Below are 115343 nucleotides of genomic sequence, written 5' to 3'. Positions count from 1 at the left end.
CAGCCCGAAGGCTGAAGACATTCTGGACGAAGCCGGAGAAGACGCGGATACACTCAACACGGCCACAAAGGATACAGCCAAGCTGCGGGTAAGCCTTGCGGAAAAATTCCGGGAAGCAGGATGGCCGGATCTGGAACGTATGGAGCTGGATACCGCCTATGCAACAGCCCTGGCTATTTTCAATGAAAACGACCGGATGGAGGCCCTGACCTCCCTTGCAGAAGCCTATGCCCTGGCAAAAGCACTCCAGGCTGCCCTCCGTACGGCGGATCAGATTCCCTTCCTTGCCAGAAAAAACGCCGCCTACCTCAAGATGGGAACGGCTCTGGCCCTGTATGACGCCTTCCCCGGGACGCCTGTCGCCCTTGTGGATACGGACGGGGATGGCAAACCGGACTTCTTCCACCCCCTTGCCACCGAGGAAGAAATCCGAAAATCAGGCCTTGAGATGGATCTGGACTGCGATGGTGACGGCATTCCGGATGTGGAGGATCCAACGCCGCTTTACCGGAATCCATGAGAACAGATCCAAAACCCCGTGTTGACAGCCCGCCGTGGGCCGGTGTATGGCCTTGACGCCTGTGCTCCTTGTGCAGACGTCAGGACTGAACACTCTTCCTTACAAAAACGCATCCTTCATTTCCGGCGGGTCGGTCATCATGCAAAGCGTACTATTTTTTCTGGGTGCAGGCATTTTTGCGGGTTTTCTTTTGCGAAAACGCCTTTACATTATGGATCTTTCCGACAGGGCCGCATCCTGGGCCGTCTACCTGCTGCTCTTCAGCCTGGGACTGGGTACGGGGCTCCATCCCGAAATGCTCTCCGCCATGGGACTTTCAGGACTCTTTGCCCTGATCCTCAGCCTTGTTGCCATTGCGGGCAGCATTCTCTTTATCTGGCCTGTGTACCAGCTCTTTTTCAGAAAACAGTCCCTCCCCGGCTCTGAAGGAAAACATCGTGGGCAGCCTTAAAATCATCGCAGCCTTTCTGCTGGGCCTGATCTGCACCCTGGTTCTTCCCTCTCTCCGGAATCTGCCCACAGACAGTCTTTCCACCCTGGCCCTCTACCTGTTGCTCTTTCTCGTGGGCATGGGCATCGGCGGCAGACGGGAAACCCTGGAGATGCTCCGGCGTATCCGTCTTCCCATCCTGCTGATTCCCCTTCTCATTGCCTCAGGCTCTATTCTGGCTTCAGGCCTTGCCGCCGGTCTCCTTCCCGGCCTTTCCTTCCGGGAAGGGGCCGCCGTAGGGGCCGGGTTCGGCTACTACTCCCTCTCCAGCATTCTCATCACCCGCATCTCCGGGGAAGCCTTAGGCCTCATTGCCCTGCTTTCCAACATCTTCCGGGAAATTTTTGCCCTCACAGCCACCCCCCTTCTTGTCCGCCACTGCGGCAGACTTTCGGGCATTGCCGCTGCCGGAGCCACGGCCATGGACACCTCCCTGCCCGTCATCGTGCGCTTCACCGGAAGGGAGTATGCCCTGATTGCCGTTTTTTCAGGCCTTGTTCTCACCCTGCTGACCCCGATCCTTGTCACCTTCATCCTGACCGCAGGCGCTTGATCTTCAAAGCATTCTTCCCTATAAAGGCTGTCGCAGCATGGCATCCCCCATGACAACAAGGCCGGGACAAGGAGATCCCCGCTTTTCCATAACCCCAAAACCCAAAACCAGCGCGGGCCTTCATAAAAAAGCCCCGAGGAGACCCCATGACCCTGTACAATGCGGATTTTGAAAAGGCCGTACGCATCGGCAGACCGCCCAACATCACCCGGCTCTTTCCCAACTCCAAGGCCCTTCTCGTCAGCGGCAAATACATCGACAATGCCATGATCCGAAAAGGCGGCTGTATGACCATCGCCGCCAATGCCAGAAGCCACATCATCATCCGGGGTGTCCTTCAGGCGGCCCAGAAAGCCAATGCCGCCATCATCATCGAGATCGCCCGTTCCGAAGGGGGAGCCGATGCCTACTGCCCCGTCAGCCTCTGGAACATGGCCCGGCAGGTGGATGCCATTGCCAACGAGCTGGGCATCACCATTCCCATTGCCATCCATGCCGATCACTACGGTATCAAAAAGGAAAGCGATCTTGCCGGAGCCCGCCGGGAAATTCCCTCCCTTTTTGAGGCAGGCATCACCTCCATCGCCATCGATGCCTCCCACATGCCCGATGCCCTGAACCTGCTTACCAACATCGCCGTTGCCGACCTCATTCCCTCCTGGGCGGGACTTGAAACGGAAGTGGGGGAAATCAAGGGCAACCAGGGCCTTTCCACACCGGAAGAAGCCCTTTTCCTCATCCAGGGACTCAACGCCCACGGCATCTTCCCCAACTGGATCGCCCTCAACAACGGCACCACCCACGGCATTGAGGCCAATGAAGACGGCATTCAGATCGAGCTGACCGCAGAAATCCACAAAGCCCTTGAACCCTATAAAATTTCCGGTGCCCAGCACGGCACTTCCGGCAATGATGCGGAAAAACTGCGCCGCATTGCAAAGGAAACCGCCACCACCAAGGCCAACGTGGCCACAGCCCTGCAAATGATCGGCTGGGGCATGGAGGTGAACGCCTTTGGCAATGCCGTGATGGATGCCAGAGGAGATGTGAAAAAAATTGTCGGAGAAGGGCTGGATGAAACCCTCTGGGCAGAAATGAAGGCCTATGCCGATGCCAAAGACATCAAGGGCAGCAACTTCAAGAAACTGAACCTTCCCTTTGAAAACAAGATCCTCGGCCAGCCGAGAGAAATCCGGGAACGCATGGCCGCCCGTATCGAGGCCTTCACCTATGATCTGCTCGTCAATGTCTTTAACGCCCAGGATACAGCACCCCTGGTGATCGCTGAAATCCTTGAAAAAGAAAGCCATGATCCCGGGCCCAAGGCCGAACGCATCGAAGATCCCGCCCAGTGGACAAAAGAGAACATTCTCGCAAAGGCCGCCCGCCTCAATCCGGACAAGGGCCCTGAAGGGGATTTTGACGAGTAGTCCCGCCACCGGCAAAAACCACCGTCATCCGGAACGGATGGATGTCGGAAGCAGTCCCCCCTGCCTCCGCCCCCCTCCGTTCCATCCCCTCTTCTGAGAGGCCTTATCCGATGTCCTTAAAGGAAGCACCATGTCGCCCAAAAAATTCTGCCCCTTTTGTGCAGGCCCTTTGGAAATACGCCTTGCCGAAGGCCGCAACCGGGCCTGCTGTTCCCTCTGCGGCAAAATCCAGTATGAAAATCCCATCCCGGCAGCCTGTACCCTGGTGCTGGATGCGGAAAACCGTCTCCTGCTGGTACGCCGTGCCGTTCCCCCCAAGGTAGGGGAGTGGTGTCTTCCCGGTGGTTTTATGGAGCTTGAGGAGCTGCCCGAGGAAACAGCCCTCAGGGAACTTTTTGAGGAAACGGGCCTAAAGGGAAAAATCGAAAAGCTCATCGGCGTTACCGCCCATCCCAGTGCCCTGTATGGTGCTGTACTGATTTCCGCTTACCTGGTACGGAATTTTTCAGGAAAGCCAAAATCCGGAGATGATGCCGAAGATCTGGCTTTTTTTCCCATGGACACCCTGCCGGAACTGGCCTTTGACAGCCACAGACGCTTTGTCCGGATTTACAGGGATCTTTACATGCCTTGACATTCAAAAAAAACTGCCCTTAAAATACCGACTGGCTCCGAAAGTCCTTAAAAAAATTAAAGCTCCCCTGACCAGAAGCCGATAAGATTGCCAGATCAAAGGAGCGGGCTATGCATATACCAAGCTACCAGATCCAGAATGTCCTGAACCTCTACAGCCGGCAGATCACACGCAACCGGCTGACAGACGGGTACGGCAGCACGGCAGCACGCCCATCCGGAGAGCGTGTGGATCTTTCCGCCGAAGGCAAACGCGAAAGTATGGTGCATAAAATCACGGCAGATATTGTGGAAAAGATCACCCAGCATGGCCCTCAGGATGCCGTGGAAAAAGAAATTGTAGGCCTTCTGGAAGAAGAGATCGGACAAGTCCTCTCCTTTGGTTCCGAAGAAAACCCCGAAGGTTTTGTATACAACACCCTGGATGAAGCGGGTCAGAAAACCACACGTCAGGTTTCCCTGAAAGATGGCGATATTGTTCTCAAACGACTGGAAGCCCTGACACGGGAAACCGTCAGTCGGAGTATGGCAGGGGAGAGGAGGGAACCATGAGCATTCACATCAGCACATCGGTCGCCAAAAATCTGGTTCAGGCACGGGAACTCCAGCCCGTCAGGGAAAAAAATCGAGGAAATATCAGCAGTCCGAAAGCGTCTGAAGGCCTGAATGACAAGGTCAGCCTTTCTTCCAGCTCCAGGGATCTCATGGAACACACCGGCATCACCGAACAGACGACAAGCCCAAGGGATCTCCGGTCAGAACGCATCGAACGGCTTAAGCATGAAATCCAGAGTGGCACCTACACACCGAATCCGGAACGCATCGCAAGGGCCATGCTTGCCGTACACAGGGATGCTCTGATATGACACAGGGCAGGTTGCAAACGACTCCCATGCCCCCCCTCTCCGCACACTCCGGGCTTCCTGGTACGTGACGGCCCTGTTTTTAAGAAAAAATTTCCCGGTCTGGATACCTGCTGGAGCCGCTAGGAAAAAACTTCCTAGCGGTTTTCTTTATCCGCAGACCCAAGAAGCCATAATATCCAAAGCTTTCACTCTGGCATCACATTTGCTAAAGTTTTAAGTCAAAAAGAGTTTTCCCTTCATGCAAGGAGGCCCCTATGGATCGCATCACAAACCGCCCAGACTATACACCACCGGCCTCCGGTATCCGGAACACGGAGACGACGGATTCCCGCCAGAAAGTTTCCGGCCTGGGATTCCAGGATGCCCTGAAGTCGGCCATGACACCCACCCAGGCATCTTCTTCTGATCCCCTGACCGTACAGGGAACTCTGCCGCCTCCCAGGGCCATGGGCCTGGGCAATCTTTTTGAGTCCTCCGGAGTTGAAATGCGCATTCAGGATCTCATCCAGACCATGGAAGAATTTTCCACAGCCCTGATCAATCCGGATCAGAGCTTCCGGGAACTTGTCCCCATGGCAGATGCTCTGGGAGAAGAGGCTGAAACCCTTTTCAGCCAGAGTCCGGAAAAAGAAAACCCCGTACAGGACTTTGCCCGACGCACCGCCCTTCTGGCCAGGGTGGAGGTAGAAAAATTCCGCAGGGGTGATTATCTGTGATCCGATACGAAAGGGCGGCACCGGAATACGATGCCGCCCTTATTTTTACCTACCAGCGCCGCCGCACCGCAACCCCGGCACCATGCAGCTCAGTCTTGATCTCCGGGAGGGTGTAATCCCCGTAGTGCACCATGGAAGCGATGAGGGCCGCGTCTGCCCTGCCCTTCGTGAGCACATCCGTCAGATGTTGCGGAACGCCCCCCCCGCCAGAGGCAATAACAGGAATGGAAACGGCCTCTGAGATCATGGCCGTAAGAATCAGCTCATAGCCATCCCTGGTGCCGTCCGCATCAATGGAGTTGAGACAGATTTCTCCGGCCCCCAGACGCTCCACCTCCTTTGCCCAGAACAGGGCGTCTATGCCCGTAAACGTCCGGCCTCCGTGGATGACCATCTCATAGCCCGAAGGAATCTTCTCACTTTTTTCCACCTTCTTCACATCCATCCCCACCACCACGCACTGGCTGCCAAAGGCATCGGCCCCCTCGGAGATGAGCGTTGGATTTCTGATGGCCGCAGAATTCACACTCACCTTTTCCGCCCCCGCCAGCAGGACATCCCGCATATCGGCAACGGACGCAATACCGCCCCCCACGGAAAAGGGAATAAAGATGGTTTCCGCCACCCTGCGTACCACATCAATCATGATCCCCCGCTTCTCATGGGAAGCGGTGATATCGTAAAAAACCAGTTCATCCGCACCGGTTTCGTAATAGTGGCGGGCCATTTCCACGGGATCCCCAATGTCCACGTTGTTTTCAAACTTCACGCCCTTGGTGGTCTTGCCTTCCCGGACATCGAGACAGGGAATAATGCGTTTGCTCATGGCACTTTTCATGGTTTTCCCTCCCAACGGCAGAAATTATCCAGAAGACGCAGACCCGGCCTGCCGCTTTTTTCCGGATGAAACTGGGTGGCCACCAGATTGCCAAAACCCATGGCTGAGGCAAAGGAAATACCGTAGTCCGTCTCGGCCAGCACATGGATGGGATCGGAGGGTTCAGGATAGTAGCCATGGACAAAGTAAAAGGCATCTTCTTCCCCGATATCCGCCAGCACAGGATGGGGTCTCGTCACCCGTACCCCGTTCCAGCCCATATGGGGAATTTTTAAAAGTTTTCCATCTTCATCCCGCATCTCCTTTGAAAAAGCCTTCACCCGTCCGGAAATCAGATTGAGACAGGGCGTCTGTCCCTCCTCACTGAAACCTGTGATGATCTGGGTACCGAGACAGATCCCCAGAAGGGGACGCCCCGATGCCATTACCTCCTTCAGCACCTGATCCAGACCGTAACGCCGGAGACTTTCCATGGCCGAAGCCGCAGCGCCCACACCGGGAAAGATTACCCGATCCGCTGCCAGAATATCTTCTCTGTTGCGGGTAATCCCATATTTCTGGCCCAAAAAGCCAAGGGCTCTCGCCACACTGGTGAGATTCCCCGCATCATAATCAATGATGGCAATCATCTTTCTCCCTCTTCCTTCCCTTCCCGGTTTTTGGCTGCCTGCCAGAGAGCCTCCAGTGTTTCCTGTCCCACGGATCCGGGAGTCTTTCCCGACAGGGCCAGAGAGGCTTCCATATGTTGAAAACGACGGATAAACTTTGCCACCATCTCCCTCAGGGCCTCTTCAGGATCAATCTCCCGAAAGCGCGCCACATTCACGAGGGAAAACAGCAGATCCCCGAACTCCATGGCAGACAAAGCCTGCTCTTTTTTCTGCAAAGCTTCCCGGAATTCGTCCATCTCCTCAAAAACCTTGTCCCAGACTCCGGCCTCTTCCTCCCAGTCAAAGCCCACGGCCGCCACTTTCCGGGAAACGGCCATGGCAAGACCCAAGGCGGGCTGGCTGCGGGGAATACCATCCAAAAGGGAGGTTTTCGGAGGCTTATCCGGCTCCGTCGCCTTGATTTCTTCCCAGCGACGGCTCACCTCCTCCACGGAGTGCAGCTTCTCATCGCCAAAGACATGGGGATGGCGGCGGATCAGCTTGGTGACGATGCCGGACAGCACATCGCTGAAGGTGAAAAGCCCCTTCTCCTGATAGAGAAAAACAACAAAAAGAAGCTGAAAGAGGACATCTCCCAGCTCCTCACACACGGCAGCAGCATCTTTTTCCGCCACCGCATCGGCCAGCTCATAACTTTCCCCCAGAAGATGGGACATCATGGACGCCGGGGTCTGCTTTTGATCCCAGGGACAGCCGCCCTCCCCCCGCAGGCGTATCAGGATCTCCCACAGGGGCTCCAGGCCATAGCCGCTCGCCGCTTTCACAAAGACCTCTTTGCCATACCAGGCCAGGACTTGCGCAAAGCCTCCAGCTTCTCGTAAAACCGTTCCTTCAGATCTTTGGGAACAAGGGCCGTAAGACTTTCAGAAAGCACCATGGTCTGGGGAGCCAGACGGGAAGCCTGAAGCAGTTCATGGTTTTTGGGCAGAAAGGAGGTCAGAGCCACCAGCACCACGGAAACAATGAGGATACCCTTCACGCAGCCAAAGCCCCCCCCTGCCAGACGGTCCACCCATCCCAGGAACACCACGGAAAGAAGGGTTCGAATCAGGCTTCCGATCAGGGCAATGACCGCAAAAACCCCCAGGAAAATGGCAAGAAATGCCAGCATACGGGCCATCTCCGGATCCGTAACCCACTGCTCCAGCACCTCCGTCAGAAGGGGATAGTAGGTGTAGGCCGCATAAAATCCCGCCAGTACGCCAATGATGGAAGAGGCTTCCCGGATCAGCCCCCTGAAAATACCCCGAACCAGACAAAACCCCACAATACAGAGAATACCCACATCCAGCGGATTCATAACGCCATCTCTCCATGCCATTGTTCACAACAGGCCCGGATTCTGCCCTGCCATTCAAGGCAGAAAATCCATAAGCGTATCAGTGGAAAAATCCGACTTTCCGTACCAAATCCCCCCCATGGCGTCAATACGCGCCCTCTTCCCCTTTTCTCCTCCGGAAGGCAGATTTTCAGAGACAGGATCGTTTGCCTTTGGAAATGGGACTGTGTTATGGAGGGAAAAGCAGCCGTCAGGGACTGCCATGGCCAGAAAGCCAGGCCAGTCATGCCCCACCCTCCAGGATACGAGGGCATGGGGCCGCCTGCTTTTTAGGGCCGGATCCGACAACCAAAGGACGGCGTACCCCGCCGAAGGTTTATGAAAAACCACGCAAAAGGCCACATCCAGGATACCTGCACCTTTGAAGATCCCGCTATCGCCCGCCAGCTCTTTGGCGAACACAACAAAAACCTCCACCGTATTGCCGCAAGCCTTGGCATCACCCTCCATTCCAGGGGAGAAACCCTCATGATGGAAGGGGAGGCCAGTCAGCTCGGTCTTGCCAGAAAGATCCTCGACCAGCTCTACGGACTGCTGCGCAGCGGTTATCCCGTCTACCCCAACGATATTGATTATGCGGTACAGGCCCTTCAGGCCAACGAAAAAACCGTCCTGAAGGACATCTTCCTTGATACCATCTATGTAACCTCCAAGAAGCGCTGCGTTACCCCCAAAAACCCCCACCAGAAAACCTATATCGACGCCATCCGCACCCACGACATTGTCTTTGGTATCGGCCCTGCGGGGACAGGGAAAACCTATCTGGCCATGGCCATGGCCGTAGCCGCCCTTGCCAGGGGAGAGGTCAACCGCGTCATCCTTACCCGGCCTGCGGTGGAAGCCGGTGAATCCCTGGGCTTTCTTCCGGGCGATCTTGCGGAAAAAATTGACCCGTATCTCAGGCCCCTGTACGATGCCCTGCACGACATGATGCCCTTTGAAAAAGCCGAAGGGCTGATTCAGCAGGGCGTCATTGAGGTGGCTCCCCTGGCTTTCATGCGGGGCCGTACCCTGAACGACGCCTTCATCATCCTGGATGAAGCCCAGAACACCACGGTGGAGCAGATGAAAATGTTCCTTACCCGTATCGGTTTCAATTCCAGAGCCATTGTCACAGGGGATGTGACCCAGATCGACCTGCCCACCCGGAAAAAATCCGGTCTGCTTCAGGCCATGGATATCCTTCAGGGGATTGAGGGCATTGCCTTCACCTTTTTTGATCAGAAGGATGTGGTGCGCCATCACATTGTCCGGCGCATCATCAATGCCTATGAAAAACTTCAGGCAAAGGAGAACGGTACGGAGCCCCTCCGTCCGGAGACCGCATGACAAAATCTTCCGAACGAAAAAAGGCCCTGAGCCGCTTTCTCGGAACCCACAACGCCATCCGCCTGGGCCTGCTCTTCCTGATTCTGCTCATCTTCTCCCTGCTCATGGTGCCCGGCATGCCCATCCTCCATTACACTCTGGAGGTCGGCGATGTGGCCAACCGGAATATCAAGGCTCCCAGAGATTTCATCATTGAAAACAGCGAGGCCACAGAAACCAACCGGCGGCAGGCTGCAGCATCGGTACTGGCCGTTTACGACCTGGACATGGAAATGGGCAGCAAAATCCTTGCCGGTGTTCAGGCAGGCTTCCGGGAAATGCGTAAAATCCTTACAGAGGCTCTGCCCCCTCCTGCGGAAGGCATCACCCCGCCCTCTCCGGAGACCCTGCGTTCCCAGAAACTCATGGCTGCCCGTCCCCGTTTTGAAGCCCTGCTGGGCATTCCCGTCAATGAGGGTGCCTTCCGGCTTCTGGAAAAGGAGGGCTTTTCCCAGGATGTCGAAGACAAAATCGTGGAAATTCTGAGGGCCATCTTTGAAAACGGGGTGGTGGCCAACAAGACCCTGCTGCTGGATGAACTGGATCGGGGGGTCACCCTGAGAACCCTGGTCACGGGTACGGAAACCACGGAAACCAACCTGCGCCGCTTCTACGGCCCGGATCAGGCCCTCACCATGGTACGCATCGTGGGCGAACCCCTCCTGCGGGGAACCAACTACAACCTCATCAATCTCATGGTGGATCTCACCCAGCGCCTGATCCGGCCCAATATCACCCTCAACCGCAGCGAAACCCAGAAAAGGGAGCAGGAGGCCATTGATCTGGTCAAACCCGTACTCTACCAGATCAAGGCCGGAGAAATGCTGCTCCGGGAAGGGGAGCGGGTCACCCCCATCCATAAAATCAAACTGGATGCCCTGTCCTCCCAGATCCGCACCCAGGATATTTTCCGGAACAATGCCGCAAGTGTACTGTTCGGGCTTTTTGTTCTGCTCACGGGATACTGCCTCTGCTTCCGCCGTCCTCTGGGGCAAAGCCGCAGCCCCAATAAAAACATGCTTTTTCTCACCTGCATGCTCATCAGCGTACTGTCCATGTCCAAGGGCTTTCAGGTTTTCACAGAGCCCATGGTCACGGAATCCGTCATTTTTTCTTCCCAGGCCCCCCTGCTCATACTCCTGCCTGTTGCGGGTGCCGCCATGCTGGTCTGTCTCTTTTTCGGTATGACCCAGGCCCTGCCCTTTGCCCTCATTCTGGGCAGCCTCTGCGCCATCATCATGCAGGCGGATTTTTCCCTGGCCCTTTTCTTTATCCTCAGCAGTGCCATGGCCGCCTACTGGCTGCGGGACTGCCGGGAACGCAAGGTCTTTGTCAAGGCAGGATGGAAACTGGGACTCTTCCATGTTCTGCTCGCCTTCGGACTCTTCCTGCAAATGGAGGAACTGTCTCCGGAACTCATGGCCTGGACCCTGATCCTGGCCTTTACGGGAGGAATGCTTTCCGGTATTCTCACCGCAGGCGTTGCACCGCTTCTGGAAATCCTCTTTGACTACACCACAGATATCAAGCTGCTGGAGCTGGCCAACCCGGAACAGCCCCTCCTCCGGCGTCTCATGCTGGAAGCTCCGGGAACCTACAACCATGCCATGATTGTGGGAACCCTGGCAGAAGCTGCGGCTTCGGAAATCGGAGCCCATTCCCTTCTGGCCCGTGTGGGCGGTTATTATCACGACATCGGAAAGCTTTCCAAACCCCTTTATTTCATTGAAAATCAGGGGGGTGGCAAAAACAGTCACGACAAACTGGCCCCTTCCATGTCCGCCCTCATCCTCATCACCCATGTGCGGGACGGAATCAGCATGGCACGGCAGCACAAACTGGGCGAAGCCATCACGGACATCATCGCCCAGCACCACGGTCGCAGCCTCATCAAGTTTTTTTATGAAAAGGCCAAGACCCTGAAAGGGGAAACGGATACCATCAACGCGGACGACTACCGTTATCCCGGCCCCAGACCCCAGAGCCGGGAGGCCGCCATTGTCATGATGGCCGATGTGGTGGAAGCCGCCTCCCGTACCCTGGAAAACCCCACAGCAGCACGCATTCAGGGTCTGGTTCAGAAAATGATCAACAATATTTTCTCGGATTCCCAGCTTGATGAGTGTGACATCACCTTAAAAGACCTGCACAGAATCGCCCGCAGCTTCAACAAAATTTTAAACGGCATCTACCACCACCGCATTGAATATGCGGAAAGCGCTGCCCCTGGCGGAAAGAAAAAAAATGGTCATACAGATCGACAACTCCCAGAACCGGATGCCCCTCAACGAGAAACATCTGACGGAAAAAGCGACGCGCATCTTAAACGCCTTGGGATGTCCTGATGCCGAACTCTCCCTGCTTTTTGTGGAGGATGAGGCCATACGGGAAATCAACCGGGACTACCGTCAGAAAGACGCGCCCACCAATGTGCTGGCCTTTGCCATGAACGAAGGAGAATTCAGCCAGATCAATCCCGACCTCCTTGGAGATGTGGTCATTTCCACGGAAACGGCCTTAAGGGAAGCTGCGGAATGGGAGATGGATCCTGAGGTGCGCCTGACCCAGCTTCTCGTTCATGGCATTCTCCACCTTGTGGGCTATGATCATGAAGAAAGTGCTGAGGCCGAAGAACGCATGGAGGCCAAAAGCACGGAACTGGTACGTATGCTGGAAAACAACGACAATCTTGCAGGATGGCTTTCCCCCTGACCCCAGCCCCAAGGAGGTTTCCATGCCCAGACTCGCCGTAAATGTGGATCACATCGCAACCCTCAGGGAAGCACGGAAAACCAATTATCCGGATCCCGTTGCCGCAGCCATGATTGCCGAGGTCTCCGGTGCCGACGCCATTGTGGTGCACCTCAGGGAAGACCGCCGCCATATCAAGGAAAGGGATGTCCGCATCCTCCGGGATACGGTGCAGACCCGTCTTATTCTGGAGATGGGGGCGACCAGCGAAATGCTGGAATTTGCCCTGGAAATTCTGCCTGATTTTGTGACCCTGGTTCCGGAACGACGGGAAGAACTTACCACCGAAGGTGGTCTGGATGTCATCACCCACCAGCGTCACGTCGCCCAGGCCGTGGACACCCTGAAAAGTGCCGGCATTCCCGTCTGCCTTTTTGTGGATCCGGACATTGCCCAGGTGGAAGCCAGTCTGGCTGTGGCTGCGGATGCCATTGAGCTGCATACCGGCCTGTTCTGCGACACAGGCAATGCCAGAATCCGGGAAAAAGCCTTTGAAGCCATCCTTGCAGCCGCCCGCAGGGGCCGGGAAATCGGCCTGGGAGTCAATGCGGGCCACGGGCTCTGCTACCGTTCCATCCTGGCCTTTAAGGGTGTCAGGGAAATTGAGGAATACAGCATTGGTCACAGCATTGTCTCCCATGCCTCGCTGGTGGGCATGGAGAGGGCCGTAAGCCGCATGGCCGCCCTGATCCGGAACCTTTAACCATGTATCCATTGATCAGCAGCAGCGACATGGCGGCCCTGGATCGCAGCACCATGGAAGATTTCGGACTTCCCGGCCGCATCCTCATGGAGACCGCAGGCCGGGAGTCTGCCCGTATTCTGGCATCCCTGTATCCCCCCGTCTCCGGAAAGCGCATCCTGGTACTCTGCGGCACGGGGAACAACGGCGGTGACGGCTGGGTGGCCGCCCGCTATCTTCTCGGCTGGGATGCGGATGTCCGGGTACTGCTCGTGGGAGATCCGGAAAAATGCAGTCCGGACAACCGCATCAACCAGGAGCTTTACGAAAGGGCCGGAGGCCGCACCCTGCCCGCACAAGATCTCTCCCGTCTGGAAGAACACAGACAGGTTCTCCACCATGCCCGGATTGTTGTGGATGCCCTTTTCGGCATCGGTCTGGATCGGGAAGTGGGGGGGATTCATGCCGCCCTCATCCAGCAGGTGAATGAACGCGGGGTGCCCGTCATCAGCCTGGATATCCCCTCGGGTATCCATGGGGATACGGGACGCCCCCTGGGCAGGGCCATCGCTGCTGCCCACACCGTTACCTTCGGTCTTGCCAAACCGGGCCTTTTCCTCGAACCGGGCCGCAGCCTGAGGGGAACCCTCCATGTGGTGGATATCGGTATTCCTGCGGTGATTCGCCAGGGGTTTCCCGCCTCACTGGGGCTTGCAACAGCCTCCTGGGCAAGGGAGCAGCTCCTTCCCCGGCCCAGGGGCAGCCACAAAGGGCATTTTGGGCATATTCTCCTTGTGGCCGGAGCTCCCGCCTCCCGCGGAGCCGCCGTTCTGGCATCCATGGGAGCCTTGCGGGCCGGAGCCGGTCTTCTTACCCTGGCCGTACCGGAAACAAGCCTTCCCCTGCCCGCCCTGCCTCCTGAAGTAATGGTGCACCCCCTTGCCGGAAACGCGCAGGGCTTTTCCCAGGGTGCGGCTTTGGATCTTGAAAGCAGAATTCCCGGAAAAACCCTGATCGCCGCAGGCCCGGGTATGGGAACGGGGGAAGAGGCGGCCCGTATCCTGTCCCGCCTCCTCGCTTCCGACCTTCCCCTGGTGCTGGATGCCGATGCCCTCACCCTCCTGGCCCTGCATCCGGGTCTCATGGAAGCCCTCCGGCGACGTGCGGCCCCAACCGTCCTCACCCCCCATCCCGGTGAAATGGCACGGCTTTCCGGCCTCAACGTTCCGGAAATCCAGAAAGACCGGGTTGCCGCAGCCAGAAATTTCAGCACAAAAAACCGCTGCCACCTTCTTCTGAAAGGTGCAGGAACCCTGGCGGCAAGGCCCGACGGTTTCTCTGTCCTCAGCACCTCGGGGAATCCCGGTATGGCCACGGGAGGTTCCGGGGATGTCCTCTGCGGCATCCTCGCGGCCTTCATGGCCCAGGGCATTCCTGTGGAAAATGCCGCAGCCCTGGCAGCCTTTGTCCACGGAAGGGCCGCCGATCTCATGCATTCCCGAAAAGGCCCCTGGGGCTACCTTCCCTCGGAAGTGGCCGCAGCAATTCCCGCAGCCCTCGCCCTGCTGCAGAACCCCTCCGCCCTCCCGGAAAACGATCTGCCATGAGCACCCCACCGGAAAGTATCTGGCTTGAAAGCCCTTCCAGCGAAACCACCTTCGCCATGGCCCTTGCCCTGGGTCGCCTCATCCAGTCCCCCTGCCGCATGGCCCTTTCCGGAGATCTGGGAGCAGGAAAAACCCTCTTTGTCCAGGGGCTGGCCCAGGGGCTGGGAGTACCGGATACGGTCTATGTCACAAGCCCCTCCTATGCCCTCATCCACAGCTATACGGCACGTCTGCCCCTTCACCATGCCGATCTCTACCGTCTTTCCCACAGCGATGAAATTTTCGATATCGGTCTTCCTGAGCTTCTCGCCTCCCCTGCGGTCACCGTGGTGGAATGGGCCGAACGCATGGAAGATACGGAAATATTTGACCTGCGGATCGACATTGAAATTCATGGAGAAACAGGCCGAAAACTCCATGCACGGGCCTCTGGACTTCATTTTCAGGATCTGCTAAGGAGCTGGCAACAAGTCTGCCCTCCGGCATAACGCCGGTATGGATACCTGAATCCAAAGTCCTTGCCCTCAAGGCCCGGGATTTTTTTTGGCTCCCGCATCCGAAAAATCTTTCTGGCAGCCGTTCAGGGAGATAGGGGTATCCGGCTTACAACCTCATCTGTAACGCCTCGAAGGAGTGGTGCACATGGCACTGATCGTACAGAAGTACGGTGGCACCTCCGTGGGCAATATTGAGCGTATACGCAATGTTGCCCGCAGGGTAGCCCAAACCTATGATACCGGAAACCAGATGGTGGTGGTTCTTTCCGCCATGTCCGGTACCACTGACAACCTGATCCGTATGGCCCATGAAGCCTCTGAGCGACCGGACAAACGGGAGCTGGATGTGCTTCTTGCCACAGGGGAGCAGACTACCGTGGCCCTTCTCGCCATGATGCTCAAATCCATGGGCTACAGGGCCACCTCCCTTCTGGGCCATCAGGCCGAAGTCGTGACGGACTGCTCCTGCGGTTCTGCCCGCATTCTCAATATCGGTGCCTCCCGCATCCGCAGTCTTCTGGCAGACGGACAGATCGTCATTGTTGCAGGCTTCCAGGGTGCGGACATCAATGGCAATATCACCACCCTGGGCCGGGGAGGTTCCGACACCTCGGCTGTGGCCATGGCGGCCGCCCTCAAGGCCGATGTCTGTGAAATTTATACGGATGTGGACGGGGTCTATACCACAGATCCCAATATCTGCAAAAAAGCCCAGAAGCTTTCCAGAATCAGCTATGACGAAATGCTGGAAATGGCCAGTTTAGGGGCCAAGGTACTACAGATCCGTTCCGTGGAATTTGCCAAAAAATACAATGTGCCGGTGCATGTGAGATCGTCCTTCAAGGAGGAGGAGGGAACCATGGTAATGCAAGAAGATGCGGATATGGAACGTCTGGTGGTTTCCGGCGTGACCTGCAATAAGAACGAGGCCCGGATCACCTTAAGGGGGGTACCCGACCGTCCGGGGATCGCCTTTAAAATTTTAAATCCCATTGCCGAAGCCGGTATTCTTGTGGACATGATCATCCAGAACACCCGCTCCGGCAACATCACGGACTTCACCTTCACCGTACCCAAGACGGATATCCGGGAAGCCGTTGAAATCAGCCGGAGAGTAGCTGAGGAAATTGAAGCCGAGGAAGTGATGTCCGATGCCAACATCGCCAAGGTTTCCGTCATTGGCGTGGGCATGAAAAATCATTCTGGGGTAGCCTCCAGGATGTTTGATGCCATGTTCAAGGAAAACATCAACATGCTCATGATCAGCACATCGGAAATCCGGATTTCCTGTATTATCGAGGAAAAATATACAGAGCTGGCCGTTCGTGCCCTGCATACGGTCTTCGGTCTGGACAGACCCGAAGAAAACCTGACCTGACCCTCCCCCAATGCCATGAAACACTTTACCCCCGATCAGCTGCGCTTTGTGCTTCTGATCGGGGGGCTGCTTTTTTTCCTCGCTATCCTTCGCCTTCCATTTCCATAAGAATGCGCTCGGCTGCGGCCACAGGATCCGCCGCGTCCCGGATGGGACGACCAATCACCAGCATATCCGCCCCTGCCGTCAGGGCCTGCACCGGAGTCATGACCCGCTGCTGGTCATCCCCCGCCCCCAGATTCCAGAGGGGCCGGATACCGGGGGTTACAGCGAGAAAGGCCCTGCCACAAAGCGCCTTTACCCCGGAGACTTCATGACCGGAACAGATCACACCGGAAAGTCCCGCTTCCCTGGCCAGCACGGCCCGCTGCTGCACAAGATGCTGCATGGCATCCTCCCCCTTCACGACAAGGCCTGTCTCTTCCAGGGTTCCGATCCCGCTGCTGGTCAGCACGGTCACTCCCAGGAGCTGCATGGACTCCCCGGCCCCGTCCCTGGCCCGGCACAGCATTTCCCTTCCCCCCGCCGTATGCAGGGTGAGATAATCCACTCCCAGCTTTTTCAGATTTTTCACACTGCGCTCCACCGTCGCCGGAATATCATGAAGCTTGAGATCCAGAAAAATCCTGGCATCGCTTTTCTCCCGGATTCTGGACACAATGGAGGGGCCTTCCCCCAAGAACAGCTCCAGACCGATTTTCACCACCCCCACCTTTCCGGAAAGCAGGGTCAGCAGAGGGAGGGCGGAAGCAACATCCGGAAAATCCAGGGCAAAGATCAGACGGGAAACAGATGAAAAGGACATGACAAAAACTCCTGTATGAAAAAAATTTCCGGTAAAAACAGGCGTTGAGGCCCCCAGTATCCCAGAAAAAAACAGGCGGGTAAAGGCTTGGGAAAAAAGTCCTTCCCTCTCCGGCAATGGGGCTTGAATCCAAAGTCATTGCAATGTTATGAAGGCATGTTCTGCATCCCGGAAGGATACAGATACACCCAAAAAATACGGGGAACACAATGGAATCCAGTATACACTATGTCTCATCAGGTCAGTTTCTCGTGGCCTCCGGAAAGCAGCCCATCCTTCTCAAAGCCCTGCTGGGAACCTGCGTGGGCGTGACCATCTACGATGCCGTGGCAGCCGTGGGCGGCCTGCTGCACATCCTGCTGCCCGAACCTGTTTCCGGCTTTCCGGACACCCATCCGGGAAAATATGCCACCACCGGCCTGCCCGCCTTTCTTCTGGCCCTCATCGAAAAAGGCGCCCTGGTGGAAAACATGCGGGCCTGTGTTGCAGGCGGTGCCCTGGTGGGCCCCGTAAGCGAGCAGGACATGGCCCTCGACATCGGAGGCCGAACGGCGGAAAAGGTGCATGAACTGCTGAAGGACTGGAAGGTTTCCGTTGCCGCATCGGAAACCGGCGGTTTTTTCACCTGCACCCTGGAGCTGGATCTGGCAACCGGAAAAAGCCGTATCCGGCCCTCGGGGCTGCTGCGGGATCCCGAAGAGGCCTTCCAGTATACCCCCCCCACGGCAGACGCCATTGCGGCCAGTGTCAAGGCGCTGAAACCCATTCCCCAGGTGGCCCTGAAGGTGCTGCGGATGGTCACCTCCGAGGATGCAGATTTCAGGGATATCGCCCAGGAAGTCCGGCGGGATCAGGTCATTACGGCCCAGACCCTGAGGCTCTGCAATGCGGCCCTCTACTCCAGCCGCAACCAGGTTGCCTCCATTGACGATGCCCTCATCCTGCTGGGTCAGGAAACCCTGATCAAATCCATCATCTCCGCAGCCCTGAAGGACTTTTACAGGCAAAGTGAATCCATCTATTCCCTGTGCAAGGGAGGTCTGTTTCACCATGCCATCGGCACGGCCATTGTGGCGGAACGTCTGGCCGCCCATACGGGCATTGTCCATCCGGCCACGGCCTATACCGCAGGCCTGCTCCACGACATCGGCATGGTGGTGCTGGATCAGCACATCACTTCCGCCTGCCCCCTGTTCTACCGGGGAATGAAGCAGGAAAAACACCGCATCCTGGAGGTGGAACGCCGCATCCTGGGGGTGGATCACTGTGAAGTCGGTGCCAGACTGGGCGTCAAATGGGCCTTTCCGGAAAATCTCATTGAGGCCATCCGCTACCACCATGTCCCCGAAAAAAGCATGGACAAGGACAGGCTGGCCCATATCGTTCATGCCGCAGACCTCATCATGTCCCGCTTCCAGTCCGGTGTCTTTCCGGAATCCAGCAAGGGCAGCATCAGAGAGCGTCTGGCTGCCATCGGCATGTCTCCGGCTGATTTCGAAAGTTTCATCGACTCCCTGCCCATGGATGTCTTCAGCATGCAACCGGAAAACGCCCTTTACCAGAAACCCGGCTCTTCCCGCTAAGGGCCCGTACGAAAAGGTTCCCACGCCCCCATGACCCTTGCCATCCAGACACTGCTGCGTACCCTTCCCGGAGTGGATACCCTTCTGATGGAACTGGATACCCGGAATGATTTCGCAGCCCTCCCCCACAACCTGAAAACCCGGATCATCCGGCAGGTTCTGGAAGAAGAGCGCAGAGCCATTCTGGACGGAAAGGGACAGGACAGGCCCTGCCCGGATCCTGCCCTCATCGACCGGATCCAGAAAGCCCTGCGGGCGGCTGTCAGCCCCAACCTGAAACGGGTCATCAATGCCACAGGTGTCGTGGTGCATACCAATCTGGGCCGCTCCCTGCTCTGTCAGGCCGCCCTGGAACGGATACTGGAAGTCGCCGATCACTACAGCAATCTGGAATTCAGTCTGGAAAGCGGCAAACGGGGCCTGCGCTATACGGCGGTCTCCTCCCTGCTTACGGAAATCACCGGGGCCGAAGCGGCCATGGTGGTCAACAACAACGCCGCCGCCGTCCTGCTCTGCCTCGATACCCTGGCCCGTGGCCGGGAGGTTATCGTCTCCCGGGGGGAGCTGGTGGAAATCGGAGGCTCCTTCCGCATTCCCGATGTCATGGCCAGAAGCGGTGCCCTCCTGAAGGAAGTGGGAACCACCAACCGCACCCACCTCAAAGACTATGAACAGGCCATCACGGACAATACCGGGCTGCTGCTCAAGGTGCATACCAGCAATTTCCAGATCCTGGGATTCACCTCCTCCGTTCCGGTTTCTGATCTTTCGGCTCTGGGCCGCAGCCGGGGTATCCCGGTCATGGACGATCTCGGTTCCGGAACCTTCATGGACTTTTCTCCCTATGGCATGAGCCGGGAACCCACGGTGCAGGAATCCCTGGCGGCGGGTTCGGATATCGTCACCTTCAGCGGAGACAAACTGCTGGGCGGGCCGCAGGCGGGAATCATTGTGGGCAGAAAATCCTGGATTGAAGCCATACGGGCCAACCCCCTGACCCGGGCCCTGCGCATCGACAAGCTCACCCTGGCAGCCCTGGAAGGCACCCTGCGCCTGTACCGGGATCCACGGGAAGCCCTGCTTGCCATCCCCACCCTGCGTATGCTCACCCTGTCTGAAAATGTCTGTATCCGCAGAGCGGAGACACTCCGGGATCAGCTTCTGGCCCTGCGCCTTCCCGGCTTCGACATCCTTGTCCGGCCCAGCACGGCCAGAGCCGGAGGCGGCTCCCTGCCCACAGAAAATCTGCCCAGCCGCTGTGTCGCCATCCGCAGCACCACCCTTTCCGCCGCAGCCCTCGAACGCAGGCTCAGGGCCGCAAGCCCTCCCCTCATCGGGCGTGTGGAGGAAGATCATTTTCTCATGGATGTCCGGACCCTTCAGGAAGGAGAAGAAGACATCATCGCCGCAACCTTTCAAAGCCTTTTCGGGCCAGATATCCACAAGCGGCCCCTGGAGAAGGAAACCCCATGAAACAGCATGTCCTGACCCAGGAGCTTTCCGATTCCTTTCTCCGGAGCAATGGAACCCCGGCACCTCCTTCCTGCACCTGTGCGGAGGAAACCTGCCCGTGCCCCTGTCCGGTCACAGCCTTTTCCTCCCCGGAGACCCTCACCCCCTTCCTCAGTCAGAAGCCCTGCCCCCCCTTCAGCCTTCTTGCCATCCACATGGACGGGGTAGATGCCAGATGTCCCGGCTTTCTCACGGATATGCTGGGCACGCTTCAGGAAGAAATTCCCTGTATCCAGGCCCTCTTCCATGAGCAGAGCATCCTTTTTCTGCTGCTGCCGGAAAGCGCCCCGGAGGAAGCGGCACGCCTTTTCTCCCGAATCCAGGCCCGCAGGACGGAAGCCCCCGTCAATGCCGGTCTTTTCCAGCATCCCCTTCCCGGCTTCCCCCCCGACCAGGCCCTGACCTGCGCCAGGAAAGCCCTGGCCCACAGCCTGCTCCTTGGTCAGGGACAGCTGACATCCTTTGATGCCGTGAGCCTCAATATCTCCGGAGATGAAGCCTATCACGAAGGACGGATCCAGGATGCCATCACCGAGTATGAGGCGGCCCTGACCCTGGATCCCGACAATGCCAATGTCCTGAACAGCCTTGGGGTCTGCTTTGGCACACTCCAGGATCATGACAGGGCACTGACGGCCTTTACCCGCAGCTTTCAGGCAAAGCCCACGGAAGCCATGGCCCTTTACAATCAGGGCCTGATCCATGAGCTCAGGGGGGACACCACGAAAGCCAGAACCTGCTTCGAAAACGCCCTGCCCCTGGAACCGGACTGCTTTGCCTGCACCTTTCATCTGGGCCGCTGCCTCATGGATCTGAAGCAGGTTCCGGAATCCATCGGGATTCTGGAAAAAGCCAGAACCCTGAGGCCGGAAAACGGCCCGACCCTGGGCCTTCTTGCCGAATGCCATCTGCTCTGCGAGGACATCCCCCGGGCCTTTGCCCTCTTCCGTCAGGCACTGAGACGGATGCCCAGAGATGCGGCCATCCTCTCTGGTCTGGGGGCCTGTTTTGATGCCAAGGGAGAAAACCCGGACATTGCCGCCACCTTCTGTGAAGAAGCCCTGAGCCTGGAACCGGACAACGGACTTTTTGCCCTCCGTCTGGCCCGTATCCGCCTGCGCCAGAAACGAGAGGAAGAGGCCGCAGCCCTTTTTGCCCAGGCCAGAAATGCCGGATGGCCGCTGAAGGAAGGGGAGGATCCTGACCGGAGTCCTTCCTCCCCCTGAAGTCCGTCAACAGAAAACCGCTGAAAATCCGGTCACAGGGCAGAAAGGGTCAGCCCCGGTCTGCCTGTGGCCTTCATTTCCATATGTCTTACACCGAAAGGGAAAACCACCATGCCCATCTATGAATATCACTGTCAGACCTGCGGTAAAAATTTTGAATCCCTGGTCATGAAAAAGGATGAAACTCCGGGGTGTCCCCACTGCAACGGAGAAAATGTCCAGCGTCTCATGTCCACCTGCGGCTTTGTGAGCAAGGGAAGCGGCGCAGGCGGCGAAGCAACCGTTACCCGCAGTGCGGGCACTTCCGGATGTGCCGGATGTTCCGCCACCTCCTGTGCCGGATGCGGCTCCTGACCCCCCCTCTTCCCTGGAACAAGACGGCGCTCAGGCCATCGGCTCTGTCCGCCATGGCTCCACAGAACCTACGAGGATTGTTTTGATGAAACCCGGAAAAGTGTATCTTGTCGGCGCAGGCCCCGGAGATCCCGGCCTTTTCACCCTCAGGGGCCAGGAGTGCATGGCCCGTGCCGGTGTCGTCATCTATGATTATCTGGCCGCCCCCGCCCTCCTGGCCCTGGCCTCCAAAGATGCGGAATGCATCTATGTGGGAAAAAAGGGAGGGGATCACACCCTTTCCCAGGAAGGGATCAACCAGCTCATCGTGGAAAAGGCCCGTACGGGCCGCAGTGTGGTGCGTCTCAAGGGCGGCGATCCCTTCATCTTTGGCCGCGGTGGCGAAGAGGCGGAAGTTCTCCGGGCAGAAGGCATTCCCTTTGAAATCGTTCCCGGTGTCACCGCAGGGATTGCGGCAAGCGCCTATGCGGGTATTCCCCTCACCCACCGCAAAATGACCGCCACCCTCGCCTTTGTCACAGGACATGAAGACCCCACCAAGGAGGATTCCCGCATCGACTGGGAAGCCTTAAGCCGGGGCATCGGCACCCTGGTCTTTTACATGGGCGTGAAAAACCTGCCCCTGATCACGGCAAAACTGCTGGAACACGGCCGCGCCCCCGAAACCCCCGTGGCCCTGATCCGCTGGGGCAGCACCAGCCGTCAGGAAACCGTTACCGGCACCCTCGTCACCATTGAGGAGGAAGTCCGGAAAGCCGGTCTCAAGGCACCGGCCATCATTGTGGTGGGAGACGTGGTGGATCTGCGGGCAAACCTTGCCTGGTTTGAAAGGGAAAGACCCCTTCTCGGCAAACGGATTCTCGTGACACGGGCCAGGGAACAGGCCAGCGACCTCCTCCACAAGCTTACGGAACTGGGGGCCCACTGCATTGAAATGCCCACCATCCGCGTTGAGGAACCGGAAGACAGAAGCGGTCTCGATCAGGCCATGGAAAGGCTTTCCGACTACCAGTGGCTGGTCTTCACCAGTGTCAATGGGGTGAAGTATTTCTTCAAAAGACTTTTTGAGAAGGGGCTGGACGTGCGGGCCCTGCATCAGGTCAAAACCGCCTGCATCGGGCCTGTGACTGCGGAAAGACTTCGCGATTTCGGAATCCGCTGCGACATTCTGCCCGAAAGCTACCGGGCCGAGTCCGTTGTGGAAGCCTTCAGAAACGTACCCATGACCGGACAGCGGGTGCTTCTTCCCAGGGCGGAAGAGGCAAGAAGCGTTCTGCCCGATGCCTTAAGGGACATGGGCGCAACGGTGGATGAAGCCACGGCCTACGTCACCCTTCCGGTAACGGATCAGACGGCGGAACTCATCGCCATCCTTGAAAAAAAGGGGGCGGACATTGTCACCTTCACCAGTTCCTCCACGGTGAAGAACTTCAAAAGCCTGATTCCGGAAAACCGCTTTACGGAGCTTACCGATACCCTGAGGGTGGCCTCCATCGGGCCTATCACCTCGGATACGGCCAGAGCCTCGGGATTTTCCGTGCATACGGAAGCTCTGGAATACACCATTCCCGGTCTGGTACAGGCGCTCTGTCAGGACTGGGGAGGAGATTTCCAGCCATAAACAGCAAAGGGGCGGAGACAGCAGGCCGCCCCTTCCCCCAAAAAACACCGTCTCATCCCCCCCGTCTTCTTTACAGGCTGAACAACGGGAATCTTGTACCTTTCCAGCTCATGGATAAAACGGGATGCCCGATGTTGCCCTGACAGGAACCATCACAACAAAAAAACCATATACGGATGACCCTTCTCCGTATTTTCAAACCACCAGATGGCCTTTTTTTCTCGCAATCGTAATGGTTGCTTCTGTGCCTGAATTGAACTCCAAAAAATCCGATTCTATTCCATCGCTGAAAATCACGCCCTTCTCCGACATATGGGATTCAAGAATGAGAGGCTGATGTTGGGTTATTTTACCGAAAATGATCTCGGCTCCGGATGTCTTGCTTGGCCAGGGTTCACGCACTGAGAAATAAAGATAGTCCGCATCCCATTCAACGGGTATTCCATTGTTAATCTTCACGGGTCGTTCCAAAAGGCCTGAAACAACTCCCGTTGCTCCGGCCAGGATACTTCGCAACCAGCCGGTTGATCCAAGGCCTGTTGACACAATGACCCCGCTTGATGAGTGCTGTTCCATCTTCTCACCAATCCGAATCGAGTACCGGGCTGACGCATGGCTACGTGGCCCAATAAACAAATCATTTACAGCCGACAGACTCTGGCCATTGTTCAGTCTTGCTTCCGCCATCGTCACATCGGCTACAGGCCTCTTCCTCGCAAACACCTCAGGCATGACACGGTTCAGATCGGCCAGCGTGAATGGCAACAGCACGCCCTCCCATCTCCGGACATCCGGATTGACACCAATGAGCAGCTGACCGTCAAGGTACTTAAGGACATTTGCCACCAGACCATCCTGCCCAATGGCAACTACGGTATCCATTGGCCCAAAGATAAAGTTTGGGATAAATGCACGATCCACAACCTGGACGCGACCATGATGGGAAAGAATGTTCTCCGCATCCCGGACGGCTTGTTTGTAGACCTGATCCTCCCTCTGATAATCGGAGAAGTCCGCCCCCAGATGCTCGACGTAGAACCGCGCCTGATCCTCGGTGTTAAACCGGGCAGTCAGCTCATCTAAACGTGTACGCCTGACGATTACAACGATCTTGTTTTCTGTCCGTCTGTCCATCACCTGGCACTGTCCCGATGAAGCAGTTCACGCAGTAGATCAGGTGACACATTCAGCTGACCGATTTTTTCGGCACTTTCCGCGAGTTCCCTGAAAGCAAGAGCAACGAGCTGTCCTGGCTCCATGCCGACACTGGCCAATGCCTGAAGCGTTTTCGGATCCGTACCGGATAGCGTTTTCATCACAGCGGCAATGGCATATGCCTTTGAGTCTGCTTCCTCGCGGGCGTTGGCCACAGTCAGCGCAACAAGCTGCTTGTTCTTCTCCTCTATCGCAATCCTGGCCTCCATCTCCGCCTCTCTGATCTCGCGTTTCTTCTGCTGGACGGACTTCTCCGCATCCATCTGCGCTTCTTTGATCTGCCGCTTCTTGTTCTCAACGGCAATTTCCGTGTTGAGTTCGTTTTCCTTAATACCCCGCTCTTGTTCCACGGCCGCATTACGGCGGGAATAAAGGGCCTCATCCGCTTCGCGAAGGATCTGCTCCCGTGCCTCCGCTTCAAGTGCCCGCGCAGTCTCAGGAGTGGGTTTGATGGCAAGAATGGAAAGACCAAGAATCTCAATGCCTAAAGAGGCAATGGCTTCAGCGGACTGGAGTCCTTGCCGGAGGGAAGCCACGAGATCATCGGATTGTCCCAGCGCTTTACGGAGCTGAAGCGACTTCATTGATGCCCGTGTCAGAACCTGTGCGTGGTTGATGAGTCTCAAAGGAAGCTTCTTCGGATCATCAGAGGCGTAGTCCTTTCCGTTGGATGCCAGCGTGAAGTTCATGAGCTGCGAAAGCTTTTTAGGATCCGCAATCCTGTAGGTCAGCTGCCCTTGCACCGTTACTTCCTGGAAGTCGGCAGTGACTTCATCAAAAATGAAAGGCACATCAACACTGCCGATGGGAATACGGACAAGAGAGGTTGTCGGAGAAAAGCAGAAAAAGGAAAGCCCGGCACCTTCGCGAACGACCTCACCGCGCTTAAACTGAAGAACAAAATCCGTTGGTTCAACCTTAATAAAACGTATTCCGAACACGTTTCCTCCTTTTCTGTTGTTTCAGTTTTCTGCAGGCAGACGCAAAGCGCACGGGTAGGGGATCGCTCGCTGAAAACCTGCCCCCTGGATCTGATCTACAGACTGAAAAACCGGAACCCCGCCCCTGCCACCGTATACACCACATGGGAGGATACCGTAAGTTCCGGCCACTGGGCTTTAAGATCACGGGCATAGCGGCCCACCTGTTCCACGTCTTCTGGCCTTGGATCTTCCATCTTTTCAAAGTCCAGCTCCGCTGCTTTCTGGCGGGAAAGGTGCTTAAATTCCAGCACATGGGCTTTTCCCTCAAAGCGGCTTCCCGGCCTGCCCATGGCTTCAAAATCGCTGCGGCCCGAAGGACGGTTCACCTCAATGGCAATGAAAAGGTGACGGGCAAGGAAACGGGCGCACAGCTCAAAAAAGGTGGTGCGGAAAAAGTTCTCGTTGGCTTTATCAAAGGCCTGGGCCGGAATCTGGCCCACATAGGTTTTCCAGTATCCGGCAAAGAGTTCGGCCATGTCGCCCTTTTCGAGAAAAGCCTCGAAAATTTCGGCGTATCCGCTGGAAACATCAATTTTTTCAAGCTCGTTGAAGTATTCCGCAAATATCCGCTTGGTGCTCAGGTTGGGAAAGCCCACCCGGAACTCCCCCTTAAAGGTCACCATGCCGAGATAATAAAGGCTGATGGGCAGAAATTCCGGAGAAAAGAAGCGGTTCATGCTGAACCGGCTCCTCAGCAGGGTAAGGTCTGCCCTCAGAGTACCTTCCAGCATGAGGTGTTCCAGAAGCTCCCGTGCAGGATGATCGCCCCCTGCCAGCCGCCGCAGCCAATCTACACTGACCCGCAGGTTGTCGTCCATGGTTTCAACGGGAATTTTCCCCTTCCCCAGCACAAGATCATTGAGGTAAAAATTGCAGATGGTGGAATTGTAAAGGGGGTTTTCGGCATCGGGCAGAAGACGGTAGCCATTGTAGTGGGTTTTCAGATCTTCCAGCACACGGGCTTTAAGACTTTCAGGGAAAGCCTCTTCCTTAAAAATGGCATCCACATAGGCTTCCACCTCAGCTTGCGTAAACCCCAGCATCTCCAGAACATGCTCCTTGAGGGTAATGACCTGCCCGATATTAAAGCCGCTGGTGAGATCATCCATGGTTACGGGCAGCACGCCGGTGATAAAAACCCGCGCCACAGAGCCTTCCCCCACACCGGCCTTGATGACCTTGTAAAAGGAACGCAGGAAGGAATCCCCCGTGGTTAGGGCATTGTACAGTCTGTCCTGACGGGTGGTGAGGAGCTGGTTGGTGAAGTTGTCGTATTCATCAATGAGGATGTGCACAGGGGGAAGTGTTGTCATCAGAACCCTGCTGAAAAGAACTTCCAGGGTTTCGGATGCGGATCGGGGGGTGAAGAGATCAGAGAACTTCCCATAATCGGCATATTTTGTGGCAAACTTTGAAAACGCCATGCGACAGACCAGATCAAAGGAGGCTTCGATTTCCTCCAGGCTGTCACTGGCCCTGACCTTGGAAAAATCAAAACGCAGTACCAGGTGGCTGTTTTTAAGGGGAGAAGGAGTACGGCCAATGTCCGTATGCCCGAACAGGATGGCAAACTGATCTTTACGCTGAATATCGTAATAGCATTCCAGAATGGAGCACCAGAGGCTTTTCCCGAAACGCCGGGGCCTGAGAAAAACCGGAACCTCGTATCTTTCCAGCTCATGGATAAAACGGGTCTTGTCCACAAAATGGTAGTTTTCATGAACAATTTTTTCATAGCTTGCCACGGCATAGGGGATTTTTCGGGTCATTTTTCACTCCATTCTCCCTCAAGGGGCCAGACACCTTTTCCTCTTTTCTTTTGATTACCACTTTGCTTCAGCTATCGCTTCCATGCTCCTATCATCCCTATCGTTCCCACGCTCCAGCGTCTTGAACCAAAGGAACACTGTCATGACCCAAAAACCTGTGCGGCATCCAAAAACCGGATACGTTCCATCTTTTGGTACGGATCTTCCCGGCGCTTCGACGATACCCATTTCCCAGAGAAAGGATTGCCGAGGATACTGGCCCTGGGCGCAGGAGCGCCCGGTATTGCGTTCCCACGCTGGAGCATGGGAACGATAGCTGAAGAAGGGTGGTAATCAAAAAAGAAAAAGGACAAAAGGTTAAAATCCTGCGAGACGCAACCCCAGGTAGTCGTTGCGATAATCCGCCCCGCGCCTGAATCGACTGCCCGAACGGCAATCCATGGCGTAATTACCCCAGCCACCGCCCCGATCGACGCGGCGGTCGCTGCTTGCCGCATATACGGGATCCATTCCGGGCAAGGCCTCATAATCACTCTTATACACATCCTGAACCCACTCCCACACATTGCCGTGCATATCATACAGCCCCCAGGCATTGGGTTTAAAAGAAGCCACCTTGACGGGGGTTTTTCGGTAACTGCCCTTGGGGCATCCGGATAAGGGATAATTCCCGTCATAATTGGCATCACTCGTGGAAAGGCAGGTTCCAAAGGCAAAGGGCGTATCTGTTCCCGCACGGGCCGCATACTCCCATTCGGCTTCCGTGGGCAGGCGTACTGTTATGGCTTTATCCATAGCATTCAGTTTTTTTATAAATTCCTGAACCTCATTCCAGGAAACACTCTCCACAGGGCAGTCTTTACCGCAGTTTTTAAAATTGGAAGGATTCTTTCCCATCACCCTTTCCCACTGCCCTTGGGTCACTTCTGTGCTCATCATGTAAAACGCTTTGGAAATCTTAACCTGGTGACGCTTTTCATCCTCATCCCGCCCCGGCTCATCTGACGGAGACCCCATCCAGAACTCCCCGGCAGGAATGCGTACAAAGGTCATCCCCAGAGAGTTGGTAAGTTTATCCCTGGACGAAGACAGGGCCGCAAGCCGCACGGAAAGATTCCGGTCTTCCCCGGAAGCCAGATCCACCCACTCCTGCCATGTCTCATGCCCCGAAGCTGCTACCTCCACATGGTAGCGGCCCGGCTCCAGTCCCATGCCCTGGGAAAACACAGGGGAAATGTTCAGTATCCGCACCCGCGCATCCAAAGGCTCGGGATGCACCCAGAGCCTTGCCCCTGAAGGCTGTGAGGCAACAAGGCGGGCATAGACGCTCACCATACGGCCGGAAACCGCCTGGATTTCCTGCTCATGGGCCGCATAGCCCGCCATTTCCACACGCAGGCGGTGCCTTCCCTCAGGGAGCGTCACATCTTCCAGGGGCAAAACGCCCACAGCCCGGCCATCGAGAAAGACCCCGGCTCCCGTCACATTGCCCTCCACCTTAAGGCGGGGCGGGGAAGAGACGGGACGGGGCGGTGGCGATGGAGCGGAGGCAGCCATATGAAACACAAAATCCCCCTGATCCAGTTTCGGGTCACGGATCTTGCCGTACTGAGGCGTCTGGCCCGTTCGGTAATGCTGCACCTGCTTTCTCAGATACATCCCCAGCTCCGTTCCCGTCACATAGCCATCCTTATCCAGATCCGCCTCCCCTTCCAGGGCGCGGATAAAGGAAGGAACAAAAACACTTTCCGAAGGCACCGGCTCATCCGCATCCCCGGCGCTGATGAACTGACGCACGGGTCTTACCGTGGATGCGGAAATATCCGGCGGGACGGGGGGAAGATCCCGGCTGCCGAAAATGGTTCCGGAAAAACAGGAATCAAAGACAAAAAGGGCATGCTTGGCCTCGATCTCACGGGCCCAGGCCATGATCCGGGTCATGGGCAGGGCTTTTCTCAGAAACTGCCGTTCTTCCCTGCGGGGATCGGGGGCATCCACAGGCACCAGATAACCCGCCTCTCCGCCCTTCCGGGTATGGCCATGGCCCGCAAAAAAGAAAAGCAAACGGTTTTCCGGCTCATAGCCATAGTCACGGATAAAATCCTTAAAGGCATTTTCAAGCCCTGCACCATCGGGGTTCATCACCACCTTTACCTGAAAGCCCCGTGCTTCCAGAACCTTCCGGATATCCTCCAGCTCACGGGGGATGGTGTGCAGGCTGGGCCAGCCCGCCGTATACCGGGAACTGCCGATGAGCAGGGCATGGCTCTCCTTGTACAGGGAAAGGGTCTGGCCGCTTCTGTCCTTCACAGCCTTAAACCCCCGGCTGTCCGTTGAGGCCAGGGCCACTCCCCCCAGCATCCCCACACAGACAAGACAGAAAAGGATCTTCATGACATAGGTGCGCGACATGATCGCCATGGATGCTCCCTCTTTTAACGGACGGATCTTCAAAACTTTCTTCAATGACCAGCGAAAATGTTGCAAAGCCGCAGCCTTTCGCCCGGTACCGACGGTCTGATGGAAAAAGCCCAAAGGTATACCAATCCGCCGCCCCTGTCATCCGTATTTTCCCCCGGAATCACCGGAAAAAGCCACGGCCCCATGAGCGGTTCCGCCTTCTCCTTCCCATCAAAAAATCTTCCTGCTATGGTGCGTAAAAAAACAGCAACCATATCCCGCGAATGCCCCATCCAGCCTCCCAGACGGAAAGGATCTCCATGCAGCCGAAAAAATACCTTCCTGCCCTTTTGTTCCTCTTTGCCTGTTTCTTTCTGCCCTCTGCCCTGGCCCAGACGCCGGACTGGAGCCGCGACGGGGTTCGGGAACAGCTCTATCCCGCTGCCACCTTTCTCACAGGCTTTGCCTCGGAGGTGAACCGGGAGAACGATGCCGCAGAAAAAATTCTGGAGCGGGTCTCAGACCTTGCCCGCGCCCAGCTTGCGGAATCCGTACAGATCAGCATCCGCTCTGAGGTGGAAAACGAGATGGAAAGACAGGGAGAAGATTTTTCCTCCCGTTTCCGCAACACCTACTGGTCCGGCTCTGCCATGGACATTGTGGGCCTGCAAATGGAAAGGGCCTACGACCCGAAAACCCGCACGGCTTACGCCCTGGCCTGGGCCAGACGGGATGGGGTGCAGGCCTATTATGAAAATCAGGTGAACCGTAAGCTTCAGGAAGCGGAAACCCTGCTCCAGCGGGTTCAGGAAGCCTTAAAAACTGATCTTCCCGCAGCCATGACCGGGGTGCAGGAAGCCCTGCTTCTCCTGTCCCAGGTTTCCCAGGCCCAGGGGATACTGCTGGCCCTGAAACCCAAAGAGGATGCGGCCAGAGAAGCCCGGTCTGAACGCAGCCTCCGCCTGCGTACCCGGTCGGAAACCCTGCTCCGCACCCTCCAGCAGGGAAAGGGCCACAGCCTTGAAGATGCCAGCTTCTTTCTCACCCAGGCCCTTGCCGGACAAAAGCCCCGGCCCGAAACCCCTGTACGCATCCTCCACTTCACCTGGCAGGATTCGGGGATTCCCAGTCCCCTGTCCCGTACCTTTCTGCCCCTGCTGCAAAGCCGTCTCCTGACGGCCTCTTCCTGGAAGGTGCTGGCCGATGCCGGGACGGCATCCAAAGTCTCTCTGCTGGAGGGCAGTTTCTGGGAGGAAGGTTCGGACATCAAGATTGTCAGCCGCCTGAAAAGCCCCTCAGGACAGATCCTTGCCGCATCCGAAGCCTTTGTGCCCAAAGCCTGGCTTGAGAGCCGGAAACTCAGCCCCCTGCCGCCGGATCTGGAAAAGGCTGCCGCCCTTCAGGGCCTCCTGAACCGCGATGCCATCGTGCGGGGAAACCTGCATCTGGAGGCCTGGATCAGCAAGGGGGATGCCAGTCTCCTTTTCACGGAAGGGGAAACCATGAAAATCTATGTGCGGGCCAACCGGGAGTGCCATATCCGCGCCACCTATCATCTGGCCACAGGGGAGAGTGTCCTGCTCCTCGACAATTATTTTATTCCTGCCGATCTCGTGAACCGGAATGTGGAAATTCCCGACGAATTTATCTGCTCCGCCCCTTTTGGGGTGGAAACCCTTCAGGTGAACGCCCAGACCCAGGCCTTTGAACCTCTGAAGATCCGGGAGAAGGATGGGTATGCCTATCTTCTGGATGTGAAGGATGCGGTGGCCAGTACGCGGGGCATGAAGAAAAAAACCGCCCAGACCGTGGAAAGGGCGGAAAAACGCATTGTCATCACCACCATGGCCCGGTAGCGGGGAGGCCTGACAGGAGGCCAGACCGCCCCCGTTCTTTACGGAGTACCGGGGAAACTGGGGCGGGATGAAGATCTGAAAAAAAACATTAAAAGGCCAAAAGGTTACAATGCTGCAAGGCGGAACCCCAGGCCGCCGTATCGATCATCCGCCCCGTTCCTGAGGCGAATGGCCGAACGGCAGTTCCTGGCGTAGCTGTACCAGCCGCCCCCCCGATTGACGCGGCTGCCGCTGCTTCCTGCATATAGGGGATCCACTCCAGGCAAGGTCTCATACTCTTTTCTGTACACGTCCTGAACCCACTCCCTCACATTGCCATGCATGTCGTAAAGCCCCCAGGCGTTGGGTTTAAAGGAGGCCACCTTTATCAGGCTTTGTCGGTAACTGCCCCTGGGGCACCCGGAGAAGGGAGAATTGCCGTTATAATTGGCCTCATCTGTGGAAAGGCAGCTTCCAAAGGCAAAGGGGGTATCCGTCCCCGCACGGGCCGCATACTCCCACTCCGCCTCCGTAGGCAGGCGCACCGCAATCGTTGTATCCAGAACATTGAGTTTTTGAATGAATTCCTGAACCTCATTCCAGGACACCTTCTCCACAGGGCAATCCCTGCCGCAGTTTTTGAAAGAGGAAGGGGTGCTGCCCATCACCCTTTCCCACTGCCCCTGGGTCACTTCTGTGGTCATCATATAAAACGCTTTGGAAATCCTGACACGGTGACGCTTTTCATCCTCATCCCGCCCCGGCTCATCTGACGGAGACCCCATCCAGAACTCCCCGGCAGGAATGCGAACAAAGGTCATCCCCAGAGAGTTGGTAATTTTATCTCCGGACAGAGGAAGGGCCGCAAGCCGGACGGAAAGATTCCGGTCTTCCCCGGAAGCCAGATCCAGCCACTCCTTCCAGGTCTCATGCCCCGAAGCCGTTACCTCCACATGGTAACGGCCCGGTGCCAGAGCCATGCCCTGAAAAAACACAGGAGAAATGTTCAGTATCCGCACCCGCGCATCCGAAGGCTCGGGATACACCCAGAGCCTCGCCTCTGAAGGCTGTAAGGGCACAAGACGGACATAGACACTCAGCATGCGACCGGAAACCGCCTGAATTTCCCGCTCATGGGCCGTATAGCCCGCCATTTCCACACGCAGGCGGTGCCTTCCCTCAGGGATCGCCACATCTTCCAGGGGCAAGACACCCACAGCCCGGTCATCAAGAAGCACCCCGGCTCCTGCCACATTGCCCTCCACCCAGAGGCGGGGCGGGGAAGGGACAGGACGGGGCAGAGGCGGAGCGGAGGCAGCCATGTGAAACACAAAATCTCCCTGATCCAGTTTCGGGTCACGGATCTTGCCATACTGAGGCGTCTGGCCCGTGCGGTAGTGCTGTACCTGCTTTCTCAGGTACATGCCCAGCTCCGTTCCCGTCACATAGCCATCCTTATCCAGATCCGCCTCCCCTTCCAGGGCGCGGATAAAAGAAGGGACAAAAACACTTTCCGAAGGCACCGGCTCATCCGCATCCCCTGCTGTAATGAACTGGCGCACGGGTTTTACCGTGGATGCGGAAATATCCGGCGGAACGGAGGGAAGATCCCGGCTGCCGAATATGGTTCCGGAAAAACAGGAATCAAAGACAAAAAGGGCATGCTTGGCTTCTATCTGTCTGGCCCAGGCCATAACCTGGGTCATGGGAAGGGCTTTTCTCAGGAACTGACGCTCTTCCTTACGGGGATCGGGGGCATCCACAGGAACCAGATATCCCACCTGCCCTTCCCTTCGCGTATGTCCATGGCCCGCAAAAAAGAAAAGCAAACGGTTTTCCGGCTCATAGCCATAGTCACGGATAAAATCCTTAAAGGCATTTTCAAGCCCTGCACCATCGGGGTTCATCACCACCTTTACCTGAAAGCCCCGTGCTTCCAGAACCTTCCGGATTTCTTCCACCTCAGCAGGTATGGTGTGCAGGCTGGGCCAGCCCGCCGTATACCGGGAACTGCCAATAAGCAGGGCATGGCTCTCTTTGTACAGGGAAAGGGTCTGGCCGCTTCTGTCCTTCACGGCCCAGAACCCCCGGCTGTCCGCTGAGGCGAGGGCCATCCCCCCCAGAACCCCAGCACAGACAAGACAGAAAAAGATCTTCATGACATCGCTGCGCGACATGATTCCCATGGATGCTCCTTTTTTTAACGGACGGACCTTCCGGGCTTTCTTCATGACGAGTGAAAATCTTGCGGAGCCGCAGCCCTTCGCCCATGGCGACGGTCTGATGGAAAAAAGCCCTGCATCTACTGATTGCCGAACCCGTTCTGCTCCCCGCAGTCCGGGCAGACCCAGGTGATGCCATTGCAGGAAAGTCCCCAGAAATTTTCATCCATACAGGCCTGACAGATGCGCAGGCCACAGCGGCACTGCCAGACAAAGGGCGCCGTCTGGCGGCACCAGTGACAGGGTTCCGTCCGGGCTTTTTTTCGCCGCTCCCTGTATCCCGTTCCCCTTTTTTCTTCCTTTTCACCGGCACAGTCTTGCATGTTCCACCTTGATACATTTGTCCACGATCACATCCATCCCCGCTTCCGTGAGCCTCCGGGCAGCCCTTTCATTTTCAACACCGAGCTGCATCCAGAACACCCTGGGCTTCAGACGCAGGGCGTCCTCCACATGGGCTTCCACATCTTCGGATCTGCGGAACACATCCAGAATATCCACCGTGCCCGCTGCCAGGGCTTCCGTATTTTCCACGACAGCCTGCCCCAGAATCTCCCCGCCTCCGGGATTCACGGGAATCACGGTATAGCCTGCTGCCAGCAGATACCGCCCCACCCTGTGGGAATCCCGTTCCGGTTTCGGGCTCATCCCCAGTACGGCAATGGTCTTGCAATGCGTCAGCACCTCACGGATATCTTCATCTTCTGTCAGTATACGACCTTCTTCCATTCCGGCCTCCTTTGCTTGTCCTTTAGAAAAGCCCATGGTACAGCTTGCTCCACACATACGCCGTACCCGGTGGATCAGCGCAACCTTTTCAAGGAAACAGCCCATGACAGCTCCCACGCTCTACCTCATCGACGGTTCCGCCTATATCTATCGAAGTTACCATGCCATCCGCAACCTTTCCAACAGCAAAGGCGAACCCACCAACGCCACCTTCGGTTTCACCCGAACCCTGATCAGGCTCCTGGAAAGCTGTCAGCCCGAATATGCCGGTGTCCTCTTTGATGCCAGAGGCCCGACCTTCCGCCATGAACGCTACCCGGAATACAAGGCCAACCGCCCCCCCATGCCCGAAGATCTCGTCTGCCAGATTCCCCGCATCCATGCCGTCAGTGAGGCCCTGGGGCTGAAAATTCTCTCCCTTGACGGATGGGAGGCGGACGATCTTGCCGGTACCCTGACCTTTCAGGCAAGGGCGGCGGGCTTTGAGGTGGTGCTGGTGACCGGAGACAAGGATTTCCTCCAGCTTCTGGACGAAAAAACCCGCATCTTTGATCCCATGAAGGATCTCTGGACGGATCTTGCCGCACTGAAGGAACGGTTCGGCTTTGGCTCCGAAGGGATTGTGGACATGATGGCCCTGACGGGGGACAGCTCGGACAACATCCCCGGCGTACCGGGCATTGGCCCCAAAACCGCCACCAGCCTGATCCAGGAATACGGCAGCCTGGAAACCCTCTACGCCGCCCTGCCGTCCATGGGCAAGAAAAAGGTGGTGGAGAATCTGAGGGAAAACAGGGAAAAGGCCTTTCTCAGCCGGGAACTGGCCACCATCTCCCGCAAGGCGCCCCTGTCCTTTGATCCCCAGGTCTGGCGAAAAATGCCCGCCGACGACGCCACTCTGGTGTCCCTCTTCCGGGAACTGGATTTTCGTCAGCTTCAGGAAAGTTTCAGCGCAAAAGCCACAGCTTTCCCGGAAACAGGCCCGAAAAAAGAAAAGGACTACCGCCCCGTTTTTTCCGAACAGGAACTGGAGGACTGCGTGCTTGCCATCCGGCAATCGGGAATTATGGCCTTTGACACGGAAACCACGGGGCTGGATGTTCTGGGAGCGGGGCTGGTGGGAATTTCCTTAAGCTGGCGGGAAGATCAGGGGGTTTACATTCCCCTGGCCCATGAGTCGGAGGACTTTCCGGAGATGCTCCCCCTTCCCCTTGTGCGCCAGCATCTTCACCCCCTTTTTTCCGATCCCGCCATCACCAAAGTGGCCCAGAACCTGAAATACGACTGGACAATTCTGTCCCGCCACGGCTTTACCCTGAAGGAGCCGCTCCGGGATACCCTGGTGGCCAGCTACCTCATCGATCCCACCCGCAGCAGCCACAGCCTCGATGTACTGGCACTGGATCTTCTGGGACATCAGAACCTTTCCTATGAGGAGGCTGTGGGCAAAAAAGGCCTTGGCTTTCAGCACGCTCCCCTTGAGCGGGCCGTTCCCTATGCCTGCGAGGACGCGGACATCACCCTGGCGCTCTGGCGAAAACTGGCTCCGGAACTGGAAGAAAAAGGGCTGCTTCCCCTCTTCGAAACCCTGGAAATGCCCCTGGTTCCCGTTCTCATGCGCATGGAAAACACGGGGATACGGGTGGACAGGGAAAAACTGAAAACCCTTTCCCTTGCCATGGAAAAAGAACTGGCCGACCTCACCCAGGACATCCATGCCATGGCTGGGGAGACCTTCAACATCCACTCTCCCCAGCAGCTGGGCCGTATCCTCTTTGAGGTGCTGAAACTTCCCGTACAGAAAAAAACCAAAAAGAAAACAGGCTACTCCACGGACGTTTCCGTACTGGAAACCCTGGCTCCCCAGCATCCCCTGCCGGACAAGGTGCTGCGTCACAGAACCCTTGCCAAACTGAAAAACACCTATGCCGATGCCCTTCAGGATCTCGTGTACCCGGAAACAGGGCGTATTCATACCAGCTTCAACCAGGGCGTCACGGCCACAGGACGTCTCTCCAGCTCCAACCCCAATCTCCAGAACATTCCCATCCGCAGTGCCGAGGGCCGGGAAATCCGAAAGGTTTTCATTCCAAAGGAAGGCTGGCGCATGATGGCCGCCGACTATTCCCAGATTGAGCTGCGCCTTCTGGCCCATTACGCGGAAGACCGCATTCTTATGGATTCCTTTGAAAAAAATGAGGATATCCACACAAGAACCGCGGCCGAGGTTTTCCAGGTTTTTCCCGAATTCATCACGGAAGAACTGCGGCGTCAGGCCAAAACCATCAATTTCGGTATTCTCTACGGCATGGGCCCCTTCCGGCTGGCCGGGGAACTGGGGATCAGCCAGAAGATGGCCAAAACCTATATCGAGCACTATTTCGCCCGGTACAGCGGGGTCAGGCTCTTCATGGAAAAGACCGTGGAAGAAGCCAGGGAAAAGGGCTTTACCACCACCCTCTTTGGCCGTATCCGCCCCCTGCCCGATATCCACAGCCCCAACCACAATTTAAAGCAGATGGCCGAACGCATTGCCGTGAATACCCCCATACAGGGGTCTGCTGCGGATCTTCTCAAGATGGCCATGGTTCGCATGGATGCCGCCCTGAAGGAAAAAAAGATGCAGACCCGTATGCTCCTTACGGTGCATGACGAACTGGTCTTTGAAACCCCGCCCGAAGAAGCGGAAGACGCCGCAGCCCTGGTTCGCGATATCATGGAGCATGTGGCAGATCTCAGGGTACCCCTTGTGGTCAATCTGGCCTTCGGGGACAACTGGTCTGAGGCCCACTGAAACCCGGACAGTTTTCCGGTACCGGAGGCTTCAGGCTTTTTCAAAAATGGCCAGATAGAGGTCTTCTCCCAGGGAGCGGATTTCCACAAGGGAAAAGCCAAAGGGCTCCACAAGGCTGATCAGGGCCTCATGGGAAAGGCGGATGGATTCCGGCGGCCCCGGAGGCCCGGCTTTTTTCTCAAACTCCACCACAGCCAGGCGGCCTCCCGGCTTCAGGGTACGGGCCATGGCCCGGAGAGCCCCCTCCGCACTTCCATCCTCCACAAAATCATGGATGACCGTGGCGGCAAGGCAGAGATCCACGCTCTCCGCCGCCAGGGTCGTCCCCTGGGAAAGATCCGCCACCAGGGTCTGGATATGGCTAAACCCTGCATCCTCAATGCGCCGCCTTAAGTCAAAAATCCCCTCTTCCCAGAGATCCACGGCATAGATCCGGCTGTGAAGTCCTGTCCAGCGGGCAAGGGCAAGGGTGTAATTCCCCGCACCACAGGCGGCGTCCAGGATGACAAGACCTTCAAGGGGCCCCAGGGCATCCCGGAGACGTTGGGTATCCACCAGCGGAAAACTGGATTTTCCGGCGGCAATGGGCTTTTTTTCCATAGATCCTCCTTGTTGCAGGCAAAAAAAACGGACGATAGGTCTCTGTCTGCCAGATCCGACTCCAACAAAACATGAAAAAAGTTTGGCACACAAAAAATAATAAGACCAGAAAAAAGAATGGCCAGAAAAATCTGAGGCCCAGGCTATCAGGAAAGCAGAAGGGAGGGAAGCATCCGGATGTCAGACAGCACACGGTCGGCACCGCTGAAATCCCCTGACCGGGTCAGGGTTCCAGGCAGCACCCAACAGCGAAGCCCTGCGGCCAGAGCCGCCTTCAGCCCCCTTTCCGCGTCCTCAATGACCAGACAGTTTTCCCCTGGTACTCCGGCGAGGTGCAGGGCCTTCAGGTAAGGCTCGGGATGGGGCTTGGAAAAGCGCACATCCTCACGCCGGACAATAAAATCAAAGAAGCGGGAAAGCCCTGTGCGCTGATGAATCAGGGCAAAGGGCACCGCTTCCGAACTGGTGACCACCCCCATACGAAAATGGGGCCGGAGCTGCTCCAGCACCTCCTCCACCCCGGGAATCACAATCGGTTCTGTGGCCAAAAGCTCCAGATGGTGGCGGGTTCTTTTCCGGCGAAAAGTATCGAGAAAGACGGCGGAAGCTTCGGGAAAAAAATGATGAATCCCCGTGGAGGTTCGTAAAAAATGCTCCTGATACTCCGAAAGGCTCATGTCGATGCCACAGGCTTCCAGCACACGGCGGTTGGCCTCATAATAGCAGTGTTCCGTATCCGCCAGAACCCCATCGTTATCAAAAAAAAGCGCCTTAATATCCATGTCTGCCCCCTTCCCCCTCCTTTTTCCTCAGTCCCAGGGTCCGCGCCACCGGATATCCACAGCAATGCGGCCATTTTCAAACCTCAGGCCCGTCAGCGCCACATTGACAAGGGAGATGACCAAAGAAGCGATGAGGGCTGTCCAGAAACCGGACACATCAAAGCCCCGCACCATCGCCGCCGTCATCTGAAGCAGAAAAGCATTGATGACAAAGGCGAACAGGCCAAGGGAAACCAGGGTCACGGGCAGGGTCAGAAGGAGCAGAAAAGGACGGATAAAGGTATTCAGAATTCCCAGCATGGCCGCTGCCGTGATGGCACTGCCAAAGGTCTCCACCCGGACGCCGTCAAGGAGAAAAGCGGCCAGCAGGATGGAAAGGGTCAGAATCAGCCAGCGAATTGCAATATTTTCCACAGTTTTTTGTCCTTTCCGCGGAATGTCACCGTTCCCGCCCCTGCTTGCCGGAATCCCCCTCTCTGGAGGATCTGGGCATCCACAGTTCCCGAACCCGCAGCATCCGTCTCTGTCTGGCCTCATGCCGCTGGGCAGCCAGGGAAAAACGGTGCAGGGTTTCCTCCTCGTCTGGCCTGAGATTCAGAAAAACACAATGGCACTCCCCCTCCTTCGTGCGCCCCAGAACTTCTGCCCGCAACAGCAGATCCAGAGGAAGGGAGGGAGTATGGCTGATCAGGTGCAGCGCCGTCAGATCACCGGGCCTCATGCCGGGATGCTCAAAGCAGCAGCCACCAGCACTCACATCCCGGACAGGCCAGAGAACGGAATCCCCGTCCACCCGCACAAAAATGCCCATGGTCGCTTCCGGAGCGTAGCGAAAACTCCGCCGTCTGTCCCGCAGCATACGCTCCAGCCAGGAAAACAGTCTGTCCCTGCTTTTCTGCCGTTCCTTCCTATCCTTTTTTTTCCAGAACAAACTCAACCCTCCTGTTCGTGGCGCGGTTCTCCGCTGTGCTGTTGGGCTTAAGAGGCAGGATGGAACCGTAGCCTGTAGCGGTCAGGCGGAAGGGGGATACCCCCTTTTCAATGAGATACTTAAGCACGGTTGTGGCCCTGAAAGCTGAAAGCTCCCAGTTGGAGGGAAAGCGCAGGGTGGCAATGGGCACATCATCCGTATGCCCCCGGATATTGATGCTGTACTCCGGATAGGCTTTAAAAATATGAATAATCTGTTCCAGAATGGGGGCGGCATGGGCCGTGAACAGTTCACTTCCCGACTCAAAAAGGATGGTACCCTGAATGCGCACAATGATCTTGTTATTTAAAATCTGTACCGTAATGTGATCTCCCACATTCCGTTCCGCAATAAAGGCATTGATGTCCTCCACCATGGCTTCTTCACGGGAACGCTTACCGAAAATTTCCTCTACCGTCAGTTCCTTACGCTGCAATTCCGGTACTTCCATAACCTCCACCACGCCCAGAGTGGTCATGTCCCTTCCAAGGCTGATGCGGATGGACTCAAAGGCCTGACGGAACCGCTCCATATTAAGGCTGGAGATGGAATATAAAAGCACAAAAAAAACAAGAAGCAGGGTGACGAGATCGGCGTAGGTGACGATCCATCCGACCTCTTCTTCGCTTTCTGCCCAGTCGTCTTTGCTGTCCCGGTTTCCCATCATATCACCTGACGCACATCCATGTCTTCAAGGGGAATACGATCCCGCATGGGGATAAAGGAGGAAAGGCTTTCATAAATCATCACAGGATTGCTGCCCTTCAGGATGGCAATGGCCCCTTCCAGCATGATTTCAAGCTGGATGACCTCGGATACGGTGCGGGCCTTGAGCTTGCCCGCTATGGGGAGGAAAATCATGGAAGACAAAAGGGAGCCGTAAAAGGTGGTCAGCAGGGCCACGGCCATGGCAGGGCCAATGGCCGAGGGATCCGCCAGCCTGGAAAGCATCTGCACAAGACCGATGAGGGTACCCAGCATACCAAAAGCCGGGGCATAGGTTCCCATCTTCTTGAAAACATCCTGAATGATAAAATGCCGCATCTTCAGGGAGTCAATCTCCGTACGCAAAGCCGCGCGTATGGTTTCCTCGTCGGAACCATCGGCAATGAGTCCGCAGGCTTTTTTGAGAAATCCCTGGTCGGTCTCCAGATTCCCCAGCTCCAGCAAGCCCCTTTTACGGCCCACATGACAGATCCGTATCATGGTTTCCACCGTGGTATTGGAATCCACCCTGTCCTGAATAAAGGCAAAGGCCGCCGCACGGAAAGCGGCGGCAACCTCCCGAAAGGCAAAGGTGAGCAGGGTCGCCGCCATGGTGCCGCCCAGAACAATCATCATACCCGGCACATTGACAAAGCTGCGGATTTCCCCCCCCAGAAAAATAGCACTGATAATGAGGGATAAACCGGAAATGATGCCAATAAGAGATGCAAAGTCCATGGGAAATCCTTCAATGGGACGATGGAAAAAGGAGGGACTGAACCTGAAAACCGCTGACCCGTACTTTGAAAAAAAATTTGAAAAATTCCCTGACCCTGTTTCGGTATCATGCCCGCAAGAGCTGCGTCAACAGACAGCCGATACGAAACAGGGCGGATGAAAAACGAACCACACAGGTGCCAGGGGAAGTACTGAAAAGAAAAGAACTTTTACCCCCCTGCCAATCATTTTAAGAAGATAGCCAACACACGGGAAACAATGAAAACTTTTCAAGTTTTTTCAGCGTCATGCACATTGACTTGCAAGGGTGGAACTGCTAATTTGACCGCTTATGGAACCTGGGAAAATTGTCGAATATATCGACCAACAAAAAATTATCACCGCCGTTGTCACGGAAAATAAAAAAGACAGACTCCGGCTTCTTACCGAAACCAACCGGGAGGTCAATCTGTCGGCCAGCCGACTCTCCCATATTTCCGAAGGACAACTGGATCTCAGCACTCCAAGGGATCATCAGGTTCGCTTCCTCAAAGAAACGGCAGAACGACGCAGGCAGCTTGCCGCCGCCATCAATCTTTCCGAACTCTGGGAAGTCCTTCAGGAGGAGGCAGACTGGCAGGACGTGGATACCCTCGCCTCTCTCTGCTTTACCAACGAAGATCCCACAGATGCCGTTTCTGCTGTTATCCGAACCATGTTTACGGATCGTCTGTATTTTAAATTCGGTACCAACCGTTTTTTCCCCCACAGTCCGGAACAGGTAAACCAGCTTAAAAAACAGCAGGAAGAAATACAGCGCAGAAAACGCATCATTGAGGAAGGCATTGCCTGGCTGAAAACGGCCCTGGATGCGCCCAAGCCTCAGCTCCCCCCCCCCCCCCTGGAGCCTGTCTCCTTACTGCTTCAGAGCTATATTGTCTTTGAAGAAGAAACCCCGGGAATTGAGTATATCCGCCAGATCCTTGCCGGTATCGGAGGGGATCCCGGAGAAAAACTCTTCTCCATGTTCGTCCGTATGGGGATCTGGGATACCAACGAAAATCTTCTGCTGAAAAAATTTGAGATTGCAACCGAATTCAACAGGCAGACCCTGGAAGCTGTGGCGGAACTGAAAAGCCGTGCCGAGGATTTCACAACGGATTCCCGTCGCAGGGATCTTACCGGCAAGCGCCTCATGACCATTGACGGCCCCTCCACCCTGGACTTTGATGACGCCATCAGCATTGAGCCTGCCGGAGATTTTCACACCGTGGGGGTACACATCATTGATGTGGCCCACTTTGTCACACCGGGCAGCCCTCTGGATGCCTGCGCTCTGGAACGGGGCAGTTCCATCTATCTGCCCGATGGCCGTTTTGCCATGCTGCCCCCTGCCATGTCCGAAGACCTGTGCAGTCTCAGGGGAGGTGAACTGCGACCCGCCATCAGTGTCCTTATGCGGGTGGCGGACTATGCACGGGTACTGGACTATGAAATCGTTCCCAGCATCATCCGGGTAGCGGAACAGCTCACCTACTCCGATGCCAACCGCATGATTGAAGAAGACCGGGATCTGGCCAACCTGGATCGCATTGCCAGGAACTTCCGCTCTCAGCGCCTCATGGCCGGTGCCGTACAAATCTCCCTGCCGGAAGTCAATGTCCGTGTGGATGAGGAAAACGGCGATATCCTCATCTCGAAAATTGACAGGGAAAGCTCCAGCCGTATGCTGGTGGCGGAAATGATGATCATGGCCAATGCCATGATGGCGGATTTTCTCAAAAAAAACCAGATGCCTGCGGTTTTCCGCTCACAGCCGGAACCCAAAAACCGCCTGTACAGGGGCGATGAGGGAACCCTTTTCCAGAACCTCATGCAGCGCAGGCACCTGAACCGTGTGGTGCTCAGCCCCGTACCTGAACCCCATTCAGGAATTGGCTTTCCCTGCTATGTCACAGCCACCTCCCCCATCCGGAAGTACTGGGATCTGGCCACCCAGCGTCAGCTCAAAGCCATTCTGGGTATGGAAAAAGCGGCCAGCAGGGACGATATCCAGACTCTTTTTGCCCGCCTGGAGCAACCCATGGCTGCCGTGGGCCGGGTACAGTTTTTCAGAAAACGCTACTGGCTGTTCAAATACCTCGAAGGCCGCATCGGTCAGAGGGAAAGGGCCATGGTACTCGAAGAGCGCCGCAATCAGTACCAGGTACTGCTCCTTGACTACATGCTGGAATGGATGCTCCCTGTTTCTCCAGGCATACAGCTTAAACCTGAAAGCGAGATTGAAGTGGTCATCCAGCAGGCCAGCGCAAGACGGGATCAGCTGTCCCTCTATCTGGCATAGCACCATGAAATCCCCCGCCTCCTCCCCTCTCCCCACGGAAAACTGGCAGCACCAGGCCACCGCCTTTCTCGCCCGCTGCCGTGCCCAGATGTGGGGAAAGCACAAAGAAGAACCCCTCACCTGGCTGTACAGGGCGGGGTTTTCCGTTTCCTTTGCCCAGGAACACTTTCTGGGATGGAACTTCCGGCCCATGCAACGCAATGCGGCCCTCTGGCTGGGAGAAGGGCGAGAGGGAGAAAAATACCCCCTGCCCCAGGGCCTGCTTCTGCCCTGGATACAAAAACAGCAGATCCTCCGCCTCTCCATCCTCCAGATGGATGGCGACCTTTTCACCCTGGAAGGCAGCAGCTCCCACCCCCTTGCAACAAAGGGCGGCCCAGGTCTGCTCATCAGCTCCGGTGACGGTGACGCCTTCCGTCTCCTTCAAGAGACATCTCCGGAAACGGCGGTTATGGCCGCACCGGATCTCTCCCTGCTCCGCTCTGAAAATCTCGAGACCTTCGGCAGAATCCGCCTTGTCACTCCTCCCACGGAATCCGCACACTCTCTCCTTGCCCGTCTGCGGGAAGAAGGCCGCATGGCCGAAGCCCTCTGGCTGCCAGACAGGGGCCTTGTGGCAGGGCTGCTTTCAGGGGATCTTTCAGCAGCCCAGGTACACGCCATGGCCCGCTTCTGATGGTTTCAGGCCTTGAGAAGATCCCCAAGACAGAGATCTGCGGCCAGAACACCACAAAAAAGCCCTTCCCGGTTCCGTATGGGAGCCGATACGGTACAGCAGAAAGCATCCGTAGCCCTGGAACGATAGATCCCGGAAACAAACACCTCCCCCCGATCCCGCACCTCCCGGAACCAGGGACGCTCCGACCAGTCCGCCCCCAGGCCACTGGAGGCATAGACTGCTTCCATCCCCGACCGGAACTGGTTGACAACGGTCTGTATCCCCTCAGCATCTGTCATATAAACCAGTTCGACATAAGGGGTGACGGCCACAAAATCCCGAAGCAGGCGTTCCCGGCTTATCCGGTTATCCGACAGCACGTCCCCGGATGCGGCCAATGCGCTCACCGCCTCCCTGGCCCTGCGGTGACAGCTCAGGTGAAAGGCGCCCGTGGCCACAAGCTGGGTTTCCGTCAGGGTACGGATCTGTTCCGCGCATTCGAGAATCTTTGCGCTTTCGCCATTGCGCATGACAATCCCCTCCCCAACCCTGCGGGCGGAAACACGCATGTCCTGAATCACACCCGCCTGGATCTCCGCCGTTTTTTTCAGCACCTCCATATCCTGCACAAAAACGCCGTGCCGCGTCCCCACATCCTGCAGGCCGGACAGTACGCCTGCAATGGCCCCCTCTCCCTCCGTCACACAGTGGCGCACGCGGGATACCGCCTCTGTGGTATGCCCCACCTGCTCCCGAATACGGGAAAGTTCCATACGGATATGTTCCGCCGCAGCGGCGACTTCTGCGGAGAGACGCCTGATTTCCTGGGCAATCACACCAAAGCCCGCCCCTACGGCACCGGAACGGGCCGCTTCGATACTGGCATTCAGGGAAAGCAGCCCCGTATCATCGGCAATGGCGGCGATTTTACCGATAATGGCATCAATGCGCCCCGCATCCGAAGCCAAAGTCTGCACCTGCTCCGAAAGGAGATGGGTTTCCTTACCGATACGTCCCATCCCCTCTCCGGCCATCCGGCCCTGTGCCTCACAACGATCCAGATTTTCGGCAATACCGCCGGAATGCTCCGCCGCCCTTCGGGCCAGTTCTGCCATCCGCGTACCCGCCTCAAAAGCCCGTTCCGCACCTTTGTCCATACAGGCGGAAAGACCTTCCTGCTCCTTTCCCGTATCCCGGAAACGGGCCGCAATGGCTGCCAGCTCCGGTGCCAGGGAAGAAAGGGGCAAAGCACCTTCCGCCACATTGTGGATTTCTTTTTCAAAACGGCCATAAAGACGATCCAGCATCCGCCACACGGAGGCATGGGATGCAGGCGATGTGGGCGTCATGAAACGCCGTGAAAGATCCAGAGGCTGCCCAAGATCCGCAGCAATACCGGAAAAGACATCCTCTCCCCGAACCTGCACCCTTCTTCTGTTCAGCAGCATACCCGCCTCCCTTACCCGTGAACATCCTGATACATCCTTTTCATCTCTGCCCGGAAAATGGCTCAGAGACACTGTGATCCTCTTCAACAACGGCCTTATCCATCAGCCCTCCTCTTCAAAAAAAAGGTCACAGCAGACCACCCAGCTTCCCGATTCTGCCGACACATGGCAGGACAGGGTCTGGCACAGACCTTCACCCGTAATGGAACGATAGGGAGGGGTTACCCGGATGCGGCCCGGAGTGCGCAACGCTCTTTTGAAATAAGGCCTTCGGAACCAGTCTCCGCTGCGGCCTTCCTGGAGCGGGGCAAAGCGCGGATCCGGGGGCTGTCCCCGTCCTGCCGCCACCAGGGTCGGCCCCTCCTGCACCCCGGAAGGACGCAGCAGATAGCACCGGAGTACACGGGAATCCTCAAGAAGATTCCGAAAAGCGGCCTGTGGCCTTTCCCCGGAAACCAGCATCTCCAGAGATCGGGAAAACGCCGCAAGCACCTCTTTGTTTTTCTGACGCCAGCAGGTTTCCTTGTCCCTGGCTTCGGTCTTGCTTCCCTCAAAAAGCCTCTCAAAATCAGGCCCTCCCTCGGGAGGCTCTGCCAGGGGCCTGCCGAAAAAAAATCCCTGAACCAGATCCGCATCCGCCTCCATGGCGATGCGGGCCTCTTCTTCATCCTCAACCCCCTCCACCAGTACCAGGGCTCCGGCCTGATGCAGAAGCGACACAATGCCGGGCAACATGCGGCGGGTTCGTGACTCCTTACCGGCACGGGCAATCATCCCCCTTTCCAGCTTCACAATATGGGGAGAAAACCGCCAGATGCGCTCAAAATTCGATGCCCCTGTGCCAAAATCATCCATGGCGATCAGACAGCCCAGATCTCTGAAAAAAGAAATACCCGCATCCATACGCAGGGGATCTTCCGATGGATGTTCCACCACCTCCACCACCACGGAAGCCGGAGACAGGTCATAAAAATCAAGAAGTTCCGTAAAAAAAGATCCATAACGCCGGGCATGGACAGCCACTTCCGTGGCGACATTCAGAAAAAGCCAGGTATCCGGCTGACGAAAAAACTGGAAATTGGCCACATGAAGGGCACGGCACAGGCGATCCGCCAGCACCAGGGCATCGGTGGACAAGCCCTTAAAAAACTCCGGTGGCGCAACAGGATTTCCCTCCCTTCCCACGGGCCGTACCAGGGCCTCAAAACCGGCGATACGCTTGTGCGCCAGACTGTAGACGGGCTGAAAAACAGAATGCAGGGTCACCCCCGCCCATTGCCCCTCATAGTGATTCCCCCTGAGGGAAACCAGAGACCGGACACCGGAAAGGGAAAAGGAGGATACCGTTCTGACACGCCCCAGGGCTTCCGGGCCATTATTTTCCTGAAACACAGCAAACCTCCTTGGTTTAACATCCGAAAAGGTTCTTATTCACAAAACATGCCAGAAACAAAAAAAAGCCATATCACTGAAATTAAAAATCATTTCAGTGATATGGCCCGTCAGGTTCCCACAAAAAAAGACAATTCCGTCGCTAATCAGGGGGCACAGTATACATTCCTGCAAGAAAGCGGCTTCAGGGTTTCAAAAGTAATCAGGTCAAATCAACTTTCAGGAAAAATCAGACCTTCGGCAACGCATGGCACATCCCTAACCGGGAGGCTGAAACTCCACCTCCACCCTGCGGTTGGCACGCCGCCCCTCAGAGGTTTTATTCGAAGCCACGGGCCGGGTATCGCCATAGCCTGCGGACTCCAGACGGTAGGCCTCTATTCTGCCCTGCTGCACAAGATAGGTGCGCACACTGTCCGCCCGCCTGCGGCTCAAGGCCAGGTTATGGGCGGCCTTCCCCGTGGAATCGGCATGGCCTCCAAGGCGGAAACGGGTTCCGCCAAGACGGGAATCCCGCAAGGCTGCCGCCAGACGATCCAGAACCGCCCGGGAAGCAGGGGTAAGATTGGCGGAGTTCACATCAAAGCGGATATCAAAGCTCAAACGCCCTGCCTTACCGCCGGTCTTTGCCATGACCAGCAGCAGCTCTGTCAGGGCTTCTACGGAATGCCCGTCTCCGGAAACAGGAGCGCCAACAAGAACTCTTTCTTCTTCAAGGGGTTCCTCCTTCCGCTCTTTTTCCACAAAATGGATTTCCCGAACCTCGGCCATGGGCAGAATATCCCCGCGCCACGCCCCCTCATGGGCCATGTACTTTTCGATTTCGATTTCCCTTGCAGGATATTCCTCCCCCACATGACGTATCAAGGCCGCCCTTTCCACATCAAAGGCTTTTCCCTTTTTCGGTGTCATACGCAGGGAAAGAAAATCCTGGCCCGGGCCGGGAACAGTCAGCAGCTCCACCCTGGCAAAGGAACGTACGGCCTCCTCCATGGGGAGAAAAATACGCTTGCCATTGTGGTCAAAACGAAGGGCGGCAATGTTCAGATCCCGCAGCCGCCGGGAACTGTCATGAAGGGGGAGGCCCTCCTCTCTGGGAACAGAAGCCCCTTCAAAGTACAGGGAACGGATATGGCTGCCATCCCGGAGCACCACCAGGGTATTCAGGGCCTCGGCAGCAACACCCGTATATGAAAAAAGAAAAAAGACCCACAGCATAAAACCCGGTATGTGGCTTTTTTGCATTCTCTCCCCCTCTGCATCCCATAAGGTTTTTCTCAAAAGACGTGGCGTGTTTCTGCTTTATCGGACGGGGTCATGAAAACATAAAGCCCGCCCCCGTTCTACACACCCGTTTCTGAAAAATACTGATCCACCAGAGCCTCGGCAAGCCCCGTATAGCCTGCGGGTGTCAACCTGTGCATGGCTTTTCTGGCCTCTTCGGGTACTTTTTCCAGGGAATCAATGAGCCGGGTAAAGTCTTCCAGGGTCATTCTCCGGCCCCGGGTCAGTTCCTTGAGCTTTTCATAGGGATTGTCCTCACCGTATACCCGCATCACCGTCTGTACAGGTTCGGCAAGGAGTTCGGGATTGGCGGTCAGATCTTCCTCCAGCCTGCCGGGATCCAGCGCCACCTTGCCGAGACCTTTGAGGGTATTGCGGCACCCAATGGCCATATACCCAAAAAGCGCCCCCATGTTCCGCAGCACCGTGGAATCCGTAAGATCCCGCTGAAAACGGCTCTGAAGCAGCTTGAAGGCCATATGCTCCATCAGGGCCACGGCCAGCCCCAGATTGCCTTCCCCGTTTTCAAAATCAATGGGGTTGACCTTGTGGGGCATGGTGGAGGATCCCACCTCCCCTTCCTTGAGACGCTGGCGGAAATACCCGAGGCTGATATAGCCCCACATGTCACGATCCAGATCCATGAGCACACCGGCCATCCGCACCATGCCATGGAGCACCTGGGCAATGCTGTGGTTGGGATTGATCTGGGTGGAGTATAAAATGGGGGAAACCCCCAGAGATCCGGAAAGAAAGGCCCTGGAGGCCTCGATCCAGTTCACATCCGGAAACGCCGCCACATGGGCGTTGAAGTTTCCCGTGGCCCCGTTCATCTTGGCACCGATTTCCACGGCCAGAAGGCTTTTCATCTCCTGACGCAGACGCCAGGCAAAGTTCACCATTTCTTTGCCCATGGTGGTGGGGGTTGCGGGCTGACCGTGGGTGCGGCTCATCATGGCCGCACTGCGGCCCGTTCGGGCAAGATTTTCAAGGGCTTCCAGGATCTCCTGGGCTCTGGCCAGAATAAAATCCCGCCCCCCCTTCAGCATCAGGGCATAGGCCGTGTTGTTGATGTCATCGGAGGTGCAGGCAAAATGCACCCATTCCTTGACAGCCCCCAGCCCCATCTCTTCCAGTCTTTCCTTGATGTAGTACTCCACCGCCTTCACATCATGGTTGGTCACCCGTTCAATGGCCTTGATCTTCAGGGCCTCTTCCGGCCCGAAACCTGCCACGATCCCCTCCACACGATCCAGATCTTCCGGGGAAAGAGAAACCAGTCTCAGGTTTTCCACCAGAAAACGCAGCCAGCGCAGCTCCACCACAAGGCGGTGACGGATCAGACCGTATTCGGAAAAAAGATCCCGTAAATCCTCGGTCAGTCTCCGGTAACGGCCATCCAAAACGCTCAGAGCGCAGATCTTATCCATCTTTTGACTCTCCATATTCATGAATTAAATTTTTTGGGATAGCATCCCCTAAAAAAGCTGCACCATCAGACCTTTCAGATAGTCCCCTTCCGGAAAATTCAGGCCAACGGGATGATCCGGTGACTGCCCCAGCCTGCGCACAATCCGTCCCTCACGCCGGGCATCCAGGGCGGCATCCGCAACAATCTTCTGAAAGAGATCCGGATGCATGGCGCCGGAACAGGAATAGGTGAACAGCAGTCCCCCCGGAGCCAGAAGCTGCATCCCCAGAATATTGATATCCTTGTATCCCCTGGCGGCCCGGTTCAGCTGGGCTCTCGATTCCGCAAATTTCGGAGGATCCAGCACCACCACATCAAAGAGACGCCCCTCGTTCCGGAAGGCTCTCAGCACCTGAAAGGCATTCCCCTCCACATTTTCCATATCATCGGAACAGGCACCGTTCAGGATACGGTTTTCTTCGGCCATATCCAGTGCGGGGCGGGAAGAGTCAATGTTCACAACCTTTGAGGCTCCCCCCACCAGAGCGGCAATGCCAAAGCCCCCGGTATAGGAAAAAACATTCAAAACCCGCAGCCCCGAGGCATGGGCCATGACCCGGCTGCGGTTTTCCCTCTGATCCAGATAAAACCCCGTTTTGTGGCCTTCCCGTATGTCCACCCAAAAACGCAGCCGCCCTTCACGAATCTCCAGCCGGGCTTCGGGCTCCGGCCCGTAAAGCAGCCCTTTTTCCAATGGAAGCCCCTCCTTTTTCCGGACTTCGGCATCGGAGCGTTCATACACACTTTCGATGCCGGGAAGGGCGCTCAGGGCCTCAACAATGGCAGATTTCCAGAACTCCTGGCCTGCGGAAAGAAACTGGCAGACTGCCACCCGGTGATAACGATCCACGATAAGCCCCGGAAGTCCGTCCGACTCTCCGGATACAAGGCGCAGGGCACTCACCGATCCATTGGGATACAATCCCGACCGTACCGAAGCCGCAGCCTGTATGCGCTGCTGAAAAAAATTCCCGTCAATTCTCTCTTCAGGATCAAAACTCCAGACTCTCACCCGGATCTGGGAATTCGGAGAATAGGCTCCCCATCCCAGCCACTGTCCCCTTGCATCCACAAGGGCGACGGTTTCACCCGGCCCGGGGGTACCCCGTACCTCCTGAACTGCGCCGGAAAAAACCCAGGGGTGCCGCCTGGCTAAGGCTTCCACGCCCCTGTCACGGATTACCACTTCCTTTTTCATCTACATTCTTTCCCTTCAAAGGCCAGGACAGCAACAGGGCATCGGCCAGGGTCATTCGCGCCGGGAGCCTCTCGGTCATACCGCTTTCCTTCAAAAACAGCGTGTGTACCGCCACAAGCATACGGTTCAGCGGTTCCAGGGCAAGGGCCATGGAAATGGCAGCTGTCATATTGTCTGTAAAATTTAAGGGACAACAATCCACAAAAGCTCCCTCTTCATCCTCAATCAGCAGGGGATAGCCATGGGTGCGGCAGATGATGGGCCGCACCGCATACAGCTCACAGGCTCCTTCCCACAACAGGGGGCATTCCCCGTCCCGATCCGCTCCCGCAGCCCGCTCCCGGATGGCAGCCTGCCTCTCCAGGGGAAGATCCGCCAGGGCCGAAGCCATAAAACAGGCCTCCACACTGAAAACCGTGATATGGCGGCAGCACCCGTCACAGCCCTTCTGGCAGACCATCAGCGATCCGGCCCGTTTCCGGATGGCCTCCAGATGGGCTTCCACCCGAACCAGCAAGGCCCGGTAATTATCAAACAAGGGGCTGATCATGCAACCTCCGGAAAGTTATGGTTTCCGACATCCAGCCTCCCGAACCTCCGGAAGATCCGACCGTCAAAATCGGTTGACAATAACACAGGGATGGGGCAGCGTGAACTCCATCCTTAAAGATGGCCGCTTTATTTTTCCCTGTCTCCATCCCTGAAATGGAGCCGTTCCGTTCAAAAAAAGCCAAGGAACACCGTTCATGTTTGCCCCAGCCCCTGTCTATCACAGCGATGTCATCATTGTTGGCGGCGGTATCGCCGGTCTCGTCTGCGCCCTGGAACTCCTGGACAGCGGTCTTTCCCTTCTTGTTCTGGACAGGGACAGGGAAGAACGTCTGGGAGGACTGGCAAGGGAATCCTTTGGCGGCATCTGCGCCGTGCAAACCCCCCTGCAAAAGCGCATGGGAATTCCGGACACGCCGGAGGTGGCCTGGGAAGACTGGAAACGGGTGGCCCGCTTCCGCAAGGAGGACCACTGGTCCAAAGCCTGGGCCCGATCCTATGTGGAACATTCCAGAAAAGAGATCTTTGACTTCCTGACAGATCTTGGTGTCCGCTTTCTCCCTGTGGTCAACTGGCCGGAAAGGGGCATGCTGCACACAGCCAATTCTCTCCCCCGCTGGCACATCGCCTGGGGTACGGGATACCGCATCATGGAATGTATCCTGAAACGTATTGAGGCCCATCCCAACCGCCACCGTCTCACCTTCCGCTTTGGTCACCGTGTGGAAAGCCTGAGCCTTCAGGATGGATGCATCAGCGGATGCACAGGGGCCATGCAGGGTACGGGCAGACCCTTTGAGGCCAGAGGAGAACGGGTTTTCCTGGCCGCAGGGGGCATCTGTGGCGGCGATCTTTCCCTGGTGCGCAAACACTGGCCCACGCATCTGCAAAATCTTCCCCAAAAACTCCTGAACGGCAGCCACCGCTTTGCCGATGGCCGTATCCATGGGGCGGTGGCGACCATTGGCGGCAAACTGGATCACCTGGATCGTCACTGGCATTATGCCGCAGGAATTCCCTACCCGAAAAGCCTGCTGGAAGACCATGGTCTGAGCCTGGTGCCCCCCCGATCCGCCCTCTGGCTCAACGCCAGAGGAGAGCGCATTGGCCCTCTGCCCCTCATGGGCTATACGGATACCGGCTACCTTGTGGAACGGCTCTGCCGGGAAAAGGAATCCTTCTCCTGGCTGGTACTTAACCGTAAAATTGCCCTCAGAGAACTGGCCGTGTCCGGATGTGATTACATGACGGCCTTCCGCCACAGAAAATTTTTCCGCATGATAAAAGAGCTGCTCTTTGGCAACAGGGAACTGACAGACAGGCTCATCCGGGAATCCGACGAGATTTTTACAGCGCCGACCCTTGCGGAACTTGCCCGGAAAATGCAAACCAGAGCACCGGAAACCATCCTCAATCTTCAGGCCATGGAAGACGCCATCCGGGAATATGACAGGCAGATTGACTGGGGGCCTGCCTTTTTCACAGACGATCAGCTCCGCCGCATCGCCATCAGCCGCAGATACAGGGGGGATCGCCTGCGGATCTGCAATTTCCAGAAGATTCTCGATCCCGCAGCAGGTCCCCTCATTGCCATCCGAACCTTTATCCTGACAAGAAAATCCCTGGGGGGGATTCGTACCGACCTGCACAGCCGGGTACTCGATCTGAACGACCAGCCCATCCCCGGTCTCTTTGCCGGAGGGGAATGTGCCGGGTTCGGAGGTGGCAACATGCACGGCAAAGGCGCACTGGAAGGTACCTTTCTCGGAGGCGCCATCCTCACGGCCCGATACGGCGCAAGATCCATCCGCCAGGGGGACTGATACCGGCTCCCGACCCCGCAAAGCCCCCTGCCCCGGCCTCTGCCGGGTTTTCCATTGGAAATCCTCTGCTTCTTAGGCTATGATCTTCATGTTTTCTGGCCGTACCCTGCCCTTGTCACCCACTGTTTCACATCAGGGAAAGGATTTTCCTTTTATGGATAGCGAAAAAAAACTCTCCACCATCGACCAGATCGCCCTGGTTCTCTGCAAGGCTACCCGGCATGTACTGGAATCCAGTACCCGGCAATCCATCAAATATTCCACCACCTTCCAGGAAATCCCCAAGGTTACCATGAAGCCCGAAATCGGTTGTTTCGTACAGTTTACCGGTGATTACAACGGCCTTGCGGTCATGAATTTTTCCGGTGGGGCCTCCATGGAGCTTTACACCCATTATATGACCAGCATGGGGATTCCAAAGGATGAACTGGCCAAAGATTACACCTCCAATGAGGTGGCGGACAGCATCGGGGAAATGACCAACCAGATCATGGGGCTTCTCATGCGTACCGTAGAGGATAAATTTCAACTCTCCAGCTTTTGCGGTCAGCCCAAGGCCCTTGCCCTCAACTCCGCCATCACCCTGATTCTGGATTGCGACTACAGGGACAACCGCCGCATGGTATTCAATGTCAATGGAAAAAAATTTCACATTGAGCTGGCCCTGGAAAAAACGGAATTCATTCAGACCTGACAGGATAAAGACCCGTCTGATCCGTCCTGGAATTCCAGACGGGTTCTGCTGAACCTGGCATACAATCCCAGAACGACCACGGTGATCGGCTCCGAAACCGACTTTTCCGGATTCTTCCCCCCGTTTCCGCACCCTTCCGTCAAGCTCCCAAAAACGTACACTCTTCTAGAGACTGCGAAGCAGAACCGGTTCCGTGACATCTTCCGTATGGGCCCGGACATGGGCACCGATTTTTCTGCGAAAAAAAGCAGCTGTCTCCTCCACGCCCATATGCTGAAACTCCGCATAGGGAACGGGGGGCAGTATCTGGATTTTCATGGGTGCCTGACTTTTCAGCTCCAGACTGTACTTGGGCAGGACATCCCGGGTGCCATCAATGGCAATGGGCAGAATGGGCAGCTTCAGTTCATGGGCAAGCTGAAAAGCTCCGGGCTTGAAAGGACGCAGGATACCGGTTTCGCTGCGGGTGCCTTCGGGAAAAATGAAAACGGAACTTCCCTTTTTCAACGTTGTCCGGCATTTGTCCAGCATTTCCAGAATACTGTCCTTATCCCCCCTTTTCAGGGGGATGTAGTCATTCAGCCTCATGTTCCAGCCGATAAAGGGCAACTGGAAAACCTCAATCTTTGAAACCCACTTGAAATGAAAAAAAGTGCGGAAAGCCGCCAGGATATCGAGCTGGGACTGGTGGTTGGAAATCACCACATAGGTGACTTCCGGGTCAATGTGCTCTTTACCGCTTACCACAAACTTCCAGGTCGGCATGGTCCAGTAATGGCAGGTAGACCAGAAACAGGTATAAAGATGCAGAAAACGCAAACGGGCATCAAAGGGCCGGGTCACAAGCCGGATAAGCAGTGCTCCTGCGTAAAAAAAAGGCCCTGCGGTCATAACAGACACAACAAAAAGAAAAGAAGCCAGACGATTCCAGAACATTTTTCTCCCCTTCCCCATCACTCAAGATTTTGCATAGTAAAATCCCCCAGAGGGCCAACTTTTTTCATGTTTTTTATACCCCATGACCCCGCAAAAAATAAGCCTTTCTTTATCCCAAAAGGACAAAAAAACTTTTCCATTTCCTGTCTTCATCCCTCCTAAAAGCAGAACACCATCAGAGCCGGGGGGATTGCATCTTTCGGTTCCGGGGCTTATACTGCAAAGCTTGAACCTGAATGTTCCCCCTTATTTTCCAATCCACAGCCCAAGGAGTTCTGCCATGCGCTTTTTCCCCCAACGCATTCTGGCCCTGATCTTCCCGGCCCTGCTGCTGGCCTCTTCCGCTCTGGCCCAATCCTTTGAAGACTATATGAAGGAACAGCAGAGTGCCTTTGGCAGTTATCAGGAGCAGATCAACAAAGAGTTTCAGGAATATCAGAAGATTATCCAGGAAGAATTTGCAAACTACAAAAGCCAGATCAAAAAGTCCTGGGGAGATGAGGTCTTAAGTACCCCAACCCAGTGGGTGGAATACAGTCAGAACATGAAAAACCGTACCCTGGTGGACTTTGAAAAGAATACCATTGTCGTGGAAATCCAGGCCCCTGCGGACAAAAAAGACGTAAAAAAAGAACTGGAGGAACGTCTGAAAACGCTGGTCACGGCAACATCCGCCAAAGCGTTTGAAAACGACACCCTTTCCCGAAACATTGAAAAACGGGTGACCGAAGCCTCCCAGAATGTGGTGACCGACACCGTCAAGCCCGAACCCATCCTGACCAAAGCCCTCACGGGAACAGAAAAACCCAGTGCCCGGCAGGTACTCAGTACCGCAACGGAACTTGCAAACAAGAGTGAGGAAACCCAAAGACCGGCACCGAACCCTGCCAACCGTATTCATACCTTCACCATCACCCTGCCCCAGGTCTCACTCAGTGACAAAGCCGAAACCTACGACAAGGAAATCCTGCGGTATGCCAAAGAACGCAGAATTGATCCGGCCTTTATTGCCGCCATCATGCACAGTGAAAGTTCCTTCAATCCCATGGCAAAATCCCATGTCCCCGCTTACGGCCTGATGCAGATCGTCCCCCAGTCCGCAGGCAAGGATGCCTCCGCCCTGGTCTACGGACAGCAGAAACTGCTCTCCCCTTCCTATCTCTACAATGCGGACAACAATATCAAGATGGGTGCCGCCTACCTGCACATCCTGTATTATCGCTATTTATCCGCCATCAAGAACCCGGAAAGCAGGCTCTACTGCAGCATCGCCGCCTACAACACCGGAGCAGGGAACGTGGCAAGGGCCTTTACGGGAAAAACCAATATCCGGCGTGCTGCGGAAATCATCAACACCATGCCTCCGGAAGCGGTTTACAACAAGCTCGTCAAAGATCTTCCCCATGAAGAAACCCGCACCTACATGAAAAAGGTAACCCCACGGTACAAAGGCTACCAACCCCGGTATGAAGGCCGCTGAAACGCCAAAGAAGATATTGAAGCTTTGCCGGATACGTTGTATGTTTTTCAACTTCAAGAGGAGAGAGGACAGGCTTCAGAACCATGCCTGTTTTCTGCCTCAGCGACCTCAAGCGTTCAGGTTCTGTGAAGATTGCAGCACAACCCGTCTTCTGGACAGAACCTGAAAATACAAACCCGCTGCAAAGGCAATTAAACCCCTACCGTAAAAACAAAATGGAGGATTCAATGAAAAAGCACCTGCTCCACACCCTCATGCTTGTGGGCCTTGCGGTCTTCCTTGCCGCCTGCGCTCCCAAACAGACCCCCGTCGCCACCGGTGTTCCCGATATGTGCAAGGATGCTCCCCACTGGGTATGCAATCCTGATATCGAAGGGGGAATTTCAGCAGTCGGTATCGCCAAAATCGGCAAGGCTGGCTTTGCCTTTGCCCGGACAGAAGCCATGGCCAATGGACGGGATGAACTGGCCCGTCAGATGAATGTCAAGGTGCAGAACATGGTCAAAAACTTCACCCAGGCCACAGGGCTTGGCGATGACGAAACCGTAGACCGTGTTTCTTCCCAGGTCTCCCGCCAGGTTGCCAACCAGGCCCTTACAGGCTCCAAACAGCGGGCCATGTGGCAATCTCCTGCTGGTGATATCCATGTGTGGATGGTTGTCGATCCCGAATCCGTACGTGAGGCGGCCAAGGAAGCGGTCACCTCTTCGTATAAGAACGATAAAGCCCTCTGGCAGCAGTTCCAGGCCAAAAAAGCCCACGATGAGCTGGACGCCGTTGTTTCCAAGGAATTCCAGGATTTCAATAACTAAATACCACAAACAGCAGGCCGTCCTGTAAAGGGGGCCTGCTGTTTTTTAAGATTCACCCTGCATCTGATCACAGCTCCCAAGGCAAACCAGAACCCTGGAGAATAAAGGTGGGGGAATTGATACAGGCCTGAGATGGCAGGTGATCCATCCATGCCTGTCAGGTCATGAGAAAGGAGAAACTGCATGTCCGTAAAGCTTTTCCTCTGTCTTACCCTTGCCCTTGCCATCACGGCATGTGCCCCGCATACCCGCTCCACAGGATCCCACCGTACAGATACCCGTCCCGCATTCATCCACAACCCCTCCCCTGACGGTCGTATGGGGGGCGTTGGCATTGCCCGTGTTCATATCCGTGGTCCCCAGGCCCAGCGGCAACTGGCCATTTCCAATGCCATTGATGAGCTTGCAAGACAAAAGGGAACACAAGTACAATCCTGGCAGGCCACCCACACCTCAGGCTCCCAGGAAAGCGCGACAACCCAGATGGAAACGGTAAGCATACAAACCACTTCCGGAGAGACCATCCGTGCTGTGATTCGACAGATCTGGGAAGATCCCGCCACCAAAGAACTCTATGTCTGGATGGTTTCCCAATAAGCACTTTCTCCCCCCATAGATTTCTTCCAAAGCATCTCTCCCTTCCGCCAGAAAAAACCAGAGCCGGAATCTGACACAAGGTCAGAATTCCGGCTCTGGTTTTTAGTTTTCCAGGAAAAAACAGTTTTTTCTCCGCATAGCATTTCGTTTTTTTTATTGCAGCAAGGCCACCACATCCTTTGCCATGGCCACCAGGGGTTCCGGGAAGATACCGGCTGCCAGCACAACAGCGGTAATCAGCATACCGAAAAGGGCTGCGGGAAGCCCCAGGGTAAGTTTTTCCCCGGCCACCTCCCCTTCGGGCAGGGCATAGGCAGCCCGCACCAGTTTCAGATAGTAAAAGGCGGAGATGGCCGCATTGATCACCGCAAGAATGACAAGGCCGTAATAGCCCTTGGAGATGGCTGCGGTAAACACGAGAAACTTGGTGGGAAAGCCCACGGCAGGGGGAATCCCCGCCATACCACAGGCTGCAACGGCCAGGGTGAAGGCAAGAAGGGGGGATCTGCGGTGCAGGCCCTTCAGGCCGTCGAGGCTTAAGTTGTCGCCGGAAGTTGCCACCTGACAGACCACATAGAAACAGCCAAGGCTCATGACAAGATAACCGAAAACATAATAGATGGCCGCGCTGAAGCCTTCCGGCCCCATGGCAAGGATACCCACCATGACATAACCGGCATGGGCGATGGAGGAATAGGCCAGAAGACGTTTGATATCGGTCTGCACCAGAGCGGCGAGGTTGCCGTAGGTCATGGAAAGGACGGCAAATACCCCAAGAATCCACACAAGATGGCCAGAGTCCACGCCACATGCCGCCACAAGGCGGATGAGAAGGGCCACGGCCGCAATCTTGGGCAGGGTGGCCACAAAGGCTGTGGTTTCGTTGGCGGCCCCTTCATAGACATCGGGAGTCCAGAAGTGCATGGGGAAAAGAGCCAGCTTGTAGAAAAAGCCCGTAAGAATCAGGAGAAAACCGATAAGCCCCAGGGGCTGGGAAGAAAGAAGCCCCGGCAGCAGGGGGCCAAGTTCTGCAATATAGGTGGTACCCGTAAGCCCCACCACATAGCTCATGCCAAAAACCGTGATACCCGTTGACAGCGCCCCGAAGAGCACGTACTTGAGACCCGCCTCATACTGGGTCCGGTGGGCCCCTTTGCGCATGGGAATGGCCACATAAAGGGCAAAGGAGGAAATCTCAAGGCAGAGCAGGAGGGTGAGCAGCTCCACCGCACTGACAAGGAAGGTGAGTCCCATGGCAGAGATGGAAAGGAACATGGCATATTCTGCGGAAAGCTCCCTCCGCACCCCCGGAAACCCCGAAGCCAGGGCCAGAACACCGGCCAGGCCTGCGGCCAGAATCAGCTTGAAGGTCTGAGAAAACAGATCCACGCGGTAAGCATCAAAAAAGAGCATGCCTTCGGCGTTCAGGCCAGCCACAGCTGCAAGGATGAGAATACCTGAGCCTCCCAGGGCAACCCTGCCCACCAGGGCCGGAGCGGCATTGAACAGGGAAAGCCCGAAAAAGACCAGGGTCATCCCGATGAGGACCAGTTCGGGGAGAAATTCCATCATATCCATGGTGTATCGATCCTAAACCTTGAGGTTGGCAAGTGCATGTTCAAAAAAAACGGAAATAAAGATTCCTGAACACCGAAGCTCCCGGCCCGAAAACCCTTTCAGTGGCCGGTTCCGGCTTCCAGTACCCCCTGACCTGCGGCCACCTGTTCCAGAAGGTGGCTGATGCTGGCATCCATCACGGAAAGCACGGGCTGGGGATGCAGGCCGATCCAGAAGACAAAGACCACAAGGAAGGCCAGACAGGCCATCTCCCGGAGATCCAGATCCCAGAGTTTTCTCTCATGACCATGATCATCGCCATGGCCCCCTTCTTCCCCTCCATGTCCATGCAGGCCCTCCAGTGCGGCCTCCCCATGGGGATGGGCGTGGCCGTCACTTTTATCCCAGACCATCTTCTGAAGCATCCGCAGCATATAGGCCGCTGCCAGAATGGCACCGGGGATGGCGATGGCGCCCACCAGAGGCTGGGTGCGGAATGCTGCCATAAGAACGAGAAACTCGCCCACAAAGCTGTTGGTTCCGGGGAAGGCCAGAGAAGAAAGGGAAAATATCCCGAGGAAGGTCACATAAACCGGCATGAACATGCCCAGCGCCGCATTGTCCTGAAGCTCCCTGGAGTGGGTGCGCTCATAGATGATGCCGATGCAGATAAAGAGAGCACCCGTGGTGATGCCGTGGTTGATCATCTGGAGCATGGCTCCTTTGAGACCTTCCATGTTGAGAAGGAAAATCCCCAAGGTCACAAAGCCCATGTGGCCCACGGAAGAATAGGCAATGAGTTTTTTAATGTCACTCTGGCCCAGAGCCAGATAACCACCGTAAAGGATTCCCACCAGGGAGAGAACGATGAAAAAGGGGGCGAAAAACTCCGTGGCCTGGGGTGCCATAGGCAGACAGAAACGCAGAAAGCCGTAACCGCCCATTTTTAAAAGAATGGAAGCCAGAATCACGGAACCTGCCGTAGGCGCTTCCACATGGGCGGCGGGAAGCCAGGTGTGGAAGGGAAACATGGGAATCTTCACGGCAAAGGCCAGAGCGCAGCCCGCAAAAATCCAGGCCTGCCAGCCAAAGCTGTAGGAAGCTGCCATGAGATCCGGGATGAAGAAGGTGCCCACCTTGACCCTGAGGGCGATGATGGCCACAAGAAAGAAGATGGAGGCCACAAAGGTGTAGAGGAAGAATTTGATGGCCGCATAATCTTTGCGGGGTCCGCCCCAGACCGCGATGAGCAGGTACATGGGGATGAGCATGGCTTCCCAGAAAATATAGAAGAGCACCGTGTTCAGGCTGACAAAAACCCCGATCATGGCGGCTTCCATCACAAGAATGGCGAAAATGAATTCCGCCAGACGGTGCTCAATGTATTTCCAGGAGCAGAGAATGCAAAGGGGCATGATGAGGGTGGTGAGCAGCACGAGAAGAACGGAAATGCCGTCCACCCCCAGCTGGTAGGAAAGGCCGATGGCGGGAAACCAGTCCATCACCTCCACAAACTGGTAAGCTGCCGTGCTGCGGTCAAAGGCCGTCCAGAGCGGCAGGCTGAGCGCCGCTGTCATGAGGGTGACCAGAAGACCCCAGAGTTTCAGGATGGTCTGGTTCCGGATGAAAAAGCAGCAGGCAGCGCCGGCCAGAGGCGTCAGCAGCACCACCGAGAGAATGGGATAAGCCAGACTGTTGGAAAGGAGAACATTTGTCATCTTGAATACCGTATCCGGGTCTTCGGTTTTTTAAAGGAGGATCACCACGATCATGATGCCAAACAGCAGAATTGCCGCAGCGCCGATGTAATGCTGAATTTTTCCCGTCTGGGCCTGGCGGAGCCTGTCTCCCGCATCCAGCACCCCTTTGGCGGAGCCGTCCACCACATAGTCAATGCCTTCCCTGTCAAACCAGGACAGGGCCCTTGCCGTCACCATGATCCAGGCGAGACCGATGGTGCGGTACACCTCCCCCACCCCGTCGTTGGCCCGGGACAGAGGCCCCTTTGCAAAGGCCATGAAACCGAGGCTTCCCTTGCGGTAGAACCAGTCCAGATCGAGATTCATCTTCGGCTCCGGCCCCAGTTTTTTTACCATGAGATAGAAACCCAGCCCCGTAAAGCCCAGAAGCTGGAGGGTTTCGGAGAGGTGATAGGCCGTGTAGGGTTCATAATGTACCTCAAAGGGCAGCATACGGTAGAGGAACTCCGGATGCACCCCGAGGAAAAAGCACATGAAGGCCGCCATGGCCATGGCCCAGAGCATGCATCCCGGAGGATCCTGGGCATGGGGTACCGAAGGCTCGGATTTGCCGCCATACCAGATGTAATAGGGCAGCTTGATGCCGACGGAAAGAAAGGTTCCCACGGCCGCCAGCGTGAGCATGAGGAGAAGCCCCGTTCTGTGGGCTTCACCCGCTGCGGCAATGATCATGGATTTGGACACAAAGCCCGAGGTGAGGGGGAAACCCGAAATGGCAATGCCGCCGATGACGGTGAAGATCAGGGTCAGGGGCATTTTCCCGTAGAGTCCGCCCAGCTCGTTGAGTTTGGAGCGGCCCGTCATTTCCAGCACAGCCCCGGCACCCATGAAGAGCAGGGCCTTGTAGAGAATATGGGCATAGGCATGGGCCACGGCTCCGTTGATGGCCATGGCCGTTCCGATCCCCACACCGCAGACCATGTACCCCACCTGACTGACGATGTGATAGGCCAGGATACGGCGGGCATCGTTTTCAATGACGGCGTAGGCAACCCCGTAAAGGGTCATGATGGCACCCATAATGGCGAGGGCCTCAAAGCCGGGGAAGGCTCTGGCAAGGACATAGACCGCCGTTTTGGTGGTAAAGGCGCACATGAAGACCGCCCCCGTCACCGTGGCTTCGGGATAGGCATCGGGCAGCCAGGCATGGATGGGCGGTACGGCGGCATTGAGCATGAAGCCGATCATGATGAGGTAATCGGCAAGACCCGCATCCGATGGCAGAATCTGCACAAAGGAAAGATCCCCGCCCGTGGCCCGGTATTTGAGGAAGATCCCCGCCAGAAGCACAAGCCCCCCCAGCATATGCACCAGAAGATAGCGGAAACCCGCTTCAATGGATTTCTTCTTTTTCCTGTACCAGACAAGAAAGGTGGAAGCCACGGCCATGAGTTCCCAGAAGACAAAGAGGGTGAGGTAATCCCCGGCCAGTGTCACCCCGAGAGAGCCCGCCACATAGAGCCAGGCGGCGGTGTGCTGGCCCCAGTCCTCCACCTTGAGGGCAAAGAAGGAACCGATCACCGCCATAAGGGTGAAGACATGGAGGAAGACATAGGTGAGCTTGTCCACCTTGCCAAAAACAAGATCAAACCCCATCCAGGACACCTGACCAAAGGTTTCGGGCAGGGCGTTGATCTGGAAGAAGGCCAGCAGGGGAAGGATCACCAGAGCGGCATTTTTGAGTTTTACCCGGCAGAGCACGGGCATGAGCAGGGCTCCCAGAATAAAAAGGGTGGCCGGATGCACAAGCCAGGGGTGCAGCAGGGCCAGAGGCGAAAGCATACTACTTGTCATCGTAATAATCCTCTTGCTTCATAAGCCAGGCGTGGGAAATGCCCTTGCACAGCACGATCATGCCAAGGCAGCCCAGAAGGGCGAATACGCTCCAGAATCCGATCAGGGTGTCCCCGAAAAAATGGGGCTCATGGCGCTCCGCCATGAAATCATAGGCCACCGCCCCACCGAGAAAGGCGAAAAACAGCCATTTGAACCACAAGGCCCGCTCCCGGAGCCAGGTCATCAATCGTCCCATAAAAGCCTCACATCAGAAGATGGACAAGGGTCAGCAGCAGATCCGGCCGTATGCCGATGAGTACGGAAATGGCCGCAGTAATGCATAAGGGAATCACCATCAACAGAATCAGCGGACGGGTCTCGAGCAGGCGGACATCGGATGGCCCGGTTCCCCCGTCTTCGGGTTTACCGAAAAAGGCCGTAAGTACCACGGGAACAAAATATCCGGCATTGAGAAGGGAACTCACCAGGAGCACCGTCAGCAGAATCAGGTTGTTGATGTCCATGGTACCCAGAGCCAGGTACCACTTGGACACAAAACCCGATACCGGCGGCACCCCGATCATGGAAAGGGAGGCAAGGCCAAAGGCCAGCATGGTAAGCGGCATGGCAAAACCCAGCCCCGCCATCTCCCGGATGTCCTTTTTCTGGGTGGCGACAAAGATGCAGCCCGCCGCGAAAAAGAGGGTAATCTTGGCAAAACCGTGGTTGGCGATGTGGATGAGACCGCCTGTGATGCCGTTGGGGGTCAGAAGGGCTACGCCAAGAATGATATAGGAAAGCTGGCTCACCGTGGAATAGGCGAGCCTCGCCTTGAGGTTGGTCTTGGTGAGTGCAATGGCGGAAGCCGTGATAATGGTAAAGCTCACAAAATAGGCCGTGATCAGCCCAAGCCCCGTATCCGCGAGAAGATCCACCCCATACACGGAAAGCATAATGCGACAGACAGAAAAGACCCCGATCTTGACCACCACCACCGCATGGAGCAGGGCGGACACCGGCGTAGGGGCCACCATGGCCGAGGGCAGCCAGGAGTGAAGGGGCATGACACCGGCCTTGGCAAAGCCGAAAAAGAGCAGGATATAGCTTACCACCACAAGGAAGCGGGAGGCGTCCGCCGGGAAGATGCCCGAAGCGATGCTGCCTGCGGCGAAATCCAGGGTGCCACACTGCACGTAGATGATGGCCATGGCCGGAAGGAGAAAGGCCTTGGAGGTGAACATGAGATAGACGATGTACTGCCTTGCTCCGGCATAACCTTCCTCATCCTGATGGTGCATGACCAGAGGATAGGTGAAAATGGAGACGATCTCATAGAAGAGGTAGAGCGTGAAAAGGCTGCCCGAGAAGGCCCCGCCCAGGGCCGCTCCCACAGAAACGGCGTAGCAGACGTAAAAACGGGTCTGGGCGTGCTCGTTTAGGCCCCGCATGTAACCGATGCAGTAGATGGCCGCAAGAATCCAGAGAAAGGAGGCCGTACCGGCAAACAGGAGACCCAGGGCATCAATGTGAAGCTTCACGGAAATGCCGGGCCAGAGTTCAAAGAGGGTATAGGCGTAACTTCCCCCGTTCAGAATATGGGGCAGGAGCAGGGCAACGGAGATGAAGGTCAGCACCGCGCCTGCAAGGGAAAAGGATTCCCTGAGGTTGGGCCGTGCGCCCGAAGCCATCACAGCCATGGCCGTGAGCATGGGCAGAAGCACGGGCAGGAGAATCTTGCTGGTAATCATGGTGTCCATACCGGTTTGCCTCAAATTGGCTTCGGGTTAATGACGCAGATCCTGAACCGCACTGGGATCATCGGTTCTGTACGTACGGTAAACGGCCAGAATGAAACTGACCACAATGGCGGCTTCGGCAGCGGCAATCCCCATGATGAAAAGGGTGAAGACCTGGCCTGTGGCCGGATCCGCCAGAATGAAGCGGTTAAAGGCCATGAAATTGATGGAAGCGCCGCAGAGGATCAGCTCCGTTGAGATGAGCATGCCCATGAAGGAACGGTGGCGCACCATGCCATAAATCCCCATGACAAAAAGCACCAGGGCAATGACAAGGTAGGTGGTGAGGCTTGTGCTTACACTCAGCATTTTTCCGTCTCCCTTCCGCCGGTGGCAAGGATGATGGCACCGATGATGGCGGCCAGCAGCACCACGGAAATGAGTTCAAAGGCAAGGCAGTAGCGGTACAGAAGGGTTTCCCCCAGCCAGGGCAGAGAAAAATCTCCCACGGTTTCCGCAGCCGGTCTGAAGGTGGCCCGGAGCAGAGCGGTCAGGAGCAGAACAAAACCGGAAAAAGCCGCGCTTAAGGCCAGAAAACGGTTTTTGCCCTTTAAATTGCTTTCTGCAATCTCCTGGGGCGTGTAGCCCACCATGACTCCGAAGACCATGAGAATACAGATGGCCCCCACGTAGATGAGGATCTGCATCATGGTGAGGAAGATGCTGCCGAGATAAAAGTAAATCCCCGCCACACCGAGAAGACAGACCGCAAGGCCTAAAACCGCATGCATGAGCAGCCTTGCATGTACGGCCAGGAGGGCTCCCATGAAGATGAGCACCACAAAAGCGAAAAAGAGGGCCTCTGCGATGAAGACATAGGCTGTCATGAATGACCTCCCTTTCCGAGGCGCAGGAGAAGATCCATGTGGAAGTCCTCACGGGAAAATCCTGCAAGTCTGTAGTCCTGGGAATAGGCAATGGCATCCGCAGGGCAGCTTTCCACACAGATGCCGCAGAGACTGCACCGGGTAAAATCCAGCTCAAATCCCGTCAGCACCTTTTTCTTGGAGCCTTCCGGTTTTTCACTGCGCACCGTGATGCAGGCCGAAGGACAGGCCTTGGCACACATGCCGCAGGTGATGCAGCGGGTAGCGCCCGTTTCATCATCCGGCACAAGCTCGATATGACCCCTGAAGTTGGGAGTAATGGTCAGGCTTTCACGGGGGTAATGCACCGTCACCGTCGGCCTGAGCATTTCCCTGAAGGTCACGCCAAGGCCCACCAGCAGACTTTTTGTGCCCTGGTAGAGGTCGGAAAAATAGCCGCTCATAGTTTTACGATCACCGCCGTTACAATGAGGTTAAGGAGCGCAAAGGGAATCAGGTATTTCCAGGAAAGGTTCATGAGCTGGTCAAAACGTACCCTGGGGTAGGTCCAGCGGATCCAGATCATGATGAACATCAGGACATACACCTTCACAAGAAACCAGAGGGCTCCCGTCCATGCGTCCAGGGGAAGGGGCAGGCCGCTCCATCCGCCCAGGAACACGGCGACGGCAACACTGCTCACGATAAACATGTTGGTGTATTCACCAAGAAAAAAGAGGCCAAAGCCCATCCCCGAATATTCCGTATGGAACCCTGCTGTGAGCTCACTTTCCGCCTCAGGAAGGTCAAAGGGTGCCCGGTTGGTTTCCGCCACGGCCGCCACCAGATAGATGATGAAGGCCACGGGCTGCACAAGACAGAACCAGAACCCGGAAATCTGGGCATGGACAATGGCTTTCATGCTGAAGGAATTGGTGATGAGCACCACAGCCAGAAGCGACAGCAGAATGGGAATTTCATAGGCAATGTTCTGGGCCACGGAGCGCATGGCACCGAAAAGACCATACTTGTTGTTGGAACTCCAGCCCGCCACAAGGATGGCCATGACGTTGAGGCTGGCCATGGCAAGGATGAAGATGAGGCCGATATCGAGATCCAGAACGGTCAGCTTCTCGGAAAAGGGCAGTACGAGAAAGGGCATGACCACGGGGGTGAAGGCCAGAAGCGGAGCCACCCGGAACAGAAGACGGTTGGCGGTATCGGGCACCACCAGCTCCTTGGTCATGAGCTTGATCCCGTCCACCAGGGTCTGGAGAATCCCGTGCCAGCCCACCTCATAGGGCCCGGGTCTCCGCTGGATGTGCCCTGCGATCTTCCTTTCCGCATAGACCATGAAAAGGGCGTTCACAAAGACCACGGAGACCACCAGAAGGGCGCAGATCAGCATGCGTACAAGCTCAGGCGGTAAAAAAGCGGTATCCATCATGGTATTTACCTGTCAATTTCCGGGATTACGAGGTCAAGGCTGCCCATCACGGTCACAAGATCCGAAATCAGCATCCCCTGGCAGAGCTCGGCAATAAGGCTCAAGTTGGCATAGGAAGGCACCCGCACCTTGAGACGATAGGGAATATCCGAATCCTGGCCTACCATATAATAAAGAAGCTCTCCCCTGGCCGCTTCCACGGAAAAGGAGGCGGCATGGGGCGGCAGCTTGATCTTCTTGGGCGTTTTCCCCTTGAACTCCCCTTCGGGCAGTCTGTCCAGGGCCTGTTCCAGAATGCGAAGACTCTGCTCGATTTCCTGCATCCGAACCAGATAGCGGTCATAGCTGTCGCCGTTTTTCCCCACGGGCACCTCAAAATCCAGCTCCGGATACACGGAATAGGGTTCCGCCCGGCGGATATCATAGGCAATGCCCGATCCCCTGAGGTTGGCCCCGGTCACGCCATAGCGGCGGGCCATTTCTTCGGTGATGATACCAATGCCCTCACAGCGCTTGATGAAGATAATGTTGCCCGTAACCAGTTTACGGTAAATCTCCAGACGCTTGCGCATTCTCTGAATAAAGGCCCGGCTCCGCTCGACGAATTTTTCATCCACATCCCGGTACACCCCGCCCACCCGGAAATAGGAATAGGTGAGACGACTGCCCGTGATGTCTTCCAGAATATCGAGAATTTCTTCCCGGTCATCAAAGGCGTAGAGAATTGGGGTAAAGGCCCCGAGATCCAGAAGAAAGGCCCCCACCCAGAGCAGATGGCTTGCGATGCGGTTCAGCTCCGAGGTGGCCACGCGGATGAACTCCGCCCTGCGGGGAACCTCGATACCTGCCATTTTTTCCACAAGACTGACATAGCCATGGTTGTAGGGCAGGGCCGCCAGATAGTCCATACGGGCCGTGTTGGGCAGAAAAGCGGGCCAGGGGCGGGATTCGCCCATTTTCTCATGCATCCTGTGGCCATAGCCAAGAACAGGATCCAGATGCAGGACATACTCTCCGTCCATTTCCAGCACCAGACGGAGAACCCCGTGGGTGGCGGGGTGCTGGGGTCCCATGTTGAGGAGGAAGCGATGCCGCCCCTTATCCTTGTGTGCTTCGTTCATCATGCGCTTTCAGGGCTCCCTTGACTTGGGGTTTCCCGGGCTGCGGATTCCGCCTCCCTCTCCACCACGATAAAACCCAGTTTTTCCGCCTCCAGACAGGCCGCATCTCCTTTGCGCAGGGGATGAAAGCCCGCATCCAGTTCCGAAAGGATGAGGGGACGCATATCGTCGTTGCCCGTAAAAATGATGCCGAAGAAATCGTGGATTTCCCGTTCATACCAGGCTGCGCTGTGGAAGATATCCGAAATGGTGGGAGCCTCGTCGTTGTGCGCGAACATCCGGAGGTTCACCCGCAGAAGGCTGTCGTGCCGGGCAAACTGGCAGACAACGCAGGGGGCGGGCTTCAGGGATACGGCACTGACAAAGACAAGGTAAAAACCTTCGGCAAACAATGCGCTGGCCGCTTTCCGCCAGTCTTCCTTTTCAAGAAGCCCCTCCACATGCACGCCCTTTACGGCGTAGTCTGCGGACTGAAACGGAAAAGCCTCCATGCGGCTGATCAGGGTTTCTGCCTTCATGCCTTGCCCCCCCTTTGCGGATGACGGTTCTGGGGGAAGGGATGACGGGTTCCGGCGATTTTTTCCTGAAGCTTCAGAATCCCCTCAATGAGTCCTTCGGGTCTCGGAGGACAGCCCGGCACATAGACATCCACGGGAATGAGCTTGTCCACCCCTTCCACCACCGCGTAATTCTCCGCAACGGCAAAGGGCCCGCCGGAAATGGCGCAGTTGCCCATGGCAATAACCCACTTCGGGTAGGCCATCTGCTCATAGAGGGTCACCACGGCCTCGGCCATTTTCTTGTTCACCGTACCCGCCACGATCATGAGATCGCTCTGCCGGGGAGAGGGCCGGAAAACCTCGGCTCCGTACCGGGAAATATCAAAGCGGGCCATGCCCACGGCCATCATCTCAATGGCGCAGCAGGCAAGACCGAAGGTCATGGGCCAGAGGGAGTTGGCCTGACAGAGCTGGGTGATCTTTTCCGCAAGCTCCAGCCGCATGAGGGGGCCGGGGGAGACCAGCTCCAGGCCGGAATCGTTTCCGACCCTGGCCGAAAGTTCCGCCACATGGGCGTCAAGGCTTATGAATTGTTTCTTCTCTGCCAATGGAAGACTCCTTTGACCCAGGCATAAACGATGGCAAGGGACAGAATACCCACAAAAATGATGAATTCCACCACCGCGCGCAGGGGTTCCGCATGCTGGAAAGCCGTTGCCACGGGGTAGAGGAAGAGAATATCCACATCAAAGGCCAGAAAGATGAGGGCGTAGAGGTAATAGGCCACCCCATAGCGGAAATCCCAGGCCGTACCATAGGGTTCCATGCCACACTCATAGTTGGTGACATGGTGGGCCGTAAGTTTTCTGCGGGGGGCCAGAAACCAGGCCACAATAAAAGGTGCAAAGGCCGCCATGAAGCCCACACCTAAAAAGAGCATGATGTACATGTACTCAATGAGGGACTGTTCTTCGATCAGCATCGAAAGACTCCTGCAACGTAAAAGTGGGCTATGCGACCTTGAGTTTAAGAAAAGACCTTGTAAAAAAGCCCTGAATCAAAACGGGTTTTAAAGCATAAACACGGTTACTCTCCTGTTTTTTAGCCTCCGCCGGAAAGTCAAAATCGCCCTCAGACCAGAAATAACCGTGTACCATGCCGCATTTGAGGATTTATGCTATTGCAAAAAGCAGTATTGCCTGTCAAGGATTTTTACATATATTTTTCAGGCTGAAACCGAAAAGTTGACAAATAAAATTTAATATATAAACCTCAGCACCATACAAAAAACGGCAGACGGCCCCAGACCCGCAAGGGCCGCTTTCCTGCCCTGAAACGCCTGTACGAGGAGAAAAACCATGACCTACCAAGAAGCCCTTGACCTGATCATCTCCGCCTTCAGACTGGATTACGATCCTGTGGGCATTCTCTTTGTCTCCACGGAAGACACCCCTGAAGATCTGCCCCAGACCCACAAAACCCGCAACAAGCTTACCTTCTGCCAGTACCTTGCCGCAGTCCGGCAGGGTCGCTATGCCCTTTTCATGGAAAAGGAAAAACTTTTATGCCGAAATGCAGAAATCTGCTTCGGCTTCCGGGAAGTGGAAGGGGATACAGACCAGAAGGTACACCGGAAATACCTTCTGGATCCGGAACTTTCCCTGCAAGCCGCCAAAGACAAAGCCCATCTCCCCCTGAACCGGTATCAGGGGGTCTACCTGGCTCCCCTGCCTGCCTTTGATGCCCTGAACCGCACACCGGATATCGTCCATATGCTGGTACAGCCCTTTCAGGGGTATCATGTGCTGAATGACTATATGGGAGCCATGGGCAAGACCTGCCTTAATTTCTGTCACACGCCCAATTCCGCCGTATGCGGGGGCAGCGTGTGGGCTTTGCAGCAGCAGACGGCCAACATGAACACCATGTGTGCCGGTTCAAAAGCTTCGGGAAAAACAGAAATGGCCTACATGAACCTTGCCATACCGGGAAGCCAGTTTCTGCCCACAATGGCACAGCTCATCAGACGGAAAGAAAAAAATGGGGGAACGTCCCTTGTGGGCAGGGGAAACCATGACTGGCCCGGGCTGGATGCCTGCCAGGGATGTCCCCTCTTCCGCTTTGACCCCATTTCAAAAGATTGATAAAGAAAAACCGGTAAACTCATTGCGACATGCTTCTCCCTTCCGCATCCGGATCAAGAAGGCAGAGGCATGTTTCCTTTCAGGAAAGGTCTCTTCCTGGATACAGATTCAATGGTGCTGCAACCCTTAAAGATAAAGACCTGAAAAAAACGTGACTTCACCTGCCATTCTCATTATCACCGACGACCCGGAAACCCTCAGAATCCTCCAGCAGATCATCGGCAGGGAGTGCACCGGCACCCTCAGCAATGCCAGCAGCCGGGAAAGTGCCCTCCAGTGTTTTCCCCTCCAGACCTACGACCTTGTCCTTATGGATGCCCGGATTCAAGGCTCTGCCCCTCTGCATCTGATTCAGGAAATACGGATTCTGCAAGCAGATCCCACCCTCATCCTTTTCGGACTCCGGCCTGAAGAAATCCTGGCCCCGGAGATCCTTGAAGACGGAGTCTGCGATCTTCTGCCTTCCCCCCTGAACCCCCTCATTCTCCGCATGGCTGTCCGCAGGGGGCTGGAACGCAGCCTTCTTCTGCGGGAACGCCGGGAGTTGAGCCAGGAATCTTACTGTCACCGGATTTTTTCCCGCATCGCAGGTCAGTCCCCCACCATGAAAGAGGTACTGGATGCCATCACCATGGCCGCCACCAGTGACACTCCCGTACTGATCACAGGGGAGTCCGGAACGGGAAAGGAACTGGCCGCCCGCACCCTGCACCAGTTGAGTCCGCAGGCCAGCGGCGTCTTTATCCGGGTGCACTGCCCCAGCATTGGAGATGCACTTCTTGAAAATGATCTTTTTGGCGATAGCCGTGAGGAAGATACGGAAAAAAGAGGCTTTCTGGATGCCGCTCTGGGGGGAACTCTCTTTCTGGATGAAATCGGGGATATCAGCCTGAATTTACAAAAAAGACTGACGGATTTTCTTCAGAACACTCCTGAAAGTGCAACGGGGCGGGTACGTCTTCTGGCATCCACCCGGCACAATCTTGAAAAAAAAATTCAGGAACAGCAGTTCAGCAAGGCTTTCTACCGGATCCTGGCCGCACGCCATATCCACCTTCCCCCCCTGCGGAAAAGGCCTGAGGATATCCCCCCCCTGGCTCAGGCCCTTCTGGAAAAAAACTGCCATAAATTAAAAAAACATGGCAAATACCTTGCCCCGGATCTCATGAAACGTCTGGCGGCCCACCCATGGGAAGGCAATATCCGGGAACTGGAAAACACCCTTATCCAGGGGATCCTCTTCTCCAATGCCCCGGAAATTGGCCTGGATGACGTGCAGCTCTCCGGCCCGAAACCTCTGGGCCCCTGCTCCGCAGCCCTCAATCAGGCCCATTACAAGGATGCCAAAGAAGAGGCTCTGAAAGGCTTCAACCAAACCTATATTGGCCGCCTGCTCAAACGCAACCACGGCAATGTAAGCCGGGCAGCCAAGGCCTGCGGTCTGGAACGCCAGGCCCTCCAGCAGATCATGCGCCGCTATGAAATTTCCCCGGCACCTTACCGACCCCAGACGGGATGTGATGGAGGCTATCCGGAATAAAACGGATCCCGGTATCCGGGATCCGCAGTGTCAGAAAACCTGTGTCGGGTGGCAGAAAGACGCGCGCTCTCAAAAGCTACAGGCCGCTCTCCCTGACAAGGCGCAGACATTTTTCGTTATCCCTTCGCCCTGTGGTGCTGCTGCCGTAATGAAAGAAAACAAACCAGGCGGAAGACGGATCCTGCAGATCCTCACTGACCGTCCAGAACCATGTACTGGGCGTGTTGGGAAAGGCGGCATCCAGGATGGCGGGACGACGGTACTCCCCGCCACAGGGACTTTTTGTCGTGTTCCAGTACTGAGGATACCCGGAACTGCAAAATACAAGGGAACTCAGCTCGTTGACATCCGGAATGCGCCAGTCCGTCTTTCCGGCGTATCCGCCTTCATAATTGAAGGCTCCTGCGGCATCCCGGATTCTGGCCCAGGACAAGGCCTCAGGAACCCCCGCACAGCTCTCTCCATCCCACTGCTGCCCGAGACTGCAACGCATCCACTGAAGCCCGGTTTCCCTATCCGTCAGGGTGCCATCCCCGTTATCGGCATAACGGTCTGTAAAGGCCTTTTCCATATATAAAACAGCGGCATTGGCCATCCCCTTTTCCGTAAGGCGCTTTTCCATACGCAAAACAAGGTGCTGTTCCGTATCGCCTCCCACATGGAGACTTTCACGGAGTCCATAATATTCCATATCCGTGTTGATGGGTCGGTACCCCTCCACACGGTACACCCCCTGTTTCAAACGGATGGTAAAGGAACGGCTTTCCACCTCGGGGGTGTTTCCCCTGCGTTCACCATTGATAAAAACCTGCACGTCCCCAGGATGGGATGTGATATGCAGCAGCCCATATTCCTCCGTGCGGCTGCACCCCATCAACAGAACGGCACATGCTGAAAGAAAAAAAATACGGAAAATCATGACCCTCTTCTCCTGTTTCCGATACGCGATGTGATACCATCCTGTAAACCTGCGTCTCAGGCGGGTAAAGGATTCTGGTCTCCAGGGGGATGCGCCCAGACAAGATGAATCCGGATGTCTTCCCCAAGGCTTCTTTTCACCGGACACAATGCCATGGCCCTTTCCAGCTTTTTCATCTGCAGAGGTTCCAGGGGAAAGGGACACATGAGCGTCACGGACAGGGCCGCAATGCGGCGGGGCGCATCCGCCATTTCCTTTTCAATTTTCAGAGAAAAGGCAGAAGAATCATACCCCCATCTTGTCAAAAGACCTTCCATTACCGAAAGCAGACAGGCTCCCAGAGCCGCAGCCACAAGATCCGTTGGAGAAAAAGCCCCCCCAGTCTGTCCTTTTCCTGAAGCGCAGATCCGGATTTCTGCCGTCCCCTCCCCCAGGTGCAACAAAAACTGCCCCTGCCCCAGACCCGCTACATGCACCGTTCCCATGGCATTTCCTTATACTGCCGCCCTTTTCCTGAAAAGGAGACTGCCAGATTTCACCCCTGCCCCCACACAACAGCCCCGAAAGGCCCCTGCGCACCGCTCTTTCCGATACCCGGCCCCATAAATCCAGCATTTACTATCGAAACCCTGAAGTTTCCGGGTCTTCCCGCAGCAGAGTCAACGCCCCCTGCGATAAATTTCCAGCCATTCTTTCTTGAAAGCCTCAAAACGCTTTTCTTCTATGGCTTTACGGATATCTGCCATCAGATCCTGATAAAACGTCAGGTTATGGATGGTGGCCAGGGTTTCCGCCAGTGGATCTCCTGAAAAGAAAAGATAGCGCAGCACCATGCGGGAAAAGGTACGACAGGTATAACAGGAACACTGGGTATCCAGAGGGTAACGGTCTTTCCGGAAATTTTTGTTCTTGATACGCAGCTTGCCTGTACGGGTAAAGAGGGTACCCTGACGGGCGTAGCGGGTGGGAATCACGCAGTCAAACATATCCATCCCCAGATGCACGGCCTCCAGGATATCTTCGGGAAGGCCGACACCCATGAGATAGCGCGGCATGTCTTCGGGCAGGCAGGGAGCGGTAACCCCCACCACCTTGCGCATCAGATCAAAGCCCTCTCCCACACTGACCCCGCCAATGGCAAAACCGTCAAAGGCAATATCCGTGATTTCCTTTGCACTCCTGCGGCGCAGATCATCAAACACGCCTCCCTGCACAATCCCGAAAAGAAACTGGTGTTCCTGAAGGGCAAAGTCCCGGCATCGTTTCGCCCAGGCCGTTGTCAGCCCCAGAGATTTTGCCACATAGGCCCGGTCTGCGGTGTGGGAGACACATTCATCAAAGGCCATCACAATATCCGCCCCGAGATCCCGCTGTATTTCCATGGAACGCTCAGGGGTCAGTTTCACCCGTTCCCCGTCCTCTTCATAGGAAAAGGTCACCCCCTCATCATCAATCACCCGATCCGGCAGGGAGAACACCTGAAACCCACCGGAATCTGTCAAGATGGTCTGATCCCAGCCCATAAAACGATGCAGCCCGCCCATATAGCGCACCGAAGCCAGACGCTCCCCCAGAGAAAGATGGTAGGTGTTGGCCAGCAGCACCTGGGCACCGCTTTCCGCCACATCCCGCGTGGGAGTGGAATGGACATAACCCGCCGTCCCCACGGGCATGAAGGCGGGGGTCTGAACGGTTCCGTGGTGGGTGGTGAAGCAGCCCCTGCGGGCACCGCTTTTGTCTTTTGCCATCAGCCTGAACTGAATATCCTTTTGCGCCATGCGCTTTTCCTTACGTCTTATCTGTACTGTTTCCGGCCAACACCCCACAGCAGCGTTTACAAGTGTCCTGCTTTTCGCTACCGTAACGCCTGCTGTATCATTCTTATACAGGAGAAAAAACCATGTACCGTTTTTTTTTGATTTTTTTATTTCTTGCAGGCCTTGTTCCCATGGGAACAACCCATGCCGAACAAGACCCTGTGGATCTGATGGAAGCCCGCTACGGTGGCAAATGCTTTTCCGCCCATTTTCAGCAGATTTCCATCCTTGCAGCCATGGGGATTTCCGAAAGAGCCGAAGGCCGGGTGGTTTTTGCCCACCCCGGGCGGATGCGCTGGGAATATGAAAGTCCGGAACCCCGCCTCATCGTGACGGACGGTACCACCCTCTGGATCCACTCCCCTCTGGAAAAAGAAGTCATGAGCGGCCCTGCGGAACCCTATTTCGGCAAGGGTAAAGGGGGACGTTTTTTGGCGGATTTGACCTCCCTGCGGGAGGACTTCAGCCGTTCAGAAACCGGAGAACCAACAGCTGACGTCCGCCGGATCAGGCTGCTGCCCAACCATCCCGAACCCGGTCTCACAGAGCTTTTCATTGAAACGGAAAATCATACGGGCCGCATTCTCAGTGCGGAAACCCTCAATACCTATGGGGATATCACACGGTTACGCTTCTTTGGAGAAGAATCCCATGCGGAATGTCCCGAATCCATGTTCCTCTTCATCCCTCCGCCGGGAACGCAATCTTTTGAACTGGCGCAGTGACCCACGCGTGTACGGAAAAAACAGGATGGATTACCCAAACAAAACCCTTCAGATAAATCTTGAAAAAAATACGCTTTTGAAAGAAAAGGCTGCAAAGAGAAAAGGCCTTTTATGCCCTCCCTGCAAAGGTCTCGGGTATCCCCCCTGACGGATTGACAGGGCAGCGGTCACAGCCGCCTCCCTTCCATACAACAGACAGGACGATCAGCCATGAAAGAAATCATCCGGAAGCTTGCCAGAGAAAAAAATGCCATCATACTCGCTCATAATTATGAACCCCCGGAAATCCAGGAAGTTGCCGATCTCTGCGGCGATTCCCTGGAGCTGAGCATCAAAGCCGCAGAGACGGATGCGGATATCATTGTCTTCTGTGGCGTACGCTTCATGGCGGAAACCGCCGCCATCCTCTCTCCCCAGAAAACGGTTCTGCTCCCTGTGGCGGATGCCGGGTGCCCCATGGCGGACATGGTCACCCCTGAGTCCTTGAAAAAACGCAAAGCCGAACTTCCCGGTATTCCCGTGGTGACCTATGTCAACTCCACAGCAGCGGTCAAGGCCCTCTCGGATATCTGCTGCACCTCCGCCAATGTGCTGAAAATTGTGGAAAGCCTGGACAGTGAGGCCATCCTCATGACACCGGATCGCAACCTGGCCCTGTACGCTGCCGCCCATACCAGCAAAAAAATTCACCTCTGGGAAGGCTTCTGCCCCTTCCACAATACCCTTACCCGGAATGCCGTAAAAGAAGCCAGAGAACGTCACCCCGGGGCCTTTTTCATTGCCCATCCTGAATGCCCTCCCGAAGTTCTGACCCTCGCCGATGCCGTGACCAGCACCTCCGGCATGATCCGCATGGCGCAGGAATCCAGTCACAGGGAGTTTATCATCGGAACGGAAACCGGGCTGCTCCATCCCTTACAGCAGGCCTGTCCGGAGAAAAAATTCTACCCAGCAAGTCTCGACATGTACTGCCCGGACATGAAAAAAATCACCCCTGAAGACATTCTGCAAAGCCTGAAAAATGAATCCGGCAGGGTCACCGTAGCGGAAGATATCCGGATTCCGGCACTCCGGGCCGTCAAGCGGATGCTGATGAAGGGCTGAGGCCTTAAGGGCTAAGAATAAAGCGTCCTCTGCACCGACTCTTGGCCCTGACACTCAGTCAATCCGCGCTTTAAGCACCATCAGTCCTTCCATGTCCATGGCCTGGATATGCCGGTATTCCCCCTTGGGAATCCGGATCAGGGCACAGGGCCAGGTCAGGGCCTGGGTGACACGGCTGCCCGGAGCCGGACGTGACAGATGCAGCCGGAGCATGGCCGTATTCCCGCTGACCTCCAGTTCCGAAGACGCCAGACGGATACCATAGCCCCCCGTAGATCGCCTTCCCAGCCCCAGAAGCAGCACCCCTTCCCGTTCGAAATCCACATGCTGCAACAAAAGACTGCGCCCTGCCTCACAAAGACCGGGCGGATTCGCATCCAGGGCAAAAAGATCGGATGCCGAACCCAGCCAGATGCCCATGGGCGCATCACTGCGTAAACCGCAATCCGATCCATGGTAGAGGATCTCTGCCACAGGAGTACTGCCCACATTTTTTCTGCCCGCAGGACAGCCATGCAGCACCAGTCCGGCCATAAAAAAAACTCCCAGAATCCGCCACGTCCTCTGATGCACGCTTTGCTTTCCTTTCACCATCAGGTCACACCAACGAAGAGTGATTTAAGGAATATTTACCACAAAATCAAGCCGATCTCTTTCCAACGCACCGGGATACAGCCAGACTTCCTGCCCTGAGCCCGAAGGGTACTGTCCTGTGCTCCCGCCGCCCTCTGTCCGTATACGATACCGGCCTGCGGGAAGATCCGCCACAGCCCAGGGATAGCCCCCGTCCTGCGTTCTTTTTTCCCTGTCCGGAATCACAGATCTTACCTCACCGCTGAAAACATCCTCCAGAAGCAGGACAAGCGTATCAGGAAGGGAGACGGGATTTTCAGGAACCCCGCCCACATGGACAGGATAAAACAGCCTGCCGGAGGATGTGGGGATTTCAAGATGGGTTTTCATACCGCCAGAGGGAAAATCCGGATGCTCCCGTAAAATTTCAATCCGATAAAATCCGAAGCCACTCCCATTGATTTTTTCCGCTGTCACACGGATCCAGTCCGGAGCCAGTGGTTTCTGCATCTCAAGATCAGCAGCGCCATTCCCCTGAGACAGAAACAAAAAGGCCGCTCTGCCGGAAATTCCCATATCCAGGCTCTCTGGCAGAGCACTCAGAAAAAATCTGCCCAGGGAATCCAGGGCAAGACTGGCATCCACCAGCCCCCAGCCCGTGGCGTCATCCCTTCCCTTCACGCCGAGATCCCGGGTCATGCCGCCCCTTGCCAGAATTTCCATGGCCTGGACGGGAGACAGGCCCGGACTGTGACTGCGCATGAGGGCCAGCACACCGGAGACAAAGGGGGTGGCCATGGACGTACCTTCGGCGCTGGAGGTATATTCCGGAAGCTTACGGACAGGACTTGCCGTGGTGGTGTAAAGGGGCCCCCAGGGAGCCACCAGGGAAAGCCCGTCACCATAATTGCTTCCAGAGGAACGTTGCAGATCCCGATCCACCCCCCCAACGGCAAACACACCGGGATACCCCGCAGGATAATGCCGGATCTCCTTGCCATCATTCCCCGCAGCCGCCACCACCAGCACCCCGGCCTTCAGAGCAGCGTCAACGGCGTCCCTCTCCTCCCCGTTCTCTCCCTCGCCCCCCAGGCTGAGGTTTATCACATCCGCCCTCTTCGATGGCAGACGACCGGATGCATTGGAAAGGCCTGACGCATAGCGTATGGCCTGGGCCAGGGCCCAGGTATCCACATCGCCGCCGGGTTCAATGACCCTGAGGGGCATGAGGGTAGCCCTGCCCGCCACGCCGGCCATACCGGTTTCATTGTTCAGGGTGGCCAGGGCAATACCCGCAACCTGGGTACCGTGAAAAGAGGAAGAACCGCCTCCGGGATCTTCGGGATCACTGTCCCCCCCCACAAAATCATAACCGTCCGGGCCGATGCGATCCTTCAGATCCGGATGAACCGACACAATCCCCGTATCCAGAATGGCAATCACAGCCCCTTCCCCACGGGTCTTCTCCCAGGCTCCGGGAGCCCCAATGGCTTCCAGGGGCCAGAACCGATCCGGTTTCTCCGCATATCCTGCATCATTCACCGGGATTGAGGCAACCCGCCGCCTTCGGTTGGGTTCCACCCGGAGCACATCTTCCCGCAGAGCCATACGCTTCACGGCTTCCAGGGTTTCCTGGATGGCCGTTTCCCTGTCTGAGGCCAGGGCAGAACGTTCCGCAGATACACGTAAAAAGACCGTATCCCCCCGACGGGCAAGGGCATGCCAGCCCTCCTGCCCCATGGAAGAGCGAAACCCTGTATCCGGATCCCGGAACCGCACGATCATCTCACCGGGAATGATGTCCGAAACCCCCTCTCCCCCTTTGACCGATCGCCCGGAAACGGTATTTTTCACCACAAAAAGCGTGCCCGATACGCCAAGGCTGGCTCCTGGCTCCAGAACAAGCTCTTCTGCATGGCTCTGACGGTTCCCCGCGGCATCCACAACCGAAAGCAGAATCCGGTGGGTTCCGGAAGTGGTCAGATCCAGCCAGCGGCTGCACCCTTCTCCGGCATCGCTGTCATTCACATGCCAAAAGCAGCGCAGGGAGGTACCATCGGAAACCAGACCGGAAGAAGCTTCCACAAAAATCCGGGAGGGTGCCCTTGCCCTGCCCGCAGCATCCTTGAAAATATCCGGGATCTCCATGGAAAAACGCAGATCAGAAAGGGAAGGCAGAATCTCAGACGCCCCCTCCTTTCCCGTCTCTCCAGAGGGAGCGCAGGCAACCGCAAAACACAGACACAAAAGGCAGAGAATGCAGGGGCGGATCATGACGAACCTCCCGTCAGAGAAAAAGCAGTACAAACCCGGCTCAGAACAGTCTAGTCCAGATCTTCGGGAATATCCGCATTGGTGTGAACCTTCTGCACATCATCGTTGTCTTCCAGCATTTCCATGAGCTTGACCATCAGCTGGGCGTCCTTGCCCTCCAGACGGGTCATGGTCTGGGGAATCATGCTCACTTCCGCCATACTGAAGGTGAAACCCGCCGTATCCAGGGCATCCCGTACCCCCTCAAAATCCTGGGGGGCCGTGAGGATTTCAAAGCAGTCACCCTCTTCCCGCACATCTTCGGCACCGGCTTCTATGGCGGCCTCCATGAGGGCTTCCTCGTCCACTGCCCCCCGGTCCACAACAATCAGGCCCTTTTTATCAAACATCCAGGCCACACAGCCGTTGGCTCCAAGGTTGCCTCCGCATTTGCTGAAAGCATGACGCACTTCGCCTACGGTCCGGTTCTTGTTGTCCGTCATGACCTCCACCAGTACGGCGGCACCGCTGGGCCCGTAGCCCTCGTAGGTGATTTCCTCGTAATTGGCCCCGTCAAGATCGCCACTGCCTTTCTTGATCGCCCTTTCGATATTGTCCTTAGGCATATTCTCTGCGCGGGCCGCCAGCATGGCCGTACGCAGACGGGCATTGCAGGAAGGATCACCACCGCCCATACGGGCAGCCACCATGATTTCCTTGGTCAGCTTGGTAAAGATCTTGCCCCGGCGAATATCTTCCTTCCCTTTTCTATGGCGAATATTCGCCCACTTGCTATGTCCTGCCATACATCCTCCACCCCGGCTGCCCATGCAGCCGTTTTTTAATTTGACTCCGGCCTTCCGGAAAAACCAAGACCAATCACATAAATTTCCCGACTCTGCTTGCGGCAGCTCTGGGGCTTAAAAATCCGCTGTTTTTCAAAAAGCCTGCGCACCTCCGCCACAAAGGGATCAAACCCCCGTCCCTGAAAAATCTTGCAGACAAAATGTCCACCGGGAAGCAGTACCTCCGAAGCCAGAAAAAGGGCGGCATCGGAGAGGGCCGCAGACCGCAGGGCATCCACATCTCCCATACCTGTGGTGGCAGGTGCCATGTCACTTAAAACCGCATGAACCCCCGGCCCCACCCACTCCCGGATTTCAGGAGAAAGGTCATAGATATCCCCCACCACGGCACGGGCCTGGGGAGGCAGCCCCAGCAGCACGGGTTTTAAATCCACACCCAGCACATCCCCCGAAGCTCCCGTCACTTCCGCAGCATACTGCAACCAGGATCCGGGGGCACAGCCCAGATCCAGAAAACGGCCTCCCGGACTCAGGACACCATATTTATTCTGGATCTCTTTCAGTTTATACACAGACCTTGCCGCATAGTCCTCCTTGCGGGCCAGCCGGGTATAATGATCCTCCCAGGGATTTGCCGGATTTTTCCCCTGTGTCCTGCCTTTTGTTTTTTTTGCCGCCATAGGACTCCATTTTCCAGACCCCTGCCAGCCCCCCTCATCCTATACGGATGAAGAAAGCGGCAGCCATCACCGTTTCCAGCGCAACCTCTTTCAGCCAGGAAAGCTCCCTGCCCTGCCAAAACCTTCGTTAGATACGTTTTTTTTTATTTTCCCGTCAAGAAAAGCCCTGAAAAAATCCCAAACCGTCCCCCTGCCCAAAACGGAATCCCTCTCTTCCGCCAGTATCAGAAAAGACGTTCCATGGCTTCTTCCACCGTCCTCACGCCCTCCAGCACCATCCCCCTTGGAGCCTGCAAGCGCCGCACCGAAGAGCTGGGGGCCAGACAACGGGAAAATCCCATTTTCAAGGCCTCCCCCAGACGGTTTTCCAGATGGCTGACGGCCCGAACCTCACCCGTCAGCCCCACCTCACCCAGCACCACGGTTTTACCATCCACGGGCCGGTCGAGAAAACTGGAAGCCAGGGCCGCCACAACGCCCATATCCACGGCAGGTTCATCCACCTTGACTCCCCCCGCCACGTTCATGAAAATATCGTGGCCCGCAAGGTTCAGCCCCACTTTTTTCTCCAGCACAGCCGCCAGAAGGGCCACACGGTTGCTGTCCAGACCCGAAACCGTCCGCCGGGGAGATCCGGAACCCGTTCCCGTCACCAGAGCCTGCAATTCCACCAGAATGGGCCTGGAGCCTTCCATGGTGGTAGTCACAACGGAACCGGAGGCAGCTTCAGGCCTTTCCGCGAGAAAAACCGCCGAAGGATTGCCCACCTCCTTCAACCCGATCTCCTGCATTTCAAACACGCCGATTTCATTGGTAGACCCAAAGCGGTTCTTTACGGCCCTGAGGATACGGAACACATGATTGCGGTCTCCCTCAAAATACAGCACCGTGTCCACCATATGCTCCAGCAGCCTGGGGCCGGCAATGGCCCCATCCTTGGTGACATGCCCCACCAGAAGGGTAGGGACACCGCTGCGCTTGGCAAACTGCATGAGCCTCAGGGTGGCCTCCCGCACCTGGGAGACACTGCCCGGCGCAGAGGACAGCTCCGGGCTGAAAATGGTCTGTATGGAGTCAATGACCAGCACATGGGGATTTCTGGAAGCTGCCAGATGCAGCACCCGATCCAGATCCGTCTCCGAAGCCACGAGTATGCCGGCAGCCACCGTTCCCAGACGTTCGGAACGCAGCCGGATCTGCCGGATGGATTCCTCACCGGACACATACAGCACCCCCCTGCCCTGTCCCGCAAGCCCTGCAAGGGTCTGGAGCATGAGGGTGGATTTACCAATCCCCGGATCTCCGCCGATAAGAACCAGACTCCCGGTCACCAGCCCGCCGCCCAATACCCGATCCAGCTCACCGATCCCCGTTGCCGTCCGTTTTTCCGCGTCCAGAGGAATCGCGTCCATGGGAAAAACCGCAGGCTCTCCCGCCATACGTACGGCAGCGGGTGCCTCCCTTTCCTCCACAAAACTGTCCCAGGCCTCACATTCCGGACATCGCCCCATCCAGCGGGGTGCCCTGTGACCACAGCCCTGGCAGACAAAAATACTTTTCTGGTTTTTCTTCACCATTTGACCCCCCGTTCAAGTCAGGCTAGGATGCAGGCCAGCATGACGACGACGCAAAAAACCTTACAGGCCATTCTTCCATAGGGAGAGACCATGCTCGACTACCATATCCACACGCCCCTGTGCCGCCATGCCAGGGGAACCCCTGCGGCCATGGTACGGGCCGCCGTGGACAAGGGACTGCGGGAAATCGCCTTTCTGGATCATCTCACCCTTCCCCCTCTGCCCCTCGCCCACACCATGACCGCCAAAGACCTTCCCTTCTACCTCAACACCCTGAGGGAACTGGCCACCGCCTGGGAAGGACGCATCCGTGTACTGGCCGGACTTGAAGTCGATTTTCATCCCGAAAGCCTTCCGGAAATCCGCCACATCACGAATTCCTTTGACCTGGATCTCGTGGGGGGTTCCGTCCATTTTGTAAAGGGACACAACATCGCCAGCCGCAAGGGCCGGGAAAGCTGGGCAGCCCTGCCCCCCCTCCCCATGTACCATGACTACCTCGACAGTCTGGAAGCCCTGGTGGACGCAGACTGCTGTGACCTGCTCTGCCACCTGGATCTCATGGAAAAATTCTCCCCCCGGCTCTCCCCGGCAGAGCGCAAGGAAATCACTCTCCGCATGGAAGACCTTCTCGATGCCATCGTCCGCAAAAATCTTGTGGTGGAGGTAAACGGATCCGGCATGGAGCATCCCATGCAAAGCCCCTATCCTTCCCCCGCACTGTTACAGCGCTGCAGGGAAAAGGGAATTCCCGTCACCCTGGCATCGGATGCCCACACCCCCGAATCCGTGGGAGGCTGTACCCCGCTCCTGATTCAGGCTGTCCGGGCGGCAGGATACACGGAAGTCACAGGCTTTTACAGACGTAAACGTCATTTTCTCCCCCTTGGGACAGACAGAGGCTCCCTATGACCAGCCACCAGACCATCCTGACCCGAAACCAGAACACAGAACATCCGGAATCCAGAAGCCCCCGCAATTTCCCCAGACTTACCGTTCTGCTGACCGCTTTCCTTCTTTTTGTCCTCCCGCCTCTGCACGCCAGCGAACCCTCCATGCCCATAGATCCTGAGCTGATGCCCGTCATGGAAAAACTGCTGTCCCTGGGGCTGGAGGCAAATGAGGTGAAATCCCTCTTTACCCATCCGAAACTCAGCTTCAATCCTGCCACGCCCTCCCTCTTCTTTCTCGTTCAGGAAAGCAGACTGGACTATGACCAGTTTTCCAGCCCGGAATCTCTGGCAAAGGCCCGGGCCTACATGAAGACCTATGCCACCCCTCTGGCCCGAGCGGAAAAAAAATATGGCGTGCCCAGAACCGTCATCTGCGCCATTCTCCTGGTGGAAACCCGTCTCGGCACCTTCGTGGGTCGCCACAGTGCAGCCGCCAGCCTCGCCAGCATCGCCGCCCTGGACAGCCCGGAGGTGCAGCATCTCGTATGGGAACGGGTAAGAGACAAAACTCCCCACGACAGAAAATCCTTTGAAGAACGGGCAAAAAACCGGGCAGCCTGGGCACTCAAAGAACTCCCCCCCCTGATGCACTATGCCAGGGCCAAGGGGATAAATGCCGCAGAGATCCCCGGATCCTACGCCGGTGCCGTAGGACTCTGCCAGTTCATGCCCTCCAATATTCAACAGCATGCCGCAGACGGCGACAAGGATGGCAAAATCCGCCTCAGCACCCATGAAGACGCTATTTTCAGTGCCGCCCGTTATCTGAAAAATAATGGATGGAAACAGGGGATGACACTGGGACAACAGGAAAAAATCATTCTGACCTACAACAAAAGCCGTCCCTATGCCCAGGCCGTACTGCGGGTGGCGGGAGAACTCCGGAAAAAAACCCCCCTGGGGTCACGGGAAAAAAAATCCTGATGCCTGCCCTGACGCAGCCCCAGGTCTTGCCCCTGATTCCCTATCTTTCCCCTGGGAGGGGAGAGCAGGCGCACCCGTTTGTCTTGCAGCATTGGATCCAGCCTCCCCGCGCTCCAGCGTGGAAGCGTTGACTGAAACAAGGCCACAATCGGTAAAAAAACCATAAGCGTTCATCGGTATATCGGGGCCTGAAACACGCCCCCCTTCCCCTTCGAAAGGATCACCCCATGCAGACCGTTCTCGTCTGGACAGGAATCGGATTTCTTTTTCTGGTCCTTACCAACCTTGCTTTTTTTGATGTATTGCGCAGAGATTTTGGATCCAGGGGAAAAAAAATCTTCTGGGGGATGATTGCCCTCATCCCCTTTCTGGGCTGTCTCCTCTACATCCTCATCGGTATCCATCTGGGAAAAAAAAAGAGCCTGACGGGAGATCCCGCATGAACACTGAAAATCCGATTCGGATACCCGTCATCCTCACCGCCTTTGGTGCCAGACAAAACACCCTGGAAGTCCGGTTTTTCATTGAAAACCACTTCAAAAAAAACTTTCCTCAATGTGATTTTCACTGGGCTTTTGCCTCAAGAAGCGTTCAGAAACACAGCGACAACGATACCCCGCCGTCACCGGAACGGCTTCTGAAACAGCTGGCGGATCTGGGGCACGACTCCGCCATACTTCAGTCCCTGCATGTGGTCTGCGCCGCAGAATTTCACAAACTGATCCCCATCTGTCAGGCAGCCCCCCTCAACGTTCCCCTTGGCCTGCCCCTCCTGGCCTCCCTGGAAGACTGCCAGACTGCGGCCCTGGCCATGGATGCGGTGGCCCACCTTCCCGAAGACATGGCCGTTGTGCTGGCCCTGCATGGTTCTTCCCATCCGGGAGGCGCATTTTTTCATCTTCTGGGAAAACTTTTTATGGAAACCTGGGGGGAAAGGGCTTTCTATGGCATGATTGAGGGACAACCGGACAGGATAAAAACCGCAAAAAAAATCCGGGCCGCCGGATTTTCCAGAGCAGCCATCCTTCCCTTTACTCTGGTGACAGGACAGCATTTTGAAAAGGATCTGATGGGAGAAAAAAATTCCTGGTACAGTGCCTTCCTTGAAGAAGGGATTGCACCTGCCATACACCCCCAGGGGATTGGGCTGCGGCCAAAAATTGTGGACATTTTCTGTCGGCATCTGCGAAAAGCACTGGAAACCCTTCCCTCCAGGCCTTCCGCTTCCGCATGAAACCGTCCCCCTCCCCTGTACCTGCTTTCTGTACACTGTCTTCAGGGAGAAAAAACACCTCTATACTTCCAGAATTTCCATGATGCGAATCAGCAGCTTTTCCTCCAGAGGATCCATCACCAGGTCGGAAAGGGCCAGACACTGGGCCATCTCCACCACGCTGAGACGATCTCCGGGATCCTCCAGCAGAATGGGCAGGGCTTCCATGGCCCCCGCTGGATTCAACTCAAGAATCCGGGACTGTTCCCGCACCAGCTCCCGGATACGGGCATCCGGCAGATTACCGGTTTTAGGATGACGGCGGATCAGCTCCAGCAGTACGGTGATTTCCTCCTGATGCACAACCCCGTCTGCACCGGCCACAGCCACCAGCACCCGTACCAGGGCTTCGGCAAAGCCCCCATAGGTCAGCTTGTCCTGCCAGAAGCCCTCTTCTGCGGAACGCCAGGCCGCATCATGGGGCCGAACCTCTTCGGCGGAACGCGGAGGTGGCATCTGGGACGTGGAGAGCATACGTACCAGAGGATTGCTGTAAATCAGGGTAAAAAGCTGTTCCTCTGCGGCATCCCGAAGGCTGCTGCCCATATCCATAAAGGCGGCCATCAGCTCCACCATGCTGCTCTCCATCTGCCGGAAGGCATTGTCCGGCGGTGCAGGAACACGATGACGCCGGCTCATGCGTGCGGCAAGCTTGATGGGCAGCATCATGGGATTGATATCGGCAACCACCATACGCAACAACCGCTGGGGATGCTGCATGCGCATGAAGGCTGCGGACTGGGGAGTGGCCATGCTCCGAATCCAGGGCTGAAAAAAACTGCGGTAGCAGAGATCATTGATCCTTGAAATTTCCGCCACAGGATAAAAATCCAGCTCATCTTCCACACCGTCATCCAGAACCTCTATGTCCGCAAAGGTACGGGACTCAAAACGCACCCGATAGGCCTTGTCCGAATAACGGGGGTCGCTTTTTTCAATGATCATCTGATAAAGCCCAGGAGCCAGATAATCCACCATATCAATACTTCCGATGATTTCCGCATGCTCCTTCTCAGCCACCCTGTCAGAGACAAAAAGACCGATATGCCCGACATTTTCATGCACCATATAAATGATTACCTGCTGCTGCCGCTTCACTTCCTCGAGACTTCCCCACACCTTGAGAATCCAGTTCAGGGCCTGCTGGGGGGGCGTCACGTTGTCACCATCCGAGGAAAAAAGCACAATGGGATCCTCCAGATCCCTCAGGTCGATGCGCTTCCCCTCCTGAAAGCTCACCTCCCCCAGTTCCAGCTGATTCTCGATAAAGAGATGCTGGATCATAAAACGGATTTCTTCGGCGGTCATCAGGTAATAACTGCTCCACCAGCGGGAAAAATCCCGGAACCTGTCCGATTCCGTGTCCACATGGCTATAAAGATGGTAGGGACTGCGGCAATAGGCTTCTGCCATATCCAAAGCCTCATGACCTGAGGCCAGGTTGGCACCGTCAAAATATCCGGCCCCAAGGTCACTGGCCAGCTGCACGGTCCAGACACCGCCAATCAGTCCGGCCTTGTACCGCACCACATGACGTCCCCGGACTCCGGCCCAGTAAGAAATGGGGGATCCGTTCAGAACCAGAGGGCCGGCAAGGCTGGGACGGTCTGCACTCAGCAGGGCAACCGCCCATCCCGCCTGACTGTTACCGATGATACTGGGCTTTCCACTGTCCGGATGCCTGCGGGCCACCTCCTCAATAAAAAGAATCTCCGCATTTTTCACATCTTCCAGGGTCTGTCCCGGTACAGGTTCCGGGAAAAAAAGAATAAAATAAACCGGATGCTCTTTTTCAAGGGCCATACCGATTTCCGATGCCCGTTTGGAACCACCGATACCCGGCGCATTCCCCGATCTCGGGTCAATCACCACCACCGGCCTGCGATCATGGCCAAAGGCGGCCTTTTCCTTTTCTTTTTTCTTCCGCTCTCCCCTGCGCCGTCTGTCCCGGATTCGCACCAGAGCATAATTGACAGGCCGGTCAAAGGTACGGCCATCCATGATAATGTCATAAGGAAAGAACAGGACAGGGGGCTGACCTTCTGCAAGGTACTGAAAAAAATCATTGCCATGCTGCCGGAGAGTATCCAGGTAAAGGAGCTGACGCTGAACCGTATCCACCACATAATCCACATACTCAAGGCCGCTTCCCCCAAGGGGGAGCCGCTCTACAATCCTGGAAAGATCCGACAACATAGTCACCTCGCATGTATCCATCAGAAAAATGTTAAATTCTTTCTCCACTCCAGCGGAGCTTGGTTTTCAAAACATCGAAATAGCGCTGATCCGGGAGGGTGATCATGCGGACAGGGCTTGCTGCCCGCAACACGGAAAGGGTGTCCCCATGCTGAAGGGCATGACCGGACTGACCGTCACAGGTCATCATGATATCCCCGGAAGACCGGGGATCAAGGCGCACGGTCACCTGAACCCCGTCGGGAAGAATCAGGGGACGGTTGGTCAGGGTAAAGGGACAGATGGGCGTCAGCAGGATGGCATCAATGGCTGGATGCACCACAGGTCCCCCTGCGGCCATGGAATACGCCGTGGAGCCCGTTGGAGTGGCAATGATCAGTCCATCTCCCGTGTAGGTGGTGAGATAGCGCCCATCAATTTCCGTACGTACCCTTGCCAGACGGGCCAGGGCACTTTTGGAGATCACCACGTCATTCAACACCCTTTCTTCCACCCGAACCTCCCCGCCCCGGCTCAGGGTGACCCGGAGACGCATCCGTTCTTCGGCGGTATAGCGACCTTCCAAAACAGCATCGGCAATTTCGTACAGGCGGTCTTCCAGCACCTCGGCCAGAAACCCCACTTCACCGAACTTCACCCCCAGCAGGGGAATTTCAAAGTCCCCAATCCAGCGTGCTGCGGAAAGAAAGGTGCCATCCCCCCCCAGAACAAAAACCAGATCCACCCCAGCGGGTGCATCGCAACACGACATGGGATTTTCCGCAACCACCGTTTTTCTCAGAACCTGCACCCCCCGATGTCCCAGCCACACGCTGAAAGCATCGGCAGTTTTCTGGGCCTGGCCATCGTCCTTCACCACCAGCGCCACGGTTCTAGCCATGGTTTCTCTCCCTTTTCCCAGACTTTATTTGCTTTTGCAGCATAACGACTTCCCCCAGCTCCGTAAAGGATTTTCCCCTGCCCGCTTTTACAAAAAAAATCTTTCTCACTTGACGCCCTTCCCCTGCTTAACTATTTATATCCTTTATCGGTTTTTCTTTTTCTTAACCCCAGTAGAAGGAAAGCATCACATGAAATTATTGGTTAAAACATCGGTTCGGCTCTTTCTTATCACAAGCCTTGTCCTTTTATCCACCAGCGCCCTGATTTCCTGCGGTAAAAAACAGGCAGAAGAAACCATCAAGATCGGTTATGGCGGTGCCCTGTCCGGAGACCTGGCCTCCTATGGTATTCCCAGCAAGCGGGCTGCAGAACTGGTTGTCAAAAAAATCAATGCTGAAGGCGGTCTCCTGGGAAAACAGGTCGTTCTTGTGGCAGAAGATGACGTCTGCAAACCCGAGGTTGCCACCAACACCGCCACCAAACTGGCCACAGAGGGCGTAAAAGCCGTGATCGGCCATATCTGTTCCGGTGCAACCATCTCCGCCCTGGGAATTTACAAGGACACCAACATTGTCTGCGTATCTCCCTCCGCCACCAACCCCGAAATCACCCAGAGTGGGGATTATCCCGTCTTTTTCCGCACCATTGCCCCGGATGATGCCCAGGCCAGACTTCAGGTGGATTTTGTCCTGAAAACCCTTAAGGTCAAAAGGGTGGTGGTACTCCACGACAGAGGCGATTATGGCCGGGGACTGGCGGAATTTGCCAAAAAATTCATAGAAGAATCCGGAGAGGCGGAAGTGCTTCTTTATGAAGGCATCACGGCCGGTGCCGTGGATTACACCGCTGTGGTACAGAAAATCCGTCAGAGCAACGCAGACGCCGTTATCTTCGGCGGCTATCACCCCGAAGCCTCCAAACTGGTCATGCAGATGCGCAACAATGACATGAAAACCCTCTTCATCTCCGCAGACGGCGTGAAAGACGATACCTTCATCCGTGTTGCGGGTGAATTTGCCGAAGGCGTCTATGCCACAGGCCCTGTGGATGTATCCAAAAATCCCATGGCCATTGCCGCACAGGAAGAACACCGTGCCGCCTATGGAGAGGAACCGGGAGCCTTCTTCCTCAATGCCTATGCGGCAACCCTCGCCCTGATGAACGCCATCGAAAAGGCCGGTTCCACCGAAGCACCGGCCATCATGAATGCCCTCAGAACCGAATATATTGATACCCCCCTCGGAAAAATCAGCTTTGACGCCCGTGGAGATGCCATTGGTGTTGGTTTTTCCATGTACCAGGTTCAAAACGGTCAGTATGTTGAACTGAAATAACGGCCACCGTTAAAAAATTTCCTGCAACCACCTGATACATTGTCAAAAAAAAGAGTACCCTCCATGGGGCGGGCCTTGTGTCCGCCCCTGAAATAGGGTAAGGCATTTTCCGCCTTGAATGGTCTGACCAAACACGGGCCATGGAAGACGGATCCCGGAAAGGGAAAAAAAGCCTTTTCCCCTTTCCCGGCTTCGTCAGGACGCCCGGCAATATGAACCGGTAAAGCGTCTTTCCACCCGATCAGAGTACCGTCGCAGCGGACAGTTTCTGATGTTTACCCAAAATCCTGGAAATCCACTCCCATGGAACAATTTCTTGAGTACTTCCTCAGCGGACTCACACGGGGCAGCATCTATGCCCTCATCGCCCTGGGCTATACCATGGTCTACGGCATCATCGGCCTCATCAACTTTGCCCATGGGGAAATATACATGATAGGGGCCTTCACAGCCCTTATTGCAGCCACAGCCCTCACCGTGCTGGGCTTCCCCCCCCTGACAGTTCTGCTTCTGGCAGGCCTTGCCGCCGTCATCTGGGCTTCTGCCTACGGCTTCACCATTGAAAAGGTGGCTTACAAACCCTTAAGAAACGCCCAGCGCCTCTCCCCCCTGATCAGTGCCATCGGTATGTCCATCTTTCTCCAGAATTATGTCATGCTGGCCCAAACCTCAGATTTTCTGCGCTTTCCCTCCCTGATTCCGGAATTTCAGTGGCTGGCCCCCTGGGCCCACATCATCAACACCCCCAAGTTTATCATTCTGGCCACCACCGCTGTGGTCATGATCCTGCTCACCCTGCTCATCCAGTACACCCGCACAGGAAAAGCCATGCGTGCCACAGCCCAGGACAGGGAGATGGCCCTTCTTGTGGGAGTCAATGTGGATCGGGTGATTTCCAGCACCTTTGTCATCGGCTCTTCCCTCGCCGCCGTGGGCGGGGTTCTCATTGCCTCCTACATCGGACAGATCAATTATTTTGTGGGGTTCATTGCGGGACTCAAAGCCTTTACCGCCGCCGTTCTGGGAGGTATCGGCTCCATTCCGGGAGCCGTACTGGGCGGCCTCATCCTGGGATGGACAGAAAGCTTTGCCACGGGCTATATCTCCTCGGAATATGAGGATGTCTTTGCCTTCGCCCTTCTGGTACTCATTCTGATCTTCCGTCCCGCAGGTATTCTTGGCAAAAACAACACCCAGAAAGTATGACTTTCCAGAAGAGGTTTTTTTATGTTCACGCTCCAGGAATTCAGAAAATCTGTCATCGCCGCCCTGTGGTTTATGTTTCTGACCTTTCCCATCCTGGTTATCCGGGTGAATCCTCTGGAAAGAAGCATTCTGTGGCGCTGGGAAAACATGCTCTATCTGGGGCTTGCCGTCTTTTTCGGCTCCTTTGTCTGGCGGGAACTGCTTCGCCGCAAGGAAAGGGGATTGCAGCAAAAGGCCCAGGGCCTGGAAGAAGAAAAGGCGGGCCTGATACAACAGCTTTCGGAAAACCCCAGACTGGTTCTCCCGGCCCTCGGCTTGGTACTGGGTATCGCCCTCCTCTTTCCACACCTGGTGAATCCCTATCAGATCAGCATCATGACCCTGGCCCTCATCTATGTGGTGCTGGGTCTCGGCCTCAACATCGTAGTGGGGCAGGCAGGACTTCTCAACCTGGGCTACGTCGCCTTTTTTGCCGTAGGGGCTTACAGCTACGCCCTTCTCAACAAGCATTTCGATCTGGGATTCTGGATCTGCCTGCCCGTTGGTGCAGGTCTTGCCGCCCTTTTCGGCATCCTGCTGGCCCTGCCTGTGCTGCGGCTCCGGGGAGATTATCTGGCCATTGTCACCCTGGGCTTCGGAGAAATCACCCGCATTGTCCTCGAAAACTGGGGAAAATTCTCCGGCGGCCCCACGGGTATCCGGGGCATTCCACGACCGGAATTTTTCGGTATCTCCCTCAGTCTCGGCGAATCCATTCTCTACATCTATTACATCATGATTGCCGCTGTCATTCTCACCATCTTTGTCATCAACCGCCTCCAGAATTCCCGGCTGGGCAGGGCCTGGGTGGCCCTGCGGGAAGATGAGATTGCCTGCCAGGCCATGGGCATCGACAAGACAGGCGTCAAACTCTCCGCCTTTGCCCTGGGAGCCCTGTGGGCGGGTATGGTGGGCGTGATCTTTGCGGGATACAACACCTACATCAATCCCAAAAGCTTCACCTTCATGGAATCTGTCATCATTCTTTCCATTGTGGTGCTGGGGGGGATGGGATCCATCCTCGGCGTGGTGCTGGGAGGGCTTGTCATGATCCTCCTCCCCGAATACCTCCGGGAGGTGGGAAACTACCGCATGCTGATCTTCGGCACCGCCATGATCCTCATGATGGTTTTCCGGCCCCAGGGACTCATCCAGAGCAAACGCAAAGCCTATCAATTTCAAAAAGACAAAGGGGTGGCCTGAACCATGGAACCCATCTTAAACGTCCAGTCCCTCACCATGGATTTTGGTGGCCTGCGGGCCCTGAACCGGGTCAGCCTGGAAATCCGCCAGGGTGAAATCGTGGCCCTCATCGGCCCCAACGGAGCCGGTAAAACCACCTTTTTCAACTGTATCACCGGTATTTATACCCCCACACACGGGGACATCCTCATCACACCTCCAGGCAAGTCTCCCGTGCGCATCAACGGCATGAAGGCCAACAGGGTCACGGAAAAGGGGCTGGCCCGCACCTTTCAGAACATCCGTCTCTTCCCCAATATGACCGCCCTGGAAAATGTCATGATCGGCCGCCATGTCCGTACACGGGCCGGTGTGCTGGGGGCTGTCTTCCGCCCGCCTTCCGTACGGCGGGAAGAAAGGGAAACGGCCCGGCACTGCTATGGCCTTCTCGAAAAGGTGGGGCTTGCCGCAGAGGTCAACGAGCTGGCCAAAAACCTTTCCTATGGTGCCCAGCGACGCCTTGAGATTGCACGGGCCATGGCCACGGATCCCTTTCTGCTCCTCCTTGATGAACCCGCAGCAGGCATGAACCCTTCCGAAACCCTGGATCTTGACCGGCTTATCCGGAAAATCCGGGATGAGGACGGCATCAGTATTCTGCTCATTGAGCATGACATGAAGCTGGTCATGAACATCTCCGAACGTATTTTTGTCATGGATTACGGCTCCAAGATTGCCCAGGGCACACCCATGGAGATCAAGAACAACGCCCTTGTCATCAAGGCCTATCTCGGGGAGGAAGCCGATGCTGACGCTTGAATCCATCAATACCTATTATGGCAATATCCGCGCCCTTAAAAATATCTCCATAGAAATTTCCGAAGGGGAAATCGTGGCCCTCATCGGTGCCAACGGAGCAGGTAAAACCACCACACTGAAATCCATTTCCGCCATCACGCCCCCAAGAAACGGCAGTATCCGGTTTCTGGGCCAGGACATCCACAGAAAGGCTCCGGAAAAAATTGTGGCCATGGGACTCTGCCACGTCCCCGAAGGCCGCCATATCTTTCCCCTGCTTTCCGTCATGGAAAATCTGGAAATGGGAGCCTTTCTCCGAAAGGACAAAAAGGGGATCCGGACGGATCTCGACTATATCTTTTCCCTCTTTCCCATTCTGGCCCAGCGGCGCAAACAGGCCGGCGGTACCCTCTCCGGCGGAGAACAGCAGATGCTGGCCATCTCCCGTGCCCTCATGGGCAAGCCCAGACTCCTCCTCCTTGATGAACCCTCCCTTGGCCTTGCCCCCCTGATCATCAGACAGATTTTTGAAATCATTGAACAGATCAACCGGGATGGTACCACCATCTTCCTCATTGAACAGAATGCCAACCTGGCCCTGAAAACGGCCCACAGGGGCTATGTGATGGAAAACGGAGAAATCACCCTCTCCGATACGGCGGCAAACCTTTTGATCAATGAAGATGTGAAAAGGGCCTATCTGGGAATTTGAGGGCGTAAAAAAATCTACCCTGACTCAGCAAAAAGGGCGATCCCGAAAGATCGCCCTTTTTTACATCCGTCACCAATCCGCTTCCGTAAAAATCAGATACCTGCCGCCGCCTTCAGGGCATCCACCATATTGGTTTCTTCCCAGGTAAAGCCCGGTCTTTCATTACGGCCAAAATGTCCGTAAGCCGCGGTCTGACGATAGATGGGCTGAAGCAGGTTGAGCTGGCGGATGATACCCGCAGGCCGCAGGTTGAACACGGAGCGTACCACCTCACCCAGACGGGTTTCGCTGAGCTTTCCTGTGCCAAAGGTATTCACCAGAACAGAAACCGGCTCCGCCACACCGATGGCATAGGCCACCTGGATTTCACACTTGTCCGCAAGACCGGCGGCCACAATATTCTTGGCAATGTAGCGCCCCATGTAGGAGGCACTGCGATCCACCTTGGAAGGATCTTTTCCGGAAAAACATCCGCCACCGTGGCTGCCCTGACCGCCGTAGGTATCCACAATGATCTTACGCCCCGTGAGCCCGCAGTCCCCCATGGGACCGCCAACCACAAACTTACCTGTGGGATTGATGAAGTACTTGGTTTTGGCGTCCAGCATGTCTGCAGGAATCACGGAGCGGATCACTTCCTCCATCACGGCTTCCTTCAGGGTGGCATAAGCCACATCCGGCGTATGCTGGGTGGAGACCACCACGGCGTCCACACGGACGGGACGGCAGCCCTCATACTCCACCGTCACCTGGGCCTTGCCGTCAGGCCGCAGAAAATCCAGAGTCCCGGCTTTGCGCACCGTAGCCAGACGACGGGTAAGCTGATGGGCTATCATGATGGGGGCAGGCATCAGCTCCGGGGTATCGTTACAGGCAAAACCGAACATGAGACCCTGATCTCCTGCGCCCTGCTCCTCTTCGCTTGCACGGTCCACACCCTGGGCAATGTCCGGGGACTGCTGGTCAATACTGGTCATGACCGCACAGGTCTGCCAGTCAAACCCCATATCCGAGGAGTTGTAGCCAATTTCCCGAATGGTGTTGCGGACGATCTGGGGCATGTCCACATAGCAGGAGGTGGTGATTTCACCGGCAATAATGGCCATCCCCGTGGTCACCAGGGTTTCACAGGCCACGCGGCAGCGGATGTCCTGGGCCATGATGGCATCAAGGATGGAATCTGAAATGGCATCCGCCACCTTGTCGGGATGTCCCTCGGTAACGGATTCAGAGGTAAACAGCATGCGTTCCTTGCTCATGAAAAACTCCTTTACTGTCGGTGCCGGGCTCAGACTCCTGGCCGCAGCACCTGATTATCGATCAGTCGGGTTTTGCCCACCTTCACCGCCAGGGCCATGAGGGCAGGAGCGTCTATCGTTTCCACGCCTTCCAGGGTCTCCGGATTGCAGAGGGCGATATAATCAATTTCCGTAAACGGATGGGAAAGAATAATTTTTTCCGCTTCCCTGCGAAGACACTCCGCAGAGCGTTCCCCCCCGGCCACCCGTTCTGCCGCATCCCTGAGGGCCAGAGAAAGGCTTAAGCCCGAAGCCCGTTCTTCGGGAGACAGGTAGGTGTTCCGGGAACTCATGGCCAGACCGTCGGACTCCCGCACAATGGGCCCGCCAAGAATCCGGACGGGGAAATTGAGATCCTTGACCAGCCTCCGGATCACGGCAAGCTGCTGAAAATCCTTTTCCCCAAAAACCGCCACATCAGGCAGCACCATATTGAACAGTTTGCTCACCACGGTTGCCACCCCCCGGAAATGCACGGGCCGGGAAAGTCCGCAGAGATGGTGAGGAAGCTTTTCCAGGGTCACATAGCTCTGGTAGTCCGGGCCGTACATGTCCTCCGGCTCCGGCGTGAACACAGCGGCCACACCCTTTTCCCGGCAGAGGGCCAGATCCCTTTCCAGATTCCTGGGATAGGCCGCCAGATCTTCCGTCGGACCAAACTGGGTGGGATTGACAAAGATACTGACCACCACCCGATCTGCATTGCGGGCCGCAATGTCCATGAGGGACAGATGGCCCTCATGGAGAAAGCCCATGGTGGGCACAAAACCGATGCTGCGGCCTTCTTTTTTCCATTCCAGGGCCCGGGCCTGCATGGCAGCGACTGCCTGATGGATTTCCATGAAACCTCCCGAGGGTCAAAAGATTCATACATCAAGATGTATTGATTAGTGCAGGCCGACGGAAAAGTCAACGCAACAATGAATCCTTCCAGCCCGAGACCGCAGCCTTAATTCATTGCAGCACTTCCTTTTTTTTGTTATGGGTCAACTCTGTTTTTATCGTGGAAGCCCATGCGTCCCAGTCATGTTTTTCGATCACCCTTTTCCGGCGATGTGCAAAGGATTCGGATATGGAAGTTAAAACGGCAAAGGACACGCTGCCCCTTTCCCTGGATATCCGGGCTGTGGGGGAAAGCATCCTGAAGACCCAGCGGGATTCCGGAGAAATTCCCTGGTGCGGGGGAGAAAAAACCGATCCCTGGGACATGGTGGAATCCATCATGGGGCTTGCCATTGCAGGGCATCACCATGCAGCCCGGAAAGGCTTTGCCTGGCTTGCGGCCCAGCAGCTTGAAAACGGAGCCTGGTACGCCTCCTATAAAAATGGTATCCCCGATGATCGCACCCAGGATACCAACATGACCGCCTACATTGCCGTTGGTCTTTTCCACGACTGGCGACTCCACCAGGACAGGGAATTTCTTGCCGCTTCCTGGCCCATGCTGGAAAGGGCCATGAATTTCATCCTGGAAATGCAGTCTCCGGACGGAGAAATCTGGTGGGCCAAAAGCCCTGAAGGCAAGACCGACCCCATGTGCCTGCTCACCGGCTCCAGCGCCATTTTCATGAGCCTCAAGTGTGCCTGTGCCCTTGCGGCCATTCTGGAAAAAAAACGCCCTCTCTGGCAGGCGGCCCTCTCAAAACTGGGACATGCCATACGCCACAGACGGCATGTCTTCAATGTCTCCAAATCCCGCTACTCCATGGACTGGTTCTATCCCGTACTCTGCGGTGCCCTCTCCGGAACGGAAGCCCAGCGCCGCATGGAAAAATATTGGAAAAAATTCATGGTGGAAGGCCTGGGAGTACGCTGCGTATCGGACAACCCCTGGGTAACCATGGCGGAAACCTCGGAGCTGGTACTCGCCCTGGCCGCCATGGGCAATCCCTCCCAGGCCCGCATCGTCTTCAACTGGATTCTGGATCGTCGCTATGAAGACGGCTCCTTCTGGTGCGGCTTCACCTTTCCGGACATGGTGATCTGGCCCGAGGACAAACTCACCTGGACCAATGCCGTGGTACTCATGGCCGCCGACGCACTGTATGGCATCACCCCTGCGGGCGATCTCTTTGACCATGCTTTCTGGGCCCAGAATCCCTATGGCGTTGTTGTGGATGGTTTTTAAACATAACGAGGTTTCCCTTGCGTAAGGATCACCGCCCCTATTTTATTAAAAAAGCCTACATCGGTTTCCAGAAATTTTACTTAAAAAAATTTCTCAAACCGGAATTTGAGTCCTTAGGCCGTGGCATCCATGCCATCAAACCCTGGTATGTGGAAGTCTTTGGCGGCCCGGTACGGGTGGGAAGCTACACCACCCTCATCGCCAGCCCGGACGCCCGTGTCCGCCTCTGCGTGTGGAATGACAAAAAGGATATCCACGGCATTGAAATTGGCGACTACTGCCTGATCTGTCCCGGAAGCCGCATCAGCGCCGCCGAAAAAATCGTGATCGGTGCCAACACCATGCTGGCGAACGGGGTCTATATCACGGATGCAGACTGGCATGACATCTATGACCGTTCCATGCCCATCGGCATTACCCGACCCGTCATCATCGGAGAAAACGTCTGGCTGGGGGACAGTACCATCGTCTGCAAGGGAGTGACCATCGGCAAAAACAGCATTATTGGTGCAGGCAGTGTGGTGACAAAGGATATCCCTGAGAACTGCATCGCCGCAGGCAATCCCGCCAAGGTACTGCGAAGCCTCGATCCAGACCGCACCCTCATCACGCGGGGGGACTGGCTCTCCGACCCAAAGGAAATCGGCCGACAGTTTGATCTTCTGGACAGGGATCTTTTACGCGGCAACACCGTTTTCGGCTGGCTGCGCTCCCTCATTGCCCCCCGCTCCCAGGACTGATTCCGGAAAAAGCAGGAACCCCTCCATGACCGTCCCCCCCGCCATGGCTCCATCCAGACGTTTTTCAGGAGGTACCGCCCATAGGGCTGTCCTGGCGGTATGCCTATTTCTTCTTTTTTCCTCCCTTTTCTGGCCAACGGCCATCCGCGCCGAAGGCGCCGTCATCAGCAATCTCATCCTGTCCTCCCAGAATGATTCCATGACGGTGCATCTGCGGACAGAAGGCGCCTTCACTCCTGAAATTGAGGCCGCCGTCAAAAGCGGGGTACCGGTCACCTTCTCCTACTTTCTCGTTCTGGAAGCCCCCCGGAGTTTCCGCCCCGCCAAGACCCTTTCGGATATCACCGTCACCCACACCATCCGCTACAACGCCATACGGGAAAACTATACGGTGACACGCTCCTGGGAGGGCTTTACCCCCCATATCTCCACCGATTTTCAGGATGCCCAGAAACAGATGTGCACCCTCTCCAACCTTTCCATCGCCGACCATGTGGTCATGGAAAAGGGAAAGGAATACCGCCTCCGGGCCAAGGCCAAGCTCGGTGAGCTGACCCTGCCCCTCTATCTGCACCATATTCTTTTTTTCCTTGCTTTCTGGGATTTTGAAACGGACTGGTACAGTATCGACTTTATCTTCTGATCCCGGGAGATCTGCCCATGCCCACCCCGCAGGCCCACACTGAGGAAAGAAAACGACGCAAACGGGAACTGGTCATCATCCTTGCCATCGCTCCCCTGGTGGCCCTGCTGACCTTTGCGGAAACCCGCTTTCTGGATTTCGGGGCAGACTTTCCCCTTTCCCACACCATTCTGATGTTTGCCATTATCAACATCAACCTGCTCCTGCTGCTGCTGCTGATCTTTCTCGTTTTCCGCAACCTCACCAAACTCTATTTTGACCGCAGGCAGAGAGCCCCCGGCACCAAACTCCGCACCCGTCTGCTCATTGCCTTTGTCACCCTCACCCTGCTGCCCACAACCATCCTTTTTATTTTTTCCATCAACTTCATTTCCACCAGCATCGCCTTCTGGTTCAATGTTCCTGTGGAACAGGCCCTGGAAAATGCCATTTCCGTAGGACGTCAACTGTATACCCAGACCACGGAAGACACCCGCTTTTTCCTCCGCCAGACGGCAAATGAAATCGACCAGCGCCACCTGATGGATCCCTCAGCCCAGAGCCGAATCCGCATCTATGCGGGAAAACGGCTGGAAAGCCTGCCGCTGGATACGCTGGATATCCATGGCCCCGAAGGGGACATCTGGTTTTCCCATAAGGCCGGGGATCTGGACGCAGGTCTGTCCCCCCTGCCGCCGTCAGAACTGCTTACCCCTGGAGGTGAAGACGCCACGCGGGATATCACGGATATCATTCTTACCGGAGAACTGATCCGTACCATCAGCACCATTCCCTACAACGCCTCCGGAAAAGCCATCCGGGGGTATCTGGTGATGGGAAGACGCATCCCCACCGCCCTGATCCACAACCTCAGCGCCATCACCCAGGGCAGCAGTGAATACAAACAGGTCAAACTGCTCAAGCAGCCCGTGCAGCAGATCTATTACCTGGCTCTGACCATTGTGGCCCTCCTTGTACTGTTCTGTGCCATCTGGTTCGCCTTTTATCTGGCACGTACCATCACCACCCCCATCATGGATCTCGCAGAAGCCACCCGCCGCATCACGGAGGGAGACCTGCAGTTCCAGATCGCTCCGGCAGGGGATGATGAAATCGGTATTCTGGTGGAATCCTTCAACCGCATGACGCGGGATCTGCATATGGGACAGGAGCAGCTGTCCCTTTCCGCAAGGATGCTCCGCCAGCAGAACAGTGAAATTGAAGAAAGACGGCGCTATATCGAAACCATTCTGAAACATGTCTCCGCAGGGGTGATTTCCTTTAACTCGGCAGGGGTGGTCACCACCATCAATCCTTCTGCGGAAAAAATGCTGCATCTTTCCGCAGAAAATCTCATTAAACGTCCGTATAAACGGGCCATTCCTGAAAATTACCGTACTCTGGCCGAAACCCTGGAACAAAGACTGCAAGATGCCCAGACGGATGTGGAAATCCCTTTGAGCCTCACCGTATCCGGTCAGCCCAGAAACTTTCTCACCCACTTTTCCCCCCTCATGGACGACAGGGGCAAACGCATGGGCACGGTCATGGTGTTTGATGATGTGACGGAACTGGAAAGGGCCCAGCGCATGGCCGCATGGCGGGAGGTGGCCCGGCGCATTGCCCATGAAGTGAAAAATCCCCTGACCCCCCTTTCCCTCTCCGCCCAGAGACTGCGCAGAAGGTACAGGGACATGCTGCAAGACCCCATTTTCGATGAATGCACCCGCATCATCGTGGATCATGTGGAAGTGATACGCAACCTCGTCAATGAGTTTGCCAAATATGCCCGCTTCCCTGCCGCACGCCTGCAAGCCGGACGCCTGGATCCCATTGTGGCAGACTCGGTTGCCTCCTTCCGTGAGATGCACCCGGACATCACCTTTCATCTGCACATGGCAGAAAAACTTCCCGAAATTCTCCTTGATCCCCAGCAGAGCCGCCAACTCATCCTGAATCTCCTGGACAATGCCGCATCTGCCATCACGGAAAAGGGCTGCATTGAAATTTTTCTCCTGCACCCCGAAGACAGCCGGGTTCTCCGTCTTGAGGTAAGGGACACAGGGCCCGGCATCGGGCCTGAAGAAAAAATCCGCCTCTTTGAACCCTATTACTCCACCAAAAGCAGCGGCACGGGATTGGGGCTTGCCATTGTCAATTCCATTGTTGCCGAACACCAGGCCAGCATTGTGGTTCTCGACAACCAGCCCTCGGGAGCCTGCTTCCGCATTGACTACCCCCTGCTCCAGAATAAAACGGCCTGACCCTTCCCCTGTCCGGTATCAGGCCAGGATCACATCGTTTCGGGATTTACCTGTCCCCCTCTCCTGTGGTATGAGGCCCCAGTCTAAGATGTTTACCCGGTGTCCCAAGGAGAAGCGCCCCATGTTTCCAACCCTGCTCATTGTTGATGATGAACCCGGCATCCTTCAGGCCCTGAGCGGTCTGCTTCAGGATGAGGGTTTTGACATCCGTACCGCATCCAATGGTTTTGAAGCCCTGAAAAAAATCGAGGAAGACCTTCCGGATCTGGTACTGCTGGACATCTGGATGCCGGGCATGGACGGCATCGACACCCTCAAGGAAATCCGGCGCATGGAAGCCCATCTGCCCGTCATCATGATTACAGGCCACGGCACCATTGATACCGCGGTTACCGCCACCAAATGCGGTGCCTTCGACTTCATCGAAAAGCCCCTTTCCATTGACAAGGTTCTGATCACCATCCACAACGCCCTGCACTTCCGGAGACTGGAAGAGGAAAACCGTTTTCTCAAGAAAAAAAATCTGGATCGTCATGCCATCACAGGCCATTCTCCCGCCGTACAGCAGCTGCGCCTTCAGATTTTTCAGGCCGCGGCCAGTGGCGTCCCGGCACTGATTCTTGGAGAAAACGGTACGGGCAAGGAACTGGTGGCCCGCAGTCTGCACCAGCTCAGCAACCGTTCCGAAGAAGCCCTGATCTGTGTCAACTGTGCCGCCTTTTCTCCGGATCATGTGGAAGTGGAACTCTTTGGCCAGGAAAGGGACGCCGGGGTCTCGCCCATGCACAAGGGCAGTGTGGAAATGGCCCACAAGGGCAGTCTCTTCCTGGATCAGGTGGCGGATCTTCCTTTAGCCGCCCAGGGCCACCTTCTTCGTTTTCTGGAGGATGGTCACTTTCACCGCACCCGGGGCAGCCGGGAGATCCCGGTGGATGTACGCATCATCGCGGCCACCAACCGGGATCTGATGCAGGAAGTCCGTCTCGGAAACTTCAGGGAAGACCTCTACTACAGGCTTGCCGTACTGACCGTCACCGTCCCCCCCTTGCGGGAACGCAGCCAGGATATTCCGGATCTCTCGGCCCTCTTCCTTGACGAGGCCGCCATACGCAGCAAAACCAGCCCCAAAAAAATCAGCCCCGAAGCCCTGGAGTGGCTGAGTCGTCATGACTGGCCCGGAAATGTGCGGGAACTGAAAAACCTCATGGAAAGGCTGGCCATTACAGAAGAAACGGCCTGCATCACCCCCGTATCCCTCAAGGCCATCGGCTTTGGCCTGAGTACCCGGCCGGATCCCATGGCTGTGCGGGACTACGAAACGGCCATGCGTCTCTTTTCCCAGCTGTACCTGCGCAAGCAGCTGGTCATCCATGAAAACGAGGTGGAAAAAGCAGCCCTCTCCTGCGGGCTGGACACTCCAACCTTCCTCAGCCTGATGGAAAGCTGAGCCATGCGTGTCATTGCGGGTCGTTTCAAAAGCCGCTGTCTCAAGGCTCCCCGGGGCATGGACACCCGGCCCAGCAGCGACCGGCTCCGGGAAAGTCTCTTTTCCATCCTGGGCTGGGAGCGTATGCAGGGTATCAGGGTTCTGGATCTTTTTGCCGGCACCGGTGCCCTGGGAATCGAAGCCTTAAGCCGGGGCGCGGCACAGGCGGTTTTCATTGATCAGCATCCCGAAGCCCTGAAGGCCCTGCACGACAACATCAAAACCCTGGGACTCGAAAAAGAAAGCCGCATTCTTCGCTGGGATATCCGTAAAAACCTCCGCTGCCTTCGGGATGAGGCCCCCTTTGATCTGATCTTCATGGATCCCCCCTATGGCAAAGGCCTCACGGCCATCGCCCTTTCCCATCTTCAGAGCAGTGGCCTTGTCCATGCCGCCAGCCTTCTTGTCTGCGAACACACGGAAGACGACCCCCTGTCCACCATACAGGGCTTTACCCTCCTGGATCTGCGGATCTACGGATATACACGGCTGGCGTTCCTGAAGCCCACAGAAGAAAATTCACCGGAGGAACATTGATTTTATGCAGAAGATGCACTAGACATCACACATTTTCATATAAAAAATTCACACTGTCATACGCAGCCATAATCGTTTCAACCATACGGAATGCCTATGAAAAACATCGCAATCTATCCCGGTTCCTTTGATCCCCTCACCAACGGTCATACGGATATCATCGAAAGGGCCCTTGGTCTTTTTGACACCGTTATCGTGGCCATTCTCCACAATCCCAATAAAACCGGACTGTTCACCGTGGAAGAAAGAAAGGAGCTGATCCGGGAAAGCCTTGGGGATTACAGAGACCGTATTGAAGTGGACAGCTTTGACGGACTTCTTGTGGATTATGCGGAAAAAAGGGGAGCCAGGGCCATTGTGCGGGGGATGCGGGCCATGGGTGATTTTGAGAGCGAATTCCAGATGGCCATGATGAACCGGCGCCTCAACCGGGACATCCAGACCGTTTTTCTCATTACGGGTCTTCGCTGGATTTTCACCAGCTCTTCCATCATCAAGGAGGCTGCCCGTTTTGGTGGGGATATTTCCGGAATGGTCAGTCCCCTCGTTCATCAGCGTCTGAAGGAAAAAATGGAAACCGCCGGATGGATCCGGCCTGAAAAATAACCACACAGGGCGGACAGAACGGTATCTCCTTCTGACGCCATAGGGCGGCGTATCCGTCAGCCAGGATAAACATATGGATTTATGGCAGCTCAATATCTTCTGCAAGGTGGTGGAGCGCAAAAGCTTTTCCAAAGCAGGAAAAGCCGTGCACCTCTCCCAGCCCACCATCAGCAGCCATATCCGGGATCTGGAAAGCCACTTCGGATGCAGGCTCATTGACAGACTCGGCAAGGAGGCCGTCCCCACCCGTGCGGGAAGTCTTCTCTACCAACACGCCCGACGCATGCTGCAACTGAAGGAAGAAACCGAGGCCGCCATGGCGGAATTCCAGGGCTCCATACGGGGACGCTTTGTGGTAGGCGGCAGTACCATTCCGGGGGCCTATATCCTCCCCAAACTCATCGGCAGCTTTGCGGAACGCTATCCGGATGTCACCCTTTCCCTGGAGATCGGGGACAGCGAACAGATTCTTGCAGAAACCCTTTCCGGTGGTCTGGAACTGGGTGTGGTGGGTGCCCTCAGTACGGATCGCAGGGCAGAACAGACCTGCCTGCTGGAAGATGTGATGTGTCTGGTCGTACCGCCGAAGCACCCCTGGGCAGGCCGGGAAAGCATTGATATGGAAAGCCTCAAAAAAGAACCTTTTATTCTGCGGGAAAGAGGTTCCGGTACCCGCCAGGCCCTTGCAGGTCACCTGAAAACCTTAGGGCTTTCCATTGATGATTTTCGTATTGTGGCAGAAATGGGCAACACCCAGGCCGTCATTCAGGGCATCAAAAGTGGCCTGGGGGTCTCCATCCTCTCACCTGTGGCCGTGGAAGAAGAGCTGGCCTCGGGCCGCCTCTTTGCCCTGAAGGTGGAAGGCGCGGATCTTCGCCGGAATTTCTACCTCACCCGGCACAAGGATCGCACCCCTTCCCCCCTCTGCCAGGCCTTTATCCGCTATATTCAGGAAGTGTACCAGCTGACAAGCTCCCCCTTTATCCAGGATACCCCGTAAAGGAGCTCCCCATGAGAATTCTGCTTTTGGGAAAAAACGGACAGGTGGGCTGGGAGCTGCAACGGGCCCTGGCTCCCCTTGGATCCCTGGTTGCTCTGGATCTGGACGACTGCGGTGATCTTTGCGGCAATCTTCAGGATCAGGAAGGCCTTCGCCGTACCCTTCGCACCCTGAAACCCGATGTTACCGTCAACGCCGCCGCCTGGACGGCTGTGGACAAGGCTGAAGAAGAAAAAGAGGCGGCAACCCGGATCAACGGTCTGGCTCCCGCCATCCTGGCAGAAGAAATGCGCCGTCTGAACGGCTGGCTGATCCATTACTCCAGCGATTATGTGTATGACGGCAGCGGTCATCTTCCCTGGACGGAAACAGCCCCCACCGGGCCCTTAAATCATTACGGAAAAAGCAAACTCCAGGGGGATGAAGCCATCAGGCTCTCGGGGTGCAGACACCTCATCTTCCGGACAAGCTGGGTCTATGCCCGTCGTGGCAGCAATTTTGCCAAAACCATGCTGAGGCTTGCACGGGAAAGAGAAGTTCTCCAGGTGATTGAGGATCAGGTGGGAGTCCCCGCAGGAGCGGATCTCATCGCCGATGTAACGGCCCATTGCCTGAGAAGTGCCCTGAAGGATGAAACCCTCAGCGGGCTGTACCACCTCGCTCCTTCCGGTACCACCTCCTGGCATCGCTACGCCTCCTTTGTCGTGGAAAAGGCCAGGGAAGCCGGTGACGTCCTCACCGTCAAAGAGATTCGTCCCATTCCCACAAGCGCCTACCCCACCCCGGCCCAAAGGCCCCTCAACTCCAGACTCAATACCCAGAAACTTGAAACACGCTTTGGCCTGCACCTTCCTTCCTGGCAGGACGGCGTGCACCGTATGATCCAGGACATAACAGGAGTCTTATGAACAGACGTAAAGGCATCATTCTGGCAGGCGGTTCCGGAACCCGCCTGCATCCCATTACCCTGGGTGTCTCCAAACAGCTCCTGCCCATCTATGACAAACCCATGATCTACTACCCCCTCTCCGTGCTCATGCTGGCGGATATACGGGAAATCCTTGTTATTTCAACACCGGAAGATCTTCCCGGATACCAGAAACTCCTGGGAGACGGCTCCCGCTTCGGATTAGATCTCCAGTATGCAGAACAGCCCTCTCCCGATGGTCTGGCCCAGGCCTTTCTCATTGGTGAGAGGTTTATCGCTAAGGATCCCTGCTGCCTTATCCTTGGGGACAATATCTTTTACGGCCAGCATTTTTCCGCAAAACTTAAAGCCGCCTCAGAACGCAGCGAAGGGGCCACCATCTTCGGCTACCATGTTTCCGATCCGGAACGCTTTGGCGTGGTGGCCTTTGACACGGATGGAAAAGCCATCAGCATTGAGGAAAAACCCCTTCAGCCCAAATCCAGTTATGCCGTGACAGGCCTTTATTTCTATGATAATCGCGTCGTGGATGTGGCCAAATCCATCCGGCCTTCGGCCAGGGGGGAGCTGGAAATCACTGACATCAATCGTTTCTACATGGAAGATCAAAGCCTTTGCGTGGAGCTTCTGGGAAGGGGCTTTGCCTGGCTGGATACGGGTACCCACGAGTCCCTGCTGGAGGCAGGACAGTTCGTTCACACCATCGAACAACGCCAGGGACTCAAGGTAGCCTGCCTGGAAGAAATCGCCTTCAACAAAGGCTGGCTCAGTGCAAAAGCCTTATCGGAACAGGCCACTCGCCTTCAAAAAACAGGCTATGGGCAATATCTGCTGCAATTGTTACGGGAAAAAACCTGATGAAACTCACTTCAGCGCGTATCCCGGATATTGTCATCATCGAACCCGCTGTTTTTGAGGATGAGCGGGGCTGGTTCATGGAAAGCTTTAACGAATATCGTTTTCATCAGGAATTAAAAAAACTGGGCCTGCCGGTTCCCGGTTCTTTTGTTCAGGATAACCACTCCCTGTCCCATAAAGGAGTTCTCCGGGGACTGCACTACCAGCTCCCTCCCCATGCCCAGGGAAAGCTGATCCGGGTGGTTCAGGGAGCCGCCTTTGATGTTGCGGTGGATATAAGGAAAAATGCTCCCACCTTTGGCCAGTGGGTCGGTATGGAACTCAGCGCCCGAAACAAAAAAATGCTCTGGATTCCTGAGGGCTTTGCCCATGGCTTCATGGCCCTTGAACAGGATACGCATTTTCTGTATAAAACAACGGCCTATTATGCCAGAGAATGCGAAAGAGCCATCGTCTGGAATGACCCGGAGCTTGATATTCACTGGCCGGTTCCGGACATAGGCCAACCTCTGGTCTCAGAAAAAGATGCCACGTCTGTACCTCTATATACAGCAGATCTTTTTCTGAACACATGAGTATCCATCACAACCTTTTCAAACCAAAAGGAAAGGGAAAACCCTTTCCTTATTCTATTCTATCTCCTAGAGAAACGAAGAGGCTTTTAATGGCCCATATGCATAATCCGCATGCAAACGCCCCCATTTCTCCCTGGGCGCTTATCCTATCCACCTCCCGTCACCACCGGCTTGTTCTACAAATGAGCTGGCGAGAAATTACAAGCCGTTACAAAGGCTCCCTCCTCGGCCTGGCTTGGTCCTTCATCAACCCCCTACTCATGCTGGCCGTTTATACTTTTGTTTTTTCGGTTGTCTTTAAAGCCCGATGGGGAGTCACCACGGACGAGAGCAGAACCCAGTTTGCCGTTGTTCTCTTTACAGGTCTCATCGTACATGGACTTTTTGCGGAAGTACTGAATCGTGCCCCAGCCATCATCCTTGGCAATGTAAATTTTGTTAAAAAAGTTGTTTTTCCCCTTGAGATTCTTCCCATTGTTTCTTTAATAACCGCCTTATTCCAAGCTGTTATAAGCCTTTGCGTTCTCATTGTGGCATTTATACTTTTTAATGGCTATCTGCACTGGACCATCATCCTGACCCCTCTCGTACTCTTTCCCCTTGTACTGCTCACCATAGGCTTCGCATGGATCCTGGCATCCATCGGCGTGTTTCTGAGAGACATCGGACAACTCATCACCATTCTCACAACCATTCTTCTTTTTCTTGCGCCAGTTTTCTACCCCATCACAGCGCTCCCGGAAAGATTTCAGATGTGGCTCATGATGAATCCCCTCACATTCATCATTGAACAGGCCAGAGAGGTGATTATCTGGGGCAACCTTCCAAACTGGTCAGGGTTGGGTATCTACACGGCCGTCGCAAGTCTTGTTGCCTGGTTGGGTTTCATATGGTTTCAGAAGACAAGAAAGGGTTTTGCAGATGTCCTCTGATATTGCCATAAAAGTGCAGAATTTGAGCAAATGCTATCATATATATGAAAAACCAGGAGACCGCCTCAAACAATTTATACTGCCCCGCCTGCGTCGCATCTTAAGACGAACACCCTGCAATTACTTCAAAGAATTCTGGGCACTCCAGGACATCTCCTTTGAAGTCAAAAAAGGTGAAACCGTAGGCATCATCGGCAGGAACGGAAGCGGAAAGTCCACCCTTCTTCAAATCATATGCGGCACACTGACTCCCACATCAGGGATTGTAGAGACCCGTGGCCGGATTGCGGCCCTCCTTGAGCTGGGGTCAGGCTTCAATCCTGAATTTACGGGCAGAGAAAATGTTTACATGAATGCGGCAGTTCTCGGGCTCAGCCGCCAGGAAACCGATGACCGCCTGGATGAAATCATTGCCTTTGCGGATATTGGGGAATTTATCGATCAGCCCGTCAAGATGTACTCCAGCGGGATGATGGTGCGTTTGGCCTTTGCTGTCATAGCACATGTAAGCGCAGATATTCTGGTCATTGATGAGGCACTTGCCGTAGGCGATGCTTTTTTCACACAAAAATGCATGCGCTTTTTACGCAAATTCATGGAAAAAGGAACCGTTCTCTTTGTCAGCCATGACACTGGTTCGATAAAAAGCTTATGCAATAAAGCTCTCTGGCTTGAAAAGGGATCTGTTCTGGATCAGGGAAATCCCAAAGAGGTCAGCGAAAAATATCTGGAAGCTTTTTATGAGGCCCAGCAGGGTAAAAGCACGACAACACGCCTGAAAATAAAACCAGAACAATTCTCTTCAGATATACTCAAAGACCAGCGTCAAGATTTCATCAACGCAACAAACCTTCGTAACGATTTGAAAATATTTGAATTTGACCCTAAAGCCCCATCTTTTGGTAAAGGAGCAGCCCAAATTATATCTGTCAATTTTCTTGATAGAAATAAAAACCCACTCTCATGGATTGTGGGGGGTGAAGAAGTCCTCTTAAAAATTGAGGCGAATGTTTCTGAACCGCTTACTTCTCCTATTATTGGGTTTTCAATAAAAGATCGATTAGGCCAAAATCTGTTTGGGGATAACTCATATTTAACAACCATTGATAGCCCTGTCAGATGTAACAGAAACGATATCATCGTAGGAATCTTTGAATTCATGATGCCAAGACTTACCTATGGCACCTATTCAGTCAATGTTGCAATTGCTGATGGTTCGCAGGAAAACCATATCCAGCACCACTGGATACATGATGCCGTTTTATTCAAATCGGAATCCACAAGTGTTGCAGGAGGGCTTATCGGAATCCCTATGAAAAATATATCCATTTCCAAAAACAATAAACATCAGCAATGATGTTCATAACTCGCTCGACAGACAACTGACCTTTCAGGTATGTTCAAAAAATCCGGCTCTCTACATCGGATAAAAAATGAACGTATCAGTAACATCCAGCACAAACTGAAACAAGTACGAGCCTAAAATCTATAAAGAAAGAAGATGATATGGATTTCACTGGGGAGCGGTTTATACCTGGACTAAACGGTAATATAGAAATTGAACACTTGCACAGATATTATCAGGCATTAGAAATCGTCCATAAAAAAACCGTGGTAGATATTGCATGCGGGGAAGGCTATGGATCTTCACTGTTAGCAGATGCTGCGGACAAAGTTATTGGCATCGATATTGACAAATCCGTTATTGAACATGCTAGCAGCACCTATCAAAAAAATAATTTAGAATATATAACAGGCAGCTGCGCAGCCATTCCTTTACCCGATAAAAGCATTGACATTGTTATAAGCTTTGAAACAATTGAGCATCATGACCAGCATGAAAAAATGCTCTCCGAAATTCGACGTATCTTAAAACCTGATGGTGTCTTACTAATATCATCACCTGATAAGTATGAATATTCAGATCGTTATAATTATCAAAATCCTTATCACGTAAAAGAACTCTATGAAAACGATTTTAAAAATCTTTTAAATAACACTTTCAAAAAAACAACATATTATGGGCAAAAAATTTTTTATGGTTCCGGTATCTTTTCAGAAAACAAAAAAACACAGAACCTCTTTTTGGGTAAAAAAAATAATGCGATTTCAAAAACCACAGGTATCAGATCCCCTCTTTACTGGATTGCCTTAGCTTCAGATAGTGATCTTCCACATTTTCCCTCTGGTATTTTTGAAGAACCTATCAATGACACTGAAATTATTCAGGCATGGAAAAAAACTGTTCAACAGCGAGACACCGAAATATCATCTTTAAAGGAAAAACTTACAGATAAAAAAAATAAAATCGTAAATTTAAAAAATGAGGTGTCAAAATTAACGAAAGATCTGGTGGAAATTAAAAACTCTACCAGCTGGAAGATGACTTTGCCAATAAGACATTTGGGGACTTTTTTAAAAAAAAATCATCAAAAATCAATAAAAAACATCATTACTTCCTCAAAAAAACATTGTCGGAATTTAGTTCCAACTCACTATAAAAAAAGAATAAAAAATTTTACCGATATCATATTAAGTCATATAAAACGTCACAATGCCGTCAACTCATATAAAGCATCTTTGCAAAACATAAAAAAACAACCTCAAACAAATGAAAAACCCGATTATTTTTTCTGGGGTGTCATTGACTGGAATTTTAGGAACCAACGCCCACAACAAATAGCAAAAGCCCTTGCTGCAACAGGAAGAAGAGTTTTCTATATATCTTCTGAAATTATACAAAGCAGCCAAAATGGATGTCACATAGAATCACTAGATGATTCAGGGATGCTTTTTCAAATCAAGCTTTTCACCACAGACAAAGCGCCTGTAATCTATGCATCTTCACCAAATCTTAGCACCTTAAAAAATCTGAAAAAGAGCCTGTCCCACGTTCTTAACTGGTCAGAATCCCAAACAGTTATTTCTGTAATCCACCATCCTTTCTGGGTTGATGTTGCACTGTCTCTTCCCAACAGCAGACAAATTTACGACTGCATGGATTACCACGATGGCTTTGGAAATAACCATGCCAGCCTCATAAAATCAGAAGAATATTTGATAGCACATGCTGATGCCACCATCGTTACATCCACATGGCTGAAAGATCGGATTGGGCCTCATGCAAAACACTGCGTTATCATCAGGAACGCCTGTGAATATAATTTTTTCTCAAAAAAACCGGAAAAAATATTCCACGCCCCCAGAGTACAATCCATCATTGGGTATTATGGGGCAATTGCAGAATGGTTTGATATCGATCTTCTTGAAGTTATAGCAAAAAAATTCTCCGATGCCTACATACTGCTAATCGGGAACGATACCTGCGGTGCAAGCAACAAGCTCAAACTACTCCCCAATGTTCACTTCACTGGTGAGGTTTCTTATCAGGAACTCCCGTACTACCTCCACAGCTTTGATGTTTGCCTGCTCCCCTTCAAAATCCTCCCACTAACACTTGCCACAAATCCGGTAAAAATTTATGAATACATGAGCGCAGGAAAACCTATTGTCGCTGTAGATCTTCCAGAAATACAAGAATTTAACAATCTCGTTTATTGCGCAAAAAATACAGATCAATTCTTGAAAATGATAGAATCCGCTCTCTCCAAACAAAATATTCAAGATATAGATGCTCGAAAAAAATTTGCTTCTGAACAAACATGGCTCCATCGCTGCCAAGCCTTTATCCATGAAGCGGAATCAGCAAGTAGGGATCCCCTTGTCAGCATTATTGTTGTGACATACAACAACATTGATTTTACCAAAGACTGTCTCTTTAGCATAGAACAACACAGTCAATATCAAAAACTTGAAATTATCGTTGTGGACAATGCTTCCAGTGACACCACGCCAGATTTTTTAAGAAAATGGCAACACAAAGAATCCGAATTTACAAAAAAAATAATCCTAAACAGTGACAACAAAGGATTTGCTGCTGCCAACAATCAAGGATTGTCAATAGCTGAAGGCCAATATCTGACACTTCTCAACAACGATACCTATGTTACTCCTGGCTGGATACGCACACTGCTTTCGCATTTGAAAGCAGATAAAACCATTGGTCTCATAGGTCCTGTAACCAACAACATTGGAAATCAGGCAAAAATCAATATTCAGTATCCTGACATAAAAACCATGCTTGAAATTTCTGCCCATCATACTCGAAATCACATAGGAGAACGTTTTCAATTAAAAACGGCTGCTTTTTTCTGTGTCATGATGCCACGGCATGTCTATGAACTGATAGGGCCACTGGATGAAGCGTTTGGATTGGGTTTCTTTGAAGACGACGATTATTGCCGACGCATAGAGCAAAAAGGACTACGCATTATGTGCGCAGAAGATGTTTTTATCCACCATCACCTTTCAGCTTCTTTTGACAAAATAAAACAGACACACAGACAAGCTCTTTTTGAAAAAAACAAAACGATTTATGAAAAAAAATGGGGTACATGGATCCCTCACAGCTATAAAAGAGACGAATGACAGATGGGTAGTCTCGCAAAATTCAGGGATGATTATGCGTAAGTCTCAAAAGGAAAAGAAGCCTACATGAAACTGCTCTATTTTTCACCCCTTCATTGGGAAAATTTTAGCCAGAGGCCTCACCATTTTGCAACATGGTTCCATAAAAAATATGATGGCGAAATACTGTGGATAGATCCTTACCCAACCCGATTTCCAAGAATCGCTGACCTGAAAGATTTTGCCACAAAAAATATTTGCCATAATACAAAAAAACCGGAATGGCTTTCCGTAGTTACCCCAAAGGCTATACCCATTGAACCATTACCCTTTTCAGCATATATAAATCACTTATTCTGGCAGCCTGCAATAAAAGCGATTGATACGTTTATTCAGAAAAAAAAAATTACTGCTATTGGCGTAGGTAAACCTTCTCTAATGGCTTTGTACACCCTCAAAAAATATCCACATATCTACTCTTTCTATGATGCAATGGATAACTTTCCCGCCTTTTATACTGGGTGGTCCCGTATAATGATGGCAAGACGCGAACAAGCTATTGCTCATCATGTATCCCTGACATTGGTATCCTCGACAATTCTTATGAAACAATTTCAAGCGCATAACGTCCCATGCCAACAAGCTTTAAATGCTTGTATTCACGAACTTCCAACCCCTGTCAACAGTAATAACCACCTAAAAAATAACCGCCCAATACTTGGTTATATAGGTACCATTGGAAAATGGTTTGACTGGAATCTTGTATATCAATTGGCTCTAGCCAACCCACAAATGCGTATCTGCCTGATAGGTCCTGTTCATAACTATCCACCCCGAACACTCCCCGTTAACATTGAAATCCTGCCTGCGTGTGAGCACAAAGAAGCCATTAAGGCCATGCAAACCTTTTCAATTGGGCTGATTCCATTCAAAAAAACAGTACTCACAAATTCAGTCGATCCCATCAAATATTACGAGTACAGGGCAATGGGCCTTCCAGTACTGTCCACAGCTTTTGGGGAAATGATGTTACGCCGTCATGAACCCGGAGTTTATATCATGGACAGACATCAAAATCTGAAGGAACTTACGATAAAGGCTTTGAATTTCAAGCATAAACCATACGACATTATACAGTTCCGCAACCAAAATACTTGGGAAGCACGCTTTGATGCCACCCGGCTATTTTGTCAAAAAAAGAAATAAGATCTTACAGATCTTGCCATAGGATAAGGCATGAAAAAAAAAATTCTTCTGACGTTCGGAACGCGCCCTGAAGCCATCAAAATGGCCCCCCTTGTCAAGCAACTCAAAATGAATCCAGATTTGGACTCCAGGGTCTGCGTTACAGCCCAGCACAGGGAAATGCTGGATCAGGTTCTCAATACCTTTGAGATACATCCAGAATACGATCTGAATCTCATGAGACAGGGGCAGGATCTTTATGACCTGACGGCGAGAGTACTGTTAGGTATGCGGGATGTATTCATGGATTTCCAACCGGATTTGGCTCTCGTACATGGAGACACCAGCACCAGCTTCGCCACCGCACTTGCAGCATTTTACCAAAAAATACCGATAGGCCATGTAGAAGCAGGACTGAGAACGGGAAATATCACATCCCCCTGGCCAGAAGAAGCTAACAGACAACTCACGACACGACTTGCCCAGTGGCATTTCGCCCCAACACAATGCAACATGAACAGCCTGATTGCCGAAGGTATTGCCCAAAAAAATATTATTGTAACAGGAAATACCGTTATTGATGCATTACTCATAACCGTCGAAAAAATAAGAACATCAAACACTCTGCGTGCCTCTATCATAAAAAAACTCGTTGATGCAGGACTTCACGATACCACGATTCTCCAAAAAGCTTTTGTACTTATCACAGGCCACAGAAGAGAAAATTTTGGGACAGGTTTTGAAAATATCTGCATTGCCATCCAGCAGCTAGCCAAAAACAACCCAGCGGTTCATTTTATCTATCCTGTACATCTCAATCCCAATGTTCAGGAACCTGTAAATCGCCTTCTTTCAGGACTCTCCAATGTAGATCTCATTCGACCACTTGAATATCAGCCCTTTGTCTTTCTCATGTCCAAATCCCAGATTCTACTGACGGACAGTGGGGGTGTGCAGGAAGAAGCTCCCAGCCTGGGCAAGCCCGTACTGGTCATGCGTGACACGACCGAAAGACCCGAAGCCCTAAAGGCTGGTACCGTTACCTTGGTAGGAACAGATACAAATCTTATCATCAAGAGTGTTCAAAGACTTCTTTCTGATATACCTTTAAGAGAAAATATGTCAAAAATAAGCAATCCTTATGGAGACGGGAAAGCCAGTGAACGAATTGTTCACTTTCTGACAAAACTTTTTCCCTGAAAATTACAATTCAAAATCAGACAAAAACTAGGGTGTGTCATCAATTGTGCGGCTGAGAATTTTCCGGATTCACAATGAGGTGGTTTTGTGCTTTTCTGTTGATGGGCTGTGGGAGGACCCTTCAATGATAAGACGTTATGGATTAAGAGATGATCAGTGGGATCGGATCAGGGATTTGCTTCCAGGCCGGGAAGGCCATGTCGGGTGTACGGCCAGGGATAATCGCTTGTTTGTGGAGGCGGTTCTTTACCGGTACCGCGCGGGCATCCC

General features: G+C 54.9%; 109 protein-coding genes (1 of these 109 running past the window's edge). 59 read left to right on the top strand and 50 right to left on the bottom strand.

Annotated elements, in window-relative coordinates; all coding sequences use genetic code 11:
• The 8 genes from BR04_RS04585 to BR04_RS04550 form a co-directional block, all read left to right on the top strand.
• A protein-coding gene (locus tag BR04_RS04585; protein ID WP_496354817.1) for a hypothetical protein crosses the window boundary here: on the top strand, positions 1-520 show its end. 2738 nt of this gene lie to the left of the window's left edge; 520 of the gene's 3258 nt are visible here — the last part of the coding sequence; its start codon lies beyond the left edge, outside the window; the stop codon is at positions 518-520.
• A gap of 139 nt (positions 521-659) precedes the next feature.
• The gene (locus tag BR04_RS04580) at positions 660-971 is read left to right on the top strand and encodes a LysO family transporter (protein WP_496354816.1); all 312 of its coding nucleotides are present in this window, start codon (positions 660-662) and stop codon (positions 969-971) included.
• Entirely contained in the window at positions 958-1563 is a 606-nt protein-coding gene (locus BR04_RS04575; protein WP_496354815.1) for a LysO family transporter, read from the top strand. The genes BR04_RS04580 and BR04_RS04575 overlap by 14 nt, the downstream gene beginning before the upstream one ends.
• 146 nt (positions 1564-1709) lie before the next feature.
• Positions 1710-2993: a class II fructose-bisphosphate aldolase gene (locus tag BR04_RS04570; protein ID WP_496354814.1), complete on the top strand. Its 1284-nt coding sequence runs from the start codon at positions 1710-1712 to the stop codon at positions 2991-2993.
• Positions 2994-3123: 130 nt separating this feature from the next.
• Positions 3124-3627, top strand: coding sequence for an NUDIX hydrolase (locus tag BR04_RS04565; RefSeq protein WP_496354813.1), 504 nt, complete (start codon positions 3124-3126; stop codon positions 3625-3627).
• A 110-nt stretch (positions 3628-3737) separates the two neighbouring features.
• Positions 3738-4178 carry a DVU0524 family FlgM-associated protein gene (locus BR04_RS04560; RefSeq protein ID WP_496354812.1) on the top strand — a complete coding sequence of 147 codons (441 nt, stop codon included), beginning with the start codon at positions 3738-3740 and terminating at the stop codon, positions 4176-4178.
• Positions 4175-4492 carry a flagellar biosynthesis anti-sigma factor FlgM gene (gene flgM / locus BR04_RS04555; protein WP_496354811.1) on the top strand — a complete coding sequence of 106 codons (318 nt, stop codon included), beginning with the start codon at positions 4175-4177 and terminating at the stop codon, positions 4490-4492. The genes BR04_RS04560 and flgM overlap by 4 nt, the downstream gene beginning before the upstream one ends.
• A gap of 254 nt (positions 4493-4746) precedes the next feature.
• Positions 4747-5208 (top strand): hypothetical protein, encoded by a 462-nt coding sequence (locus BR04_RS04550; RefSeq protein ID WP_496354810.1) that lies wholly within the window; start codon positions 4747-4749, stop codon positions 5206-5208.
• Between the two features lie 49 nt (positions 5209-5257).
• Here the strand turns inward: BR04_RS04550 and hisF are convergent, their stop codons facing one another.
• From hisF to BR04_RS04530, 4 genes are read right to left on the bottom strand one after another with little or no spacing between them, the layout of a single operon-like run.
• A complete protein-coding gene (hisF, locus tag BR04_RS04545) occupies positions 5258-6046 on the bottom strand; it encodes an imidazole glycerol phosphate synthase subunit HisF (protein ID WP_496354809.1) in 789 nt (262 codons plus the stop codon).
• A complete protein-coding gene (hisH, locus tag BR04_RS04540; protein ID WP_496354808.1) occupies positions 6043-6675 on the bottom strand; it encodes an imidazole glycerol phosphate synthase subunit HisH in 633 nt (210 codons plus the stop codon). Before hisH ends, hisF begins: the two co-directional genes overlap by 4 nt.
• Positions 6672-7481, bottom strand: a complete 810-nt coding sequence (gene mazG / locus BR04_RS04535) for a nucleoside triphosphate pyrophosphohydrolase (protein WP_496354807.1) — start codon at positions 7479-7481, stop codon at positions 6672-6674. Before mazG ends, hisH begins: the two co-directional genes overlap by 4 nt.
• On the bottom strand, positions 7478-8017 hold the full coding sequence (locus BR04_RS04530) for a CvpA family protein (protein ID WP_496354806.1): 540 nt from the start codon (positions 8015-8017) through the stop codon (positions 7478-7480). The genes mazG and BR04_RS04530 overlap by 4 nt, the downstream gene beginning before the upstream one ends.
• Positions 8018-8374: 357 nt before the next feature.
• Between BR04_RS04530 and BR04_RS04525 the strand changes: the two genes are divergently transcribed.
• The 7 genes from BR04_RS04525 (at position 8375) to BR04_RS04495 (ending at position 16339) form a co-directional block, all read left to right on the top strand.
• Entirely contained in the window at positions 8375-9385 is a 1011-nt protein-coding gene (locus BR04_RS04525; protein WP_496354805.1) for a PhoH family protein, read from the top strand.
• Entirely contained in the window at positions 9382-11769 is a 2388-nt protein-coding gene (locus tag BR04_RS04520) for an HD family phosphohydrolase (RefSeq protein ID WP_496354804.1), read from the top strand. The genes BR04_RS04525 and BR04_RS04520 overlap by 4 nt, the downstream gene beginning before the upstream one ends.
• Complete coding sequence (gene ybeY, locus BR04_RS04515) at positions 11669-12136, top strand: rRNA maturation RNase YbeY (RefSeq protein WP_496354803.1); 468 nt, start codon at positions 11669-11671, stop codon at positions 12134-12136. Before BR04_RS04520 ends, ybeY begins: the two co-directional genes overlap by 101 nt.
• 22 nt (positions 12137-12158) lie before the next feature.
• Positions 12159-12878, top strand: a complete 720-nt coding sequence (locus BR04_RS04510; RefSeq protein WP_496354802.1) for a pyridoxine 5'-phosphate synthase — start codon at positions 12159-12161, stop codon at positions 12876-12878.
• 2 nt (positions 12879-12880) lie between these two features.
• Positions 12881-14464 carry an NAD(P)H-hydrate dehydratase gene (locus tag BR04_RS04505; protein ID WP_496354801.1) on the top strand — a complete coding sequence of 528 codons (1584 nt, stop codon included), beginning with the start codon at positions 12881-12883 and terminating at the stop codon, positions 14462-14464.
• Positions 14461-14952 carry a tRNA (adenosine(37)-N6)-threonylcarbamoyltransferase complex ATPase subunit type 1 TsaE gene (gene tsaE, locus BR04_RS04500; RefSeq protein WP_496354800.1) on the top strand — a complete coding sequence of 164 codons (492 nt, stop codon included), beginning with the start codon at positions 14461-14463 and terminating at the stop codon, positions 14950-14952. The genes BR04_RS04505 and tsaE overlap by 4 nt, the downstream gene beginning before the upstream one ends.
• Before the next feature lie 154 nt (positions 14953-15106).
• The gene (locus BR04_RS04495; protein ID WP_496354799.1) at positions 15107-16339 is read left to right on the top strand and encodes an aspartate kinase; all 1233 of its coding nucleotides are present in this window, start codon (positions 15107-15109) and stop codon (positions 16337-16339) included.
• A gap of 82 nt (positions 16340-16421) precedes the next feature.
• Here BR04_RS04495 and pyrF read toward each other — a convergent pair whose 3' ends face one another.
• On the bottom strand, positions 16422-17144 hold the full coding sequence (gene pyrF, locus BR04_RS04490; RefSeq protein WP_496354798.1) for an orotidine-5'-phosphate decarboxylase: 723 nt from the start codon (positions 17142-17144) through the stop codon (positions 16422-16424).
• Positions 17145-17353: 209 nt separating this feature from the next.
• On the opposite strand from pyrF, the gene BR04_RS04485 reads away from it, so the two are divergent.
• The 5 genes from BR04_RS04485 (at position 17354) to cobA (ending at position 23440) form a co-directional block, all read left to right on the top strand.
• Positions 17354-18727 carry an HDOD domain-containing protein gene (locus BR04_RS04485; protein WP_496354797.1) on the top strand — a complete coding sequence of 458 codons (1374 nt, stop codon included), beginning with the start codon at positions 17354-17356 and terminating at the stop codon, positions 18725-18727.
• A 30-nt stretch (positions 18728-18757) separates the two neighbouring features.
• Positions 18758-20200, top strand: a complete 1443-nt coding sequence (selA, locus tag BR04_RS04480; RefSeq protein ID WP_496354796.1) for an L-seryl-tRNA(Sec) selenium transferase — start codon at positions 18758-18760, stop codon at positions 20198-20200.
• Positions 20197-21465 carry a tetratricopeptide repeat protein gene (locus BR04_RS04475; protein WP_496354795.1) on the top strand — a complete coding sequence of 423 codons (1269 nt, stop codon included), beginning with the start codon at positions 20197-20199 and terminating at the stop codon, positions 21463-21465. Before selA ends, BR04_RS04475 begins: the two co-directional genes overlap by 4 nt.
• A 111-nt stretch (positions 21466-21576) precedes the next feature.
• On the top strand, positions 21577-21819 hold the full coding sequence (locus tag BR04_RS04470; protein ID WP_496354794.1) for an FmdB family zinc ribbon protein: 243 nt from the start codon (positions 21577-21579) through the stop codon (positions 21817-21819).
• An 85-nt stretch (positions 21820-21904) separates the two neighbouring features.
• Positions 21905-23440, top strand: a complete 1536-nt coding sequence (gene cobA, locus BR04_RS04465; protein WP_496354793.1) for a uroporphyrinogen-III C-methyltransferase — start codon at positions 21905-21907, stop codon at positions 23438-23440.
• Positions 23441-23635: 195 nt separating this feature from the next.
• Here cobA and BR04_RS04460 read toward each other — a convergent pair whose 3' ends face one another.
• The 4 genes from BR04_RS04460 to BR04_RS04445 form a co-directional block, all read right to left on the bottom strand.
• On the bottom strand, positions 23636-24574 hold the full coding sequence (locus tag BR04_RS04460; RefSeq protein ID WP_496354792.1) for a diacylglycerol kinase catalytic domain-containing protein: 939 nt from the start codon (positions 24572-24574) through the stop codon (positions 23636-23638).
• On the bottom strand, positions 24574-25596 hold the full coding sequence (locus BR04_RS04455) for an SPFH domain-containing protein (protein WP_496354791.1): 1023 nt from the start codon (positions 25594-25596) through the stop codon (positions 24574-24576). Before BR04_RS04455 ends, BR04_RS04460 begins: the two co-directional genes overlap by 1 nt.
• 95 nt (positions 25597-25691) lie before the next feature.
• A complete protein-coding gene (locus BR04_RS04450; RefSeq protein ID WP_496354790.1) occupies positions 25692-27407 on the bottom strand; it encodes an AAA family ATPase in 1716 nt (571 codons plus the stop codon).
• Positions 27408-27764: 357 nt separating this feature from the next.
• Positions 27765-29828, bottom strand: coding sequence for an SUMF1/EgtB/PvdO family nonheme iron enzyme (locus BR04_RS04445; RefSeq protein WP_496354789.1), 2064 nt, complete (start codon positions 29826-29828; stop codon positions 27765-27767).
• Between the two features lie 299 nt (positions 29829-30127).
• Between BR04_RS04445 and BR04_RS04440 the strand changes: the two genes are divergently transcribed.
• Positions 30128-31663, top strand: a complete 1536-nt coding sequence (locus tag BR04_RS04440; RefSeq protein WP_496354788.1) for a hypothetical protein — start codon at positions 30128-30130, stop codon at positions 31661-31663.
• A 104-nt stretch (positions 31664-31767) separates the two neighbouring features.
• On the opposite strand, the gene BR04_RS04435 is transcribed toward BR04_RS04440, so the two are convergent.
• The 3 genes from BR04_RS04435 to BR04_RS04425 all read right to left on the bottom strand — a co-directional run bounded on the left by BR04_RS04435 (position 31768) and on the right by BR04_RS04425 (position 34593).
• Positions 31768-33828: an SUMF1/EgtB/PvdO family nonheme iron enzyme gene (locus BR04_RS04435; RefSeq protein WP_496354787.1), complete on the bottom strand. Its 2061-nt coding sequence runs from the start codon at positions 33826-33828 to the stop codon at positions 31768-31770.
• A 116-nt stretch (positions 33829-33944) separates the two neighbouring features.
• A complete protein-coding gene (locus tag BR04_RS04430) occupies positions 33945-34187 on the bottom strand; it encodes a hypothetical protein (protein WP_496354786.1) in 243 nt (80 codons plus the stop codon).
• Complete coding sequence (locus BR04_RS04425; protein ID WP_496354785.1) at positions 34168-34593, bottom strand: CoA-binding protein; 426 nt, start codon at positions 34591-34593, stop codon at positions 34168-34170. Before BR04_RS04425 ends, BR04_RS04430 begins: the two co-directional genes overlap by 20 nt.
• A 103-nt stretch (positions 34594-34696) precedes the next feature.
• Between BR04_RS04425 and polA the strand changes: the two genes are divergently transcribed.
• Positions 34697-37387 carry a DNA polymerase I gene (polA, locus tag BR04_RS04420; protein WP_496354784.1) on the top strand — a complete coding sequence of 897 codons (2691 nt, stop codon included), beginning with the start codon at positions 34697-34699 and terminating at the stop codon, positions 37385-37387.
• Positions 37388-37417: 30 nt separating this feature from the next.
• Here the strand turns inward: polA and BR04_RS04415 are convergent, their stop codons facing one another.
• The 6 genes from BR04_RS04415 to BR04_RS04390 all read right to left on the bottom strand — a co-directional run bounded on the left by BR04_RS04415 (position 37418) and on the right by BR04_RS04390 (position 41182).
• Positions 37418-37987, bottom strand: coding sequence for a class I SAM-dependent methyltransferase (locus tag BR04_RS04415; RefSeq protein ID WP_496354783.1), 570 nt, complete (start codon positions 37985-37987; stop codon positions 37418-37420).
• A 146-nt stretch (positions 37988-38133) separates the two neighbouring features.
• The gene (locus BR04_RS04410; RefSeq protein ID WP_496354782.1) at positions 38134-38769 is read right to left on the bottom strand and encodes an HAD family hydrolase; all 636 of its coding nucleotides are present in this window, start codon (positions 38767-38769) and stop codon (positions 38134-38136) included.
• A 27-nt stretch (positions 38770-38796) separates the two neighbouring features.
• On the bottom strand, positions 38797-39183 hold the full coding sequence (locus BR04_RS04405) for a phage holin family protein (protein ID WP_496354781.1): 387 nt from the start codon (positions 39181-39183) through the stop codon (positions 38797-38799).
• Between the two features lie 25 nt (positions 39184-39208).
• The gene (locus BR04_RS04400; protein ID WP_496354780.1) at positions 39209-39700 is read right to left on the bottom strand and encodes a PilZ domain-containing protein; all 492 of its coding nucleotides are present in this window, start codon (positions 39698-39700) and stop codon (positions 39209-39211) included.
• Positions 39678-40403 carry an OmpA/MotB family protein gene (locus BR04_RS04395; RefSeq protein WP_496354779.1) on the bottom strand — a complete coding sequence of 242 codons (726 nt, stop codon included), beginning with the start codon at positions 40401-40403 and terminating at the stop codon, positions 39678-39680. The genes BR04_RS04400 and BR04_RS04395 overlap by 23 nt, the downstream gene beginning before the upstream one ends.
• On the bottom strand, positions 40403-41182 hold the full coding sequence (locus BR04_RS04390; RefSeq protein WP_496354778.1) for a motility protein A: 780 nt from the start codon (positions 41180-41182) through the stop codon (positions 40403-40405). Before BR04_RS04390 ends, BR04_RS04395 begins: the two co-directional genes overlap by 1 nt.
• A gap of 331 nt (positions 41183-41513) precedes the next feature.
• Here BR04_RS04390 and BR04_RS04385 point away from each other — a divergent pair, with 331 nt between their 5' ends.
• Both BR04_RS04385 and BR04_RS04380 read left to right on the top strand, forming a co-directional pair.
• Positions 41514-43505 (top strand): ribonuclease catalytic domain-containing protein, encoded by a 1992-nt coding sequence (locus BR04_RS04385; RefSeq protein WP_496354777.1) that lies wholly within the window; start codon positions 41514-41516, stop codon positions 43503-43505.
• Between the two features lie 4 nt (positions 43506-43509).
• The gene (locus BR04_RS04380) at positions 43510-44181 is read left to right on the top strand and encodes a hypothetical protein (protein ID WP_496354776.1); all 672 of its coding nucleotides are present in this window, start codon (positions 43510-43512) and stop codon (positions 44179-44181) included.
• Between the two features lie 5 nt (positions 44182-44186).
• Here the strand turns inward: BR04_RS04380 and BR04_RS04375 are convergent, their stop codons facing one another.
• The 6 genes from BR04_RS04375 to BR04_RS04350 form a co-directional block, all read right to left on the bottom strand.
• A complete protein-coding gene (locus tag BR04_RS04375) occupies positions 44187-45611 on the bottom strand; it encodes a methyl-accepting chemotaxis protein (RefSeq protein WP_496354775.1) in 1425 nt (474 codons plus the stop codon).
• Positions 45612-45713: 102 nt separating this feature from the next.
• Positions 45714-47003 carry an EAL domain-containing protein gene (locus BR04_RS04370; protein ID WP_496354774.1) on the bottom strand — a complete coding sequence of 430 codons (1290 nt, stop codon included), beginning with the start codon at positions 47001-47003 and terminating at the stop codon, positions 45714-45716.
• Positions 47004-47261: 258 nt separating this feature from the next.
• On the bottom strand, positions 47262-48248 hold the full coding sequence (locus BR04_RS04365; protein ID WP_496354773.1) for an OmpA family protein: 987 nt from the start codon (positions 48246-48248) through the stop codon (positions 47262-47264).
• A gap of 98 nt (positions 48249-48346) precedes the next feature.
• Positions 48347-49717 carry an adenylosuccinate lyase gene (gene purB, locus BR04_RS04360; RefSeq protein WP_496354772.1) on the bottom strand — a complete coding sequence of 457 codons (1371 nt, stop codon included), beginning with the start codon at positions 49715-49717 and terminating at the stop codon, positions 48347-48349.
• Between the two features lie 48 nt (positions 49718-49765).
• Positions 49766-50956, bottom strand: coding sequence for a class I SAM-dependent rRNA methyltransferase (locus BR04_RS04355; protein WP_496354771.1), 1191 nt, complete (start codon positions 50954-50956; stop codon positions 49766-49768).
• Positions 50931-51506: a YkgJ family cysteine cluster protein gene (locus BR04_RS04350; protein WP_496354770.1), complete on the bottom strand. Its 576-nt coding sequence runs from the start codon at positions 51504-51506 to the stop codon at positions 50931-50933. The genes BR04_RS04355 and BR04_RS04350 overlap by 26 nt, the downstream gene beginning before the upstream one ends.
• A gap of 196 nt (positions 51507-51702) precedes the next feature.
• Between BR04_RS04350 and BR04_RS04345 the strand changes: the two genes are divergently transcribed.
• Positions 51703-53328, top strand: a complete 1626-nt coding sequence (locus BR04_RS04345) for an FAD-dependent oxidoreductase (RefSeq protein WP_496354769.1) — start codon at positions 51703-51705, stop codon at positions 53326-53328.
• Positions 53329-53482: 154 nt separating this feature from the next.
• Positions 53483-54022 (top strand): DUF3334 family protein, encoded by a 540-nt coding sequence (locus tag BR04_RS04340; protein ID WP_496354768.1) that lies wholly within the window; start codon positions 53483-53485, stop codon positions 54020-54022.
• Between the two features lie 165 nt (positions 54023-54187).
• On the opposite strand, the gene BR04_RS04335 is transcribed toward BR04_RS04340, so the two are convergent.
• The gene (locus BR04_RS04335) at positions 54188-54958 is read right to left on the bottom strand and encodes a lysophospholipid acyltransferase family protein (RefSeq protein WP_496354767.1); all 771 of its coding nucleotides are present in this window, start codon (positions 54956-54958) and stop codon (positions 54188-54190) included.
• A 280-nt stretch (positions 54959-55238) separates the two neighbouring features.
• On the opposite strand from BR04_RS04335, the gene BR04_RS04330 reads away from it, so the two are divergent.
• From BR04_RS04330 to BR04_RS04320, 3 genes are all read left to right on the top strand, one after another.
• The gene (locus tag BR04_RS04330) at positions 55239-56438 is read left to right on the top strand and encodes a murein transglycosylase domain-containing protein (RefSeq protein ID WP_496354766.1); all 1200 of its coding nucleotides are present in this window, start codon (positions 55239-55241) and stop codon (positions 56436-56438) included.
• A 227-nt stretch (positions 56439-56665) separates the two neighbouring features.
• The gene (locus BR04_RS04325; protein WP_496354765.1) at positions 56666-57250 is read left to right on the top strand and encodes an LPP20 family lipoprotein; all 585 of its coding nucleotides are present in this window, start codon (positions 56666-56668) and stop codon (positions 57248-57250) included.
• A gap of 183 nt (positions 57251-57433) precedes the next feature.
• Entirely contained in the window at positions 57434-57847 is a 414-nt protein-coding gene (locus tag BR04_RS04320) for a hypothetical protein (protein WP_496354903.1), read from the top strand.
• Positions 57848-58000: 153 nt separating this feature from the next.
• Here the strand turns inward: BR04_RS04320 and BR04_RS04315 are convergent, their stop codons facing one another.
• The 13 genes from BR04_RS04315 to BR04_RS04255 form a co-directional block, all read right to left on the bottom strand.
• Positions 58001-59425: an NADH-quinone oxidoreductase subunit N gene (locus tag BR04_RS04315; protein ID WP_496354764.1), complete on the bottom strand. Its 1425-nt coding sequence runs from the start codon at positions 59423-59425 to the stop codon at positions 58001-58003.
• A 98-nt stretch (positions 59426-59523) separates the two neighbouring features.
• Positions 59524-61122: a complex I subunit 4 family protein gene (locus BR04_RS04310; RefSeq protein WP_496354763.1), complete on the bottom strand. Its 1599-nt coding sequence runs from the start codon at positions 61120-61122 to the stop codon at positions 59524-59526.
• Positions 61123-61152: 30 nt separating this feature from the next.
• The gene (locus BR04_RS04305) at positions 61153-62958 is read right to left on the bottom strand and encodes a Na(+)/H(+) antiporter subunit D (RefSeq protein WP_496354762.1); all 1806 of its coding nucleotides are present in this window, start codon (positions 62956-62958) and stop codon (positions 61153-61155) included.
• On the bottom strand, positions 62948-63184 hold the full coding sequence (locus tag BR04_RS04300) for a hypothetical protein (RefSeq protein ID WP_496354761.1): 237 nt from the start codon (positions 63182-63184) through the stop codon (positions 62948-62950). Before BR04_RS04300 ends, BR04_RS04305 begins: the two co-directional genes overlap by 11 nt.
• A 19-nt stretch (positions 63185-63203) precedes the next feature.
• Positions 63204-64697 carry a monovalent cation/H+ antiporter subunit D family protein gene (locus BR04_RS04295; RefSeq protein ID WP_496354760.1) on the bottom strand — a complete coding sequence of 498 codons (1494 nt, stop codon included), beginning with the start codon at positions 64695-64697 and terminating at the stop codon, positions 63204-63206.
• Positions 64698-64724: 27 nt separating this feature from the next.
• Positions 64725-65045, bottom strand: coding sequence for an NADH-quinone oxidoreductase subunit NuoK (nuoK, locus tag BR04_RS04290; RefSeq protein ID WP_496354759.1), 321 nt, complete (start codon positions 65043-65045; stop codon positions 64725-64727).
• A complete protein-coding gene (locus tag BR04_RS04285; RefSeq protein WP_496354758.1) occupies positions 65039-65563 on the bottom strand; it encodes an NADH-quinone oxidoreductase subunit J family protein in 525 nt (174 codons plus the stop codon). Before BR04_RS04285 ends, nuoK begins: the two co-directional genes overlap by 7 nt.
• Entirely contained in the window at positions 65560-66006 is a 447-nt protein-coding gene (locus tag BR04_RS04280; RefSeq protein WP_320357342.1) for a NuoI/complex I 23 kDa subunit family protein, read from the bottom strand. Before BR04_RS04280 ends, BR04_RS04285 begins: the two co-directional genes overlap by 4 nt.
• A complete protein-coding gene (gene nuoH, locus BR04_RS04275) occupies positions 66003-66989 on the bottom strand; it encodes an NADH-quinone oxidoreductase subunit NuoH (RefSeq protein ID WP_496354757.1) in 987 nt (328 codons plus the stop codon). Before nuoH ends, BR04_RS04280 begins: the two co-directional genes overlap by 4 nt.
• A gap of 5 nt (positions 66990-66994) precedes the next feature.
• Positions 66995-68113, bottom strand: a complete 1119-nt coding sequence (locus BR04_RS04270; RefSeq protein WP_496354756.1) for an NADH-quinone oxidoreductase subunit D — start codon at positions 68111-68113, stop codon at positions 66995-66997.
• Positions 68110-68628 (bottom strand): NADH-quinone oxidoreductase subunit C, encoded by a 519-nt coding sequence (locus tag BR04_RS04265; protein WP_496354755.1) that lies wholly within the window; start codon positions 68626-68628, stop codon positions 68110-68112. The genes BR04_RS04270 and BR04_RS04265 overlap by 4 nt, the downstream gene beginning before the upstream one ends.
• On the bottom strand, positions 68625-69218 hold the full coding sequence (locus BR04_RS04260) for an NADH-quinone oxidoreductase subunit B (protein WP_496354754.1): 594 nt from the start codon (positions 69216-69218) through the stop codon (positions 68625-68627). The genes BR04_RS04265 and BR04_RS04260 overlap by 4 nt, the downstream gene beginning before the upstream one ends.
• On the bottom strand, positions 69194-69592 hold the full coding sequence (locus BR04_RS04255; RefSeq protein WP_496354753.1) for an NADH-quinone oxidoreductase subunit A: 399 nt from the start codon (positions 69590-69592) through the stop codon (positions 69194-69196). The genes BR04_RS04260 and BR04_RS04255 overlap by 25 nt, the downstream gene beginning before the upstream one ends.
• A 376-nt stretch (positions 69593-69968) precedes the next feature.
• On the opposite strand from BR04_RS04255, the gene BR04_RS04250 reads away from it, so the two are divergent.
• Both BR04_RS04250 and BR04_RS04245 read left to right on the top strand, forming a co-directional pair.
• Entirely contained in the window at positions 69969-70754 is a 786-nt protein-coding gene (locus BR04_RS04250; protein ID WP_496354752.1) for a DUF169 domain-containing protein, read from the top strand.
• Positions 70755-70905: 151 nt separating this feature from the next.
• Positions 70906-72294 (top strand): sigma-54-dependent transcriptional regulator, encoded by a 1389-nt coding sequence (locus BR04_RS04245; RefSeq protein WP_496354751.1) that lies wholly within the window; start codon positions 70906-70908, stop codon positions 72292-72294.
• Between the two features lie 76 nt (positions 72295-72370).
• Here BR04_RS04245 and BR04_RS04240 read toward each other — a convergent pair whose 3' ends face one another.
• The 3 genes from BR04_RS04240 to tgt form a co-directional block, all read right to left on the bottom strand.
• Positions 72371-73213, bottom strand: coding sequence for an Lcl domain-containing protein (locus tag BR04_RS04240; RefSeq protein WP_496354750.1), 843 nt, complete (start codon positions 73211-73213; stop codon positions 72371-72373).
• Positions 73214-73269: 56 nt separating this feature from the next.
• Positions 73270-73698 carry an OsmC family protein gene (locus tag BR04_RS04235; RefSeq protein ID WP_496354749.1) on the bottom strand — a complete coding sequence of 143 codons (429 nt, stop codon included), beginning with the start codon at positions 73696-73698 and terminating at the stop codon, positions 73270-73272.
• Between the two features lie 174 nt (positions 73699-73872).
• On the bottom strand, positions 73873-74991 hold the full coding sequence (gene tgt, locus BR04_RS04230) for a tRNA guanosine(34) transglycosylase Tgt (RefSeq protein WP_496354748.1): 1119 nt from the start codon (positions 74989-74991) through the stop codon (positions 73873-73875).
• 122 nt (positions 74992-75113) lie between these two features.
• Here tgt and BR04_RS04225 point away from each other — a divergent pair, with 122 nt between their 5' ends.
• Together BR04_RS04225 and nadA are read left to right on the top strand one after the other, a co-directional pair.
• Positions 75114-75755: a LolA family protein gene (locus BR04_RS04225; RefSeq protein WP_496354747.1), complete on the top strand. Its 642-nt coding sequence runs from the start codon at positions 75114-75116 to the stop codon at positions 75753-75755.
• Between the two features lie 210 nt (positions 75756-75965).
• Positions 75966-76859 carry a quinolinate synthase NadA gene (gene nadA, locus BR04_RS04220; RefSeq protein WP_496354746.1) on the top strand — a complete coding sequence of 298 codons (894 nt, stop codon included), beginning with the start codon at positions 75966-75968 and terminating at the stop codon, positions 76857-76859.
• A 54-nt stretch (positions 76860-76913) separates the two neighbouring features.
• Here nadA and BR04_RS04215 read toward each other — a convergent pair whose 3' ends face one another.
• The 5 genes from BR04_RS04215 to radA all read right to left on the bottom strand — a co-directional run bounded on the left by BR04_RS04215 (position 76914) and on the right by radA (position 82748).
• Positions 76914-77432 carry a protease complex subunit PrcB family protein gene (locus BR04_RS04215; RefSeq protein ID WP_496354745.1) on the bottom strand — a complete coding sequence of 173 codons (519 nt, stop codon included), beginning with the start codon at positions 77430-77432 and terminating at the stop codon, positions 76914-76916.
• 45 nt (positions 77433-77477) lie between these two features.
• Positions 77478-79706: a S8 family serine peptidase gene (locus BR04_RS04210; protein WP_496354744.1), complete on the bottom strand. Its 2229-nt coding sequence runs from the start codon at positions 79704-79706 to the stop codon at positions 77478-77480.
• Between the two features lie 50 nt (positions 79707-79756).
• Complete coding sequence (locus tag BR04_RS04205) at positions 79757-80491, bottom strand: YebC/PmpR family DNA-binding transcriptional regulator (protein ID WP_496354743.1); 735 nt, start codon at positions 80489-80491, stop codon at positions 79757-79759.
• Between the two features lie 35 nt (positions 80492-80526).
• Complete coding sequence (locus BR04_RS04200) at positions 80527-81171, bottom strand: RlmE family RNA methyltransferase (RefSeq protein WP_496354742.1); 645 nt, start codon at positions 81169-81171, stop codon at positions 80527-80529.
• Between the two features lie 224 nt (positions 81172-81395).
• Positions 81396-82748, bottom strand: coding sequence for a DNA repair protein RadA (radA, locus tag BR04_RS04195; RefSeq protein ID WP_496354741.1), 1353 nt, complete (start codon positions 82746-82748; stop codon positions 81396-81398).
• A 90-nt stretch (positions 82749-82838) separates the two neighbouring features.
• Here radA and BR04_RS04190 point away from each other — a divergent pair, with 90 nt between their 5' ends.
• The 4 genes from BR04_RS04190 to BR04_RS04175 all read left to right on the top strand — a co-directional run bounded on the left by BR04_RS04190 (position 82839) and on the right by BR04_RS04175 (position 85859).
• Positions 82839-83660, top strand: coding sequence for a histidinol-phosphatase (locus tag BR04_RS04190; protein ID WP_496354740.1), 822 nt, complete (start codon positions 82839-82841; stop codon positions 83658-83660).
• Positions 83657-84625, top strand: a complete 969-nt coding sequence (locus BR04_RS04185; protein WP_496354739.1) for a lytic murein transglycosylase — start codon at positions 83657-83659, stop codon at positions 84623-84625. Before BR04_RS04190 ends, BR04_RS04185 begins: the two co-directional genes overlap by 4 nt.
• A 227-nt stretch (positions 84626-84852) precedes the next feature.
• Positions 84853-85068: a PLDc N-terminal domain-containing protein gene (locus BR04_RS04180; protein ID WP_496354738.1), complete on the top strand. Its 216-nt coding sequence runs from the start codon at positions 84853-84855 to the stop codon at positions 85066-85068.
• Positions 85065-85859: a sirohydrochlorin cobaltochelatase gene (locus BR04_RS04175; protein ID WP_496354737.1), complete on the top strand. Its 795-nt coding sequence runs from the start codon at positions 85065-85067 to the stop codon at positions 85857-85859. The genes BR04_RS04180 and BR04_RS04175 overlap by 4 nt, the downstream gene beginning before the upstream one ends.
• A 60-nt stretch (positions 85860-85919) precedes the next feature.
• Here the strand turns inward: BR04_RS04175 and BR04_RS04170 are convergent, their stop codons facing one another.
• Both BR04_RS04170 and BR04_RS04165 read right to left on the bottom strand, forming a co-directional pair.
• On the bottom strand, positions 85920-88094 hold the full coding sequence (locus BR04_RS04170) for a DUF3141 domain-containing protein (RefSeq protein WP_496354901.1): 2175 nt from the start codon (positions 88092-88094) through the stop codon (positions 85920-85922).
• A 31-nt stretch (positions 88095-88125) separates the two neighbouring features.
• The gene (locus BR04_RS04165) at positions 88126-88974 is read right to left on the bottom strand and encodes an NAD(+)/NADH kinase (protein WP_496354736.1); all 849 of its coding nucleotides are present in this window, start codon (positions 88972-88974) and stop codon (positions 88126-88128) included.
• A 190-nt stretch (positions 88975-89164) separates the two neighbouring features.
• Between BR04_RS04165 and BR04_RS04160 the strand changes: the two genes are divergently transcribed.
• The 5 genes from BR04_RS04160 to BR04_RS04140 all read left to right on the top strand — a co-directional run bounded on the left by BR04_RS04160 (position 89165) and on the right by BR04_RS04140 (position 94247).
• Positions 89165-90310: a branched-chain amino acid ABC transporter substrate-binding protein gene (locus BR04_RS04160; RefSeq protein WP_496354735.1), complete on the top strand. Its 1146-nt coding sequence runs from the start codon at positions 89165-89167 to the stop codon at positions 90308-90310.
• A 303-nt stretch (positions 90311-90613) separates the two neighbouring features.
• On the top strand, positions 90614-91516 hold the full coding sequence (locus BR04_RS04155) for an ABC transporter permease subunit (protein ID WP_496354734.1): 903 nt from the start codon (positions 90614-90616) through the stop codon (positions 91514-91516).
• Positions 91517-91537: 21 nt separating this feature from the next.
• Positions 91538-92758, top strand: a complete 1221-nt coding sequence (locus BR04_RS04150) for an ABC transporter permease subunit (protein ID WP_496354733.1) — start codon at positions 91538-91540, stop codon at positions 92756-92758.
• A gap of 3 nt (positions 92759-92761) precedes the next feature.
• The gene (locus BR04_RS04145; protein WP_496354732.1) at positions 92762-93556 is read left to right on the top strand and encodes an ABC transporter ATP-binding protein; all 795 of its coding nucleotides are present in this window, start codon (positions 92762-92764) and stop codon (positions 93554-93556) included.
• Positions 93543-94247, top strand: a complete 705-nt coding sequence (locus BR04_RS04140) for an ABC transporter ATP-binding protein (RefSeq protein ID WP_496354731.1) — start codon at positions 93543-93545, stop codon at positions 94245-94247. The genes BR04_RS04145 and BR04_RS04140 overlap by 14 nt, the downstream gene beginning before the upstream one ends.
• Before the next feature lie 92 nt (positions 94248-94339).
• Here BR04_RS04140 and metK read toward each other — a convergent pair whose 3' ends face one another.
• Positions 94340-95506 (bottom strand): methionine adenosyltransferase, encoded by a 1167-nt coding sequence (metK, locus tag BR04_RS04135; protein ID WP_496354730.1) that lies wholly within the window; start codon positions 95504-95506, stop codon positions 94340-94342.
• Between the two features lie 29 nt (positions 95507-95535).
• Positions 95536-96387, bottom strand: a complete 852-nt coding sequence (gene panC / locus BR04_RS04130) for a pantoate--beta-alanine ligase (RefSeq protein WP_496354729.1) — start codon at positions 96385-96387, stop codon at positions 95536-95538.
• 230 nt (positions 96388-96617) lie between these two features.
• Between panC and BR04_RS04125 the strand changes: the two genes are divergently transcribed.
• The 17 genes from BR04_RS04125 to BR04_RS04045 all read left to right on the top strand — a co-directional run.
• Entirely contained in the window at positions 96618-97673 is a 1056-nt protein-coding gene (locus tag BR04_RS04125; RefSeq protein WP_496354728.1) for a prenyltransferase/squalene oxidase repeat-containing protein, read from the top strand.
• Between the two features lie 17 nt (positions 97674-97690).
• Positions 97691-98413, top strand: coding sequence for an acyltransferase (locus BR04_RS04120; protein WP_496354727.1), 723 nt, complete (start codon positions 97691-97693; stop codon positions 98411-98413).
• A gap of 25 nt (positions 98414-98438) precedes the next feature.
• The gene (locus BR04_RS04115) at positions 98439-99056 is read left to right on the top strand and encodes a DUF4390 domain-containing protein (RefSeq protein ID WP_496354726.1); all 618 of its coding nucleotides are present in this window, start codon (positions 98439-98441) and stop codon (positions 99054-99056) included.
• 17 nt (positions 99057-99073) lie between these two features.
• Positions 99074-101299: a sensor histidine kinase gene (locus BR04_RS04110; RefSeq protein ID WP_496354725.1), complete on the top strand. Its 2226-nt coding sequence runs from the start codon at positions 99074-99076 to the stop codon at positions 101297-101299.
• A 121-nt stretch (positions 101300-101420) separates the two neighbouring features.
• Positions 101421-102746 (top strand): sigma-54-dependent transcriptional regulator, encoded by a 1326-nt coding sequence (locus BR04_RS04105; RefSeq protein ID WP_496354724.1) that lies wholly within the window; start codon positions 101421-101423, stop codon positions 102744-102746.
• A 3-nt stretch (positions 102747-102749) separates the two neighbouring features.
• A complete protein-coding gene (gene rsmD, locus BR04_RS04100; protein WP_496354723.1) occupies positions 102750-103322 on the top strand; it encodes a 16S rRNA (guanine(966)-N(2))-methyltransferase RsmD in 573 nt (190 codons plus the stop codon).
• 96 nt (positions 103323-103418) lie between these two features.
• Positions 103419-103928, top strand: coding sequence for a pantetheine-phosphate adenylyltransferase (gene coaD / locus BR04_RS04095; RefSeq protein WP_496354722.1), 510 nt, complete (start codon positions 103419-103421; stop codon positions 103926-103928).
• A gap of 73 nt (positions 103929-104001) precedes the next feature.
• Positions 104002-104928 carry a selenium metabolism-associated LysR family transcriptional regulator gene (locus BR04_RS04090; protein WP_496354720.1) on the top strand — a complete coding sequence of 309 codons (927 nt, stop codon included), beginning with the start codon at positions 104002-104004 and terminating at the stop codon, positions 104926-104928.
• An 11-nt stretch (positions 104929-104939) separates the two neighbouring features.
• Positions 104940-105836 (top strand): dTDP-4-dehydrorhamnose reductase, encoded by an 897-nt coding sequence (rfbD, locus tag BR04_RS04085; protein WP_496354719.1) that lies wholly within the window; start codon positions 104940-104942, stop codon positions 105834-105836.
• Positions 105833-106714 carry a glucose-1-phosphate thymidylyltransferase RfbA gene (gene rfbA, locus BR04_RS04080; protein ID WP_496354718.1) on the top strand — a complete coding sequence of 294 codons (882 nt, stop codon included), beginning with the start codon at positions 105833-105835 and terminating at the stop codon, positions 106712-106714. The genes rfbD and rfbA overlap by 4 nt, the downstream gene beginning before the upstream one ends.
• Complete coding sequence (gene rfbC / locus BR04_RS04075) at positions 106714-107289, top strand: dTDP-4-dehydrorhamnose 3,5-epimerase (protein WP_496354717.1); 576 nt, start codon at positions 106714-106716, stop codon at positions 107287-107289. Before rfbA ends, rfbC begins: the two co-directional genes overlap by 1 nt.
• On the top strand, positions 107286-108221 hold the full coding sequence (locus BR04_RS04070) for an ABC transporter permease (protein WP_496354716.1): 936 nt from the start codon (positions 107286-107288) through the stop codon (positions 108219-108221). Before rfbC ends, BR04_RS04070 begins: the two co-directional genes overlap by 4 nt.
• Entirely contained in the window at positions 108211-109578 is a 1368-nt protein-coding gene (locus tag BR04_RS04065; RefSeq protein WP_496354715.1) for an ABC transporter ATP-binding protein, read from the top strand. Before BR04_RS04070 ends, BR04_RS04065 begins: the two co-directional genes overlap by 11 nt.
• Positions 109579-109727: 149 nt before the next feature.
• Positions 109728-112709 carry a glycosyltransferase gene (locus BR04_RS04060; RefSeq protein ID WP_496354714.1) on the top strand — a complete coding sequence of 994 codons (2982 nt, stop codon included), beginning with the start codon at positions 109728-109730 and terminating at the stop codon, positions 112707-112709.
• Between the two features lie 66 nt (positions 112710-112775).
• Positions 112776-113894 carry a glycosyltransferase family protein gene (locus BR04_RS04055; protein WP_496354713.1) on the top strand — a complete coding sequence of 373 codons (1119 nt, stop codon included), beginning with the start codon at positions 112776-112778 and terminating at the stop codon, positions 113892-113894.
• A 30-nt stretch (positions 113895-113924) separates the two neighbouring features.
• Complete coding sequence (gene wecB / locus BR04_RS04050) at positions 113925-115073, top strand: non-hydrolyzing UDP-N-acetylglucosamine 2-epimerase (RefSeq protein ID WP_496354712.1); 1149 nt, start codon at positions 113925-113927, stop codon at positions 115071-115073.
• A 127-nt stretch (positions 115074-115200) separates the two neighbouring features.
• The coding region (locus BR04_RS04045; RefSeq protein WP_496354900.1) for a transposase at positions 115201-115343 on the top strand (143 nt) is incomplete at its 3' end.

The organism is Desulfobotulus sapovorans DSM 2055 (assembly GCF_059569355.1).
This window is presented reverse-complemented; position numbering and strand designations above follow the sequence as displayed.

Excerpts from the sequence above, each read along its gene's own strand:
- BR04_RS04580 (WP_496354816.1), top strand. The coding sequence starts at position 660 with ATGCAAAGCGTACTATTTTTTCTGGGTGCAGGCATTTTTGCGGGTTTT.
- BR04_RS04570 (WP_496354814.1), top strand. The coding sequence starts at position 1,710 with ATGACCCTGTACAATGCGGATTTTGAAAAGGCCGTACGCATCGGCAGA.
- BR04_RS04565 (WP_496354813.1), top strand. The coding sequence starts at position 3,124 with ATGTCGCCCAAAAAATTCTGCCCCTTTTGTGCAGGCCCTTTGGAAATA.
- BR04_RS04560 (WP_496354812.1), top strand. The coding sequence starts at position 3,738 with ATGCATATACCAAGCTACCAGATCCAGAATGTCCTGAACCTCTACAGC.
- flgM (WP_496354811.1), top strand. The coding sequence starts at position 4,175 with ATGAGCATTCACATCAGCACATCGGTCGCCAAAAATCTGGTTCAGGCA.
- BR04_RS04550 (WP_496354810.1), top strand. The coding sequence starts at position 4,747 with ATGGATCGCATCACAAACCGCCCAGACTATACACCACCGGCCTCCGGT.
- hisF (WP_496354809.1), bottom strand. The coding sequence starts at position 6,046 with ATGAAAAGTGCCATGAGCAAACGCATTATTCCCTGTCTCGATGTCCGG.
- hisH (WP_496354808.1), bottom strand. The coding sequence starts at position 6,675 with ATGATTGCCATCATTGATTATGATGCGGGGAATCTCACCAGTGTGGCG.
- BR04_RS04530 (WP_496354806.1), bottom strand. The coding sequence starts at position 8,017 with ATGAATCCGCTGGATGTGGGTATTCTCTGTATTGTGGGGTTTTGTCTG.
- BR04_RS04525 (WP_496354805.1), top strand. The coding sequence starts at position 8,375 with ATGAAAAACCACGCAAAAGGCCACATCCAGGATACCTGCACCTTTGAA.
- BR04_RS04520 (WP_496354804.1), top strand. The coding sequence starts at position 9,382 with ATGACAAAATCTTCCGAACGAAAAAAGGCCCTGAGCCGCTTTCTCGGA.
- ybeY (WP_496354803.1), top strand. The coding sequence starts at position 11,669 with ATGGTCATACAGATCGACAACTCCCAGAACCGGATGCCCCTCAACGAG.
- BR04_RS04510 (WP_496354802.1), top strand. The coding sequence starts at position 12,159 with ATGCCCAGACTCGCCGTAAATGTGGATCACATCGCAACCCTCAGGGAA.
- BR04_RS04505 (WP_496354801.1), top strand. The coding sequence starts at position 12,881 with ATGTATCCATTGATCAGCAGCAGCGACATGGCGGCCCTGGATCGCAGC.
- tsaE (WP_496354800.1), top strand. The coding sequence starts at position 14,461 with ATGAGCACCCCACCGGAAAGTATCTGGCTTGAAAGCCCTTCCAGCGAA.
- BR04_RS04495 (WP_496354799.1), top strand. The coding sequence starts at position 15,107 with ATGGCACTGATCGTACAGAAGTACGGTGGCACCTCCGTGGGCAATATT.
- pyrF (WP_496354798.1), bottom strand. The coding sequence starts at position 17,144 with ATGTCCTTTTCATCTGTTTCCCGTCTGATCTTTGCCCTGGATTTTCCG.
- BR04_RS04485 (WP_496354797.1), top strand. The coding sequence starts at position 17,354 with ATGGAATCCAGTATACACTATGTCTCATCAGGTCAGTTTCTCGTGGCC.
- selA (WP_496354796.1), top strand. The coding sequence starts at position 18,758 with ATGACCCTTGCCATCCAGACACTGCTGCGTACCCTTCCCGGAGTGGAT.
- BR04_RS04475 (WP_496354795.1), top strand. The coding sequence starts at position 20,197 with ATGAAACAGCATGTCCTGACCCAGGAGCTTTCCGATTCCTTTCTCCGG.
- BR04_RS04470 (WP_496354794.1), top strand. The coding sequence starts at position 21,577 with ATGCCCATCTATGAATATCACTGTCAGACCTGCGGTAAAAATTTTGAA.
- cobA (WP_496354793.1), top strand. The coding sequence starts at position 21,905 with ATGAAACCCGGAAAAGTGTATCTTGTCGGCGCAGGCCCCGGAGATCCC.
- BR04_RS04460 (WP_496354792.1), bottom strand. The coding sequence starts at position 24,574 with ATGGACAGACGGACAGAAAACAAGATCGTTGTAATCGTCAGGCGTACA.
- BR04_RS04450 (WP_496354790.1), bottom strand. The coding sequence starts at position 27,407 with ATGACCCGAAAAATCCCCTATGCCGTGGCAAGCTATGAAAAAATTGTT.
- BR04_RS04445 (WP_496354789.1), bottom strand. The coding sequence starts at position 29,828 with ATGGCGATCATGTCGCGCACCTATGTCATGAAGATCCTTTTCTGTCTT.
- BR04_RS04440 (WP_496354788.1), top strand. The coding sequence starts at position 30,128 with ATGCAGCCGAAAAAATACCTTCCTGCCCTTTTGTTCCTCTTTGCCTGT.
- BR04_RS04435 (WP_496354787.1), bottom strand. The coding sequence starts at position 33,828 with ATGGGAATCATGTCGCGCAGCGATGTCATGAAGATCTTTTTCTGTCTT.
- BR04_RS04430 (WP_496354786.1), bottom strand. The coding sequence starts at position 34,187 with ATGCAAGACTGTGCCGGTGAAAAGGAAGAAAAAAGGGGAACGGGATAC.
- BR04_RS04425 (WP_496354785.1), bottom strand. The coding sequence starts at position 34,593 with ATGGAAGAAGGTCGTATACTGACAGAAGATGAAGATATCCGTGAGGTG.
- polA (WP_496354784.1), top strand. The coding sequence starts at position 34,697 with ATGACAGCTCCCACGCTCTACCTCATCGACGGTTCCGCCTATATCTAT.
- BR04_RS04415 (WP_496354783.1), bottom strand. The coding sequence starts at position 37,987 with ATGGAAAAAAAGCCCATTGCCGCCGGAAAATCCAGTTTTCCGCTGGTG.
- BR04_RS04410 (WP_496354782.1), bottom strand. The coding sequence starts at position 38,769 with ATGGATATTAAGGCGCTTTTTTTTGATAACGATGGGGTTCTGGCGGAT.
- BR04_RS04395 (WP_496354779.1), bottom strand. The coding sequence starts at position 40,403 with ATGGGAAACCGGGACAGCAAAGACGACTGGGCAGAAAGCGAAGAAGAG.
- BR04_RS04390 (WP_496354778.1), bottom strand. The coding sequence starts at position 41,182 with ATGGACTTTGCATCTCTTATTGGCATCATTTCCGGTTTATCCCTCATT.
- BR04_RS04385 (WP_496354777.1), top strand. The coding sequence starts at position 41,514 with ATGGAACCTGGGAAAATTGTCGAATATATCGACCAACAAAAAATTATC.
- BR04_RS04380 (WP_496354776.1), top strand. The coding sequence starts at position 43,510 with ATGAAATCCCCCGCCTCCTCCCCTCTCCCCACGGAAAACTGGCAGCAC.
- BR04_RS04375 (WP_496354775.1), bottom strand. The coding sequence starts at position 45,611 with ATGCTGCTGAACAGAAGAAGGGTGCAGGTTCGGGGAGAGGATGTCTTT.
- BR04_RS04365 (WP_496354773.1), bottom strand. The coding sequence starts at position 48,248 with ATGCAAAAAAGCCACATACCGGGTTTTATGCTGTGGGTCTTTTTTCTT.
- purB (WP_496354772.1), bottom strand. The coding sequence starts at position 49,717 with ATGGATAAGATCTGCGCTCTGAGCGTTTTGGATGGCCGTTACCGGAGA.
- BR04_RS04355 (WP_496354771.1), bottom strand. The coding sequence starts at position 50,956 with ATGAAAAAGGAAGTGGTAATCCGTGACAGGGGCGTGGAAGCCTTAGCC.
- BR04_RS04350 (WP_496354770.1), bottom strand. The coding sequence starts at position 51,506 with ATGATCAGCCCCTTGTTTGATAATTACCGGGCCTTGCTGGTTCGGGTG.
- BR04_RS04345 (WP_496354769.1), top strand. The coding sequence starts at position 51,703 with ATGTTTGCCCCAGCCCCTGTCTATCACAGCGATGTCATCATTGTTGGC.
- BR04_RS04340 (WP_496354768.1), top strand. The coding sequence starts at position 53,483 with ATGGATAGCGAAAAAAAACTCTCCACCATCGACCAGATCGCCCTGGTT.
- BR04_RS04335 (WP_496354767.1), bottom strand. The coding sequence starts at position 54,958 with ATGTTCTGGAATCGTCTGGCTTCTTTTCTTTTTGTTGTGTCTGTTATG.
- BR04_RS04330 (WP_496354766.1), top strand. The coding sequence starts at position 55,239 with ATGCGCTTTTTCCCCCAACGCATTCTGGCCCTGATCTTCCCGGCCCTG.
- BR04_RS04325 (WP_496354765.1), top strand. The coding sequence starts at position 56,666 with ATGAAAAAGCACCTGCTCCACACCCTCATGCTTGTGGGCCTTGCGGTC.
- BR04_RS04320 (WP_496354903.1), top strand. The coding sequence starts at position 57,434 with ATGTCCGTAAAGCTTTTCCTCTGTCTTACCCTTGCCCTTGCCATCACG.
- BR04_RS04315 (WP_496354764.1), bottom strand. The coding sequence starts at position 59,425 with ATGGATATGATGGAATTTCTCCCCGAACTGGTCCTCATCGGGATGACC.
- BR04_RS04310 (WP_496354763.1), bottom strand. The coding sequence starts at position 61,122 with ATGACAAATGTTCTCCTTTCCAACAGTCTGGCTTATCCCATTCTCTCG.
- BR04_RS04305 (WP_496354762.1), bottom strand. The coding sequence starts at position 62,958 with ATGACAAGTAGTATGCTTTCGCCTCTGGCCCTGCTGCACCCCTGGCTT.
- BR04_RS04300 (WP_496354761.1), bottom strand. The coding sequence starts at position 63,184 with ATGACCTGGCTCCGGGAGCGGGCCTTGTGGTTCAAATGGCTGTTTTTC.
- BR04_RS04295 (WP_496354760.1), bottom strand. The coding sequence starts at position 64,697 with ATGGACACCATGATTACCAGCAAGATTCTCCTGCCCGTGCTTCTGCCC.
- nuoK (WP_496354759.1), bottom strand. The coding sequence starts at position 65,045 with ATGCTGAGTGTAAGCACAAGCCTCACCACCTACCTTGTCATTGCCCTG.
- BR04_RS04285 (WP_496354758.1), bottom strand. The coding sequence starts at position 65,563 with ATGACAGCCTATGTCTTCATCGCAGAGGCCCTCTTTTTCGCTTTTGTG.
- BR04_RS04280 (WP_320357342.1), bottom strand. The coding sequence starts at position 66,006 with ATGAGCGGCTATTTTTCCGACCTCTACCAGGGCACAAAAAGTCTGCTG.
- nuoH (WP_496354757.1), bottom strand. The coding sequence starts at position 66,989 with ATGATGGATACCGCTTTTTTACCGCCTGAGCTTGTACGCATGCTGATC.
- BR04_RS04270 (WP_496354756.1), bottom strand. The coding sequence starts at position 68,113 with ATGATGAACGAAGCACACAAGGATAAGGGGCGGCATCGCTTCCTCCTC.
- BR04_RS04265 (WP_496354755.1), bottom strand. The coding sequence starts at position 68,628 with ATGAAGGCAGAAACCCTGATCAGCCGCATGGAGGCTTTTCCGTTTCAG.
- BR04_RS04255 (WP_496354753.1), bottom strand. The coding sequence starts at position 69,592 with ATGCTGATCGAAGAACAGTCCCTCATTGAGTACATGTACATCATGCTC.
- BR04_RS04250 (WP_496354752.1), top strand. The coding sequence starts at position 69,969 with ATGACCTACCAAGAAGCCCTTGACCTGATCATCTCCGCCTTCAGACTG.
- BR04_RS04240 (WP_496354750.1), bottom strand. The coding sequence starts at position 73,213 with ATGATTTTCCGTATTTTTTTTCTTTCAGCATGTGCCGTTCTGTTGATG.
- BR04_RS04235 (WP_496354749.1), bottom strand. The coding sequence starts at position 73,698 with ATGGGAACGGTGCATGTAGCGGGTCTGGGGCAGGGGCAGTTTTTGTTG.
- tgt (WP_496354748.1), bottom strand. The coding sequence starts at position 74,991 with ATGGCGCAAAAGGATATTCAGTTCAGGCTGATGGCAAAAGACAAAAGC.
- BR04_RS04225 (WP_496354747.1), top strand. The coding sequence starts at position 75,114 with ATGTACCGTTTTTTTTTGATTTTTTTATTTCTTGCAGGCCTTGTTCCC.
- nadA (WP_496354746.1), top strand. The coding sequence starts at position 75,966 with ATGAAAGAAATCATCCGGAAGCTTGCCAGAGAAAAAAATGCCATCATA.
- BR04_RS04210 (WP_496354744.1), bottom strand. The coding sequence starts at position 79,706 with ATGATCCGCCCCTGCATTCTCTGCCTTTTGTGTCTGTGTTTTGCGGTT.
- BR04_RS04205 (WP_496354743.1), bottom strand. The coding sequence starts at position 80,491 with ATGGCAGGACATAGCAAGTGGGCGAATATTCGCCATAGAAAAGGGAAG.
- BR04_RS04200 (WP_496354742.1), bottom strand. The coding sequence starts at position 81,171 with ATGGCGGCAAAAAAAACAAAAGGCAGGACACAGGGGAAAAATCCGGCA.
- radA (WP_496354741.1), bottom strand. The coding sequence starts at position 82,748 with ATGGTGAAGAAAAACCAGAAAAGTATTTTTGTCTGCCAGGGCTGTGGT.
- BR04_RS04190 (WP_496354740.1), top strand. The coding sequence starts at position 82,839 with ATGCTCGACTACCATATCCACACGCCCCTGTGCCGCCATGCCAGGGGA.
- BR04_RS04185 (WP_496354739.1), top strand. The coding sequence starts at position 83,657 with ATGACCAGCCACCAGACCATCCTGACCCGAAACCAGAACACAGAACAT.
- BR04_RS04180 (WP_496354738.1), top strand. The coding sequence starts at position 84,853 with ATGCAGACCGTTCTCGTCTGGACAGGAATCGGATTTCTTTTTCTGGTC.
- BR04_RS04175 (WP_496354737.1), top strand. The coding sequence starts at position 85,065 with ATGAACACTGAAAATCCGATTCGGATACCCGTCATCCTCACCGCCTTT.
- BR04_RS04170 (WP_496354901.1), bottom strand. The coding sequence starts at position 88,094 with ATGTTGTCGGATCTTTCCAGGATTGTAGAGCGGCTCCCCCTTGGGGGA.
- BR04_RS04165 (WP_496354736.1), bottom strand. The coding sequence starts at position 88,974 with ATGGCTAGAACCGTGGCGCTGGTGGTGAAGGACGATGGCCAGGCCCAG.
- BR04_RS04160 (WP_496354735.1), top strand. The coding sequence starts at position 89,165 with ATGAAATTATTGGTTAAAACATCGGTTCGGCTCTTTCTTATCACAAGC.
- BR04_RS04155 (WP_496354734.1), top strand. The coding sequence starts at position 90,614 with ATGGAACAATTTCTTGAGTACTTCCTCAGCGGACTCACACGGGGCAGC.
- BR04_RS04150 (WP_496354733.1), top strand. The coding sequence starts at position 91,538 with ATGTTCACGCTCCAGGAATTCAGAAAATCTGTCATCGCCGCCCTGTGG.
- BR04_RS04145 (WP_496354732.1), top strand. The coding sequence starts at position 92,762 with ATGGAACCCATCTTAAACGTCCAGTCCCTCACCATGGATTTTGGTGGC.
- BR04_RS04140 (WP_496354731.1), top strand. The coding sequence starts at position 93,543 with ATGCTGACGCTTGAATCCATCAATACCTATTATGGCAATATCCGCGCC.
- metK (WP_496354730.1), bottom strand. The coding sequence starts at position 95,506 with ATGAGCAAGGAACGCATGCTGTTTACCTCTGAATCCGTTACCGAGGGA.
- panC (WP_496354729.1), bottom strand. The coding sequence starts at position 96,387 with ATGGAAATCCATCAGGCAGTCGCTGCCATGCAGGCCCGGGCCCTGGAA.
- BR04_RS04125 (WP_496354728.1), top strand. The coding sequence starts at position 96,618 with ATGGAAGTTAAAACGGCAAAGGACACGCTGCCCCTTTCCCTGGATATC.
- BR04_RS04115 (WP_496354726.1), top strand. The coding sequence starts at position 98,439 with ATGACCGTCCCCCCCGCCATGGCTCCATCCAGACGTTTTTCAGGAGGT.
- BR04_RS04110 (WP_496354725.1), top strand. The coding sequence starts at position 99,074 with ATGCCCACCCCGCAGGCCCACACTGAGGAAAGAAAACGACGCAAACGG.
- BR04_RS04105 (WP_496354724.1), top strand. The coding sequence starts at position 101,421 with ATGTTTCCAACCCTGCTCATTGTTGATGATGAACCCGGCATCCTTCAG.
- rsmD (WP_496354723.1), top strand. The coding sequence starts at position 102,750 with ATGCGTGTCATTGCGGGTCGTTTCAAAAGCCGCTGTCTCAAGGCTCCC.
- coaD (WP_496354722.1), top strand. The coding sequence starts at position 103,419 with ATGAAAAACATCGCAATCTATCCCGGTTCCTTTGATCCCCTCACCAAC.
- BR04_RS04090 (WP_496354720.1), top strand. The coding sequence starts at position 104,002 with ATGGATTTATGGCAGCTCAATATCTTCTGCAAGGTGGTGGAGCGCAAA.
- rfbD (WP_496354719.1), top strand. The coding sequence starts at position 104,940 with ATGAGAATTCTGCTTTTGGGAAAAAACGGACAGGTGGGCTGGGAGCTG.
- rfbA (WP_496354718.1), top strand. The coding sequence starts at position 105,833 with ATGAACAGACGTAAAGGCATCATTCTGGCAGGCGGTTCCGGAACCCGC.
- rfbC (WP_496354717.1), top strand. The coding sequence starts at position 106,714 with ATGAAACTCACTTCAGCGCGTATCCCGGATATTGTCATCATCGAACCC.
- BR04_RS04070 (WP_496354716.1), top strand. The coding sequence starts at position 107,286 with ATGAGTATCCATCACAACCTTTTCAAACCAAAAGGAAAGGGAAAACCC.
- BR04_RS04065 (WP_496354715.1), top strand. The coding sequence starts at position 108,211 with ATGTCCTCTGATATTGCCATAAAAGTGCAGAATTTGAGCAAATGCTAT.
- BR04_RS04060 (WP_496354714.1), top strand. The coding sequence starts at position 109,728 with ATGGATTTCACTGGGGAGCGGTTTATACCTGGACTAAACGGTAATATA.
- BR04_RS04055 (WP_496354713.1), top strand. The coding sequence starts at position 112,776 with ATGAAACTGCTCTATTTTTCACCCCTTCATTGGGAAAATTTTAGCCAG.
- wecB (WP_496354712.1), top strand. The coding sequence starts at position 113,925 with ATGAAAAAAAAAATTCTTCTGACGTTCGGAACGCGCCCTGAAGCCATC.